The organism is Clostridium sp. 10cd* (genome assembly GCF_044336395.1).
GTDB lineage: Bacteria > Bacillota_I > Bacilli_A > Erysipelotrichales > Erysipelotrichaceae > Clostridium_AQ > Clostridium_AQ innocuum.
The window spans coordinates 2361127-2476217 of the sequence record NZ_CP172347.1; the positions used below are offsets into that span (position 1 = coordinate 2361127).

General features: G+C 46.9%; 119 protein-coding genes, 2 pseudogenes and 2 other annotated features (2 of these 123 only partly in view). Of the genes and pseudogenes, 100 read left to right on the top strand and 21 right to left on the bottom strand.

The features are described 5' to 3' along the window. Both ACG3M1_RS11630 and thiI read left to right on the top strand, forming a co-directional pair. Positions 1 to 538 carry the end of a cysteine desulfurase family protein gene (locus tag ACG3M1_RS11630; RefSeq protein ID WP_009269175.1) on the top strand. It extends 593 nt beyond the left edge of the window, so only the last 538 of its 1131 coding nucleotides appear in the window; its start codon lies beyond the left edge, outside the window; the stop codon is at positions 536 to 538. Beyond that, positions 519 to 1727, top strand: coding sequence for a tRNA uracil 4-sulfurtransferase ThiI (gene thiI / locus ACG3M1_RS11635; protein ID WP_002608903.1), 1209 nt, complete (start codon positions 519 to 521; stop codon positions 1725 to 1727). Before ACG3M1_RS11630 ends, thiI begins: the two co-directional genes overlap by 20 nt. A gap of 119 nt (positions 1728 to 1846) precedes the next feature. Here thiI and ACG3M1_RS11640 read toward each other — a convergent pair whose 3' ends face one another. Beyond that, positions 1847 to 2017 (bottom strand): hypothetical protein, encoded by a 171-nt coding sequence (locus ACG3M1_RS11640; protein ID WP_009589076.1) that lies wholly within the window; start codon positions 2015 to 2017, stop codon positions 1847 to 1849. A gap of 45 nt (positions 2018 to 2062) precedes the next feature. Further along, on the bottom strand, positions 2063 to 2605 hold the full coding sequence (locus ACG3M1_RS11645) for a nitroreductase family protein (RefSeq protein ID WP_009269174.1): 543 nt from the start codon (positions 2603 to 2605) through the stop codon (positions 2063 to 2065). A 112-nt stretch (positions 2606 to 2717) separates the two neighbouring features. On the opposite strand from ACG3M1_RS11645, the gene ACG3M1_RS11650 reads away from it, so the two are divergent. From ACG3M1_RS11650 to ACG3M1_RS11815, 34 genes and pseudogenes are all read left to right on the top strand, one after another. Beyond that, positions 2718 to 3536 (top strand): putative RNA methyltransferase, encoded by an 819-nt coding sequence (locus tag ACG3M1_RS11650; protein ID WP_008817340.1) that lies wholly within the window; start codon positions 2718 to 2720, stop codon positions 3534 to 3536. 37 nt (positions 3537 to 3573) lie between these two features. Beyond that, positions 3574 to 4986 carry a signal recognition particle protein gene (ffh, locus tag ACG3M1_RS11655; protein ID WP_008817339.1) on the top strand — a complete coding sequence of 471 codons (1413 nt, stop codon included), beginning with the start codon at positions 3574 to 3576 and terminating at the stop codon, positions 4984 to 4986. A gap of 155 nt (positions 4987 to 5141) precedes the next feature. Then, positions 5142 to 6122 (top strand): D-isomer specific 2-hydroxyacid dehydrogenase family protein, encoded by a 981-nt coding sequence (locus ACG3M1_RS11660; protein ID WP_008817338.1) that lies wholly within the window; start codon positions 5142 to 5144, stop codon positions 6120 to 6122. 462 nt (positions 6123 to 6584) lie between these two features. After that, on the top strand, positions 6585 to 6812 hold the full coding sequence (locus tag ACG3M1_RS11665) for an RNA polymerase sigma factor (protein WP_008817337.1): 228 nt from the start codon (positions 6585 to 6587) through the stop codon (positions 6810 to 6812). After that, the gene (locus ACG3M1_RS11670; protein ID WP_008817336.1) at positions 6812 to 6982 is read left to right on the top strand and encodes an RNA polymerase sigma factor; all 171 of its coding nucleotides are present in this window, start codon (positions 6812 to 6814) and stop codon (positions 6980 to 6982) included. Before ACG3M1_RS11665 ends, ACG3M1_RS11670 begins: the two co-directional genes overlap by 1 nt. A gap of 216 nt (positions 6983 to 7198) precedes the next feature. Then, entirely contained in the window at positions 7199 to 8278 is a 1080-nt protein-coding gene (locus tag ACG3M1_RS11675; protein WP_224721017.1) for a hypothetical protein, read from the top strand. Between the two features lie 217 nt (positions 8279 to 8495). Next, a complete protein-coding gene (locus ACG3M1_RS11680) occupies positions 8496 to 9365 on the top strand; it encodes a GNAT family N-acetyltransferase (protein WP_008817334.1) in 870 nt (289 codons plus the stop codon). Positions 9366 to 9979: 614 nt separating this feature from the next. Then, positions 9980 to 12658, top strand: coding sequence for an Ig-like domain-containing protein (locus tag ACG3M1_RS11685; protein WP_021420808.1), 2679 nt, complete (start codon positions 9980 to 9982; stop codon positions 12656 to 12658). Positions 12659 to 13017: 359 nt separating this feature from the next. Then, positions 13018 to 13290 (top strand): 30S ribosomal protein S16, encoded by a 273-nt coding sequence (gene rpsP / locus ACG3M1_RS11690; protein WP_002608913.1) that lies wholly within the window; start codon positions 13018 to 13020, stop codon positions 13288 to 13290. A 6-nt stretch (positions 13291 to 13296) separates the two neighbouring features. Next, a complete protein-coding gene (locus ACG3M1_RS11695; RefSeq protein WP_002608914.1) occupies positions 13297 to 13545 on the top strand; it encodes a KH domain-containing protein in 249 nt (82 codons plus the stop codon). Positions 13546 to 13581: 36 nt separating this feature from the next. Further along, positions 13582 to 14085: a ribosome maturation factor RimM gene (rimM, locus tag ACG3M1_RS11700; RefSeq protein ID WP_008817332.1), complete on the top strand. Its 504-nt coding sequence runs from the start codon at positions 13582 to 13584 to the stop codon at positions 14083 to 14085. Then, a complete protein-coding gene (trmD, locus tag ACG3M1_RS11705) occupies positions 14082 to 14819 on the top strand; it encodes a tRNA (guanosine(37)-N1)-methyltransferase TrmD (RefSeq protein ID WP_008817331.1) in 738 nt (245 codons plus the stop codon). Before rimM ends, trmD begins: the two co-directional genes overlap by 4 nt. A gap of 352 nt (positions 14820 to 15171) precedes the next feature. After that, positions 15172 to 15759: a hypothetical protein gene (locus tag ACG3M1_RS11710; RefSeq protein ID WP_008817330.1), complete on the top strand. Its 588-nt coding sequence runs from the start codon at positions 15172 to 15174 to the stop codon at positions 15757 to 15759. A gap of 269 nt (positions 15760 to 16028) precedes the next feature. After that, the gene (gene rplS / locus ACG3M1_RS11715; protein ID WP_002608918.1) at positions 16029 to 16376 is read left to right on the top strand and encodes a 50S ribosomal protein L19; all 348 of its coding nucleotides are present in this window, start codon (positions 16029 to 16031) and stop codon (positions 16374 to 16376) included. Positions 16377 to 16431: 55 nt separating this feature from the next. After that, positions 16432 to 17034 (top strand): signal peptidase I, encoded by a 603-nt coding sequence (lepB, locus tag ACG3M1_RS11720; protein WP_395814183.1) that lies wholly within the window; start codon positions 16432 to 16434, stop codon positions 17032 to 17034. 3 nt (positions 17035 to 17037) lie between these two features. Beyond that, positions 17038 to 17631 (top strand): signal peptidase I, encoded by a 594-nt coding sequence (gene lepB, locus ACG3M1_RS11725; RefSeq protein ID WP_008817329.1) that lies wholly within the window; start codon positions 17038 to 17040, stop codon positions 17629 to 17631. Further along, the gene (ylqF, locus tag ACG3M1_RS11730) at positions 17621 to 18487 is read left to right on the top strand and encodes a ribosome biogenesis GTPase YlqF (protein ID WP_065531277.1); all 867 of its coding nucleotides are present in this window, start codon (positions 17621 to 17623) and stop codon (positions 18485 to 18487) included. Before lepB (ACG3M1_RS11725) ends, ylqF begins: the two co-directional genes overlap by 11 nt. Next, entirely contained in the window at positions 18471 to 19094 is a 624-nt protein-coding gene (locus tag ACG3M1_RS11735; protein WP_008817327.1) for a ribonuclease HII, read from the top strand. Before ylqF ends, ACG3M1_RS11735 begins: the two co-directional genes overlap by 17 nt. Before the next feature lie 129 nt (positions 19095 to 19223). Then, entirely contained in the window at positions 19224 to 19601 is a 378-nt protein-coding gene (locus ACG3M1_RS11740; protein ID WP_002608923.1) for a hypothetical protein, read from the top strand. Between the two features lie 7 nt (positions 19602 to 19608). Next, positions 19609 to 20040, top strand: coding sequence for an NfeD family protein (locus tag ACG3M1_RS11745; protein WP_002608924.1), 432 nt, complete (start codon positions 19609 to 19611; stop codon positions 20038 to 20040). 22 nt (positions 20041 to 20062) lie between these two features. Continuing rightward, positions 20063 to 21007, top strand: a complete 945-nt coding sequence (locus ACG3M1_RS11750; protein WP_002608925.1) for an SPFH domain-containing protein — start codon at positions 20063 to 20065, stop codon at positions 21005 to 21007. A gap of 114 nt (positions 21008 to 21121) precedes the next feature. Then, a complete protein-coding gene (gene dprA, locus ACG3M1_RS11755; RefSeq protein WP_009269165.1) occupies positions 21122 to 21853 on the top strand; it encodes a DNA-processing protein DprA in 732 nt (243 codons plus the stop codon). A 70-nt stretch (positions 21854 to 21923) separates the two neighbouring features. Then, entirely contained in the window at positions 21924 to 24170 is a 2247-nt protein-coding gene (gene topA, locus ACG3M1_RS11760) for a type I DNA topoisomerase (RefSeq protein ID WP_008817324.1), read from the top strand. Continuing rightward, positions 24167 to 25465 (top strand): methylenetetrahydrofolate--tRNA-(uracil(54)-C(5))-methyltransferase (FADH(2)-oxidizing) TrmFO, encoded by a 1299-nt coding sequence (gene trmFO / locus ACG3M1_RS11765; RefSeq protein WP_395814186.1) that lies wholly within the window; start codon positions 24167 to 24169, stop codon positions 25463 to 25465. Before topA ends, trmFO begins: the two co-directional genes overlap by 4 nt. After that, on the top strand, positions 25465 to 26373 hold the full coding sequence (gene xerC / locus ACG3M1_RS11770) for a tyrosine recombinase XerC (RefSeq protein WP_008817322.1): 909 nt from the start codon (positions 25465 to 25467) through the stop codon (positions 26371 to 26373). The genes trmFO and xerC overlap by 1 nt, the downstream gene beginning before the upstream one ends. A gap of 171 nt (positions 26374 to 26544) precedes the next feature. After that, positions 26545 to 27225, top strand: a pseudogene (rpsB, locus tag ACG3M1_RS11775) (30S ribosomal protein S2); the annotation flags it as partial. 309 nt (positions 27226 to 27534) lie between these two features. Continuing rightward, positions 27535 to 28422 carry a translation elongation factor Ts gene (gene tsf, locus ACG3M1_RS11780; RefSeq protein WP_009269163.1) on the top strand — a complete coding sequence of 296 codons (888 nt, stop codon included), beginning with the start codon at positions 27535 to 27537 and terminating at the stop codon, positions 28420 to 28422. Between the two features lie 198 nt (positions 28423 to 28620). After that, a complete protein-coding gene (pyrH, locus tag ACG3M1_RS11785; protein WP_008817320.1) occupies positions 28621 to 29334 on the top strand; it encodes a UMP kinase in 714 nt (237 codons plus the stop codon). Positions 29335 to 29338: 4 nt separating this feature from the next. Beyond that, entirely contained in the window at positions 29339 to 29881 is a 543-nt protein-coding gene (gene frr / locus ACG3M1_RS11790; protein ID WP_395814189.1) for a ribosome recycling factor, read from the top strand. Between the two features lie 171 nt (positions 29882 to 30052). Continuing rightward, the gene (locus ACG3M1_RS11795) at positions 30053 to 30757 is read left to right on the top strand and encodes an isoprenyl transferase (protein ID WP_008817319.1); all 705 of its coding nucleotides are present in this window, start codon (positions 30053 to 30055) and stop codon (positions 30755 to 30757) included. Between the two features lies 1 nt (position 30758). Beyond that, positions 30759 to 31532, top strand: a complete 774-nt coding sequence (locus ACG3M1_RS11800) for a phosphatidate cytidylyltransferase (protein WP_008817318.1) — start codon at positions 30759 to 30761, stop codon at positions 31530 to 31532. After that, positions 31529 to 32695, top strand: coding sequence for a 1-deoxy-D-xylulose-5-phosphate reductoisomerase (gene dxr, locus ACG3M1_RS11805; protein ID WP_008817317.1), 1167 nt, complete (start codon positions 31529 to 31531; stop codon positions 32693 to 32695). The genes ACG3M1_RS11800 and dxr overlap by 4 nt, the downstream gene beginning before the upstream one ends. Further along, positions 32692 to 33749: pseudogene (gene rseP, locus ACG3M1_RS11810) on the top strand (RIP metalloprotease RseP). The gene dxr and the pseudogene rseP overlap by 4 nt, the downstream one beginning before the upstream one ends. A gap of 239 nt (positions 33750 to 33988) precedes the next feature. Then, on the top strand, positions 33989 to 34477 hold the full coding sequence (locus tag ACG3M1_RS11815) for a hypothetical protein (RefSeq protein WP_008817315.1): 489 nt from the start codon (positions 33989 to 33991) through the stop codon (positions 34475 to 34477). Between the two features lie 105 nt (positions 34478 to 34582). On the opposite strand, the gene ACG3M1_RS11820 is transcribed toward ACG3M1_RS11815, so the two are convergent. Together ACG3M1_RS11820 and rpsT are read right to left on the bottom strand one after the other, a co-directional pair. After that, positions 34583 to 35710 carry a transglutaminase domain-containing protein gene (locus tag ACG3M1_RS11820; protein ID WP_395814192.1) on the bottom strand — a complete coding sequence of 376 codons (1128 nt, stop codon included), beginning with the start codon at positions 35708 to 35710 and terminating at the stop codon, positions 34583 to 34585. 70 nt (positions 35711 to 35780) lie between these two features. After that, positions 35781 to 36047 carry a 30S ribosomal protein S20 gene (gene rpsT, locus ACG3M1_RS11825; RefSeq protein WP_008817313.1) on the bottom strand — a complete coding sequence of 89 codons (267 nt, stop codon included), beginning with the start codon at positions 36045 to 36047 and terminating at the stop codon, positions 35781 to 35783. Between the two features lie 104 nt (positions 36048 to 36151). Between rpsT and gpr the strand changes: the two genes are divergently transcribed. The 4 genes from gpr (at position 36152) to fmt (ending at position 39394) form a co-directional block, all read left to right on the top strand. Further along, entirely contained in the window at positions 36152 to 37027 is an 876-nt protein-coding gene (gpr, locus tag ACG3M1_RS11830) for a GPR endopeptidase (RefSeq protein WP_002608942.1), read from the top strand. A gap of 80 nt (positions 37028 to 37107) precedes the next feature. Then, complete coding sequence (gene spoIIP / locus ACG3M1_RS11835; protein ID WP_008817311.1) at positions 37108 to 38064, top strand: stage II sporulation protein P; 957 nt, start codon at positions 37108 to 37110, stop codon at positions 38062 to 38064. 6 nt (positions 38065 to 38070) lie between these two features. After that, complete coding sequence (locus tag ACG3M1_RS11840) at positions 38071 to 38367, top strand: hypothetical protein (protein ID WP_002608944.1); 297 nt, start codon at positions 38071 to 38073, stop codon at positions 38365 to 38367. A gap of 76 nt (positions 38368 to 38443) precedes the next feature. Beyond that, a complete protein-coding gene (fmt, locus tag ACG3M1_RS11845) occupies positions 38444 to 39394 on the top strand; it encodes a methionyl-tRNA formyltransferase (protein ID WP_227761504.1) in 951 nt (316 codons plus the stop codon). 57 nt (positions 39395 to 39451) lie between these two features. On the opposite strand, the gene ACG3M1_RS11850 is transcribed toward fmt, so the two are convergent. Further along, positions 39452 to 39664 carry a helix-turn-helix domain-containing protein gene (locus ACG3M1_RS11850; protein ID WP_008817309.1) on the bottom strand — a complete coding sequence of 71 codons (213 nt, stop codon included), beginning with the start codon at positions 39662 to 39664 and terminating at the stop codon, positions 39452 to 39454. A 102-nt stretch (positions 39665 to 39766) separates the two neighbouring features. On the opposite strand from ACG3M1_RS11850, the gene ACG3M1_RS11855 reads away from it, so the two are divergent. From ACG3M1_RS11855 to ACG3M1_RS12005, 31 genes are all read left to right on the top strand, one after another. Continuing rightward, positions 39767 to 39964: a hypothetical protein gene (locus ACG3M1_RS11855; protein ID WP_021420803.1), complete on the top strand. Its 198-nt coding sequence runs from the start codon at positions 39767 to 39769 to the stop codon at positions 39962 to 39964. A 304-nt stretch (positions 39965 to 40268) separates the two neighbouring features. Continuing rightward, positions 40269 to 42077 carry a translation elongation factor 4 gene (lepA, locus tag ACG3M1_RS11860; RefSeq protein WP_009269160.1) on the top strand — a complete coding sequence of 603 codons (1809 nt, stop codon included), beginning with the start codon at positions 40269 to 40271 and terminating at the stop codon, positions 42075 to 42077. Positions 42078 to 42167: 90 nt separating this feature from the next. Then, the gene (locus ACG3M1_RS11865) at positions 42168 to 43010 is read left to right on the top strand and encodes a hypothetical protein (RefSeq protein WP_009269159.1); all 843 of its coding nucleotides are present in this window, start codon (positions 42168 to 42170) and stop codon (positions 43008 to 43010) included. 9 nt (positions 43011 to 43019) lie between these two features. Next, positions 43020 to 44123: a radical SAM family heme chaperone HemW gene (gene hemW, locus ACG3M1_RS11870; RefSeq protein ID WP_009269158.1), complete on the top strand. Its 1104-nt coding sequence runs from the start codon at positions 43020 to 43022 to the stop codon at positions 44121 to 44123. After that, positions 44120 to 45148 carry a DNA glycosylase AlkZ-like family protein gene (locus ACG3M1_RS11875; RefSeq protein ID WP_008817304.1) on the top strand — a complete coding sequence of 343 codons (1029 nt, stop codon included), beginning with the start codon at positions 44120 to 44122 and terminating at the stop codon, positions 45146 to 45148. Before hemW ends, ACG3M1_RS11875 begins: the two co-directional genes overlap by 4 nt. A 122-nt stretch (positions 45149 to 45270) precedes the next feature. Continuing rightward, positions 45271 to 45537 (top strand): 30S ribosomal protein S15, encoded by a 267-nt coding sequence (gene rpsO / locus ACG3M1_RS11880; RefSeq protein ID WP_002608951.1) that lies wholly within the window; start codon positions 45271 to 45273, stop codon positions 45535 to 45537. A gap of 88 nt (positions 45538 to 45625) precedes the next feature. Further along, entirely contained in the window at positions 45626 to 47803 is a 2178-nt protein-coding gene (gene pnp, locus ACG3M1_RS11885) for a polyribonucleotide nucleotidyltransferase (RefSeq protein WP_008817303.1), read from the top strand. Positions 47804 to 47997: 194 nt separating this feature from the next. After that, positions 47998 to 49389, top strand: a complete 1392-nt coding sequence (pepV, locus tag ACG3M1_RS11890) for a dipeptidase PepV (RefSeq protein ID WP_009269157.1) — start codon at positions 47998 to 48000, stop codon at positions 49387 to 49389. 18 nt (positions 49390 to 49407) lie between these two features. Next, a complete protein-coding gene (gene trmB / locus ACG3M1_RS11895) occupies positions 49408 to 50079 on the top strand; it encodes a tRNA (guanosine(46)-N7)-methyltransferase TrmB (RefSeq protein ID WP_395814195.1) in 672 nt (223 codons plus the stop codon). Between the two features lie 28 nt (positions 50080 to 50107). After that, positions 50108 to 50437, top strand: coding sequence for a thioredoxin family protein (locus ACG3M1_RS11900; RefSeq protein WP_002608955.1), 330 nt, complete (start codon positions 50108 to 50110; stop codon positions 50435 to 50437). 17 nt (positions 50438 to 50454) lie between these two features. Further along, complete coding sequence (locus ACG3M1_RS11905; protein WP_008817301.1) at positions 50455 to 51168, top strand: hypothetical protein; 714 nt, start codon at positions 50455 to 50457, stop codon at positions 51166 to 51168. Positions 51169 to 51182: 14 nt separating this feature from the next. Continuing rightward, positions 51183 to 52487 (top strand): UDP-N-acetylmuramate--L-alanine ligase, encoded by a 1305-nt coding sequence (gene murC / locus ACG3M1_RS11910; protein ID WP_002608957.1) that lies wholly within the window; start codon positions 51183 to 51185, stop codon positions 52485 to 52487. Positions 52488 to 52537: 50 nt separating this feature from the next. Continuing rightward, on the top strand, positions 52538 to 52915 hold the full coding sequence (locus ACG3M1_RS11915) for a hypothetical protein (protein WP_008817300.1): 378 nt from the start codon (positions 52538 to 52540) through the stop codon (positions 52913 to 52915). 2 nt (positions 52916 to 52917) lie between these two features. Then, a complete protein-coding gene (locus ACG3M1_RS11920; protein WP_008817299.1) occupies positions 52918 to 53469 on the top strand; it encodes a hypothetical protein in 552 nt (183 codons plus the stop codon). Between the two features lie 6 nt (positions 53470 to 53475). Next, on the top strand, positions 53476 to 54471 hold the full coding sequence (locus tag ACG3M1_RS11925) for a LacI family DNA-binding transcriptional regulator (protein WP_002608960.1): 996 nt from the start codon (positions 53476 to 53478) through the stop codon (positions 54469 to 54471). 36 nt (positions 54472 to 54507) lie between these two features. Continuing rightward, positions 54508 to 54703 (top strand) — a binding site (T-box leader). Between the two features lie 39 nt (positions 54704 to 54742). Then, the gene (gene tyrS / locus ACG3M1_RS11930) at positions 54743 to 55975 is read left to right on the top strand and encodes a tyrosine--tRNA ligase (RefSeq protein WP_002608961.1); all 1233 of its coding nucleotides are present in this window, start codon (positions 54743 to 54745) and stop codon (positions 55973 to 55975) included. A gap of 170 nt (positions 55976 to 56145) precedes the next feature. Then, entirely contained in the window at positions 56146 to 56919 is a 774-nt protein-coding gene (locus ACG3M1_RS11935; RefSeq protein ID WP_054343887.1) for a hypothetical protein, read from the top strand. Beyond that, positions 56909 to 57487 (top strand): dipicolinate synthase subunit B, encoded by a 579-nt coding sequence (locus ACG3M1_RS11940; RefSeq protein ID WP_002608963.1) that lies wholly within the window; start codon positions 56909 to 56911, stop codon positions 57485 to 57487. Before ACG3M1_RS11935 ends, ACG3M1_RS11940 begins: the two co-directional genes overlap by 11 nt. A 3-nt stretch (positions 57488 to 57490) precedes the next feature. Further along, positions 57491 to 58357 carry a 4-hydroxy-tetrahydrodipicolinate synthase gene (gene dapA / locus ACG3M1_RS11945; protein ID WP_395814198.1) on the top strand — a complete coding sequence of 289 codons (867 nt, stop codon included), beginning with the start codon at positions 57491 to 57493 and terminating at the stop codon, positions 58355 to 58357. A gap of 26 nt (positions 58358 to 58383) precedes the next feature. Further along, positions 58384 to 58563: a sporulation protein Cse60 gene (locus tag ACG3M1_RS11950; protein ID WP_008817297.1), complete on the top strand. Its 180-nt coding sequence runs from the start codon at positions 58384 to 58386 to the stop codon at positions 58561 to 58563. A gap of 43 nt (positions 58564 to 58606) precedes the next feature. Continuing rightward, positions 58607 to 58771: a DUF1540 domain-containing protein gene (locus ACG3M1_RS11955; protein ID WP_002608966.1), complete on the top strand. Its 165-nt coding sequence runs from the start codon at positions 58607 to 58609 to the stop codon at positions 58769 to 58771. Between the two features lie 285 nt (positions 58772 to 59056). Next, positions 59057 to 59989: an ABC transporter substrate-binding protein gene (locus ACG3M1_RS11960; RefSeq protein ID WP_395814200.1), complete on the top strand. Its 933-nt coding sequence runs from the start codon at positions 59057 to 59059 to the stop codon at positions 59987 to 59989. A gap of 1 nt (position 59990) precedes the next feature. Further along, complete coding sequence (locus ACG3M1_RS11965; protein WP_008817295.1) at positions 59991 to 60971, top strand: FecCD family ABC transporter permease; 981 nt, start codon at positions 59991 to 59993, stop codon at positions 60969 to 60971. Further along, complete coding sequence (locus ACG3M1_RS11970; protein WP_395814203.1) at positions 60971 to 61978, top strand: FecCD family ABC transporter permease; 1008 nt, start codon at positions 60971 to 60973, stop codon at positions 61976 to 61978. The genes ACG3M1_RS11965 and ACG3M1_RS11970 overlap by 1 nt, the downstream gene beginning before the upstream one ends. Before the next feature lie 4 nt (positions 61979 to 61982). Continuing rightward, on the top strand, positions 61983 to 62783 hold the full coding sequence (locus tag ACG3M1_RS11975; RefSeq protein WP_242408495.1) for an ABC transporter ATP-binding protein: 801 nt from the start codon (positions 61983 to 61985) through the stop codon (positions 62781 to 62783). 246 nt (positions 62784 to 63029) lie between these two features. After that, positions 63030 to 63554, top strand: coding sequence for a hypothetical protein (locus ACG3M1_RS11980; protein WP_002608971.1), 525 nt, complete (start codon positions 63030 to 63032; stop codon positions 63552 to 63554). 23 nt (positions 63555 to 63577) lie between these two features. Next, positions 63578 to 65230, top strand: coding sequence for an oligosaccharide flippase family protein (locus ACG3M1_RS11985; RefSeq protein ID WP_008817292.1), 1653 nt, complete (start codon positions 63578 to 63580; stop codon positions 65228 to 65230). A gap of 4 nt (positions 65231 to 65234) precedes the next feature. Beyond that, positions 65235 to 65936, top strand: a complete 702-nt coding sequence (locus ACG3M1_RS11990; protein ID WP_395814206.1) for a pseudouridine synthase — start codon at positions 65235 to 65237, stop codon at positions 65934 to 65936. Continuing rightward, positions 65933 to 66394, top strand: a complete 462-nt coding sequence (locus ACG3M1_RS11995) for a dihydrofolate reductase (protein ID WP_161128932.1) — start codon at positions 65933 to 65935, stop codon at positions 66392 to 66394. Before ACG3M1_RS11990 ends, ACG3M1_RS11995 begins: the two co-directional genes overlap by 4 nt. A 20-nt stretch (positions 66395 to 66414) precedes the next feature. After that, complete coding sequence (locus ACG3M1_RS12000; RefSeq protein WP_008817289.1) at positions 66415 to 67716, top strand: pyrimidine-nucleoside phosphorylase; 1302 nt, start codon at positions 66415 to 66417, stop codon at positions 67714 to 67716. Between the two features lie 135 nt (positions 67717 to 67851). Further along, positions 67852 to 68097 carry a hypothetical protein gene (locus tag ACG3M1_RS12005; protein WP_224727204.1) on the top strand — a complete coding sequence of 82 codons (246 nt, stop codon included), beginning with the start codon at positions 67852 to 67854 and terminating at the stop codon, positions 68095 to 68097. Between the two features lie 802 nt (positions 68098 to 68899). On the opposite strand, the gene ACG3M1_RS12010 is transcribed toward ACG3M1_RS12005, so the two are convergent. Both ACG3M1_RS12010 and ACG3M1_RS12015 read right to left on the bottom strand, forming a co-directional pair. Continuing rightward, on the bottom strand, positions 68900 to 69232 hold the full coding sequence (locus tag ACG3M1_RS12010) for a cupin domain-containing protein (RefSeq protein WP_008817286.1): 333 nt from the start codon (positions 69230 to 69232) through the stop codon (positions 68900 to 68902). After that, positions 69222 to 69821 carry a TetR/AcrR family transcriptional regulator C-terminal domain-containing protein gene (locus ACG3M1_RS12015; protein WP_008817285.1) on the bottom strand — a complete coding sequence of 200 codons (600 nt, stop codon included), beginning with the start codon at positions 69819 to 69821 and terminating at the stop codon, positions 69222 to 69224. Before ACG3M1_RS12015 ends, ACG3M1_RS12010 begins: the two co-directional genes overlap by 11 nt. Positions 69822 to 69931: 110 nt before the next feature. On the opposite strand from ACG3M1_RS12015, the gene ACG3M1_RS12020 reads away from it, so the two are divergent. The 4 genes from ACG3M1_RS12020 (at position 69932) to ACG3M1_RS12035 (ending at position 73211) form a co-directional block, all read left to right on the top strand. Beyond that, positions 69932 to 71095: an MFS transporter gene (locus ACG3M1_RS12020; protein WP_008817284.1), complete on the top strand. Its 1164-nt coding sequence runs from the start codon at positions 69932 to 69934 to the stop codon at positions 71093 to 71095. 238 nt (positions 71096 to 71333) lie between these two features. Then, complete coding sequence (locus ACG3M1_RS12025) at positions 71334 to 71855, top strand: hypothetical protein (protein ID WP_002608981.1); 522 nt, start codon at positions 71334 to 71336, stop codon at positions 71853 to 71855. Then, positions 71833 to 72606, top strand: a complete 774-nt coding sequence (locus tag ACG3M1_RS12030) for an HAD-IIA family hydrolase (RefSeq protein ID WP_008817283.1) — start codon at positions 71833 to 71835, stop codon at positions 72604 to 72606. The genes ACG3M1_RS12025 and ACG3M1_RS12030 overlap by 23 nt, the downstream gene beginning before the upstream one ends. A 38-nt stretch (positions 72607 to 72644) precedes the next feature. Then, entirely contained in the window at positions 72645 to 73211 is a 567-nt protein-coding gene (locus ACG3M1_RS12035; RefSeq protein ID WP_009269153.1) for a YqaA family protein, read from the top strand. Here ACG3M1_RS12035 and ACG3M1_RS12040 read toward each other — a convergent pair. Continuing rightward, positions 73184 to 73831, bottom strand: a complete 648-nt coding sequence (locus ACG3M1_RS12040) for a gamma-glutamyl-gamma-aminobutyrate hydrolase family protein (RefSeq protein ID WP_002608984.1) — start codon at positions 73829 to 73831, stop codon at positions 73184 to 73186. The genes ACG3M1_RS12035 and ACG3M1_RS12040 overlap by 28 nt on opposite strands. A 45-nt stretch (positions 73832 to 73876) precedes the next feature. Continuing rightward, the gene (locus ACG3M1_RS12045; protein WP_395814209.1) at positions 73877 to 74908 is read right to left on the bottom strand and encodes a TIGR01212 family radical SAM protein; all 1032 of its coding nucleotides are present in this window, start codon (positions 74906 to 74908) and stop codon (positions 73877 to 73879) included. Positions 74909 to 75005: 97 nt separating this feature from the next. Here ACG3M1_RS12045 and ACG3M1_RS12050 point away from each other — a divergent pair, with 97 nt between their 5' ends. The 5 genes from ACG3M1_RS12050 to ACG3M1_RS12070 are packed head-to-tail and all read left to right on the top strand — an operon-like array spanning position 75006 to position 78806. Further along, positions 75006 to 75689: a M48 family metallopeptidase gene (locus ACG3M1_RS12050; RefSeq protein ID WP_009269151.1), complete on the top strand. Its 684-nt coding sequence runs from the start codon at positions 75006 to 75008 to the stop codon at positions 75687 to 75689. A gap of 18 nt (positions 75690 to 75707) precedes the next feature. Then, entirely contained in the window at positions 75708 to 76541 is an 834-nt protein-coding gene (locus ACG3M1_RS12055; protein ID WP_142419476.1) for a DegV family protein, read from the top strand. Positions 76542 to 76577: 36 nt separating this feature from the next. Further along, positions 76578 to 76982: a DUF2809 domain-containing protein gene (locus tag ACG3M1_RS12060; protein ID WP_009269149.1), complete on the top strand. Its 405-nt coding sequence runs from the start codon at positions 76578 to 76580 to the stop codon at positions 76980 to 76982. After that, positions 76975 to 78015 carry a M20/M25/M40 family metallo-hydrolase gene (locus tag ACG3M1_RS12065; protein WP_008817277.1) on the top strand — a complete coding sequence of 347 codons (1041 nt, stop codon included), beginning with the start codon at positions 76975 to 76977 and terminating at the stop codon, positions 78013 to 78015. The genes ACG3M1_RS12060 and ACG3M1_RS12065 overlap by 8 nt, the downstream gene beginning before the upstream one ends. A 17-nt stretch (positions 78016 to 78032) precedes the next feature. Continuing rightward, positions 78033 to 78806, top strand: coding sequence for a Nif3-like dinuclear metal center hexameric protein (locus tag ACG3M1_RS12070; RefSeq protein WP_008817276.1), 774 nt, complete (start codon positions 78033 to 78035; stop codon positions 78804 to 78806). 492 nt (positions 78807 to 79298) lie between these two features. Here ACG3M1_RS12070 and ACG3M1_RS12075 read toward each other — a convergent pair whose 3' ends face one another. Beyond that, on the bottom strand, positions 79299 to 80018 hold the full coding sequence (locus tag ACG3M1_RS12075) for a hypothetical protein (protein ID WP_009269148.1): 720 nt from the start codon (positions 80016 to 80018) through the stop codon (positions 79299 to 79301). 248 nt (positions 80019 to 80266) lie between these two features. On the opposite strand from ACG3M1_RS12075, the gene ACG3M1_RS12080 reads away from it, so the two are divergent. Beyond that, on the top strand, positions 80267 to 81262 hold the full coding sequence (locus tag ACG3M1_RS12080) for a pyruvate kinase (protein WP_009269147.1): 996 nt from the start codon (positions 80267 to 80269) through the stop codon (positions 81260 to 81262). Positions 81263 to 81364: 102 nt separating this feature from the next. On the opposite strand, the gene aroF is transcribed toward ACG3M1_RS12080, so the two are convergent. The 3 genes from aroF to ACG3M1_RS12095 form a co-directional block, all read right to left on the bottom strand. Continuing rightward, on the bottom strand, positions 81365 to 82381 hold the full coding sequence (gene aroF, locus ACG3M1_RS12085; protein WP_395814211.1) for a 3-deoxy-7-phosphoheptulonate synthase: 1017 nt from the start codon (positions 82379 to 82381) through the stop codon (positions 81365 to 81367). A gap of 19 nt (positions 82382 to 82400) precedes the next feature. Beyond that, positions 82401 to 83666 (bottom strand): shikimate kinase, encoded by a 1266-nt coding sequence (locus ACG3M1_RS12090; protein ID WP_009589075.1) that lies wholly within the window; start codon positions 83664 to 83666, stop codon positions 82401 to 82403. Positions 83667 to 83968: 302 nt separating this feature from the next. Continuing rightward, positions 83969 to 84874 carry a LysR family transcriptional regulator gene (locus ACG3M1_RS12095; protein WP_008817271.1) on the bottom strand — a complete coding sequence of 302 codons (906 nt, stop codon included), beginning with the start codon at positions 84872 to 84874 and terminating at the stop codon, positions 83969 to 83971. Positions 84875 to 85035: 161 nt separating this feature from the next. On the opposite strand from ACG3M1_RS12095, the gene ACG3M1_RS12100 reads away from it, so the two are divergent. From ACG3M1_RS12100 to ACG3M1_RS12160, 13 genes are all read left to right on the top strand, one after another. Next, positions 85036 to 87030, top strand: a complete 1995-nt coding sequence (locus ACG3M1_RS12100; RefSeq protein WP_008817270.1) for an FAD-dependent oxidoreductase — start codon at positions 85036 to 85038, stop codon at positions 87028 to 87030. Positions 87031 to 87068: 38 nt separating this feature from the next. Further along, positions 87069 to 87941: a shikimate dehydrogenase gene (locus ACG3M1_RS12105; RefSeq protein ID WP_002608997.1), complete on the top strand. Its 873-nt coding sequence runs from the start codon at positions 87069 to 87071 to the stop codon at positions 87939 to 87941. 27 nt (positions 87942 to 87968) lie between these two features. Continuing rightward, a complete protein-coding gene (locus ACG3M1_RS12110) occupies positions 87969 to 89147 on the top strand; it encodes an MFS transporter (RefSeq protein WP_009269144.1) in 1179 nt (392 codons plus the stop codon). A 74-nt stretch (positions 89148 to 89221) separates the two neighbouring features. Then, entirely contained in the window at positions 89222 to 89734 is a 513-nt protein-coding gene (locus ACG3M1_RS12115) for a TRAP transporter small permease (protein ID WP_008817268.1), read from the top strand. 4 nt (positions 89735 to 89738) lie between these two features. Further along, complete coding sequence (locus ACG3M1_RS12120) at positions 89739 to 91031, top strand: TRAP transporter large permease (RefSeq protein ID WP_009269143.1); 1293 nt, start codon at positions 89739 to 89741, stop codon at positions 91029 to 91031. Between the two features lie 13 nt (positions 91032 to 91044). After that, complete coding sequence (gene dctP, locus ACG3M1_RS12125; protein WP_008817266.1) at positions 91045 to 92049, top strand: TRAP transporter substrate-binding protein; 1005 nt, start codon at positions 91045 to 91047, stop codon at positions 92047 to 92049. An 8-nt stretch (positions 92050 to 92057) separates the two neighbouring features. After that, positions 92058 to 92819 (top strand): type I 3-dehydroquinate dehydratase, encoded by a 762-nt coding sequence (gene aroD, locus ACG3M1_RS12130; RefSeq protein WP_008817265.1) that lies wholly within the window; start codon positions 92058 to 92060, stop codon positions 92817 to 92819. Between the two features lie 314 nt (positions 92820 to 93133). Further along, complete coding sequence (locus ACG3M1_RS12135; protein ID WP_002609003.1) at positions 93134 to 93976, top strand: sulfide/dihydroorotate dehydrogenase-like FAD/NAD-binding protein; 843 nt, start codon at positions 93134 to 93136, stop codon at positions 93974 to 93976. A 1-nt stretch (position 93977) separates the two neighbouring features. Next, positions 93978 to 95363 carry an NADPH-dependent glutamate synthase gene (gltA, locus tag ACG3M1_RS12140; protein WP_009269142.1) on the top strand — a complete coding sequence of 462 codons (1386 nt, stop codon included), beginning with the start codon at positions 93978 to 93980 and terminating at the stop codon, positions 95361 to 95363. A 353-nt stretch (positions 95364 to 95716) separates the two neighbouring features. Continuing rightward, on the top strand, positions 95717 to 95959 hold the full coding sequence (locus ACG3M1_RS12145; protein ID WP_008817263.1) for a hypothetical protein: 243 nt from the start codon (positions 95717 to 95719) through the stop codon (positions 95957 to 95959). 55 nt (positions 95960 to 96014) lie between these two features. Beyond that, positions 96015 to 96213 (top strand) — a binding site (T-box leader). 43 nt (positions 96214 to 96256) lie between these two features. Beyond that, positions 96257 to 98656 carry a leucine--tRNA ligase gene (gene leuS / locus ACG3M1_RS12150; RefSeq protein ID WP_008817262.1) on the top strand — a complete coding sequence of 800 codons (2400 nt, stop codon included), beginning with the start codon at positions 96257 to 96259 and terminating at the stop codon, positions 98654 to 98656. Between the two features lie 321 nt (positions 98657 to 98977). After that, the gene (locus ACG3M1_RS12155) at positions 98978 to 99844 is read left to right on the top strand and encodes a YitT family protein (RefSeq protein ID WP_008817261.1); all 867 of its coding nucleotides are present in this window, start codon (positions 98978 to 98980) and stop codon (positions 99842 to 99844) included. A 153-nt stretch (positions 99845 to 99997) separates the two neighbouring features. Further along, positions 99998 to 101239: an acyltransferase family protein gene (locus tag ACG3M1_RS12160; protein ID WP_008817260.1), complete on the top strand. Its 1242-nt coding sequence runs from the start codon at positions 99998 to 100000 to the stop codon at positions 101237 to 101239. Here the strand turns inward: ACG3M1_RS12160 and ACG3M1_RS12165 are convergent. Then, the gene (locus ACG3M1_RS12165; RefSeq protein WP_021420793.1) at positions 101218 to 101394 is read right to left on the bottom strand and encodes a hypothetical protein; all 177 of its coding nucleotides are present in this window, start codon (positions 101392 to 101394) and stop codon (positions 101218 to 101220) included. The genes ACG3M1_RS12160 and ACG3M1_RS12165 overlap by 22 nt on opposite strands. Positions 101395 to 101445: 51 nt before the next feature. Between ACG3M1_RS12165 and ACG3M1_RS12170 the strand changes: the two genes are divergently transcribed. The 3 genes from ACG3M1_RS12170 (at position 101446) to aspS (ending at position 105633) form a co-directional block, all read left to right on the top strand. Next, positions 101446 to 102183: a YebC/PmpR family DNA-binding transcriptional regulator gene (locus ACG3M1_RS12170; RefSeq protein WP_008817259.1), complete on the top strand. Its 738-nt coding sequence runs from the start codon at positions 101446 to 101448 to the stop codon at positions 102181 to 102183. A 354-nt stretch (positions 102184 to 102537) separates the two neighbouring features. Then, positions 102538 to 103875, top strand: a complete 1338-nt coding sequence (gene hisS / locus ACG3M1_RS12175) for a histidine--tRNA ligase (RefSeq protein WP_008817258.1) — start codon at positions 102538 to 102540, stop codon at positions 103873 to 103875. Positions 103876 to 103887: 12 nt separating this feature from the next. Then, positions 103888 to 105633: an aspartate--tRNA ligase gene (gene aspS / locus ACG3M1_RS12180; RefSeq protein WP_008817257.1), complete on the top strand. Its 1746-nt coding sequence runs from the start codon at positions 103888 to 103890 to the stop codon at positions 105631 to 105633. A gap of 403 nt (positions 105634 to 106036) precedes the next feature. Here aspS and ACG3M1_RS12185 read toward each other — a convergent pair whose 3' ends face one another. The 6 genes from ACG3M1_RS12185 to ACG3M1_RS12210 all read right to left on the bottom strand — a co-directional run bounded on the left by ACG3M1_RS12185 (position 106037) and on the right by ACG3M1_RS12210 (position 110797). Beyond that, positions 106037 to 106465 (bottom strand): DUF3021 family protein, encoded by a 429-nt coding sequence (locus tag ACG3M1_RS12185; protein ID WP_008817256.1) that lies wholly within the window; start codon positions 106463 to 106465, stop codon positions 106037 to 106039. Between the two features lie 11 nt (positions 106466 to 106476). Then, complete coding sequence (locus tag ACG3M1_RS12190) at positions 106477 to 106917, bottom strand: LytTR family DNA-binding domain-containing protein (protein WP_008817255.1); 441 nt, start codon at positions 106915 to 106917, stop codon at positions 106477 to 106479. A gap of 11 nt (positions 106918 to 106928) precedes the next feature. Then, the gene (locus ACG3M1_RS12195; protein WP_008817254.1) at positions 106929 to 107831 is read right to left on the bottom strand and encodes an ABC transporter permease; all 903 of its coding nucleotides are present in this window, start codon (positions 107829 to 107831) and stop codon (positions 106929 to 106931) included. Further along, positions 107828 to 108751: an ABC transporter ATP-binding protein gene (locus tag ACG3M1_RS12200; RefSeq protein WP_008817253.1), complete on the bottom strand. Its 924-nt coding sequence runs from the start codon at positions 108749 to 108751 to the stop codon at positions 107828 to 107830. Before ACG3M1_RS12200 ends, ACG3M1_RS12195 begins: the two co-directional genes overlap by 4 nt. Before the next feature lie 319 nt (positions 108752 to 109070). Next, the gene (locus tag ACG3M1_RS12205; protein ID WP_008817252.1) at positions 109071 to 110003 is read right to left on the bottom strand and encodes an RNA ligase family protein; all 933 of its coding nucleotides are present in this window, start codon (positions 110001 to 110003) and stop codon (positions 109071 to 109073) included. Beyond that, the gene (locus ACG3M1_RS12210; RefSeq protein WP_008817251.1) at positions 110003 to 110797 is read right to left on the bottom strand and encodes a Ku protein; all 795 of its coding nucleotides are present in this window, start codon (positions 110795 to 110797) and stop codon (positions 110003 to 110005) included. The genes ACG3M1_RS12205 and ACG3M1_RS12210 overlap by 1 nt, the downstream gene beginning before the upstream one ends. 716 nt (positions 110798 to 111513) lie before the next feature. Here ACG3M1_RS12210 and ACG3M1_RS12215 point away from each other — a divergent pair. Continuing rightward, positions 111514 to 112092, top strand: coding sequence for an HD domain-containing protein (locus ACG3M1_RS12215; protein WP_008817250.1), 579 nt, complete (start codon positions 111514 to 111516; stop codon positions 112090 to 112092). A 207-nt stretch (positions 112093 to 112299) separates the two neighbouring features. On the opposite strand, the gene ACG3M1_RS12220 is transcribed toward ACG3M1_RS12215, so the two are convergent. After that, a complete protein-coding gene (locus tag ACG3M1_RS12220; protein WP_008817248.1) occupies positions 112300 to 113253 on the bottom strand; it encodes a tRNA 2-thiocytidine(32) synthetase TtcA in 954 nt (317 codons plus the stop codon). 110 nt (positions 113254 to 113363) lie between these two features. On the opposite strand from ACG3M1_RS12220, the gene truB reads away from it, so the two are divergent. Continuing rightward, positions 113364 to 114194, top strand: coding sequence for a tRNA pseudouridine(55) synthase TruB (truB, locus tag ACG3M1_RS12225; protein WP_021420791.1), 831 nt, complete (start codon positions 113364 to 113366; stop codon positions 114192 to 114194). 8 nt (positions 114195 to 114202) lie between these two features. Next, a protein-coding gene (locus ACG3M1_RS12230) for a bifunctional riboflavin kinase/FAD synthetase (protein WP_009269140.1) crosses the window boundary here: on the top strand, positions 114203 to 115091 show its 5' portion. 56 nt of this gene lie beyond the right edge of the window; 889 of the gene's 945 nt are visible here — the first part of the coding sequence; its start codon is at positions 114203 to 114205; the stop codon falls past the right edge of the window.

Consider the following 115091-nt stretch of genomic DNA (forward strand, 5'->3'; position numbering starts at 1 on the left):
CCATAAAATCTACGGACTGAAGGGCAGCGCTATCCTATATAAGAAAAGAAATGTAGAGCTGGTCCCGCTTATCAGCGGCGGTCAGCAGGAAAACGGACTACGAGCCGGCACCAGCAATGCACCGACAAATATTGTGTTTGCGAAAACGCTGCGCCTTGCCATGGAACAGCGTGAGGATGCCTATGCCCATGTGCAAAAGCTGAACAGCTACCTTCGTAAAGCGCTGTCCGCAATGGAGGATATCGTGATCAATTCCCCGGAGGAAGGCAGCCCGTTTATCCTCAATATATCCAATCTGCGCATTGGCAGTGAAATTATGCTCAATGCACTGAATGCCAAAGGCTTTGCTGTTTCTGCCCAAAGCACGTGTTCATCACACAGTAAAGCGGTTTCCGCAGTTCTGCTTGCTATGGGGTTGGGGGAGCAGCGTGCAACCCATGCAATACGCATATCCCTGTCGCATCTGACTACCAGAGAGGAAGTCGATGCCTTTTTACAGGCTTTAAAGGAGATCAATCATGACTATCGAACAAAATAACATTGTATATAACCATATTCTTGTCCGCTTCGGAGAGCTGTCCACGAAGGGAAAGAATAAAAAGGATTTCATCAAGCGCTTATTAACAAATGTGAAAAATGCGCTTCGGGATTATGACAGACTGAGCTATGAGCGTACCCATGACAGACTGTACATCATGCTGAACGGAGAAGATCCGCACGCTGTCAGCGAGCATCTGCAGAAGGTATTCGGTATTTCCTCCTTTTCCTTCGCAATCCGCGTGGATTCCGATATTGAGGCGATGAAGCAAACGGCACTGCAGGTGGCGAAGGAAAGCGATGCACGGACCTTTAAAATCGAAGCACGCAGAAGTCACAAGCTGTTTCCGATGATTTCCGATGAAATCAATCGTGCTGTTGCCGGAGAAATTCTGCGGAACACTGAACTGAAGGTAAATGTGCGGGAGCCGCAGTTACGCATCCAGATCGAGGTGCATCAGGAGGATACCTATATTATGACCGGCAGAATTGCCGGGGCAGGCGGTTATCCGGTCGGTGTCGGCGGGAAGGCGCTGGTCATGCTGTCCGGTGGAATTGATTCCCCGGTCGCATCCTATCTGACCATGAAGCGCGGCGTTGCGATCGAATGCGTTCATTATGCATCACCGCCATACACCAGTCAGGCAGCACAGGACAAGGTACTTGAGCTTGCCCGTCAGCTTGCCCCGTATCAGGGACATATTCGTGTCCATGTGGTGCCTTTCACAGACTTACAGCTTGCCATCTATAAAAACTGTGATGAAAGCTATGCCATTACGATAATGCGCCGTATGATGTATCGCATTGCACAGCGGCTTTGCGAGCAGCAGCACTGTCTTGCCATTGTCAATGGGGAAAGCATCGGACAGGTAGCGAGTCAGACGCTGGAAAGTATGCAGACCATTAACTGTGTAACGACAACACCGGTTATTCGTCCGGTTGCCTGCATGGACAAGGTGGAAATCATCAATGTTTCCCGTGCCATTGACACCTATGATATCTCCATACAGCCCTTTGAGGACTGCTGTACGATATTTACGCCGAAAAACCCGGTAACCAAACCGACGATTCAGCGCTCAGAACGGCTGGAGGCGCGCTTTGATTATGAGTCTTTGCTGCAGGAATGCATCGAGAAGACAGAGCATGTGGATGTATACCCGAAAGCGAAGCTTGATGAGGATATTTTTTAGTATAAATTGAAAACACTCACCCATACTAACAATGTGAGGTGAGAAAAATGGAAAGAAGAAAACAGTACAACGAAAAACAGGTTGAGCAGGACTTATATCAGTACGAAATGGGTATTGAATTAGGTGCTGACGTTGAAGCTGAAAAGAGAAATCATCAGAATGAATACGACAAAGAGCATTCTTCTCAGGATTTCAAAAACAACTTCAATAACAACAACCAGAGCAACTCCCAGAGAAACAACCAGAACCAGCGCAACAACAACCAGAATCAGAATCGTTAAGGCTGGCACAAAAAAACCGCTCCTCTTCCGATTGGAAAACAGGAGTGGTTTTTTTTATGTTTCGTAATACGTTACGATATCGTCCAGCTTCTTACGCTTTGGCTTCTCAGGGTCCATGGCCTTGTAGCCGACACTGATGACGCTGACAATAATTTCCGTCTCTGGGATGTTGAGAAGTCTTTGTATGGCTTTTGCATCACGGATGCCCATCACAAGGGTATCAAGCCCAAGATCCCTTGCCTTTAATAAAAGATTTTCATTATGCAGGCCCAGATCATAGGCACCCCACAGATTTCCGAGCTCATTGCTCGGGGTACCGTCCTTATCAAAGCCGGCCACATCCTTTACAAAGCTTGTGACAATGAGTACCGGAGCATCCTTTGTGTTCTCTGCATTAAAGGGAGCCAGACCTTCCTGCTTCATAGCCTGCAGCATGGTCGAAGATGTAATGACATGATACCGTGCTGTCTGGGAATTCTTCCAGCTCGGTGCCTCCATGGCACAGCGAAGCATTGCTTCGATATCCTCCTTTGCCACCGGTCTTGCGGCATATTTACGGATGCTTTTTCTTGTGACTGCAACTTCATTAAATTCCATTAAAATCACCTCTTTGTATTTATTTTACTACAATTTTCCTTAAATTTCCGTAATTAAGCAAACTTTTCCTATTTTGCCTGTGGTATACTTAGATAGGAAATGAGGTAGGTATATGCTGTTATGTCCGAAATGCGGAAATAAACTGGTCAGGGAGGAACGCGTTTGGCGCTGTCAGAATAACCATTCCTATGACATTGCAAAGCGTGGATATGTCAATCTGGCGCTGCATCATAAAGCACTCAGCGGGGATGATCGGGAAATGGTAAAGGCACGCACACGATTTTTATCCCATGGATATTATGCACCGCTGCAGGCTGCACTGGTTGAACTGGTACGGGGCTATCATCCGTCAGTCGTCATAGATGCAGGCTGTGGAGAGGGGTATTATACGAACAGAGTGAAACAGGAAACGGATACACTGCTTGGCTTTGACTTATCCAAGTATGCAGTCGATGAAGCGTGCAAGGCCAGAAGCGGTGCGGTATATGCGGTGGCGAGTGTTTTCCATATGCCCCTGTGTGATGCCTGTTCCGATATGGTGCTTTCTGTGTTTGCGCCGTTTCAGGCAGAGGAATTTCTGCGTGTCTTACAGCCGGGTGGTATCTTCATCAAGGTCGGTCCCGGTCCGCAGCATCTGATGGGGCTCAAGGAAATCCTGTATGATGTGCCCTATGAAAATCCGTCGGAAACGCTGCAGCAGGAGGGCTTCATTCTGGAAAAAACGCAGACGGTGGAAGCTGCTATCTGTATTCGGGATGCAGCTGATATTCAGGCACTGTTTCATATGACGCCCTATTACTGGAAAACACCAAAGGATGCGGCTATGCGCTTGCAGGAGCTGGATGAGCTGAAAACGAAAATTCAGTTTCAAATCGAAATCTATCGCAAAGATGAAAACATGCTTAACAAACAAGAGCAGGCTATGCTATAATGTGATACAGGTATTAGGAGAAAGGCGGTAAACAGGTATGGCATTTGAATCACTAAGTGAACGTCTGGGAAAGGCGTTTAAAAATATAACCGGAAAGGGAAAGCTGAGCGAAAAAAATATGAACGACATGCTGCGCGAGGTGCGTATGTCGTTGCTGGAGGCCGATGTTAATTACGGCGTCGTTAAGGATTTCATTGCCCGCGTAAAGGAACAGGCACTGGGAACGGAGGTCATGACCTCTCTGAATCCGGGGCAGATGGTTGTAAAAATCGTTCATGACGAAATCGTAGCGCTGCTGGGAAGCGAGGATGCTCCGGTAAATTATAAAAGCAGTGGAATAACAACTGTCATGATGGTGGGTCTGCAGGGTACCGGTAAAACAACGGCATCCGCAAAGATCGCCAACGTAATGAAGAAAAAGCAGAGCCGCAAGCCGTTGCTGGTAGCCTGTGATGTTATTCGTCCTGCAGCGATTGAACAGCTGAAAACACTGGGGGAAAGCATTGGCGTTGAGGTCTTTTCACTTGGTGTGGAGACCAAGGCGCTGGAAACAGCGAAGCAGGCAATGGATTATGCCAAGGAAAACGGCTATGATACCGTGCTCTTTGATACTGCCGGGCGTCTGCATATTGATGAAGAGCTGATGCAGGAGCTGTCCGATATCAAGGCTTTTGTACATCCGGATGATATTTTGCTGACCGTCGATGCAATGACCGGACAGGATATTGTGAATGTTGCAGGCAGCTTCCATGAACAGCTGGAGGTTACCGGTCTCGTATTGACGAAGCTGGATGGTGATTCCAGAGGCGGTGGTATTCTGTCTGTGCGCTCCATCACACAGGTTCCGGTAAAGTTTGTCGGTCTGGGTGAAAAAATTGACGACTTGGATGTGTTCCATCCGGATCGTATGGCCGATCGTATTCTGGGCATGGGAGATATCATGTCTCTGGTCGAGCAGGCACAGGATAAAATGGATATCGAAGCGAGCACGAAATCTGCGAATCGCATGATGAGCGGACAGTTTACTCTGACAGACATGCTTGTGCAGTTCCAGCAGCTTGAAAAAATGGGGTCTCTGGGCGGTATGATGAAGCTGATTCCGGGGATGAACCAGCTGGCAGGGCAGATCGACGAAGCCAAAGCCGGCAACAAAATGAAGAAAAGCACCGCAATCATTCAGAGTATGACGATGGAGGAGCGGGAGAATCCCAATATCCTTCGTGCATCCAGAAAGAATCGTATTGCCAAAGGTAGTGGTACAACGGTAGCGGATGTAAACCGACTGTTGAATGAATATGAGAAAATGAAGCAGGTCATGAAGCAGATGGGTGCTATGACCAAGTCCGGTAAAATGCCGAACATGGGCGGTATGGGAGCCATGGGGGCAATGAAAAACATGCGCAGCATGAATAAGATGATGCGTCAGGGCGGAAAACGAGGAAAACGATAACAAGGCATACACTGCCTTGTTTTTATTAAAAGGAAGGCGTAGTTAACTGTTGGTCCCAAAGGGTGCTTACGATTCTGATTTCAAAAGGAGATTACAATCAGTGATATTAACCAAGATTTGATGAATGCAATACGTATTTTGTGAGGAGGGTGTTTATGAAGGTATTTGTATATGGCTATCGAAAAGAGGAAGCTGCTTATTTCAGTGCCTGTGCAAAAGCGATGCAGCTGGAAATCGATACCTGTGCACAGCGACCGACACTGGAAAATGCACAACTTTGTCAGGGCTATGAATGCATCAGTGTGCTATCAACACCGATCGATGCTGCATTGCTGCAGAAATTGCAGGAGGTAGGTGTCCGCTTTCTGTCAACACGTACTGTCGGCTATGATCACATTGACCTTGCTTATGCCAGAAAAATCGGTATTCATATTGGAAATGCAACCTATGCGAGTGAGAGTGTGGCGGACTATACGATTATGCTGATTCTGATGGCGCTGCGCAAAATGAAGCTGATTTTGCAGAGTGCGGTCAGTCAGGATTATTCCTTTGATGCGGTATTGGGCAGCAATCTGAAGGGAAAAACACTCGGAGTGATTGGGACGGGAGCCATCGGACAGACACTCATTCGTCATATTGCCGGCTTTGGGTGCCGAATACTTGCCTATAATCCACATCCGCGAAAGGAAATGGAGCAATATGTGACCTATGTGGATTTGAATACCCTGTATCAAAACAGCGACATTATCACGCTGCATGTACCGTTAAACGATGCCACCTACCATTTGCTCAATGAAGCGGCTTTTGCCCGGATGAAGCCTGGTGTAATCATCGTGAATACAGCACGCGGTCCTCTGATCGATAATACGGCGTTGATTGCTGCGATAGAATCAGGAAAGGTCGGTGCAGCTGCGCTGGATGTCGTCGAGGGAGAAACCGGTATCTATTACAATCGAAGGAAAGGGAAGATACTGAAGCAGCATGATATGGCTGTATTAAACTCCTTTCCCAATGTACTGCTAACACCGCATCTCGCTTTCTTAACCGATGATTCCTATCGGGATATGGTGACACATTCGATGAAGAGCTGCTATCTGTTTATGCACGGCGAGGAAAATCCATGGCTTATTCAGTAGAGTGATGAATAATCAGACTGCAAAACCTGATGAGAGGCTTTCGCGCTTTTTTTCAGCTTAGGAGTCGATCGATATATATGATGAAAAGGGTCAAGCTTATATTGATCCTTTTTGTTTCACATGATTAGGATGATTTCCAGAATCAAAGCCTTGGTCTAGTTTTTTGATCACGGTTACAACAAAGAAAGTGAACATAATGCATGATTCTCCTCCTTGCAGCTATAACTTATCCTTGGTGTGGAGTGCATGCTTTCCCTTTGCAGCAGCCTGCAAATAGCCTGTTTTAGCTATTTGTGAAAAGCTGAAGCAGCTGTATAGGTCTTTACATAAGCATGACTGCATACAAGCGGTAGGCTGATTATGTCCTACAGGTGCTAATTGTTTTTCACTGCAACTTTTTTGCTCATATAATCGTGTTTATAATAGAGGGGATAAAATTCCTTGTTAGGAGGGAAGTGCGGCATGAGAACTTATGCGGATATGACATTTGAAGAAGTTATGGAAGCCTTTGCGGATACTGTGACCCGTCTTGCATATTTGCGGATGGGAAATGAGCAGGATGCAAAGGATATCTTTCAAAATGTCTTTTTGAAGCTATATACACAGACGATGGAATTTCACGATCCTCAGCATGTGAAGCCTTTGCTCAGGTGGAGGATGTACAGGAACGCAATGAGCTGTATGAGCTGATGGAGCTGGTACCCAACCATCGCAATGCTTTGTATTTATATTATTATGAGGGCTATTCCATACGGGAAATCAGTAGACTCATGAACGCACGCGAGAATACTGTGAAGTCCTGGATGCGGCGCGGGAAACAGGAGCTGCGCAGTCTTTTGGGAGGTGAAGAGGATGCGTGAGAAAAAATTCAGGGGCTTTGATGATATACACTGCCCGCAAAGCTGGAAAGAACAGGTGATGGATCAGGCGGAGTCCTCCGAAAGAAAAAAAGCGTCTATATATGGCGAATTGCTGTTTTATTTCTGCTGGCATTGCTTTCCTTAGGTACTGCATATGCGTGCAGTGATACGGTACGCGATTGGCTTTTATCACTGTTTAGCAATGGACAGGAGAAGGTGCAGGTAAAGGAAGACCCTGTTTCTGTACAAGCCCTCAATGGAATCACCTATCTGGATGCCGACTGCCGCTATTATGTAAAACTGCCGGAAGAAAAAATTGCGGGGGAAGATACGTTGACCGTATATGAAAAAGGACGAATCGTAGAAGACGCTGTTCCAAAGAAAAGCTTAGAGCTGCAGCTGCCAGTGGAAAACAGCACCGTGACCGTACAATTACAATATGTTCATCTGAAAAACGAGTGCCTCCCTCTGTATCTAAAAGGGGAGGAGGGCACTGGAATACCGGATTCGTCATTCCGTGTACTGGCGGACGGAATGCTGGTGATCGAATATGTGCAGGATACCTTTCAAAATGCCTATCTGGTAAATCCGGAAACAGCAGACGTGCAATCCATTGGAGATTTATCCTACCATGCAGAAGCGGAATCTGGAATGCATATCTATGCCAACACCGTACAAAGCAGTGCCTCCGGGCGGTTTCTGCTATATCGCACGTATGCATTGGCACAGGGATGGGCGAAGGAGAAAACAGAAGCACAATGGGTGCTACTGGACAGGGTGGAAAATACCCGTCGTAGGCTGGATACAAAACGGCTGCCTGGCTATCTGCTGGGAAATGAGCTGCGTATGGCTGGCGATACGCACATCATTACAACAAAAAGCTATGCAGTGGATGCTACGACCGAAGCGAATTACCCGATTGTGTATAATTACCGTAAGAATACCTGGACAGAGTACAGTGACTACCAGTGCGCTGTTCCCTTTGTCAGTGATTATTTGTATCGTGCAAGAGACTCTTCCATAGAGCTGCTAAATATCCGTACACAGGAAAAGCATTCGATTCCATTACCGAAGAACATGCGGGCAGAAGACTGTATTTTGTATCCGTATGATGGGTTTTATATCAGTGAGAGTACGCTGAGCAGTGCATTGGATATCTATATTGTATCGCAGCAGCGATGGGTTCATTTGGATGCAAAGATATTGAATGGTGAGACAGCTGTCCTCTTTGCGTATCCGCTGGATGATCACACGCTTTTGCTCAATCAGACATATTTGATCGAATTTCACAAATAATCTGGAAAAGTATAGGATAGTATGCTATAGTACTGTTATACCTTAAAGGTACCGTATATAATAAGAAAGGCAGGTGGTTTGTATGAATACATTCAAAACGTATAAACTGAGGAAAGATACAGACTGCCGTGTTGATAGCTAGCGCATGTTCTGGGCATCCCTTGGGATGCTTTTTTCTTTCCTATGCAGCAAATTTATGAAAGGAAAGGACAAAAGAATGAAAACAGAAATTTGTAAAGAGCAGTACGCAGCATCTATGACAGCGATGCCGGCAAGCAGCAAGGAACAGAATCGTTCCCTGAAACGGGGGTTAAGCAGACAGGAGCTGTCTCTGCAGCAATGCTATGTGATGATTCGTAAGGAGCAGGTGGTTGCCAGAGCAGTTATTTATGATGAGCATTCCTACATTGGCAATCTGACACTGGAGGCGATCGAGCAGACGGAGGCTGATCAGTTTGTAAGGGATGTTATTGGCCATCTGGATCGAAGCAGAGAATGGCGCATCGACCTGTATTCGGACAAAATCAATTATACACTCGTATATCGGGCGCTGAAGCGCTGGTTTCCTATAGAAATCAAAAGGGAAAGCTACACAGTGATGACTGCTGAACGGGATTTGCATTCCTATGAGTTCGTATCGGCAAAGCAGATGACGAAGGAAAATCTGCTGGAGCTGATGGTGAGCGCAAGCAGAACTACACCGGATTTGCTTTTGCAAAGAGAACATACCAGTATGGGGCTGTATCCGGCAGTCCAAAAGCAGATGGAGGAGCTGCTGGATGATGAAGAAAGCGACATTTTATTTCAGATTCTGCTTGTTGAAGGGCAACCTGCAGGCTTTATCAGTGTAAATCGTCTGCTGGATGATGTTGGAGGAATCGGATGTATTGGGGTACATGCCGATTATCAGGGAAAGCGGCTTGGCAGCGTGCTGCTGCAAAAGGCAATGGACATGGCCTGGCATCACGATATTCATAAGCTGATAGGGGATATTGATGTTCATAATATCGCTATTCGAAAAAATCTGATACAATGCGGCTTTATGCTCGATTGTAGGATGTGTATGTTTCTGTTGGAAAAGCAGTAGCTAAGTCAATGGAAATCTGAAAGGACAGGGAACAGGCAGTTCATCATTTTATACAGAAGGATTTAGAAGAGACGCCTACAGCGAGGGACTGGGATAACTGTTTGTAGGGTGATTCGTTAAGGAATGTCAGGGAGAAAATCTGATTTCTTGCGGACTGAAATGTTCATAAAAAAAGGGGAATCCAATCTTCTGTTAAGTGGATTCCTCTGTTTTCTTTATTATCAAGTAAAAATCACCTGTTGTTTTTTTCTCTTAGGTCTGAATAGAAAAGATTATGCTTTTTCTATCCTGTGTGGCACTTGCCAGAGCTGAAGCTTTTTACATCATACAGGAAAGAAACCGCGTATCTGGTACGGCGTTTCTTTGAGAACACCACGATAAAGACTAGCCGGACATAAGGTTTCAAACAGAAATTGATGTAAACGATTGCAAAATCGTTAAAAGCAGGGTAGTATATAAATTTAATATTTAATAATGTATACTGTATGAGACATTCCAATATCTGTACTTTTTTTAATAAAACAGCTGTACAGACATCAAATTACAGCTATTATTCTATGGTTTTATGGATGTCTTCAATTGTATACCTTGTGAAATAAAAGGGAGGTACTGTAATGAAAAGATGTGTTCATGCTGTAAAGCTGGCAATGACAGTAATGCTGTCAGCCTTTCTGTTTCTTTCGGTTCAGGATTTGGGATATATTCATGCGGCTGATAAGAAAATCGTATTGTTAAAACTAGCTTCTAAAGAAAACTATGATACTATTCAAGCTGCGATAGATGCTGTTGCTGCCGGAGAAGACGCTATAATACAAATTCCTGCAGGGACTTATAGCGAGCCGCTGAAAATATCAAATACTTCTTCTCGGACGATTATACTGAAAGGGGCAAGTGCTGATGTCAGTGCCTATAGCAACGGTGGTGTCAGAAGCAGCGAGGAAACCATCCTGACCGGTGGTATAGAGGTAAACGGTCTTTTAGAGGATGACTCCTTGGAAATCAATGGATTGACACTGCATGGCAAGGGAATCAATATCGTTGGATGGGGTACTCCAATCAAATCGAGCGGGTCAATAAGAATTGTGAATAATGTGATAACAAATATCACAGATAAGAGCATTTCTGCGATACATATCAATTGTGGTTCTGATGAGTATATCGATACTGTGGAATTAAAAAACAACTATATAGATAATATCGGGGAAGAAGGCTATGCGGCAAACGGTGTATATTCAACGCTTCCAGTTCGTGCGATGTATATATCCGGAAATTATATAGGAAATGTCAATCACACTGCAATTCAGCTGGGAAGCATGACAGTGAAAGAACTGCTTTCAATAACAGAAAATCATATTTTAAATTGGAATAAGGATGGAATCGCCGGGACAGGTGCACAGGGAAGCCAGGGAGATGGGATTTACCTTCCCAAGGGAAGTACCCCGGAGACAGTACCGGTACAAGTGAATCACAATTATATTGCAAGAGAAAAAGAATTGCCAGGCTCTGCAGGCTTTGCGACACGCTGTAATTTAAAAAAAGGCGCGATTGATCTTTCGGCGAATTACTGGAACGAGGTGTATCCATACAAGGTGATTTCTGGAGGTACGTATGCAAATGTCACTGTAAAATCTGTTTGTGATGAGCATATGAATGTAACACAGCAAAGCATTGGAGACTTTCGGTTTTCTATTTCCACGCTTTACAACAGCGGAACGGACAAAGAGAAAATGCTGAGCGCAACCATAGTGATGCTGGACCAGGATTTTGATAAGCCTGCCGTACAGTGGAGCAGCGCTGATGAACGTATTATTGCTGTCGAACAACGTCAGGATGCAGCTTATTATGTAGCGAAGAAGAGTGGGACGGCAAAGATTAGCGGAAAAATCACGGACCCCAAATCAGGTGTGATTTATACACAGGAAGCGGAGGGTAAGGTCATTGATATTGATGTGGATAACGTTGTAATGGAGCCCGGCTCGCTGAAGCAGCTGCAAATCAGTGTGCTGCCGGAAGGGGAATCTATTTACTATAATAAGATTGAATGGACCTCCAGTGATGAGAGTATTGTAGAGGTTGACAGCAACGGCTGCTTGAGCAGTAAGGATAAAAAAGGAAATGCAGAGGTCACAGTGACCATGTATGGATTCGGTACGAAGCTGTATGCACAGAAAACCATAACAGTAACCGTTGAAAAGCCGAATCCGGTACAGAAAATCAATATGCAGAAAAACTTGCTGATGAAAAAGGGGGATACGCATACGCTGCAAGCGGAGATACTTCCTGCAGATGCGGATTCACAGAAAATCATATGGACATCCTCGAATGAAGATGTTGCTGTTGTGCATGCGGATGGCAGTATTTCAGCAGTTGCAAATGGAACCAGTACCATTACTGCCACCATCGATCATGTGACTGCGACCTGTGATGTGTCTGTCTATGAAGTCAAGGAAGCGAATATTGAGCCGCTAGATCCATCAAGGCCGTCCAGCACAAGTCAAGCAGGTATTATGGATGAAAAATCACAGGATATCATTGAAAGTACAGTTGATAATATCCTTTCTGAAATAGCGGAAGGAAGAGAAATTGCTTCGGATGTCCTTGATGAAACAACTAGAACTGCCGTTTTACAGGCAATGAATGAAGGAAAAGCTATCCAGCTGACAGCAAATGCAGAGGTGCTTGGAGAAGAGGAAATTGATGCAGCGGATCTGCGTATAATACAGGAGTATCTTTCAAATATAACGGACGCTCAGCATTCCGCCCTGCAATATTTTGACTTCAGCTTCCACCTTGTGAGCGATGATGGAGCCTTATTGGGAGAAATTAAGCAGCTGAAACAGCCGATTTCCTATGCTGTTGTATTGTCTAAGGGAACAGCACAACAGGATACAAGCTATTATATGGTGCGGCTGCATAACGGTAACATCACCAAAATCCCATTGCATACCAATGCGGATGGAACTATGACCTTTTCCACCGATCAGTTTTCATTATATGCACTGGTTGCAGAAAAGAAGGTGGATGCGGGCAATGAACCAATAGAAAAGCCGAAGCAGCCACATGAGCAGCCCGAGGAACCCAAGCAGCCGAACACTCAACCAGAGCATCCGGTTACAGACGCGAAGCAACCATCCTCTACACATGAAAAAACAGAGAAACCGGTAAAAAAGAAAGTTGCTGCTGTCAGCACCGCCGATATGCAAAATGAAGCCTTATGGCTGTCAGCGGTTGCGCTTGCCGTACTTCTTATGGCAGTTGTCCTTCGAAAAAAGCACAAAAAGGGTGCGGAGTAATAAATTGATGATTAGACAACTGATGCACATGCTGCTTGTTGTCTGTTTACAGGAGAAGTGATGCATCCTTAGTGTCTTTAAAGCTGCCACTGCATGGCAGCAGTGTCTGTATGCAGATGCCGTTCATTAAATATTCAGCAATCAGAAAAGGATCATCAGAGACTGCTGATAACGTTGAGAGAATGTCCCTGCTGCTAATTTCTACGCTTTTATCAATTATCTTGACAGAGAAAATTCAAAGAATATAACATAGTCACAAAAAAAAACAAGGGTGTCAAGTAAAAAACCTTGACAGACGGATAATCTATGGTATACTTATCAAGGTAATGCTAAGAAAATAACCAATAGGAGGAAATTATATGGCTGTAAAATTAAGATTAAAGAGAATGGGTTCCAAGAGAAAACCTTTCTACAGAATTGTCGCTGCGGATTCCCGCGCACCTAGAGATGGACGTTTTATCGAAATCATCGGTACTTATAATCCAACAACAAATCCTGCAAGCGTAGTGCTGAACGAAGAACTGGCTACAAAGTGGCTGAAAGAAGGAGCACAGCCTTCTGATACTGTTCGTAACATTCTTTCTAAAGAAGGAATTATGAAACGTCTGCACGAAGAAAAAAACGCTAAGTAAAAGAGTATGATCGATTACGAAAAAGTATTGTTGGATCTTGTAACACCGATGGTTGAGGATAAGACCAATGTATCTGTCAAAATGATGCCGACACTGGAGGATAATGAAATTCTGTTGTACGTATATGCCAACAGCGATGATGTTGCCCGCCTGATCGGACGTCGTGGCATGATGGCTTCTTCTATTCGTCAGATGATGTCTGTGGCATCAAGGAAAGAGGATAAAAGAGTTACCATTAAGTTTGAATCATATTAGGATGCCTTTCGCATCCTTTTTTTGGAGGTAGGACATATGAAAGAAATCAATATCGGTATGCTTGTGAATACACATGGTCTTCGCGGTGAAATGAAGGTCAAGGTGCTTACGGATTTTCCGCAGCTGCGATTTCAAAAGGGGGCAGTTGTGCATCTGCAGCTGGCACAGGGACAGTTTGACCTGAAGGTACAGCATGTACGGGAAAGCAAGGGACAGCTGCTTGTCAAATTTGAAGGCTATGATGATATCAATCAGGTGGAAGGCTGGAAGGGCAGCATGCTGACCATACGGGAAGAGGAGCTGCAGGAGCTGGATGAATTTGAAGCGTACTTTCACGAATTACAGGATGCCGTGGTCTATGATATGGAGGGTGTACAACTGGGGACAGTTAGCGAAATCATAGAAACCGGAGCCAATGCAATCCTGCGTGTCAAAACGAAAGATAAGGATATTCTGATTCCTTTTGTCAGAGCCTTTGTCAAGGAGTTTGATCGTAAAAACAAGGTGATGAAGGTGGAGCTGATGGAGGGGCTTGTATGAAGATAACAGTTCTGACACTGTTTCCTGAGTTTTTTGACAGCTTTCGTTCCACATCCATAATCAAGCGGGCACTGGAGCAGCGGCTTGTGGAATTTGAAACGGTGGATTTTCGGGCGTTTACGTTAGACCGCCACAATCATGTGGACGATACACCGTGCGGCGGCGGACAGGGGATGGTGCTTTCCTGCCAGCCAATCGTTGACTGTCTGAAATCGGTGCGCAGTGAGGATTCCTTTGTCATTATGATGACACCGCAGGGGAATCGCTTTGATCAAAAGCTGGCTCACCGCTTTGCCTCCGAAATCAAGCATCTGATCATTCTTTGCGGACACTATGAGGGCTTTGACGAGCGCATTCGTTCCTTTGTGGATATGGAGGTATCTCTTGGGGATTTTGTATTGACCGGAGGAGAAGGTGCTGCGCTGGTGATTTCCGATGCAGTCATACGACTGCTGGATCACGTTATTAAAGAAGAAAGTCACAGCGATGATTCTTTTGAAAACGGTCTGCTGGAGTATCCGCAATTTACCCGTCCCATCGAATATGAGGGAATGCGGGTACCCGATGTTTTACTGAGTGGTCATCATGCCAATATCCGTAAATGGCGGCTAAAGGAATCGTTGAAGAAGACGATGGAGAAACGTCCGGATTTATTGAAAAATCGTGAGTTTACAAAAGAAGAACGGAAGCTGCTGGATGAAATTAAAGCTGAGAAGGAACAAGGTGAAGGATAAAAGGAAGTCCTTTGCCTTTTTACAATACTACTTGGTTCTATCTGCTGCAGTATAAGTACGTGTAAAACGATTGGTATCAGATAAGGCGTCTGTTTAAATAAACACTGCTAGTTACTGAAACAGATCGATACGTGCTGTATTATCATACACTATATTGATAAGTAATAATCATGACAGCTTGTCTGGGATTTGTATCTCAATGGTAAAATATGTCGGAGATAAGTATAAGACTGGTTAGAAATACATAATGAAGGCCATCAGTCCTATACGGTCTGTATTAGCCTTTTTTGGAATATGACAATACGCTGTCGATGAAGGTGTGCTATACTTTTGGGAAAAGGAGAGATTCAAAATGAATATGAAGAGCTATCTGGAACAGTATTCCCATACGGCGCTGGCTATGAATGACATAGAGATACTGCCTGAACACATACGTGTGGTAATGGTGAATGAATGTGCACCATTAAGGAATGAAGATGATTTTTATGGGAATACGGATGGTGAATATGCTGTATCATTGCGCTCGTTTTTTTCGGATTCAGAACCTGCTCATCTGCTTGCGCGGGGGATTTACGTAACCAATGCCTGCAAGCTGCCAAAACCAAGGGAAGGCTTTACCAAACAGCAGCTGCAGGAAAGCTCTGTCATTCTGGAGGAAGAGCTGAAGCTGTTTGAAAATCTGCGTGTGATTATGCTGATGGGGGATGTTGCGATACGCGTGCATACCATGATTGCCAGGCGTAATCATACAGCGCGCATTCCTGCCGGTTCCACCTACAGACTGCGCAGCAGCATCTGGATGGATGGAGATATCCGTTTGTTTCCTTCCTATATTATGACCGGAAAAAATCTGCAGATTGAACGCAGTAAACGGACGATGATTGCAGAGGATATTTCGCAAATGCTCGCCTATTTGGAAACGCTGGATAGCGCAGGCTGAAAATGGAGGAGAGCAGTTCGGATTTTCTTTGTAAAATTCGGCATTCTCCTTTTTTTTAGTTGGTGAAAATGGTATGATAATAGCAGAAAGGACCCGACCTTTCTGAAAACGACTTCTTCTTTACCGCTGTAAAAAAATGGCTGAAAAAGTATTTACAAATATCCCAGATCTGTGATATCATATATAAGCCTTTATGGCACGCGGTTCCGCTGAACAGTATGATTCAAGAGCCTCTACGTTATGATGAATAGAAAAGGAGCGCCATTATTATGAACATGCAGTTAGTAAATGAAGTAACAAAATCACAATTGAAGAAAGATGTCCCATTCTTTAAATCAGGTAGTACCGTTCGAGTACACGTTAAGATCAAAGAGGGTGACAAATCCCGTATTCAGGTATTTGAAGGATTGGTTATCGCAAAGCAGGGTGGAGGAATCAACGAAGTATTCACTGTTCGTAAAATCTCTAACCAGATCGGTGTAGAAAGAACATTCCCGATTCACTCTCCAATTGTTGAAAAAATCGAAGTTGTACGTAACGGTAAGGTTAGAAGAAACAAATTATTCTACTTACGCGGACGTTCTGGTAAGGCTTCTCGTATTAAAGAAGTTCGTTAAGCTGGAAAAAAGTCGGGTCTTGCTCGACTTTTTATTTTAGGCTGGAGGGTGTACGATGCAGAAGCAGGAGAAGGACAGACACAGACTGGAAGAACACGAATCACTGGCAGGCGTGATTTTTTCCAACCTGTTTTCATTACTGAAAATATTCCTTGTCTGTTTTGTGCTGGTGTATCTAACAGCCAATTATCTTGTGCGGCCGCTGCGTGTACAGGGAGGCAGTATGTATCCGACGCTGAAAACGGGTGAATTCGGATTTGGCAATGCGTTTTCCGGTCATTTTCAGGAAATCAAGCGCGGTGATATCGTGATTGTCTATGACAAGAAGAAGACGCATACCTATTGGGTGAAGCGTGTCATCGGTCTGCCCGGTGAGCGGATCCGCGCCAGTGGGGATATGGTATACATCAATGATACAGCTATTCAGGAGCCTTATCTTGACAATGATTATGCGGATAGTATCCGGTTGACGGAAAATTATAAATTCACAGAGGATTTTGATGAGGTGCAGCTGGGAGAGGACGAATATTATCTGATGGGGGACAATCGCTATGCAAGCAAGGACTCCCGCGAAATGGGGGCCTTCAAGCGCGGGGATATCAAGGCAGTGGATTTTTTCATTGTGCTGCCGTTTAATAAAATGAGAGTGGCGGAATAAGATATGAACAAAAACAAAAGAACCAGAAGCAATCTGGACATTGTATATACTATCCTTGACTTTGCCCGACTGATTCTGATCACTGTAGTGGCGGCAATGGTCATTCTGGTCTTTGTAGCACGCAAGGAGGAAGTCAGAGGCACCTCCATGTATCCCACGCTGGTGGAAGGTGAGTCGGTAATCATCAATATGGCAGCAAACTATGTCGGTGAAATTAAGCGCTTTGATGTGGTTGTTGCCAGAGAATATCGAAGTGATGATTTGTGGGTCAAGCGTGTCATCGGGTTGCCTGGAGAAACGATCAGCTACCGTGAGGATGTTCTGTACGTGGATGGAAAGGCGATGGAGGAACCGTTTCTGGATAAGAAGTATGTGGAACAGGTGAAAAAAAGTGCGAATAAGCTTTATTTTACACAGGATTATATATCAAAAAAGCTGGGGAAGAATGAATATCTGCTGGTTGGTGATAACCGTAATGAATCTCTGGATTCAAGAAATGATGCTGTAGGGCCGTTTCAGCGGGAACAGATCATCGCCAGAGGGGTGTTTGTTTACCAGCCGTTTTCGAAAGCGAGGTATGTAGGCAATGGCGGATGATAAAATACGCATTCAATGGTTCCCTGGTCATATGACCAAGGCGAAGCGGGAAATGCAGGAGAAGCTGAACATGGTGGACATGGTGATCGAGCTGCGGGATGCCCGCATTCCAAGTGCCAGCAAGAATCCGATGATTGAGGAGCTGTGTCAGAACAAGCCGCGGCTGATCGTACTTTCCAAAAAGGATAAGGCGGATGCTGCGGCGACAAAGCTGTGGTGCAGTGCGTTGCAGAATGAAACCACACGCGTTGTGGCGCTGGATATTCTGAAGGAGAATATCATAGCGAGAATCGTGGAGGAAAGCCGTCTGCTCATGCAGGCGAAAATCGAACGCATGAAGCGAAGAGGCATCCGTCCCCGTGCCATTCGTGCAATGGTTGTCGGAGTGCCGAATGTCGGTAAATCCACTTTTATTAACCGGATATCCAAAAAAAAGGTGGCTGTCACCGGAGATCGTCCGGGTGTGACAAGGGCACTGCAGTGGTCGAAGGTGAACCAGAATCTGGAGCTGCTCGATACTCCGGGGGTGCTGTGGCCGAAATTTGAGGATGAAACCGTCGGTGTTCTGCTGGCTATCACGGGAGCGATACGTGATGAAATCCTCCCGCTGGAGGAAATTGCGGCCTGGGCGATGCGGTATCTGATTGCGAACCACAAAGAGGCGCTGCAGCAGCGCTATGACATTGCCGTGTGCGAGGATCCCTATATCATGCTGGAGCGAATTGCAGAAAAGCGCGGCTTTATGCGCAAGGGTGAAATGGATGAGAAGCGTACCATTGAAACCTTCCTGCGGGAGCTGCGGGATGACAAGCTGGGAAGAATTACGTGGGAGATGCCGTATGCAGACAGCGAATGAGTATGAACAGGTATGGTGGCAGCAGGGAAAGCGCTGCATTGTAGGCATCGATGAAGCAGGCAGAGGTCCCATTGCCGGACCTCTTGTCGTTGCGGCCGTTGCCTTTCCACCAGGGTATTCCCATCCGGAAATTTACGACTCCAAGAAGCTGAGCGATAAGAAGCGAAGAGCCCTTTTCCATGAGGTGGTTGCGCAGGCGCTGGAATATCATATACGTATCATCGAGCCGAAGATTATCGATGAATTGAATATTTATCGTGCGACCCAGAGGGCGATGCAGGATATAAGCGATATGTTTGCACATGCGGACGGTGTTTTAACGGATGCCATGCCGCTTCCTCATAATGAGCGGGATGTGATTTCCCTTGTTAAGGGAGATCAGAAAAGCGTCAGTATTGCAGCCGCAAGCATTTTGGCCAAGGTTACACGGGATTGTATGATGGAAGCGTATGACCGGCAGTATCCCCAATACGGCTTTGCGCGTCACAAGGGCTATCCGACAAAGGCTCATATAGAGGCACTGCATACCTATGGTGTGATTACAGGGCTGTATCGGGAAAGCTATGGTCCGGTAGCTGCCATGCGGCAGCTGGTGCTGGATATTTAAGCAGTGAAGGCTGCTTTTTTTAAATTTTGTAAAAAATAATAAGAAAAATAAGAAGTGTATGAAAATGTGTTGCAAAATAAGAGAAACCGTACTATACTATGGATAAGGAACAGGAAAGGCGGTGGCAGGATGTTTACATGGGTAAAAGGCAATGTATATACGCTTGTATTGACACTGTATCCGAATAACATTACCTTGAACAGCAGCGCTGCCTCTTATTTTGAGGATGTGCGCTGGGCCATGATCGGACTGGATAAGGATAGCCTGAAATTGGGAATACGTCCCGTTACAAAACGGGAAATTGATCTGCATCTGGTATCCATGGATCAGCTGCATAAGGTGTCTGTTGGAAAAGGATATGCAAGAATCAGCAACAAAATGATCATTGAGGAGATTTCCGGTATGATCAATCAGCCGATCAACGGACTGAAAATCAACGCGGCCTATGATGAAACGGAGAATATGCTGATTGCAGATCTCCATGAGCTGGCTGCAGATAAGGGGTGAATGGATTATGGTACTGATCTGGATTGCCATTAGCGTAGGCGCGGTTCTGGTTGAACTGGCGACACCTACTGCATTGATTTCCATATGGTTTGCCGTGGGAGGTGTAATCGGAGCGCTGACGGCTTTGATCAATCTTCCGCTGTGGGTGCAGATTGTATGCTTTGTTGTTGTTTCACTTGCCAGTATGCTGATTGTGCGTCCGATAGCCTCACGTTATCTGCGTGGGAATACGGTGCCTACCAATGCCGATCGCTTTATCGGTGAGATTGCGCAGGTAACCAGTCTTGTGACAAAGGATGAATGGGGCGAGGTCAAGGTGAATGGGACAATGTGGCATGCGGTTCCTGTGGATGATGATTCCATCGAGGAAGGTGCAAAGGTCAAGGTTGTCGCTATTGAAGGTGCTAAGTTACTTGTAAAAAGAGTAAGCGAAAGATAGAAAAAGAAAGAAGGTAATGATGATGAGTGTATTTCAGATTATACTGCTTGTTGTAGTTGCGCTGATTCTGGTTGGGCTGTTTGCCTACCTCATCCGTATCGTGCCGCAGGCAAAGGCATATGTCGTTGAACGACTGGGTGCCTATCATACAACTTGGAACACAGGAATTCATATTCTGGTTCCTTTTGTGGATCGTGTTTCGAATAAGGTGACATTGAAGGAGGTTGTGAAGGATTTTGCTCCGCAGCCGGTTATCACCAAGGATAATGTAACCATGCAGATTGACACGGTTGTATATTTTCAGATTACCGATCCAAAGCTGTATACGTATGGTGTTGTAGGACCGATCACCGCGATTGAAAATTTAACAGCGACCACACTGCGTAATATCATCGGTGATCTGGAGCTGGATGAAACGCTGACCTCCCGTGATATTATCAATACGAAGATGCGTGCGATTCTGGATGAAGCAACAGATCCATGGGGCATTAAGGTGAACCGTGTAGAGGTTAAAAATATCATCCCGCCGCGCGACATTCAGGAAGCGATGGAAAAGCAGATGCGTGCAGAGCGTGAACGACGTGAATCCATCCTTCGTGCAGAGGGTGAAAAACGAAGCAATATCCTGACTGCCGAGGGTGAAAAGGAAGCGATGGTGCTGCGTGCTAATGCAAAGAAGGAAGCAATGATTGCGGAGGCGGAAGGACAGGCACGTGCAATGGAGCGTATTTATGAAGCACAGGCCCGTGGTATTGAGATGATTAAAAATGCCAACCCGACGAAGGAATATCTGAGTCTGAAGAGTCTGGAAACCTATGAGAAAATGGCGGATGGCAAAGCGACCAAGATTGTTGTGCCAAGCGAAATGCAGAATATGGCTTCCTTCCTGACAAGTGCCAGAGAAATTCTGGTAGATGATGCAGCGAAGGATGCGCTGGAAGAAGTCATTAAGCCGAAAAAGGGCTGAGTGAAACACGCGGAGTACCTTAGCACAGATGTTTTTCATGAAAAGCAGGAAAAAATTCCTGTTTTTTTTAGGAGTTTTTGATGTTCATTTCGTATATACATATGAGGTGATATTATGAGAGAACAACTATTGTGCTATGCACTGCGCTATGAAGGCGACTGGAAAAAGATGAAGCTTGCGCTGGACAGGCAGGAGCCCTGGACGCGGATGGCGTATGAGGGAAGCTATGTGACGATTGCTGATCAGGCCTATCCCGACAAGCTGCGAAGGCTTGCCTGTCCGCCGTGGATATTGTTTTATGAGGGTGACATGACACTGCTTCAGAAACCGGGCTGCGGTATTGTCGGCAGTCGGCAGGCGAGTGCTGCGGGGCTAAGAAACTGTGCGCGTATTACCGATTGTATGAAAGAGCGCTTCGTCATCGTGTCCGGTCTTGCTAGGGGAATTGATGGACAGGCGCATCGCAGTGCACTGGATCAGCATACGATTGCAGTAATTGGCTGTGGTCTGGATGTCGTATATCCAAAGGAGCATGCGTCCCTGTATGCTGTTATGCGCAAAAAGCAGCTGATTATCAGTGAGTATCCAAACGGAACAAAGCCCTATGCGTACCACTTTCCATGGCGAAATCGGATTATCGCCGCATTGAGTGAGGCCGTTATCGTTGTGGAGGCCCGTCGAAGAAGTGGTTCGCTGCTGACGGTAAATGAGGCGCTGGAGCTGGATATTCCTGTTTACTGTGTGCCTCACGCTTATCTGGATGAGGCTGGAACCGGCTGCAATCTATTGATCTCACAGGGGGCAAATATCCTTGTGGATGAGGACGATCTGCGCCTTATTTTTTAAAAAATGTTTGACAAAACAGGAATTTGTGCGAATAATAGGAGACGTATATTTAATTGCTAGGAGGCATAACATGAAAAATCTGGTTATTGTGGAATCCCCTTCCAAATCCAAAACCATAGAAAAATACCTGGGTGGCGACTATCATGTTGTTTCATCCAAAGGACATATACGTGATCTTGCGACAAGTGGCAAGGGTGGTCTGGGAATCGATGTTGAGAATGATTTCGAGCCGACCTACAAGGTCAGCAGTGACAAACGCGCAGTCGTTAAGGAGCTGAAGGACCTCGCGAAAAAAAGCGATCATGTATATCTGGCAAGTGACCCCGACCGTGAGGGAGAGGCGATTGCCTGGCATCTGGCAAATGTGCTGGATTTGAATATGGAAGAAGAAAACCGTATCATCTTCAACGAAATCACAAAGCATGCAGTGGTGGAGGCGTTTGAGCATCCGCGTACGATTGATCAGGACCTGGTGAAATCCCAGGAGGCACGGCGTATGCTGGACCGCATCATCGGCTTTAAGCTGTCCAAGCTGTTACAGAGTAAAATAAAAAGCAAATCCGCAGGCCGTGTGCAGTCGGTGGCACTGCGCCTGATCGTTGAACGGGAAAATGAAATCCGCGCGTTTAAGAGTGAGGAATACTGGACACTGGCTGCCAATATTGAAAAGGATGGAAAGACGTTCAGCGCATCCTTAAACAAGATTGACGGCAAGAAGGCTGACCTGAAAACGCAGGAGGAGGTCAATGCGGTCATCGAGCGCTGCTGTCATGACTTCATTGTCAGCAGCATTGAAAAGAAGGTTCGTAAGAAAGAAGCGAGAATGCCGTTCATCACCTCCACCCTGCAGCAGGAGGCAAGCACCAAGCTGGGCTTTGGAGCAAAGAAAACCATGCAGATTGCACAGAAGCTGTATGAGGGACTTCCGCTTGCGGGAGGAGTCAGCGAGGGTCTGATATCCTATATGCGTACCGATTCCACACGACTGAGTGATCAGTTTGTCAAGGACGCGGAAAGCTATATCGAAGAAACCTACGGGAAGGACTACAAGGGACGTGCCCGTCAGAAAAACAGTGAAAATGCACAGGATGCGCATGAGGCCATTCGTCCGACGAGTATTCTGAATACGCCGGCAAGAGTCAAGGAATATCTGACAAATGATCAGTATAAGCTGTACAAGCTGATTTATGCCAGAACGCTGGCATCCTTAATGGCGCCAAGCAAAAGCAATGTGGTCAATGTACAGATCGTATCCGATGGCTGTGAGTTCAGTGCCAACGGCTCCATTCTTACCTTTGACGGTTATCTGAAAATCTACAGCGATTATGAAACTGTTAAGGATGAAATGCTGCCAATCATGGAAGAACAGGAAACGCTCAAGGATGTTGAGCTGGAAGGTAAGCAGCACTTCACCGAGCCGCCGCTTCGCTACAGTGAGGCCCGCCTGATCAAGGATCTGGAGGAAAAGGGAATCGGACGTCCGTCCACCTATGCAATCATCATTGATACACTGCAGGCCCGCGGCTATGTCTCTTTGGAGCGCCCAAGTGAGGGCAGTAAGACGAAGGTCTTCATCCCCAGTGAACAGGGCGAGCTGACCGACACCAAGCTGCAGGAATTCTTCAGCGGCATCATCAACGTATCCTATACAGCGAATATGGAGCATCACCTGGACGAGATTGCGGCAGGAGAGCGAAACAATATTGAAGAGGTTCGTACCTTCTATAATGAATTTGAACCGCTGCTGCAGAATGCATATGAGAATATGGAAAAGAAGGAGCTGGAGCGCACCGGAGAAAAATGTCCGGACTGCGGGAACGATCTGGTGTATCGCATCGGGCGTTTCGGTAAATTTATCTCCTGCATCAACTTTCCGGAATGCCGCTATACCAAAGGTGAGGATGAGGATGAAAATGCTGTGGAGGAGGTCTGCCCGAAATGCGGAAGCAAGATGGTGACGAAAAAAGGACGCTACGGCTCCTTCCTTGCCTGCAGCAATTACCCGGAATGTAAATATATCAAAAGCAACAAGACGAAGGAAGAACCGGAGCCTACCGGAGAAATGTGTCCGGACTGCGGTCATGAGCTGGTAAGAAGAAAATCCCGTTTCGGTACGACCTTTATCGGCTGCAGCAATTATCCGAAATGCCGCTATATCAAAAAGGAACCGAAGAAGGAAAAGGCGGAAGGGGACGATAAGGCAGCACCGAAGAAAAAGGCAGCCGCCAAAAAAACGACCAAGAAGGTTGTGAAAAAGGCAGTGAAGAAATCCGTGAAGAAGGCTGTGGAAGCAGAGGCAGAAGGCAGTGAATCATGATGGATAAGGTAACCGTTGTCGGAGCCGGTCTGGCAGGCTGTGAGGCGGCGTGGCAGCTGGTAAAGCGCAAGATTCCGGTACGGCTTGTGGAAATGCGGCCGAAAACGTCCTCACCGGCACACCACAGTGAAAACTTTGCGGAGCTTGTGTGCTCCAATTCCCTTCGCTCGGATTCCCTGAACAATGCGGTTGGGATTTTGAAAGAGGAAATGCGGCATCTGGATTCCATCATCATGGAGAGTGCGGAGGCCACACGGGTTCCGGCCGGCAGTGCGCTGGCAGTGGATCGTCAGGCCTTTTCCCGGCGTATTACAGAACAGCTGAAACAGCATCCGCTGATTGAGGTCGTACAGGAAGAGGTAACACAGATTCCCGATGGTCCCTGCATCATTGCCAGCGGTCCGCTGACAAGCGATGCATTAAGCAAAGCCATACAGGAATACACCCATGCGGATTATTTCCATTTCTATGATGCGGCCGCCCCGATCATTGAAAAGGACAGCATTGATTTCTCTAAGGCATATATTAAATCCCGTTATGATAAGGGAGAGGCTGCCTATATCAACTGTGCGATGAGCAGGGAGGAATTTGATGCCTTTTACGAGGAGCTGATTCATGCGGAAACCGCACAGCTGCACGAGTTTGAGGATGAAACCTACTTTGAAGGCTGTATGCCGTTTGAGGAAATGGCACGCCGCGGCCGGCAGACACTGCTGTTTGGACCGATGAAGCCGGTTGGGCTGGAGCGTCCGGATGGAACGACACCGTATGCGGTTGTCCAGCTGCGTCAGGATAATGCCGTGGCAAGTCTGTATAATATCGTCGGCTTTCAGACGCATTTAAAATGGGGAGAGCAGAAGCGTCTGCTGTCCATGATTCCCGGCTTAGAGAATGTTTCCATTGTGCGCTATGGTGTCATGCACCGCAATTCCTATCTGTGTGCACCGAAGGTTCTGCGCCCCACCTATCAGCATGTCCAGCGGGATGATCTGTTCTTTGCCGGTCAGCTGTGCGGCGTGGAGGGCTATGTCGAAAGTGCGGCCAGCGGACTTCTGGCTGGAATGAATATGGCCAACCTCATGCGTGAGAAAGCAGTCGTGGAGCTGCCGGATACGTGTGTCATTGGATCGATGGCGCACTACATCACCCATGCCAGTGAGCGCTATTTTCAGCCGATGAATGCCAACTTCGGAATTATGCGTCTGTTGGAAAAGGTAAAGAAGAAGGAACGCAAGGAGGCATTTGCCAATCAGGCGCTATCCGTAATCGATACATACAAAAAGGAGTTTGACTGATGGAGGAACTGCTTGCGCGGTTTCTGCAGTACATGGATTCCCTCAACAGCGGCAGTGTGCATACGCGAGCCGCTTACCAAAGAGATATACGCGAGTTTATCTCTTTTTTACAGGAAGAGGGAATTGAGGAGCTGCAGGATGCAGATCGCATCATCGTCATGAACTATATCGCCTCTTTGCGTGAGAAGCCCGGGGTCAGCGGAGAAATGAAAAACTCCACGATTGCCCGCAAGCTGTCCTCCCTTCGTTCCTTTTACCGCTATCTGAATGAATATGTGGGAATCACGCAGAATCCGTTTCTGTATTTTAAGACACCGAAGCGCGCCAAACGAATACCGGAGTTTCTGTTTTATGATGAAATGGATACCTTTTTGAGCAGCTTTGATCTGGATACGCCGGACGGACTGCGGGATCGTGCGATGTTTGAGCTGATGTATGCCTGCGGTCTGCGGGTCAGTGAAGCGGCATCCCTTCGGTTGTACGATATCGATCTGCACGATCGCATCCTCACCATACACGGTAAGGGAAACAAGCAGCGCATTGTTCCCTTTTATGCGCTGGCAGGGGAGTTGCTGGAGCACTATCTTCAGGAGGTGCGTCCGCAATGGATGAAGGAGGAACACGATATCGTGTTCCTCAATCAGCGGGGGAAGGGGCTGACCACGCGCGGCATACAGTACCGCATGCAGCTGGCCGCTGATACCTGCTCACTTTCCGTGCATGTGCATCCGCATATGTTCCGGCATTCCTTTGCGACGCATCTTTTGGATAACGGTGCCGACCTGCGTGTGGTACAGGAGCTGCTGGGACATGCATCGCTATCGACTACGCAGGTATATGTCCATGTGACACAGGAGCGGCTGAAGAAGGCCTACACGCATGCACACCCGCGTGCACAAGAAAAGTAAAAAAACTATTGAAAAGAACAATGAATGTGATATAATAAACAACGGTGCGAACACGCACACTACACACATCATGGATTCGGCAGCCCGTGCTTCGAGATGCAGTGTATGCGTCAATGACAAGTTGCTGCCGCGTGGAAGTGATGGAGGCGTAACGGAAAGTGAGGATATATCATGTCAGTAGTAACAATGAGAAAATTATTGGAATCTGGTGTACATTTCGGTCATCAGACTCGCAGATGGAACCCAAAAATGAAACCAAACATCTATGCAAGCAGAAACGGTGTTTACATCATCAATCTGGAGAAAACTCTGGAACAGCTGGACACTGCATATGCGGCAATGAAAGATATCGCTGAAAAAGGCGGAAAGGTACTGTTCGTAGGTACGAAGAAACAGGCACAGGCTGTGGTTGTTGAGGAAGCACTTCGCTCCGGAAGCTTCTTTGTAAATCAGAGATGGCTGGGTGGTCTGTTAACAAACTACCGTACGATTCAGAAACGTGTAAAACGTCTTGTTGAAATCGAAGAGATGGAAGCAAACGGAACACTGGACCTGTACCCTAAGAAAGAAATCGCACAGGTGAAGAAGCAGAAGGCTCGTCTGGAAAACTTCCTGGGCGGAATCAAGGAAATGAAGAAGCTGCCAAACGCAATCTTCGTTATTGATCCAAAAGAAGAACACAATGCTGTTGCAGAGGCTAAGAAGCTGGGAATCCCTGTATTTGCAATGGTGGATACAAACTGTGATCCTGAAACAGTCGATTACCCGATTGCTTCCAACGATGATGCAATCCGTTCTGTAAAACTGATTACAACTCTGATGGCAGACGCTATTGTAGAGGCTAAGGGTGGTCTGTTAAGCGTTGCTCACAATATCGATGAGAACGAAAACGATGTAACGATGAAGGATGTTATCATCAATGTGGAAGAGCAGATTGCAGAAAACGAAAGACGTCGTCGTCAGAGAAACGAGGAACGTCGTAACCGTCGTCCTTATGACCGTAACCGTAACGGACGCAATGCAAAGGCTCCTTACCAGAGACGTGAAAACGTACGACCTGCTGCAGACAGCAGACCGGCGAATAACGATTCCGCAAGAAGTGAAGCACCTAAGACTGCTGAATAATCAGAAAAACATAAGAATATAAATGGAGGAAAGATCATGATCACTGCTGCATTAGTAAAAGAATTACGTGAAAAAACAGGCGCAGGAATGATGGACTGCAAAAAGGCTCTGACAGAGTGTGATGGCGACATCGCAAAGTCTATCGACTGGCTGCGTGAAAAGGGTATTGCAAAGGCTGCCAAGAAGAACGACCGTATCGCTGCAGAAGGTCTGACACGCGTTGGTGTGGAAGGCAACACCGGAGTTATTTTCGAGGTAAACTCTGAAACGGACTTCGTTGCAAAGAACGAACAGTTCCTGGAGCTGCTGGAAACAGTTAAGAATGCACTGATTGCCAACAAGCCTGCGGATCTGGATGCTGCACTGGCTTGCACGGTGAACGGTGAAACCATTGCGGATCTGGTAACAACTGCGACAGCCACGATCGGAGAAAAAATCTCTCTGCGTCGTATGGCTGTAGTTGAAAAGGCGGACGATGAAGTATTTGCTTCCTACATGCACATGGGCGGAAAGATTTCTGCGCTGGCTGTATTAAAGGGTGCGGATGAAAAAGTCGCTAAGGATATGGCAATGCAGATTGCAAGTATGAATCCGCAGTATGTCTCTCGTGATGACATGCCGGTTGAGGTTGTTGAGCACGAGCGTAAGGTACAGACTGAAATCGTGAAAAACGATGAGAAGCTGGCCAGCAAACCGGAAAAGGTTCTTGCCGGAATCATCGAAGGAAAGGTTTCCAAGAATCTGAAGGACGCTTGTCTGGTTGAACAGGAATTTTTCCTGAATCCTGACCAGAAGGTAGGACAGTATCTGAAGGAACATGCTTCTACTGTCGCAAGCTTTATTCGTTACGCAGTAGGTGAAGGAATCGAAAAACGTGAAGATAACTTTGCTGAAGAAGTAATGAGCCAGGCATTTGGTAAATAGGACACTCTTTGTGTCCTTTTTTTAAGGAAAGGCAACGTAAACCAATACAGAGAAGCAGACGGGTGTGCTTGTGACAACATTTATAAAATGGAAAAAAACAGCATATTCCTCTTCCTTTTTGAAAGCTTTTTCTTTATAATAAGAACGGAAGGATTTCATAATCCATACATACGAAAAATGATAAAGGTGGACGTAATTATGTACAAACGAGTATTGCTGAAATTAAGCGGAGAAGCATTGTCCTCTCCGGGGAATTCCTTTGATCCCAAAATTCTTGCTTCACTGGCAAAGGAACTGAAACAGGTGCATGAGCTTGGTGTGGATCTGGCAATCGTTGTCGGCGGGGGGAATTTCATCCGCGGCAAGATGGCGGAAACCATGGGCATCGAACGTGTGCAGGCAGACTATATGGGGATGCTGGCAACTGTAATCAATGCACTGGCAGTACAGAGTGCGCTGGAACAGGAAGGTGTTCCTACCCGTGTACAGACAGCGATTGAAATGCAGAAGGTTGCTGAACCGTTTATTGTGCGTCGTGCAAACCGTCATCTGGAAAAAAGCCGTGTTGTAATTTTCGGTGCCGGAACAGGAAATCCATATTTCTCAACGGATACCACAGCGGCTCTTCGTGCGAGCGAAATCGGAGCTGATGTGATTCTGATGGCAAAAAACGGCGTGGACGGTGTATACAACGCGGATCCGAAGACCAATCCGGATGCAGTAAAATATGACACGCTTACGTATATGGACCTGATTCAGGAGGGGCTGGCTGTCATGGATACGACAGCTACCAGCATGTGCATGGACAATGACATCGATCTGGTGGTGTTCAATATGAATGAGCACGGCAATATCCTGAAGGCTGTACAGGGGGATATTACGGGAACCGTTATCACAAAGGAAAGGAAGTAATACTATGGAAATCTTAAATCATGCGGAAGAAAAAATGAAGAAGGCTGTAGCCGTACTGGAGGAGGATCTGAAAACGATTCGTACCGGTATGGCACACGCATCTCTGCTTGACCATGTGCAGTTTGAATATTATGGAAGCCCGACACCGATCAATCAGGTGGCATCCGTTAAGGTTGTTGAGGGACGTCAGCTTGTCATCAAACCGTATGACCGCGGCACGCTGAAGGACATTGAACGTGCGATTCAGACAAGCGATACCGGTCTGGTTCCACAGAGTGATGGAGAAGTTATTCGTCTGAATGTTCCAGCGCTGACAGAGGAACGCCGTAAGGAGCTGGCGAAATCCGCTCATAAAATGGGAGAGGAAGCAAAAATCGCTATCCGTAATATCCGTCGTGATGCAAATGATGCAGTGAAGAAGGATAAAGAGCTGACAGAGGATCTGAAGAAGGATGCACAGGAGAAAATCCAGAAGCTGACGGATAAAATCGGAAAGTCCATTGATTCTGCTGTGGATACAAAAGCAAAGGAAATCATGAAGGTTTAAACACATACAGGAGATGTCTGGCAAGCAGCATCTCTTTTCTTGTGCCATATGTAAAAAAAGGGAATCAAATTCAGCTGTATAGCTGTAAAAGTATGGTAGTTCATGGAAAGTATGGTATAATAATTCTGTTCTGATGAACACGCGATAATGATTGTAGGAGGATGAATCCTTATGGATACAAGAATCATACCGCAGCACATTGCCATCATCATGGATGGAAATGGACGCTGGGCTAAGAAACGAGGTCTGCCGAGAACTGCCGGACATAAGCAGGGCGCGGAAAATATAAGAAAAATCGCCATCGCATGCAATACGATGGGAGTGAAAGCACTGACCTGCTACGCGTTTTCCACGGAGAACTGGAAACGTCCGCAGGATGAGGTTGATTATCTGTGCAAGCTTCCGAAGCTTTTTTTTAACCGCTATCTGGCAGAGCTGAAAAAGAATAATATCAAGGTAACCTTTCTCGGGGAAATCGAACGCTTCCCGGATGAGACACGCCGTGTCATTACCACAGCCGTTGAGCAGACGCAGGAGAACACGGGGCTGATTCTCTGTCTGGCTGTCAATTACGGTTCCCGCCGTGAAATCACATTGGCCGCGCAGAGATATGCACAGGATGTACAGCAGGGGAAGGCGAGCACGGAAATCGACGAGGATGCTTTTGGCAGCTATATGATGACAGCGGATATGCCGGAGCTGGATTTGATGATCCGCACGAGTGGAGAGCTGCGTATCAGCAATTTTCTGCTTTGGCAGCTGGCCTATGCGGAGCTTATATTCACACCGGTGGCCTGGCCGGATTTCTCACAGGAGGAGCTGAATAGAGCCATCGATGAATTTAATCACAGAAACCGCAGATTTGGAGGTCTGTAATATGAAGACCAGGATTATTACAGCGCTGCTGATCATCCTCTGCGTAGTCCCGCCACTGGTATACGGCGGCTGGCTGATTGATCTGCTGATTGCGTTTATTATTGTTGCAGGCGGCATTGAGCTGCTGAATCTAAAGGAACAGGATGCAAAATGGCCTCTGGGAATCAAGACACTTGCTATTGTGGCAGTCTTTGTACTGGTTTTAAGCGATGAACGGCTGCATGTTGCCTTGCTTGGTGTCTCAGCACTTATCTTTTTATCCATACCGGTATTCACAGATCGCTTTCATGCCAAGGATGGCTTCCTGTGTATTGCCTATGTGATGTTCTTCTTTGCAATCGCACGCTGCTTTCTGCATATTTACGGAACCAATCGCATGTATGTGTGGTTTATCATCATCGCCACCTATGCGTGTGATACCGCTGCGTATTTCTGCGGACGGTTTTTAGGGAAGCATAAGCTGAATGTACGTATTTCTCCAAAAAAGACATGGGAGGGCTCCATTGGCGGGTGGCTTTTCGGCGCTCTGTTATCCTTTGCCTTTGCCTGGTTTATGATCGATACGATGACGCCGCTTCAGATGATAATTGCTTCCGCAATTCTGACGGTGACCGGACAGATTGGTGATCTTGCGTTCAGCGCTATTAAGCGCAACTTCGGTATTAAGGATTTTTCCGATCTGCTGCCTGGACATGGCGGTGTGCTGGATCGGGTGGATTCTCTTGTCTTTAATTTTATTTGTTTTGATCTGATACTGGTGGTGTTGATGTTATGAAAAAAATAATGCTGCTTGGTGCCAGCGGAAGTATCGGCTCCCAGACTCTGGATGTGGTAAAGCATCATAGTTCTGAATTTGAAATCATAGGATTAAGTGTCGGCTATAATATGAAAAAGCTGGCAGAGATATTGGATGCCCTGCCAAAGGTGCGTCAAGTCTGCGTGGCGGAGGAAGCGGATATGGAGGATATGCAGAAACGCTATCCCAGCCATTCCTTCTGCTTTGGCGATGCCGGACTGAAGCAGCTTGCCGCAAATCCGGATTACGATGTTCTGGTGAATGCTGTCGTCGGCTTTCGCGGACTTGTACCGACACTGACAGCCATTGATCATGACAAGACGGTAGCCCTTGCCAACAAGGAAAGTCTGGTTGCCGGGGGTCCGCTGGTAAAGCGTGCCCTAAAAGAGCATCCGGTTGCGCTGTATCCCATTGACTCCGAGCATTCCGCAATCTTCCAGTGCCTGCAGGGGAATGCGCTGAAAGAGGTAGATAAGCTGATTATTACGGCAAGCGGGGGAAGCTTCCGTGACCGCAGCCGTGCTGAGCTTGCGGATGTCACCGTAAAGGAGGCCCTGCAGCATCCCAACTGGGACATGGGCGGACGCATTACCATTGATTCCGCTACCATGATGAACAAGGGCTTTGAGGTGATCGAAGCACATTATCTGTTTGATATTCCTTACGATGCAATCGATGTGGTGATCCATCGCGAGAGTATTATCCATTCTATGGTGCAGTATCGTGACCATGCGATCATGGCACAGCTGGGAACAGCAGACATGCGCCTGCCAATTCAGTATGCATTATCGTATCCCTCCCGTCTGGAAATGAAAAATGCCGAACCGTTTGACTTTCAGCGGACCTTTGCACTTCATTTTACGCCTGCCAGCGAGGAGCGCTATCCTCTGCTGAAGCTGGCCTTTGCGGTTGGCAGAAAAGAAGGAAACCTGGGCGCAGTTATGAATGGTGCGGATGAGGAGGCCGTTGCGTTGTTCCTCGATGGGAAAATCGGTTTTCTGGATATCGAGCGCTATATTATAAAGGCAGTGGAAGCTGCAGCATACATCGCGCATCCTTCTCTGGAAGAGGTTATAGAGAGTGATGCCTGGGCACGGGAATTCGTGCACAGGGCGTGGAAAGGAGGAATGTGTACGGTATGAGCAATATAGTAAATATTATTTATTTTATTCTGATTCTGAGTGTTATCATTATCGTTCATGAGCTGGGACATCTGATTGCTGCCAAGCGTTTCGGTGTCTACTGCAAGGAATTCTCCATCGGTATGGGCCCTGTTGTTTATCAGAAGCAGGTCGGTGAAACTGCATGGTCCATCCGTGCTCTTCCGATTGGCGGCTTTGTGGCAATGGCCGGAGAAGAGGATGATGATGAGGCAGAGGAACTGGATATTCCATATGAGCGCACATTAAACGGCATCAAGCCGTGGAAGCAGATTGTTGTTATGGCGGCAGGAGCTATCATGAATGTCCTGCTGGCGTGGGTGCTGTTTATCGGCATTACCGCGTATCAGGGTGCTGTCAGTGTCCCGGGAAAGGCACTGGTTGCCTCTGTACAGGAGAATTCCGCAGCAGAGAAGGGTGGAATGAAGGCCGGGGATGAAATCATCCGTGTGAAGAACGGTAATGAGGTTCTGGAGCCGAAGACCTTCAACGATGTTGTAGAATTTATCCAGTATTATAATGGTGATACGGAATTTACCGTATTGCGGGATGGGAAGCAGGTAACGCTGCATTTCACACCAACGTATGTCAAGGATGAAAGCAAGTATATCCTCGGAGTTCTTCAGCAGAATGAAATCAAAGAGATTTCACTGCTGGAATCCATACCCTACGGTACAGAAAAAATGGTGGATTCGGTAACGACTATTTTTGAATCCCTTGGAAAGCTGGTACAGGGTGTCGGCTTGAAAAATCTGAGCGGGCCTGTCGGAATTTACCAGGTAACGGCCCGATCACGCAGACCGGTCTGCTGTCAACGATTGCACTGATTGGACTGCTTTCTGTCAACGTCGGCATTTTCAACCTGCTGCCGATACCGATTCTGGACGGCGGACGTATCTTTATCGTTTTGATTGAAACCCTCATCGGGCGTAAGCTAAACGAGCGTATACAAAGTGCCATCATGATGGCCGGTCTGCTGATGATTGTCGGTATTATGGTTCTGGCAACCTGGAATGATATATCGCGTCTGTTTTAACATATCGTATTGTAAAAGGAAGCAGTTAAAATTCTGCTTCCTTTTATCTTCTTTTTCGGCTTTGCAATCAAAGTCTTGCAGACGTTGCAGTATTGATTTATAGTATAGATAGATACCACAGAGCTTTTCCTGATTATGGAAGTGCAGTCTGTCCACCCTGATTGGCATGAAGAATGACGGGGATCATCGTGTATTGATAACAGAAAGGCAAGCAGGGGAAAGCGTAGGCGGTGTTTAACATGGATGGTGCCTGTTGGGCGGCTCCGGTTAGGGCAGAGAGTGAAAGGGGAAGTGAAATGGATTCCTTTGCATATACGAGAAATTATGATAATATCGCTTTGTTTGACAAGCACACAAGACGCTTTACCTTCATACTGGGGGATGGGGGTATATATTCCTATGATGCTATAAAAAAAGCAAGAAAGTCATTGGAATATGTTGGAACACCATTAGAAAATGCGTTTGCTAATATAGGCAGAATCGGGCCAGGAAATGCCTTTTCATCAGGTTCAGAAAAGGTGCAGGTACGTGTAAAGCTGTTTTTCACAGATGGTACTTTCACATATGGGTATGTATCTAAAGAAACAGTACAAAAGGGCTCTTTACAATACCATAAAGAAATTGTAAAAGCTGAAAAGGTCGTAAAGGTACTGAATACCATCGCTCGTAAAAACCGCAAAGAGGATGCCGATCAGGATTTTCTAATCAAAATAAGGAGAATAAAATAACCTTGGTATTCATGCGGCTTGCTGCTGTATGTGGAATGAGTAAGGGATAAAAAAAGATTTCAAATGCTGTCCGGCTATCCTCGGTCACATTCGAAATCTTTTTCTTTACCAGTAATTCAGAAAGAAGCAGTAATTCTCATCCAGACTGTAATACTCAAATTCCTGCGGATTATAGCCTGCACTCTGGAAGAGGTCAAAGATATGCTGGGAGCGCAGCAGCTGCTTGACCTGCTCATATGTCTGCCTGCTGTCACACTTGATGGCCAGGCAGGGATCGGGATTGTTGATATTGGAGGCAATGATCGCGATGATCTGATTTTCATCATAGCCCTTCAGATACGCATCTCTTTGATAAAAGAAGCTGTCCTTATATGCAGCAGTCTGCTTGATTTCCTGCTGTGGGGCATAGATGTTTTCTACCTCCGCACTGGTCATTGCAAAATAGGCGTAGCGGTAATTGTTATAGCTTTTCTCAATCTTGATATCACCAAAGGTGGGGTCCAGATAATACCACTGCTTATCCATCTGCACCATATTGATGACATGATATTCCTCCGGGTTTTCAATGACCTGTACCAAAATAATCGCATTGGGGATATGCAGCTGATCCAGCAGATATTTGAAGCTTTTGGAATACCCGGCACAGACTGCCTTTTTATCCAGAAATACACTGAGCATATTCTGATTGTTTTCTTCCTTGTTTACATAATCACTGCGATCAATGATCCAGTCATACAGAAGCTTCACTCTTTCGTAATCAGTCTGCTTTGCTTCCGCTTTCTGTAATATCTCCTCAGCGACGGCATCCACCTGCTTTTGCAGGTTTGCTGTTTCCTCCTTATCGTATGCATAGGAGGGATACAGTGTTACACTTTCCTTATCATCGGATTCTTTGTAATTGTATTCGTAGTTCGACCAGAACAGCTCGGGATGATCGAAGGTAACGGCATCAAAGAGCTTCATGACATAGGGCATACTGCAATCCAGCAGTACAGAGGATTCATGATGCAGCAGAGCGCCGTACAGCCGGTCATAATCATCCTGCAGATTTTCATGCAGCAGGGAGCGCTGGTATTTGTAGCAGGTATCCTCATTGATTGCCTTGCTGTTTTGAATGGATGTCTGCTTCAATTCAACAGCAGGATCCTTCTGCTCTTTCTCTTCCGCCTTCTGCGTGGCACTGCAGCCGAACAAGATAAGGGAAGTCAGCAAGATTATGCCATAGCGTTTCATATAATCCTTCCTTTCCCATCTATACTATCATAGCATGAAATGAAAAAAAACAGAACCTCTGTCCTGTTTCTTATGCAGCAATAGCGTTGATTGCTTTAGCCAAACGTGATTTCTGTCTTGTTGCGTAGTTTTTGTGGTGAATACCCTTCGCAACAGCTTTATCTAATTTAGTACTTGCTTCGTTGTAAGCAGCAGCTGCGGCAGCTGCGTCTTTTGCGTCAACAGCAGCCAGAACTTTTTTGATGGAAGTTCTCAATGCAGATTTCTGAGCACTTACAGCCAAGTTTCTTTTGTTGTTGGTTTTTACACGTTTTTTCTGTGATTGGATCTGTGGCATGTTGCACCTCCTAGTTTTCAATTGCCAATAAATTATATCAAAAAGAATATGAAAATGCAATAATAAGGTGAAAAAAAACCATACTATGGAAGAGGTGTATAAAAATGGCAGAACCATATCAGATACGTAGTGATTTTGCGGATGAAATCATATCCGCAGATATCCAGTCAAAAACCTATGAGCATATCGAAAAAAAGAATGATTACATTCGCAGCAATTATATTAAGGTCCTTTGTGATGAAAATGAGCTGGGCAAGCATAAGGGGGATTATGTTTCCATTGAATGCCGTGATCTGGATGATCATGTCGTCCGGGAAAATATGATTGATGCAATTCAGGAGAATCTGCAGCATATGAGTGATAACATGCATGTGACGCTGAAAAAAATTCTTGTGGTTGGATTGGGAAACCGCTTCATTACCTCGGATGCACTGGGGCCGCAGGCGGCAAATGAAATCCTAGTGACCGCCCATCTGTATGAGCATGAGGACCCTGCCTATTTAAAGGGAACACGCAATGTTGCGGTGCTGCAGCCGGGTGTTATGGGACAGACCGGTCTGGAGTCGCTGTCCATTGTCCAAAGCGTTGCGCAAAGCTATCAGCCGGATCTGGTCATTGCCATAGATGCACTGGCTACCCGTAACATCGCCAGGATCAACCGCGTTGTTCAAATCAACAATACCGGTATTCAGCCGGGAAGCGGCGTTGGAAATCACCGGATGTCACTCTGTGAGAAAAGCCTGCATATTCCCGTTATCGCCATCGGTGTGGCAACGGTTACCAGCATCGGTGCCATCCTGCATGAAACCCTCGAGGTCAGCGGAGAGGAAAAGCAGCATATTCTGCAGAAGATACAGGACAGCAATTATCTGAATCTTGTCGTAACGCCAAAATCCATGGATGATGAATTGAAGCATCTGGTCTATATCGTTTCCGAAAGTCTGAATCGCTTCCTGCATCCCAACTATGAACAGCTGTAATGTCGGATTTTGTCATCCATAGTTTAACATGAAAGCACGCCCGGCCACATATGGTGGTAGAGAAGGGAGTGCTTTTTTCTATGAAATCTACATGTAAGCTTCTCGTTAAAGTATTCGTACTGATTGCCTTTCTCTATCTGACACCCTTTGCCAGCGGTTTGAAGCACTGCTTCCGCAATGCAGATGATCTTTTGAATAATTTTGTTTATAAGCAGAAGACGATCAACAGCTCCCTTTCACTGAAGGATTCCTTAAATGTATTGTCCTACAATTCCAATCTGACGATTCCCAAGGAGGACATCAGTGAGGTGGAAACGACACAGGATAATCCGAGTGTTGTGCCGAAGACGACAGACGAGCAAAAGGATACCTCGCAAAGCAAGGATGACGGTAAGAACAATAAGGCTGAAAGCAGTGACAAGAAAACGGAAGAAAAATCCGAGGATAAAAAAGTAAAGAGTACCGGAAAACGGGTATATATCTACGACACCCACCAGGATGAAAGCTATAAGGGTGGCAAAACGGTGCTGGATGCTGCGGCTATTCTGGCGCAGAAGCTGGAGGACCGCGGCATCAAGGTGGTTCTGGAAACCAATGATTTCATCCGTTACCGTGATACGCATGGACTGACGTATAATGAATCCTATGTAGTATCCTATAAATATCTAAACGAAGCGCTTGTGAATTACGGTGGCTTTGATATGTGTCTGGATCTGCATCGTGACAGCATTCCAAGGGAAGCGAGCTATATCAATATCGATGGTAAGAATTATGCCAAGGGGATGTTTGTTGTCGGTGGTCTTGGGAAAAATGCCAAGACGGCAACCAAGCTGTCCACGACATTAACTGACACGATCAATGCAAAGAAGAATGGTATCATGAAGGGGGTCATGACAAGGGAGGCCTATTATAATCAGGAGGTTGCCAAAAACATTGTATTGATGGAGCTTGGCGGTGATGTAAACACCTTCGAGGAGGTTTCAAACTCCCTGGATGTTATCGCAGACGGTATTCATGATGTACTGACAAAGGAGTGATTTTATATGAAGCGATTTCTGGCGGATGCCATTCTGATTTGTATTCTTGTATCGATCGGCTCCTATATCAATCAGCAGGGGTCAGATGATACGCGAAATCTCGTTCAGGAGCAGGTGGAGAGCTTTGAATCGGATGTTGCGCAGAATCGAGTTGTGAAAGCACAGAACGATCCGGTCGCATTAAAGGATATTGAGGAAAACCGCGCTTCCCAGCTTGCGAAGAGCAGCAGTGAGGCAATTGTATCCACAATGAAGGGATGTGTACAGATGTTTTCCGATGTATTCGATGGACTGTTGCATTAGCTGTCATACCCAAGAGGAAGACAGTTTGTTAAAGTAGATGCAAACGAACGCACAACATGTTATAATGCCTACTGAGGTGATTAGCTTGGATAATAAACAAATACGAGTTCTGTTCATGGGCACGCCGGAAATTGCCGTGTCTATGCTGGAACGGCTGTGGAGTGACGGCTATCGGATCATCGGTGTTGTCAGTCAGCCGGATAAAAAGGTAGGAAGAAAGCAGGTGCTGCAGATGCCGCCGGTAAAGCAGGCAGCTTTGGCACATGATATCCCTGTGTATCAGCCAATCCGAATACGGGATGATTATGAGGAACTGATGCAGCTGGATATCGATTTGATTGTAACCTGTGCATACGGGCAGTTCATCCCTTCGAAGCTGCTGGAGCATCCGACCTATGGCTCAGTCAATGTGCATGCATCGCTGCTGCCAAAGCTGAGAGGCGGAGCACCGATTCATAAGGCGGTCATCGAAGGGCATGCGGAAAGCGGTGTATCCATCATGCGCATGGTGAAGAAAATGGATGCCGGTGCTGTCATGGCGCAAAGTCATGTGACGATTGAAGATGAGGATACGATGGGGTCCTTGTATGATAAGCTGGCCGTTTCCGGTGCACAGCTGCTGAGTGAAAGCATTCCGAAAATCATTGACGGAAGTGCTGTCTTCGTGGAACAAAACGAAGCGGAAGCAACGTTTGCCTACACCATTCAAAAGGAAGAGGAGCATGTTGATTTCAGCAGAGATGTAGAAAGCGTCTATAATCATATCCGTGGTCTGATTCCTGCACCCTGTGCCTATGCGCTTGTAAATGGCAAAAAGCTGAAATTCCATAAGGTGCGCAGACTGAGCAAAAAGGGAAGTGCCGCCTGCGGAGAAATCATCGGTATGGTGGACGGCGGTTATGCGATTGCCTGTGCCGACGGACTGATTCTGGCAGATGAGCTGCAGCTGGAAGGAAAAGCGAAGATGGAGGCAAAGGTCTTCTTTAACGGCAGCGGGAAAAATCTGATTGGCTATATCGTGGACTAATGAAATAGAAAAAGAAGGTGTCCGATGGGATGCCTTCTTTTGTGGGTAATCACACTATTATTTAGCTGTTTTATTTTCTTCCCATTCCATAATCTGAAAGGGCTGAACCTTCAAAAAGGTGCAAACCTTATCTAGTGTCTCCGTCGTGACAATTTGATTGTTGCTCAATTTACTGATGGTGGCATTGGAAATTCCTGCGCCCTCCTTCAATTCAGTTTTGTTTATGTCTTTCCTGTTACAATAGTCCCAAAGCTTATAATAAGTAATCATATGCAATTCTCCGATAGAGATATGATAATATGATTCACTAATAACAGTTGTATATTCTTTGTTAACACGATAAAATAAATGTGATAGCAGAAAGTGATGGTAATGATGACAGATAAGTGTAGAGGCAATATCAGAGAAATGAATCGAGATTATATGAATAAAATAGAAGTATTGAATTTCTATGATGAATTGACAAACGACCAGAAACAGAGCTTTATGATGCTGATGGATACTCTGGGAGTACTTTGTGAAAAGCGAAGCAGAGAAGACGATATCTCGGTTCGTGAAAATATGTTGTAACATAACTGTATTGACGCCATTGCGTATTCTGTTGTTAGAAAAGCTATAAAACGAAGGGATGGGCTATGTTTCATATAACGGTTATGCTTTCTACATGGTTGCTGAACATAGAAAGGACCCGCCTCCTACAGCGGGTCCTTCTTTGTTAGATAAATTCTAACGTAAAAAGGCTCTCTCATCCTTTTCCACTAAACTTTAGCACTACTCGCTGAAAAGGTCAAGAGGAATTGCTTTCTACACACTAAATTTGCTTTCCATCCCACAACTTTCCTGTTATAATAGTCCTTGCGTTAGGAGTGAGAATATGGATCAGAAATACATAAGAAACTTTTCAATCATCGCCCATATTGATCATGGGAAATCAACTCTGGCCGATCGTATTCTTGAAATTACAGATACTGTTGAACAGCGGGAAATGAAGGAACAACTGCTGGATACCATGGATTTGGAACGGGAGCGTGGCATTACGATCAAGCTGAATGCCGTTCAGCTGAAATATAAAGCGGAGGATGGACAGGATTATATTTTCCATCTGATAGATACACCGGGACATGTCGATTTTACATATGAGGTATCCCGTTCGCTTGCGGCCTGTGAGGGAGCCGTTCTGGTCGTGGATGCGGCACAGGGCATCGAGGCACAGACACTGGCCAATGTATATCTGGCTTTGGATAATGATTTGGAAATCATTCCGGTGATCAATAAAATTGATCTTCCCAGTGCACAGCCGGATGTTGTGCGCAAGGAAATCGAAGATGTAATCGGACTGGATGCCAGCGATGCACCGCTCATATCGGCGAAAAACGGCTTGAACATCAAGGATGTGCTGGAAGCGGTCGTACGCAATGTGCCGGCACCGTCCGGAGATCCGCATGCACCGCTGCAGGCACTGGTGTTTGACTCATTGTATGATGCTTACCGTGGTGTTATTGCTTATGTTCGTGTTAAGGAAGGAACCCTGCGGGTTGGTGATCATATCCGGTTTATGGCCAGCGGGGCGGAATACGAAGTGCTGGAGGTAGGTATTCGCAATCCGAAGGAAGTCAAGAAGGATGTGCTGGAATGCGGCGAGGTAGGCTGGGTTTGCGGCTCTATTAAATCCATTAAGGATGTGCGTGTCGGAGATACCATCACCCATGCGGATCATGCCGCAAAAGAAGCGCTGTATGGATATCGGGAAATGAATCCGATGGTGTACTGCGGTTTATATCCGATTGATTCCAGTAAATACAACGATTTGCGGGATGCTTTGGAAAAGCTGCAGCTGAATGATGCCTCTTTGCAGTTTGAAGCAGAGACCTCACAGGCACTGGGCTTTGGATTTCGCTGCGGCTTTCTGGGGCTGCTGCATATGGATGTTATTCAGGAACGCATTGAGCGGGAATACCGCATTGATCTAATTGCGACTGCACCTTCCGTTGTCTATCATGCATATCTGACGGACGGCTCCGTACTGTCCATCGATAATCCATCCCTGCTTCCGGATGTGCAGAAAATCGATCATATTGAGGAACCGTTTGTACGTGCCAGCATTATGACACCGAATGATTATGTCGGGCCGATCATGGAGCTGTGTCAGCGCAAGCGTGGGAATTATAAGGATATGGTCTATATTGATGAGGGCCGTATGAATGTGATCTATGAACTGCCGCTGGGAGAAATTGTGTTTGATTTCTTCGATAAGCTGAAATCCTGCACGAAGGGATATGCGTCTTTGGATTATGAGCTGATCGGTTATCAGACGAATAAGCTTGCCAAGATGGACATTCTGTTAAACGGGGAAATCGTAGATGCCTTAAGCAGTATTGTACATCGGGAGTTTGCTTATCCAAGAGGACGTGCTATCTGTGAAAAGCTGAAGAAGCTGATCCCAAAGCAGCAGTTTGAAATTCCGATTCAGGCTGCGATCAATGGAAAGATCGTTGCACGTGCAGATATTAAATCCCTGCGTAAAAATGTGTTGGCGAAATGCTATGGCGGGGATATCTCCCGTAAGAAAAAGCTTTTAGAGAAGCAGAAGGAGGGAAAGAAGCGCATGAAGTCTGTCGGTAGTGTAGAGGTGCCGCAGGAAGCCTTCATGGCCGTGCTTTCCATGGATGATGATGACAAATAAACAGGTCGGAAATGATCTGTTTTTTTCTTCTTTTGTCGATTGCTACCAGCTGGTTGAAAATCCATGCTACACTGGTGGCGAGGTGAACATATGTTTGAAGAAACCAGGAAGTATACCGAGGAGGTCTATGTCAGCAAAGAGGAGCTGGCACAAAGGCTTGATTTAACAGGAGTTGTGCTGGATGCGGTATGGAAGCAGGTGGAGGATTACCGTGCACTGCTTCGCCGCAGCTTCTGCTTTGATGATCTGCATGCGGATATCGTTATGACAAGAGCCCTGTGTGCGAAGCTGCAGCAGACAACAGAGCTGCTGTATCGCTGTCCATTGCAGCGCCCCTTTTCTGCGACTGTTCAAAAAAGCATCCTGCTTGCAGGAAATTATCCGCATTGGCTGTATAAGGCAGGCGAGCTGTTGGCGCTTACACCGCTGCCGCATGGACTTGTGACATTTCTGGAGCAGGAGGAGGAGCCGCTGTTGCTGCGTATCTTTTTTCTATCCATGTTTACAGGAGAGAGCGCCTATCTGGACTGCCTGCTGGTACATGAGCGCTGTCATGCACCGTTTGCTTTAGCGATGGAGGAACAGCCAAACAGAAAAGCTGCAGGAGATCTGAGTGTACGCTTTCTGGCTTTTCTGGATGATATCCGCTTGCAAATCTCACGATCCATGCTATCATTAACGGAAATGGATGTCACCGCCTGTCAGACGATGCAGCTACAGGAGCTGCTGGAGCAGTATCCGATGCTCAGTGTACAGCAGCTGATGTTCTATGTCGATCATCGACAGCCATACCGCTATTACACCATACGGCAGTTTATGGAATATGCCGGCGTGTGTAATGAAACAGCGCGCTGTGCCATGGAGCTTCTGGTGAAGCAGCACTGCTATCAGCGGCGGAAAATCGGTAAAAAATACGTATATTATACGGTTTAGGAGGTTTGTATGAAAGCTGTTTATGTCCATGTGCCCTTTTGCAGAGATATCTGCGCCTATTGTGATTTTACCCGGTGCCGCTATCATGCGGGCCTTGCGGACCAGTGGCTGATTGCTGTGGAGCGGGAGCTGCAGGAAAAGCTTGCGCAGGTTTCGGTAGAAACAGTGTATATCGGAGGTGGAACCCCGAGTGCATTAAACAGCAGACAGCTGGAGCAGCTGCTGAAGCTGCTCGCCCCATATACGACACAGGTACAGGAATATACGGTGGAAGCGAATGTGGAATCACTGGATGAAGATAAAATGAAGCTGCTGAAGCGGTATGGGGTCAACCGTATTTCACTGGGCGTGCAATCTCTGCAGCCCGTCCTTCTGTCCATCATCGGGCGAAGGCATACAAGAGAAGAGGTGGTGGAGCGGATTCGGCAGCTGCACCAGTATGGTATTCATAATATATCCATTGATCTCATATATGGTCTTCCACAGCAGACGATGGAGATGTGGCAGGACGATTTGCAGGACATCGTACAGCATTTTCAGATATCTCATATTTCGCTGTATGCCCTTACCATCGAGGAGCATTCTCAGTTCGGGCGTGACGGTGTAGAGAATATCGATGCGGATGTGGAAACGGATATGTATCTGTATGCAGTGTCCTATCTGAAAAAGCATGGCTTTATACAATATGAAATCAGCAATTTCGCAAAGCCGAACGCAGCATCCCTGCACAATCAGATGTACTGGAACTATGAGGATTTCTGTGGAATCGGATGCGGTGCCAGCGGAAAGAGCGGACATATCCGCTATGATAACACCCGCAATCTGCATACCTATCTGCAAAAGGGCAGCTGTCCGGATATCATTGAGCTGAGCAGACAGGATGAAATGTTTGAGATGCTGATGATGGCGCTAAGGATGAAGAAGGGGATGAGCCTCTCTCTGTTTCGGGAACGCTTTGCGGCTGATTTTGAAACAATCTATTCTGCACCGCTTCAAAAGAATATCGCAAATGGCATGCTGCAAGTGAAGGACGATCATGTTCGTACAACGGAAGAGGGCATGCTGCTGCTCCATGATGTACTTGTTGATTTTTTATCGGAGGAAACGTTATGAAGGAAGCGGAACGCAAACGAAAAATACTCTATCATCAGCATCTGACCTCACGCTGTGATGCACAAACAGCTGCACGGGATGTATTGGCGCTGCAGGCGCAGTTTCTGCGGCATGCACAAATGTCACTGCGCCTCAGAACAAGGGATGATTCATGGAAGCAATGGGTCAAGCAGAGTGTGAAAACACGCGCCTTTCGCGGAACGCTGCATCTGCTGGATGCGGAAGACCGCCTGCTGATCACCTCGGCTCTGTGGAAGGATTATGAGCATCGCAAGTACTATATGGCCCGCTATTATACACCGCAGGAGGAACAGCTTTTCTGCAATGCGATCCTTGATCTGCTGCAGCAGGGCATCTGCGGACGCCGTGAAATTTATACAAGGCTGGTTGCGATGGGGCTGGATGAAAAGCTGTGTGAGCTGGCCTGCTCCAGCTGGGACGGCCTGTTTGCTGTCCTGAATATTCAGGGAAAGGTGATGTTTCAGCATGCGGCATCACGGGAATTTGCCTATGCTCCGATATCACTGCGAAGCGATCTGGATGCCTGCCGCAAAGAGCTTGTATACCGGTATCTGAAGGGCTATGGTCCGGTAACGCTGCGGGATGCCTGTTATTTCTTCGGCTGGAAAAAGAAAGAGCTGGAGGCTGTATTGCAAAAGATCCATAATGTACAGATGAGTGATTGCAGTGGATCTGCCGTGTATGAGCTTCCTGAGGAAATCGACGCCTATCCCCGTATCCCCACCGCCGTGTTTCTCAGTGGCTTTGATCCGCTGATGCTGGGCTATGAAAAGCATGAAAACCCGTTTTTGCCGCAGCGCCATCTGCGCAGGGTGTTCAATCTGCAGGGAATCGTATATCCCTGCTTCCTGTATAAGGGAAATGTTGCAGGACGCTGGAAGCTGGAAAAGGAAACCCTGCAGCTACAGTCGTTTGAGGACTTTGATGCTCTGCAGAGGCAGCAGGTTGAAAAAGCAGCAAAACGACTGCTTCAGCCTGCACGAATCATATGGGCGGATTTCTAAAAAATGCTTGCATCCAAGCAGTAACTGTGCTATGATAGCAAAGGTTTTATACTTGGTCTACGCGCAATATTCCTCAGCGGTTCACTCAGTATGGAACGAATAAGAAAACAGGAGGAAAGAACATGTTATTAAAAAGCGAAAAACAGGCGATTATGAAAGAGTATGCACGTTTCGAAGGAGACACAGGCTCTCCGGAGGTACAGGTAGCTGTATTGACTTACAGAATCAACCAGCTGACGGAGCACTTCAAGGAGCACAAGCACGATTACCACTCTCAGCGTGGTCTGATGAAGATGGTTGGTCGTCGTAGAAACCTGCTGGCATACCTGAAGAATAAAGATCTGAACCGTTACAAGGAACTGATTTCTCGTTTAGGACTGCGGAAGTAGTAAAAAAGCTCGAAAAGAGCTTTTTTTCTTTTATTGGCTTTTAAAATATGATATCATGGTAAAGATAAGAAAAATAGAGGTGAAGAACGTGGCGAAACAGGTATTTCGTTTAGATTTCTGTGGGCGTGGGCTCACAGTGGAAACTGGTGAAGTGGCAAAACAGGCAGGTGGAGCTGTCCTGGTCAGATATGATGACACCGTTGTATTATCAACAGCTACAGCCAGCAAGCAGGCGAAGGAAGGCATTGATTTCTTTCCGCTGACCGTTTTATTTGAAGAAAAGCTGTATTCAGTTGGTAAGATTCCCGGTGGATTTTTACGCAGAGAGGGAAGACCGAGCGAGCATGCGACGCTGACGGCCCGTATGATTGACCGTCCGATCCGTCCGTTGTTTGCGGACGGCTTCCGCAATGAGGTACAGGTTGTGAATACGGTATTATCCGTAGATCAGGACTGTACACCGGAAATGACCGCAATGTTTGGGGCATCCCTGGCACTGTGCGTTTCCGACATCCCGTTCAACGGTCCGATTGCCGGTGTAATGGTAGGACGCGTGGATGGCGAATACATCATCAACCCGACTCCGGAGCAGCTGGAGAAGAGTGATATCAACCTGACGGTTGCCGGTACAAAGTATGCCGTAAATATGGTAGAGTCCGGTGCGAAGGAAGTTAGCGAGGAAGCAATGCTGGGTGCTATCATGTTCGGTCATGAGCACATTAAGCAGCTGGTTGCCTTCCAGGAGGAAATCGCAGCAGCCGTTGGAAAAGAAAAGATGGAGGTTAAGCTGTATACCGTGGACGAGGACATCGACCGCGAGGTACGTGCACAGTTTGAACAGGCAATCCGTGATGCGGTATCCATCGAAAAGAAGCTGGAACGCTATGGCAAAATTGACGAGCTGACAGAGGAAGCTGTCGCTGTTTTTGATGCTAAGGAATATGAAAACGAAGCCGCAAAGGCAAAGGTGCTCAAGCAGGTAAAACAGATCTGCCACAGTATTGAGGCAGACGAGGTGCGCCGCTTGATCATTGAAGATAAAGTGCGTCCGGACGGTCGTAAGGTTGATGAAATCCGTCCGCTGGATTCCCAGGTTGACATCCTGCCAAGAGCACACGGCAGTGCGCTGTTTACCCGTGGGGAAACACAGGTGTTAAGCGTTACGACGCTGGGACCGATGAATGACAATCAGATCATTGATGATTTAACGGAAGTGGAAACAAAACGCTTCATGCATCACTATAACTTCCCGCCGTATTCCGTAGGGGAAACAGGACGTATGGGAAGCCCCGGCCGTCGTGAGATCGGTCATGGTGCACTGGGTGAGCGTGCACTGTCCCAGGTACTGCCGAGTGTTGAGGATTTCCCTTACACAATCCGTACGGTTGCCGAGGTAACCGAATCCAACGGTTCCTCCTCTCAGGCATCCATCTGTGCCGGAACCATGTCTTTGATGGCAGCCGGTGTTCCAATCAAGGCGCCGGTGGCTGGTATTGCCATGGGTCTGATCATGGATGAGGAAAATGGAAAGTATACCGTACTGACGGATATTCAGGGTATGGAGGATCACTTCGGTGATATGGACTTTAAGGTTGCCGGTACAAGCAAGGGTATCACGGCACTGCAGATGGATATCAAGGTGACAGGAATCACCAGAGAAGTATTTGAAGAAGCTCTGGCGCAGGCGAAGGTTGCCCGTGCGCAGATTCTGGAAAATATGATGGCAGCCATCAGCGAACCGAGAGAAGATGTCGGAACCTATGCTCCGAAGATCGAGCAGTTCTATATCGACCCGGAAAAGATTCGTGAGGTTATCGGGCCAAACGGCAAGATGATCAACAAGATCATTGAGGCGAGCGATGATGTTAAAATCGATATTGAGGACGACGGACATGTGGTCATTTACCATATGGATCGTGCGGCAATCAATCATGCAGCGGATATGATCCGTGACATCGTACGGGAAGCCAAGGTCGGCGATATTTATGAGGGCAAGGTTGTCCGTATTGAAAAATTCGGTGCCTTTGTTAATCTGTTCCCGGGGACGGATGGACTGCTGCACATTTCCAAAATCAATCATGAGCGTGTCAACAAGGTGGAGGATGTATTAAACATCGGGGATACCGTTCGTGTCAAGGTTACGGAAATCGATGACCGCGGCCGTGTGAATGTCAGCGCCAAGGCACTGCTTCCTAGACCAAGAACGGAAAAGAAGGAAGAGGATGCGAAGCCTGCAGCTGCTGCGGAGGATAACAAAGAAGCATAAAATCATTACGGAGGCAATCCAGACGGACTGCCTCTTTTCTTTTAAAATCACGAACGGTTTTTTCATACCTTGACCTTTTTAAACTGTTGGAATTTTTCTGGATTGCGGCGCTCGAAACTTTTATGAAAATTTATGAAAATAATCATAGGTATTCACATTCCTTTGTGGTAGAATATATGCATGAGGTGAATCGAATGAACTGGTTAACGGAATTGGAAACGTACAAGGATGCGTTTATCCAAGACCTGAGAGGTCTGATTGCCATTCCTTCTGTGCGGGATGACAAAACAAAGACAGCCAATGCACCGTTTGGGGCAGGCTGTAGAAAAGCACTGGATTATATGCTGGAACTTGGGAAAAGAGAAGGCTTTCAGATAAAGGATTACGACGGCTATGCCGGTATGATTGCATATGGGGAAGGGGAAGAAAGCGTCGGTGTGCTGGTGCATTTGGACATTGTGCCGATCGGTGAAGGCTGGAGCAGAGATCCCTTTGGCGGTGACATCGTGAACGGCTACATGTTCGGACGCGGAACACTGGATGATAAAGGCCCTGCCATGGCTGGCTTTTATGCGCTTAAAATGCTGAAGGATAAGGGAATCAAGCTGAACCGCAAGGTCATGCTGATTCTGGGCTGTGATGAAGAAAGCGGCATGGAGTGCATGAATTACTATACAAAGCATGGTGAGCTTCCTACCCTGGGCTTTACACCGGATGCGGATTTCCCGGTTATCTATGGAGAAAAGGGCGGCTTGCATGTGGAACTGAGCGGAACGTGTGATACCGTAATTACAAGTATGCATGCGGGAGAGCGCAGCAATATCGTAATCGGACAGGCAAGTGCCCAGGTTAGGGACTGGAAGGAAGAATATCTGGATGCCTTTCTGTACTATTTACGGGCCTTTGATTTAAAAGGAAGCGTGGAAACTCTGGACAATGAGAGTGCTGTTCTGCATATGGAAGGGGTCTTTGCACATGCGGCTATGCCATACAACGGCGTAAATGCGGCATTGCATCTGTTAAACTTCATTGGCTGTACCTATGGTGATAAATTTGCACACGATACCTATACCATGCTGAAGGACTGGCAGGGAAAACCGCTGGGCATCGATATAGATGGTGCCTACATGGGCTTTTTGACCATGAATACCGGTATTGTAAACATTGAACATAACGAGGCAAGCATTGTCATTGACATCCGCTATCCAAACGATGCAGATCCAAAGCGCATCATGAAGGGCTTTACCGATACGGCGAAGAAGCTTGATTACGCACTGGATGTAACGCTGAAGAAAAACACGAAGCCGCTGTTTGTGGATCCGGATTCAAAGCTGGTCCAGACCTTGAGCAGTGTCTATCGGGATTACACCCATGATACCTTTACGCCGAATATGACAATCGGCGGTGGAACATATGCAAAGAAATTTGATAATTTTGTAGCATTTGGTCCAGAATTACCAAATAGGGAGCAGCCAAAGGATATGTTTATCGGCGGCTGCCACCAGAAGGATGAGGCAATACGGGTGGAAGATTTGTTAAGAGCGGTTGCCATCTATACCGCTGCCGTAGAGCAGCTTGCGAAATAATATGAGGAGTAAACGAATATGAGAATGCGAAAACTGCCCTGGGCCCAGGATTTTCTGAAAGAGCAGGAGGTTGTGGTTCCCGATGCGTCGGCACTTGCCGGAGCCTGGAAGCAGACCCTGAAGCGAGCAGAGCTGCATGTGGAAATCGGAACCGGCAAGGGGGATTACTGGGTGCAGATGGCACAGAAGTATCCGGATATTGCATGGGTCGGCATTGAAAAAAACATCAATGTGGCTGCCCTGGCTGTACGCAAGTATACCCAGCTGGAACAGCAGCCGGACAACATGCTGTTTATTCAGGGAGATGCCGAGGTGATCGACACCTGGTTTGCACAGGGAGAGGTCGATGTGATCCATTTGAATTTTTCCGATCCCTGGCCGAAAAAGCGCGCCCATAAAAAGCGCTTGTCCAATCATGCCTTCATTGCGCGCTATGCACACATTCTGAAGCCGGATGGCGAAATTCAGATGAAAACGGACAACAGTGCTCTGTTTGAATATTCGCTCATGGAATTTCAGGAGGAGGGCTGGCGGCTGAAGGAAGTCAGCGTTGACTATCGCCGCGAGGAGCATGCAGAGGATGTCATAACGGAATACGAACGGCGTTTTCTGGAAAAGGGACAACCGATCTATCGGGCGGTTTTTGTGAAGAACGGCAAGGAAAAGGATGCACCTTTCCCTGAGAAATAGGATAGAATACTAAAAAAGGAGCGATACGATGAAAGAATATATGACTGCAATACATTCCATGGAGGAATTTCAGGAGGCTGCCGCTAAAGGCGGTGTCAGCGTTTTTACATTTTCTGCGAACTGGTGTCCGGACTGCCGCTTTATTGAGCCGTTTATGCCGAAGCTGGTAGAGGCATTCAGCGACTACACGTTTTATTATGTGGACCGCGATGAAAATATCGATATCTGTCAGGCACTGATGGTGATGGGGATTCCAAGCTTTGTTGCCTACAAGGACGGTAAGGAAAGCGGCCGCTTTGTTTCCAAGCTGAGAAAAACTGAAAAAGAGATCAACGACTTTCTGGCTGCCCAGAAATAGCGAAAGGACGATGATGTATGTCAGTATTTAAAAAACTTGCAGGCCTTCTGTTTGAAGAAGCGGATGCCGAGGTTCTGGCAGAGGATGAACTGGAACCGATTGAAATCAAGGAAAAGCCAAAGAAAGCAACGGCTTCTCCTGTCGTAGAGGAAGAAAAAACGCATGTGCAGATGGAGTCTTATTTCAATCCGCATGCAGCCGCAGCGAAGGAGCCGAAAAAGGAAGAAAAGAAGTTTGTGACCATTGATCTGGAGGAAAAGCCGAAGGAAAAGGAAGCAATCGTTTTGAGTGAGGAGCCGCTGCGTGTGAAGAAGCCTGTGAAGCGCGAGGAGAAAAAGGAGTTTGAGTTTTCTCCAGTCATATCTCCGATTTTCGGTTCCAGTGAAGAGGAAAGCAAGCCGAAAAAGAAAAGTGCAGCCCCACTGCCGCAGCGCTCAAAGAAAAAAAATCCTTTAGGAACCATTATCTCACCATACTACGGTGTCGGCGAGCTGGAGGAATTTGAGGCAAAGGCACAGGAAAAAATCGAAGAAAAAGAAAAGCTGAAAAAGGAAGAGCTTCCACAGCAGGAGGTTGAAAAATACGATCTTGAGGAAGAAATCAACAGCGTTCCGCTTGAGGATATGATCGAGAAAACACCAGGTGAGGACGGCGATGATCTGATGCAGATTTCTCTGTTTGGAGAATCTACACCGATCAGCAGCGTTGATGATGCAAGCGATAAAGAGTAAAAGAGGTGTTTCTTATGCATTATCATTTCATTGGAATTAAAGGGAGCGGGATGGCATCTCTTGCGACGATCGTTGCAGATCGCGGAGATGAGGTCAGCGGTTCCGATATTGAAAAATATATATTTACCCAGCAGCCACTGGAGGAGCGTCATATTCCGATTACGTCATTTTCCGCTGATAATATTCATGAGGGAGATACCGTGATTATCGGAAATGCTTTTAATGAATCCAATCCGGAGGTGAAAAAAGCCCTGGCTATGGATACTGTGAAAACCTACTGGTATCATGAGTTCCTCGGCAGTCTTGCGAAGGAATACACATCGATATCCGTAGCGGGTACACATGGCAAAACGACAACGACCGGCATGCTTTCCCACGTAATGAGTCTGGCGGCGCCAACCGGTTATCTGATTGGTGATGGAACCGGCGAAATGCCGAAGGACAGCCGTTATTTTGTGCTGGAATCCTGTGAGTATCAGCGTCATTTTCTGGCATATAAGCCGGAATATGCCATCATTACCAATATCGAGCTGGATCATGTCGATTATTATAAGGACATGGAGGACTACTGCGACGCATTTGAAGCCTTTGCGAATCAGATTCAAAAGGGTGTCGTGCTCTTCGGAGACGATGCGGCTGTGCGCTCCCTGCATGTGAAAACAGAACATTTATATTACGGCTTAAAGGATCACAACGATGTGCAGGCGGTGCATGTGAAGCAACATGAGGACGGCATGCAGTTTGATGTGCTGTATCGCAAGAAGCTGTTTGCGCATTTTGATCTGCCCTTTGTCGGTAAGCCACTGCTGTGGAACAGTCTGGGCGTTATCGCTATCGGTATCATGGAGGGACTGAGCGGGGAATTGCTGCAGGAGGGTCTGCAAAGCTTTCCCGGTGTAAAACGCAGGTTTACAATTGAAGAAAACGGGGATAATGTATATATCGATGATTATGCACATCACCCCACTGCAGTGAAATATATGATCGAGGCGGCACGCATCAAGTATCCGGGGAAGAAGGTAATTGCCCTGTTCAAGCCGGATCGCTATTCCCGTATCTATTATTTCATGGATCGCTTTGCGGAAGAGCTGAATCAGGCGGATGAAGTGTATCTGTGTCATTTTCCGGAGAATGCCGCAAGAGAAGACGGTATTGATATCACGATTTCGGACCTTGCGGATAAATGTGAGAAGGCGACTGTCATCAATGAGGATGAGGAAGCGGCAAGAATGCTTGCACAGCGCGGTCCGGCCGTATATCTGTTTATGAGCAGCAAGGATATATACAAATTAAAAAATATTGTAAAAACTTTTCAATAGAAGTTGAAAAAACTTACAAATTGTTTTAGAATAAATAAAGAGGTGTTTCTATGGGTTTAGATCAATTATTGGAATTAACAAGCAGTGTCGCCAGCAAGGCATTGCCGATCTGTGGTGTTGTTGTGCTTATTTTCCTCGCTGTTTTTGTAAAGCATCTGATTGTACTGCTGAAAAATGCGAATGATGCCGTTGTGAAAATGTCAAAGACGCTGGAAACGACAAACCGGCAATTAGAAACACTGGACAAGCCGCTGAATACGCTGAATGAGCTGAGTGAAACGGTAGATTGTGTTCATGAGGCGAGCAAGCATGCGGTACGTTCCACTCTGGTAGCTGTCATAGAGAATTTTTCTTCCATCAAGGACTGGGTGTTTGCCGGTATGAAGAAGGAAGACGATCGTGATGAAGAGGATGGAGTGAGTGAATAATCATGGATAACGAACGAGAAAAAGAAGTCGAAGATCTGGAACAGAAGGCGAAGTTCACCATTATCACCATGGAATGTGACGATGATGATGAAAACGGTCGTTCAAAGAAAATTCTGGATGATGCTGCCATACAGCTACAGCGCCTTTTTCAGGAAATGCGTGACTGGCTGCGTGAGCATGCGGATTCCATGGAAGTGAACGAGCGAATGGAACGTTTGAAACTAGAGACACAGAAGCTGCTTGCGTCAACACATGATCGTCTGCAGCGCTTTTCACAGCGGGAGGGTGTACAGGCAGGCAGTAAAAAGGCTGCCGCGGCTGCAGATAAGCTTGCAGGCTATGTACAGGAAGGCATACAGGAGGTTCGTCAGAACGAATATGTACGCCGATCCGTTCATGCTGTAGCGGATACGGTGGATACCATTCGCAATGACGAGCAGGTGAAAAAAGGCGTAAGAAAGCTGAAAAAAGGAACACTGAAAGCGGCGGAGGCTGCATTTCAGGGATTGAAGCGTGTCTTGGACACAGATGAAGACGACAGTCGGAAGGGATAACAGGTTATGAAAAGAATTACGATTTATGATGTAGCAAAGGAAGCCGATGTATCTCTGGCAACAGTATCCCGTGTAATCAACGGTTCAGAGGTCGTGCGTGAGGATACCCGTATCAAGGTACAGGAAGCCATTGAAAAGCTGGGCTACAAGCCGAATGCAATCGCACAGGGACTGGCATTGCAGAAAACCACAACGATTGCGCTGATTGTTCCGGAGGCAAGCTATTTCTATACCGGACAGATCATCAATGGTCTGATCGATGTGGCAAAAATATATAAATACAACATCATGCTGCATACCACAACCGAGGGTATCACGGAAATGAACGATATCATTGAAAATATCATCAAATCCCGTGTGGACGGTGTTGTGATTTTCAATGACAAGCTGAATAAGGAAGAATTGAACCAGCTGACCAGATATCAGGTACCGATCGTTGTCATCGGTAATAAGATGAGTGATGATACCGTGGGAAGCGTCTACGTGGATTATGCGAACCTTGTATATGAATATGCAAGCGGCTGCATTAAGCAGGGCAAGAAAAATATCGCACTGGTGGAGGATCGCAAGAATCCGCAGATGATCAAGCAGCTGCTGGACGGCTTAAACAGAGCATTTGAAGAGCAGGGGATGAAATTTGAAAGCTTTATTCAGATTCCAAAGGAATACCGTTCCTCCTATCTGTTCCTGAAGGAATACATGAAGCAGGGAATCCGCCATGATGTCGTGATTACCTATCGTGATTCCCAGGCGATGGCCGTGATGAATACCGCAAAGGAAGCAGGTATCAGTATTCCGGATGAAATGGAATTGATCTGTATTCTGGACAGCAAATACAATGCAATGGCACGTCCGCAGATTTCCGGATTTAAGATTCCGGATTATGATTTAGGAGCTGTGGCAATGCGTCTGTTGACAAAGATGCTGCACGATGAAAACGAAGTTACCGATAAGGAAATCGAGCTGAGCTACATCTACACACCGAGAAAATCTACAAAATAGGATTGACAATTTTTACAATAACAGATATCCTGAATAAGGAAAGCGTTGATAAGAAAAGAGCTTGGGGACGATCCCTTCAGAGAGCGGCTGGCTGGTGAAAAGCTGCGGGATGCCTTGAGAAATACACCTTGGAGCTGTCTACTGCAAAGGTAGACCGGACTGCCCCGTTATGGCATTGAGTGCTTCTGTAAAGAAGAACTAAGGTGGTACCACGCTATGTTGCGTCCTTGGATGACAGGGACGTTTTTTTATTTCAGAAAGGAAGACGATGATGAAATTATTTGATGAATTGAAATACCGCGGACTGATCAATGATGTGACAAGTCCACAGCTGGAAGAGAAACTGAACAACGGAGGACTGACCTTCTATATCGGAACCGATCCGACCGGTGATTCCCTGCATATCGGACACTACTCCTCTTTGCTGTGTGCAAAACGGTTAAAGGAGCATGGGCACCACCCAATCATGCTGGTTGGAGGCGCAACCGGATTTATCGGTGATCCGAAGGCAAGCGGTGAACGCAATATGCTGACAAAGGAAGTGCTGGAGCACAATTACCAGTGTCTGAGCAAGCAGATTGAAGCGCTGTTCGGCTTTGAAATGGTCAATAATCTGGATTGGACAAAGGATATTTCCGTGATTGATTTCCTGCGGGATTATGGAAAATACTTCAATGTCAACTACATGATCAACAAGGAAACGGTAAAACGCCGTCTGGATGCCGGTATCAGCTATACGGAATTCTCCTACATGATTTTACAGGCACTGGACTTTTTACATCTGTATGAGGATAAGGGGTGTACACTGCAGCTTGGCGGACAGGATCAGTGGGGAAATATCACAAGCGGTCTGGAGCTGATTCGCAAGAAGCATGGTGCGGATGTGGAGTGCTATGGACTGACGATGCCGCTGATTACCAAGGCTGACGGTACGAAATTTGGAAAGAGTGAGTCCGGTACGGTATGGCTGGATAAACATAAAACAAGTGCGTATGAAATGTATCAGTTCCTCGTAAATTCCGAGGATGAAAAGGTAATTGATTACCTGAAGAAGCTGACTTTCCTGAGCAAGGAGGAAATCGACGCACTGGAGGAAAAGGTGAAAACCGAGCCGCATTTCAGAGAGGCACAGAAAACACTGGCGAAAGAGGTCGTTACCTTCCTGCATGGGGAGGAGGAATACAACAAGGCGTTAAAAATCACCAACGCGCTGTTTAAGGGAAATATCAAGGAGCTGGATGCAGGAGAGCTGCAGGATGCTTTGAAGGGCTTTGAAGCCGCGGAAATTGCTGATGAGCTGACTCTGACGGATACACTGGTGCAGGCCGGTATTGCAAGCAGCAAGCGGGAAGCCAGAGAATGGATCAATCAGGGCTCTATTCAGATCAATGGGGATAAGGTGAAGGATGTGGAGTTTATCGTATCCTCTAAAAATGCCATCTCGAAGGGACGTACACTGATCAAAAAGGGAAAACGGAATTATTTTGTGATTTCACAGAAATAGAGCAGAGAAAAGAAGATAGCAGACTGCAGTACGAAGAATCTATTGCAGTCTGCTTTTTTTGTGAAGCCTTGATGAATTGCGACACGAAATTCCTTCTATTTCCATGCGCAAACGGCTTTCCTAATGGCAAAAGCCTGTTTGCGACATACAATGGCGTAAGGAGGGATAGTGTGAAGATTGCAGTGATATGCAGTGATGAAAGAATGATACAGGTATATGACAATCTGTCCAGGGACTTTATGGTAGATCGTCTGGATGCACAAACGGATTTCCTGAATCTGCCACAGTATCAGGCAGTGGTCTTCCCGGTAAAGGGCGTCGATGAGTTTGGATATGTCCGCATACAGGAGCAGGCGATTCACATACCGCACGCCTTTTACGAAATGCAGGGTAAGGATTGTCTGTTGTTTTGCGGAATTCGAAATGCAGTGCTGGATGCTCTGCCGCAGCGAAAAATCTATTACATGCTGGAGGAGAGCGTGATTCATGAAAATGCGGTATTGACGGCTGAGGGTGTGCTGAATGAGCTGATCAGCTGTATCTGTAAGAGCATTTACGATATACAGGTCGATATTGTCGGATATGGTCATTGCGGACAGGTGATTTATGACATGCTGAAGAATTTGCATGTCCGTGTTCGCATCATACGAAGGGATTGTAAAAAGGAGGGGGACTTTCTGCCGGTTCGTGATTGGGAAACCTGCGGTGATGTTATCATCCATACGGCAACGGGTGTCATGATTGCACCATCCAGAATGCGCAGCTGGAAAAACAAGCCGGTCATCATCGATATATCCACACCGGATCTGATTGATCTCAAGGCGGCACATGAGGAAGGTATTCCCGTGATCAAGGCGGGAAATCTGCCGGGACGCTTTGCCTGCATCAGTGCAGGAAATATTATCGCAGAATGTATAAGGGGGAAACTGAACAATGGAAAATAAACGCATTCTGTTCGGTATCTGCGGCTCTTTCTGTAACCATGCGGCAGTTCTCGAGCAGCTGACAGCACTGTGTGAGCGCAACGATGTGACGGCTGTCGTCAGTGAAAATGTATATACGTGCTCCACCCGTTTTTTCGATAAGGACGTATTCCTGGGAAAAGTAAAGGATGTGACAAAACACGACATCATCCATACAATCGTGGAAGCAGAGAAAGTTGGACCGGCAAACGCATATGATATAATGGTGATTGCACCCATGACAGCCACTGTTGCAGCAAAGATGGCACATGGTATTTACGATCATCCGGTTACACTGTCTGCAAAGGCCATGATTCGCAATCAGCGGAATATCGTATTCGGCATCGCGACGAATGACGGTCTGGGAATCAGCGGGGTGAATATCTTTTCTCTGATCAATATGAAGCATTTTTATATCATACCGTTTCGACAGGATGCCCCTTTTTCCAAGGAGCGAAGCATTGTGTCTGACTGGGAGCTGATGGAGCAGACGATGGATCAGGCCTTAAACGACAGACAGCTGCAGCCAATCTTACTGGGAGGCAGATAAATTATGAAAAAACTGATGGTTGCTTTGGTTACACCGTTTACCAGGGGTAACAAAGTGGACTACAAATCGATGGACCGCATCCTTCACCGGCTTTTGAAGGAGGGGTGCGACGGCTTCATCGTGTGCGGGACAACGGCAGAAACACCGACACTCTCTCATAACGAGAAGCTTTCCATTCTTCGCCATGTCATCAAACGCGTGAAGCATCGCGCAGAGATATGGTATGGCTGCGGCAGCAATGATACAGCTGCGACGATTCTGGCATGCAGGGAGGCGCAGAAGGAGGCAATTGACGGTGTATTGCTTGTAACGCCGTATTACAGCAAGCCGAATGCTGCCGGGCTGTATGCACACTTTGATGCACTTGCTTCTGCTGTGGATACCAATATTATGCTGTATAACGTGCCGGCAAGAACCGGGGTGGAGCTTACCTATGAAACGATCCATGCCCTGCTTGAGAAGCATAAGAACATAACGGCATTAAAGCAGGCCTGTTCCAATCTGGATATGGTGCGCAGACTGAAGCAGCAGCATCCGGATTTTCTGATTTACAGTGGAGAGGACGGCTTCTTTGATGAGGGCTTTGATGCCGGCATGGATGGACTTGTCTCTGTTATGGGACATGTATGTATGAAGGAGCTTCGTACCTTTTGTGATGATGAACGCGTCGATAACCGGCTACGCCGGAGGCTCTATGAGCTGGCAGCCTTGACATTTACGGAAGCATCCCCGGCACCGGTGAAATACATGCTGCATCTGCAGGATGAGTGTGAAAATATCCTGCGGCTGCCACTGGTTGCCGTCAGTGAAGCAGCGGAAAACAGAATTCAGGAGTATTTCACGAAATATCGACACCGATTGGAGGATTGAGCTGATAGGATGAAATCGGTGATACAATGGTACAAATCAAGGTGTTTGATGAGGAGCATGAGGATGATTTGACAGAGGTGGTCAATGCCTGGCTTCAGGAGCATGCGGATATCCGTCTGATGGATATCAAGTTTTCAACAGCCGTGAGTGATTTTGAAGAGGAACAGATTTACTGCTTCAGTGCGATGGTGATTTTCAGCACATAGATTTCAGACAGTGGTTCATACTAACAGCGTGGAGGTGTAAACCATGCAGAAAAAAACCGAAATTTTATGCAGCGTACACAATTGTGTTTATAACAAGGATGCATGCTGTAACGCAGAAACCATCAGCGTATGCTGTGATAACTGTGTTCATCCAAATGATTGTCACGAAACGGAATGCAAATCCTTCCGCTGCAGATGTACAAAATAAAACAGTCCCCGGGGCTGTTTTATTTTCGTTGTTTAATATGAGGTGCTATGGGTATGGTCATGTATCGTAAACCGGACACTGTTTAAATGACATACGCATACCCATACGCAGTCGATTCGTATTCGCATACATATCGAAAAGAGCCTGCACCATCTTATCCGGCTGCATGGCAGCGGTTGGCTGTTAAAATATGGAAAGCGGGTGAAATGCTTGCAGGAACAGGAGCGATTTGCTATAATGGCACACGTAAGTTAGAATAAGCTAACAGAATGAAGGAGGACATCTATGAAAAAGACAATCGGGATGCTTTGTATGCTTCTTGTGACACTTGGCTTTGTGAGCGGGTGCCAAGGCAGACAGGAGGCATCTTCAAGCGATAAAACAATAACGGTAAGGGATGCGAAGGGAGAGGTGGAAATTCCGGCAGAGCCGAAGCGTATCGTTGATCTAAGCGGAAACAGTGATATTTTATCTCTGCTAGGATATTCCGTTGCCGGTACGGCAAATTCGGATGCCTATGATTATACCCAATTGCCAACCTATCTTCAGGAGCCGTTACAGGGTGCGAAAATTCTTGGCTACAGTATGCAGGATACCATGGACATCGAGGGTATCCTGGAACTGCATCCGGATTTGATCATTATCTCCGGTGTGCAGGAAAAAATGTATGAGCAGCTGAAAAAAATTGCGCCGACGCTTATGGTGGAGCTGGCACAGACAGACTGGCGGCAGGATGTGAATACCTTTGCCCGTATGATGCAGCAGGAGGACCGTGCTGCATCATGGCTGAAGAGCTATGATGAAAAAGCGAAGAAGGCTGGAGCTGCCGTACGCAAGGCGAATGGTGAGGATACCACCTATCTGGCGCTGCTGGCAAGCAGGGGACAGCTGTTTGTATTTGATGCAGCCGGTATCGGAAGTGTTCTCTATGAAGATATGGGCCTGAAGAAGCCTGCCAATATGCCGCGGCAGGATTCCATCAGTCTTCCCGTTATTTCCTATGAGGGACTGGCGGATCTGGATGCCGATCATCTTATCGTTGTCGGTACGGATGCTGATATGAAGGCCCTGAAAAAGAATAGCATCTATAAATCAATGCAGGCAGTGAAAAACAACAGGGTGCTTGAACTGCCGTCGAGTCCGTATTTCAATATCGGATACAGCAGTATCGGAAGAGACGTGTTTCTGGATGAGGTTCAAAGCCTGCTGGTAAAGTAAGATGCGCAAGAGGATTCTGATAGCGACGGCAAGCGGCATTCTGCTATTGCTTCTTGGCATTGCCTTATCGGTTCTGGCGGGAGCGAAGGATATTCCATTCGATGATGTCCTGCATGCTCTGTTCGATTATCAGGAAACGCTTCATGATCAGCTGATTCGCGATGTGCGTCTGCCGCGTGCGCTGAGCGCCTTACTGACGGGAGGACTGCTCGCAGCCAGCGGTGTAATGATGCAGGGAATTTTGCGTAATCCGATCGCAGAGCCATCCATTCTCGGTATCACGCAGGGCTCGGTTATGTTTGTGGCAATCGCCCCCATGCTTCCTTTGCTTACTGCGGCTGGTAATTTCTGGACAGCACTTGCAGGTGCCGGCTTCAGTGGTCTTCTGGTGTTTCTGTTTGCTGTTAAATATGCCGGACATCCGGATGTATCGCGTATCCTTCTGGCGGGCAGTGCTTTGAGCATTTTCTTTCTATCTGCGGCTTCCCTGAGTGCACTTATACAAAATCGCTCGCAGGAGCTGGCCTTCTGGATTGCCGGAGGCTTTCGGCAGGCCGACTGGGGTGCCGTCATCGGTTTGGGAATTGTCACGCTTGTCTGTATGGGCAGCTTTCTGCTGCTGAGCGGTAAGGTCAATCTTCTTTCCCTCGGTGATGAAGCTGCCATTTCCCTTGGCATTGATGCTGCCGGATTAAAAAAGAAGGTCATTCTGGTGATGATTCCGCTTTGTGCAATGTGCGTGGCAGTTGCCGGCAATATCGGCTTTGTCGGACTGTTTGTTCCGCATATTCTGCGCAGCATGCTCTCGCGGGACATTCGTCATACACTCCCTCTCAGCTTTTTGTTTGGAGGTGTGCTTATGGTGTTTTCCGATATTGCTGCCAGAACACTGAGTGCGCCCTATGAGCTACCGGTCGGCTTGTTTACTGCCCTGCTGGGAATACCGGTGTTTTTGCTGCTGGTGAGAAAGGAGTGCGGCTGATGCGTAAACGATTTTGGATCGTTGGCTTTTGTTTGTTCGTACTGCTTGCTGCCGCTGCACTTTCCATCATGGTCGGCAGCTTTGCAATCAGCCCTTCCGACGTATTGCGGACGCTGCTGGGCGGGGGAAGCAGCACCCATGCATTTGCAGTCTTTCAGATACGGCTTCCGCGTATCGTACTTGCGATTCTTGTTGGAAGTGCGCTCGGTGTATCCGGCGCCATACTGCAGGGGATTACGAAAAATCCGCTTGCAGAGCCCGGTATGATCGGTATCAATGTGGGCAGTGCACTGTTTGTGGTCTTGTGGATTTCGTATGGAGCGAACGCATACTACAGCTCCCTTTCCAATGTAAAGGTGCTGTTCATGCCGCTGCTTGCCATAGCCGGAGCATTTTGCACTACGGCCTTTCTATATGCGTATTCATGGCGCAAGGGAATCCGCCCGATTCGCTTTTTACTCACCGGTGTCGGTGTCAATGCAGGAATTACCGCAGTGATCAGCTTTTATCAGCTGCAAATGAGCAGGGGAGATTATAATCAGGTGCTGATGTGGACCAACGGCTCCTTGTGGGGAAGCAGCTGGCGTTATATTCTTGTCAGTGCACCGCTCATTCTGTTCCTTGCGGGGCTGGTATGGACACACAGCAGAACGCTGGACATTCTTTCGCTTGGTGATGAAGGGGCAACAGCACTAGGCGTATCTACCCGTCGGACACGGATACTGTTTCTGGCAGCAGGTGCGGCGCTTGCGGCTCTGGCAACGGCTGTGGCAGGAAATATTGCGTTTCTGGGACTGCTGGGTCCCCAGATTGCACTGCGTATCACCGGTATGCGGCATCGCCTGCTGCTTCCGCTTGCAGCACTGATCAGCTCCATACTGCTGGTTGTTGCGGATATGCTGGCCAGAAATCTGTTTTCACCGCTGGAGATTCCGGCAGGAATTCTGGTCTCCATGATCGGCATTCCCTATTTTATTTATCTGATGATGAAACTCGACAGGAGGTAGCACAATGCTAGAAGTACACAATCTGTATGCCGGATATGATGGGCACAATATCCTGCAGGATGTCAGCCTGCAGATACCGGAGGGGAAAATCACGATGATGATCGGTCCAAACGGCTGTGGGAAATCAACGCTTTTAAAGACGATGGCCGGTATCATCACGCCGCAGAAGGGAGAGGTTTTGCTGGATGGTGTTTCCCTGAAGGGAATGAAGCGCAGACAGGTGGCGAAGCGACTTGCCCTGCTTCCGCAGTCTCCGCTGGTTCCGGAAGGTCTGCGTGTACGAGAGCTGGTACAGTACGGCCGCTTTCCCTATCAGAAGGCGATGCGTTCACTGAATCGACAGGATCTTGAGATTGTCGCATGGGCTATGAAAAAGACCGGAGTTCTTGTGCATGCGGATGCCTATGTCAATGAATTATCCGGCGGGCAGCGGCAGCGTGTGTGGATTGCCATGGCCCTGGCACAGAAAACCGGTATTCTGCTGCTGGATGAGCCGACAACCTATCTGGACATCGCCCATCAGCTGGAAATACTGGAACTGCTAAGAGACTTAAACAGGGAGGAGCAGACGACGATCATACTGGTTATCCACGATCTGAATCAGGCCGCAAAATTTGCGGATCATGTGATTGGCATGAAGCAGGGAAGGGCACTATACTGCGGGAAGGCACAGGAGGTTATCCGGGAACAGCAGCTGCTGCAGCTGTATGATATCCATGCGAAAATCGTGCAGGATGAGGAACATGGCTACCCGATTTGCATGGATTATGCACTGCATAAACATACTGATATACCTGAGCATTGAGGCTGTGCAACTTGCTGGTGATACAGACTTATCATAGCGTAGAAATCTGTCTGCGCTTTGGCGGGTCTTTTTTTATTTCCGACCCGATGCCTGTAAGCAGCTGTACACGGATGCAGCATTTTTTGCTTTTCATCCTTTGCCGTTTGTACGCAATTGTTATCCTAAATGTACAAATAAAGTACCGCATGATTATAAAATGTGGCTTAAATAATGCCTTTATGGTATAATATCTCGAGAGGTGATTCCATGCGAAAATTCCCCCTTTGGTGTCTGCTCTGCTTCCTGCTGCTCACCGGCTGCGGCGATGCGCATAAAGAAGAGCAGGAGAGCATAAAAAATTATGAGAGCTATGTAGACGCTGTATTGAACAACAAGGGCAGTGAATCCAAAATCATACCCTTTGATTATAAGCTTTCTGTATTTAAGCAGAAGGACAACAGCTATCAGTATGAGATTATTATTTCCAATCCACGCGTGGCGATGTACAATATTCAGGCGATTGCTGTAGATCCGGCCTTGGACAGCAACAGCAATGTCTATCCGTGTCTGGGATTGCTGGGAGATGACGCAAAAACCTCCTTCAACATGATTCCATATCAGGCAAACGGTGCGCGTAACTTTGTCAGTAAAATCTTTCTGGACGGTATATCTGAGCATGATCAGTTTACATTGCAGGTTATGGTAACCTGGAAGGATTCCAAGCTGGTTAATACGAGCCGTGTATTCTTCACATGTAATTATGCACAGAAGGATAACGAGGCGAATGGTTAACGGAACTAGAAAGGATACGTTATATGAGTAAGAATATGGATGTTTCCAAACGGAAGCAGTCGATTATAGCAGGAGGGCTGATCAGCTCTGCCGGCATCTTTTTTGCAAAATTCATTGGATTGTTCTATGCAGTCCCTTATAATTCCATGCTGGGAACAGCGGACAATCTGGCCTATTACGGAGTAGCCTTCAATATATATTCCTATCTGCTGAATATCTGTACAGCAGGCTTTCCGTTTGCGATTGCGACATTGATCGCAAAATATTCCACTAGAGGGGACTATCAAACCTCACTGCTGATCAAAAAGCTGTCCGCATCCCTGATGACCTGCTTCGGCTTCGGGATGATGATTATCGTAATTCTGTTTTCCTCTCCGCTGGCTGCACTTGTTATGCCGGATGAGGGAGACAGCGTTAAAACGATGCAGATGGTACTGATACTGATTTCCTTTGCCCTGTTTTTCGTTCCGCTGCTTTCCAGTATCCGCGGCTTCTATCAGGGACTCAAGCACATGGAAATTTATGCACTGTCACAGGTTCTGGAGCAGGTTGCCCGTGTGGCATTTCTGCTGAGCGCCAGTGCGATTGCGGTATATGCATTGCATACGGATCAGGTATGGGCGCTGTATTTCGGTGTGATTTCCACCAGTATATCGGCAATTCTGGCGATCATGCATCTGAAGCTGTATGATAAAAAGCAGATGCGCGAGCTGAAGAGGCTAGCCAAAACACAGGAAGTTGCCGGAAACAATGATCGAAGAGAAATTCTTAAGGAGCTTGTTTTCATTGCGTTTCCTTATTTGATTGTAGCGATACTGGGCTACAGCGACACGATTGTCAACACGCTGTTTTTGAGTAAGGGGCTTGAAGCGCACGGCAATACGGATGCGGAAATCTTACTCATCAGCGGCTCTATCAATTACGGTGTTTTAAAGCTGATGTCCATTCCGATGATTCTGGCACCGGGGTTCTCCTCCGCCATCATACCGCATATCACTACGGCACTTACCAATCATGACCTGAAGCTGGTACGCAAAAATATCCGGGACTGTGTGGATATCGTCCTGTATATCGGACTGCCGATTTCCTTCTGTCTGTTTGTTTACGCAAAGCCGCTGTATGCCATCTTGTTTCCACCGGCAGATCCGAAGAATCTGGAGCTGCTTGCCGATATTTTGAGCTGGTTCTCCATCGAGGCGTTTTTAAATACCATCGGACCGATTTTCACGGCACTGTTAATGGCAGTAGGCTTGCGCAGGCTGAATATCCGCAACCTTGCCATCATGATGGTGGTGAAATTTTCGGTGGCCTATCCACTGTTAAAATATTTCGGCTATCAGGGAGTTGTCATGTCAAGTATTCTTGCAATGGGGATTTTTATCATTCTGGATATCTATGCATTGACATCACGCTATAAGATTCGCTGGAAATATACGCTGCATAAGCTTCTGGTTATCCTTTTGGCGATGGCAGCCCTGTTTGCAGTCGCAAGAGGCTGCGATTTGATTGGCTTGAAGGGCTATGGCTCCGGGCGGATGCTGAGTCTTTTACAGCTTGCTGTCAACGGAAGTCTTGCAATGCTGGTATACTTTGGCATCACGTATTTCTTTTCCATACCGCAGACCATTCTGCATCTTGACCTGTCCCGCTTACTGAAGCGCGGAAGAAGGAGATAGGCAAATGCGACTGGATAAATATCTGGCCCATGCATGTTTGGGTACCCGCAAGGAGGTCAAGCTGGCTATTCGCAAGGGAAGAGTGAGTGTCAATGGTGAGGTATGCCGAAAGGATGACAGGAAAATCCAGGAGGGTGTGGATGTCGTTTGTTTGGATAAAGAGGAAATCTATTATGAGGCTGTTGTCTATATCATGCTGAACAAGCCGCAGGATGTTGTCAGTGCCACCAGTGATCCCACTTATGAAACCGTGCTGGACTGCATCGATGCCTTTTTGCCAAAGGATTGTTTTCCGGTCGGACGACTGGACATGGATACGGAGGGCCTGCTGCTGATCACAAATGACGGAAAGCTGGCGCATCGTCTGCTTTCTCCCAAGCATCATGTTGAAAAAATCTATCTGGTGGATCTGGCGCAGCCGCTGCAGGAAGGTGATCAAAAGAAGCTGGAAAACGGCAGTATCGTACTGGATGAGGAACCTGTTCTTCCGGCTCGTGTGGAAATTCTGGAGGACACGCAAATCCTTCTGCATATTCAGGAGGGAAGATTTCATCAGGTGAAGCGTATGCTGCATGCAATCGGTAATGAGGTTGTCCATCTCAAGCGGATTGCCATGGGACCGCTGCGGCTGGATGAAGCACTTGCGAGTGGGGAATGGCGGTATCTGAGCGAAGAGGAAATCACTGCCCTGAAGAATGTGGCATGATCAGTATTGTCGTTGCAATGGACGCCAATCAGCTGATCGGCGCAAATCATAAAATGCCATGGCATTGCCCTGCAGATTTAGCTCATTTCCGTCAGCTGACACTGCATCATCATTTGCTGATGGGGAGAGTGACCTATGAGCATCTGCCGAAACGACTGGATCATAGAATTCTGCATGTCGCAGGTCATAAGCCGCTGTCCGATAGCGATGTGCTCCCCTGCAGCGATGTGCAAGCACTTTGCAGGGAATGGAAGAAGAAAGAGGAAGTGCTCTATGTCTGCGGCGGTGCACAGATTTTCGCTGCAGCAATCGCATATGCAGATGAGCTGTGGATTACCCGAATCGAGCAGTCGTATACAGGGGATACCTGGTTTCCGGCGTTTTGCATTGGGGATTTCCGATTGCTTTCAAATGAACAAAAAGAAGGATGCAGCATCATGCATTATCGTAGAAGATAAGCAGGAAGGAAGGGAACTTTATGCGTTTTGTCGATCTAATAGAAAAAAAGAAACAGAAGCAGCCACTGACAAAGGAAGAGCTTCATTTTTTCATTACCGGTTATGTCCGGGGAGATATTCCGGATTATCAGGTCAGTGCGCTGCTAATGGCGATTTACTTTAATGGTATGAATGCACAGGAAACAGCCTGGCTGACAGAGGAAATGCTGTACAGTGGAGATGTGATTGATCTATCGGCGATTTCCGGAAGAAAATGTGATAAGCATTCCACCGGAGGTGTCGGTGATAAAACAAGTCTTTCCCTTGCGCCAATGGTAGCTGCCTGCGGTGCCAAGGTCGCGAAAATGAGCGGTCGAGGACTGGGACATACCGGCGGAACGCTGGATAAGGTGGAGTCTGTTAACGGCTTTCAGGTTATGCGGACACAGGAACAGTTTATTTCACAGGTGAATGATATCGGTCTGGCACTGATCGGACAAACCGCAACACTGGTGCCGGCAGATAAAAAGCTGTATGCTTTGCGCGATGTGACGGCTACCGTCAACTCGATTCCTCTGATTGCATCCAGCATCATGTCAAAGAAGCTGGCAGCCGGCTCTGATACGATTCTTCTGGATGTGAAATTCGGAGAGGGCGCCTTCATGGAAACAAGCGAAAAGGCAAAGGAGCTGGCAGAAGCGATGATTGCCATCGGAAGCCATTTCGGCAAGGATGTCAAGGCACTGATCAGCAACATGAATCAGCCGTTGGGCAATGCCATCGGAAATGCACTCGAGGTAAAAGAGGCAATTGCAACGTTACAGGGAAAAGGGCCTGAGGATTTTACACAGCTGTGTCTGGAGGCCGGAAGCATCATGCTCATGCAGACAGGAATAGCCAGAGATGAAGAGAACGCAAGAAAACAGCTGCTGGAAGTCATTCAGAATGGAAAGGCGCTGGAAAAGCTGGTTGCCATGGTTGCGGCACAGGAGGGTGATGTAGAGCAGGTTCTGCATCCAGAGCTGCTGCCACAGGCAAAAGAGATTTTGGAAGTAACATCGCGGGAAGAGGGCTATGTGAAGGAACTGCATGCTTTGGAGCTGGGGACGCTGGCGATGAAGCTTGGTGCAGGACGTATGGTTAAGGAGGATCCGGTTGATCCGGCTGTCGGAATCGTGTTAAACAAAAAGGATGGAGACTATGTAAACAAGGGGGATATTCTTGCCTATGTACACATCAATCATCCATTACCTCAGCACTGGCTGGAGGACTTCTATCAGACCTATGTCTTCACACAGGAGAAGGTGGAAAAGCAGAAGCTGATCCATGATATCATTCGATAAATGCGTACTGCAAAAGCATTTCTAAGCACTGGCGGAATACTCACTGTCCTCAGTGTTCTCCTTTTTATATCAAATTCTGCGAACGGAATCCAAGCCATGATCCGCTGTCTTACATTGGCTTTTGGGATAATGCTTATGACAAGAGGTGTTCTTTTGCTTCTGCATGTCAAGCAAAGAAGTGCGCTCTGGCTATATGGCGTTGGTGTGCTGTTTATGAGCTGTTATACACTGCTGGCGCTGGACACCTATGTTTTTCATGTCATGCAATGGTTTCCCGGCATTATCCGTTATCCGTTATTTTCACTCTATGGTATCAGCTATCTGCTGTTTGCTCTGCCAGGCATCTTTCTGCATGTCGGCAGTTCCGGTAACGATGTGTGAGTGACATTGTATGAGAGTGTTTCACAAAAAGGGGAAAGGACTTTTCATACAATGTAGGTAAGTGGATGTTCATTTTCCTGATACTCATGATAGTCCATTGTAAATTACGAAAACGTTATTTTTTGAAAATTGTGTCGTGTCACACCTTCACGAAATGTATATAGCTGGTTTATAAATATAAGAAAGCCTCCAGATTACGGGAGGCTTTCTTGCATGTTTTCAAAGCGGCCTTAAACAGTACGCATTCAAAAAATCTAACGATTGCTCATAAATCAGGAATATGCTCTTCAGGTATCAGAGTACCTTTTTTATCATAGAACTTAATGGATTTAGCCTCATCATACGCTACACTCATTGCGTATGATTTTATAATATATTTATTAGCTGCTGTAGATGATACATAAGAAACAGAATCACGATTATAGATATTTTAAACATAACATGATTTTAACATCTATTTCCTGCATAGGCATTGCTCCTGTGAATAATGAAAAGACTTAATCAGCACATATTCATCTGACCATGTTATATCGAAAAGCAAGACCAGCTTATAGCTCTTTATGAAAAATCATAATCGTAACTTCATCAGGATGAGGCTCTATGAAATTCCCATGGGGAATTATAATTTTCATACATTGATGTTCAAATAAATAAAGTATGAAGGAACTTCCTGTAATATATCGTTATTTAGATTCTATTTCAACGATTGATTTATCAAAGGAGGAAGCCCCCTTTATTAGATGGATTTTCGCTCTTATACTAAAAGGAGAGCTTAAGATTAAAAAAGAAGGCTGTCTGCCTTCTATACCTTGATGATCAATGCCATAAACACCAGTGGTTCGTCTCCGATGTTTTCAATGCCGTGAAAGCCCTGATCCGGAGTAAAGGTGACATCTCCCGGCTGCAGTTCACGCTTGATTCCATTATCATCGTAAAGTGCTCTACCCTGCAGAATATAGTAGGACTCGCCATCGCCGATATGCTGATGTACACCCAGCGATGCATTTACATCAATCGTCACCTTCGCATACATCTTCACGCCGCTTCCCATTTCCTCGCTTTGCAGCAGGCGTTCAATATGCATCGTACCCTTGCCGCCACAGCGGTTTTCATAATGCTCTACTTCACTCTTCATGCTCTTCCTCCTCATTTGTTATTTTCGTATAGGCCTCCCGATAACGGGAATAGGCCAGCTTTTCACTGTCCTGTGCCAGCGATTTCAGATTGGCACTGACGCGCTCTGCACTTTCTCTCATGTCGCTTTTCACCCAGCTGATAATCACGCCGGTTATCCCAAAGCTGTAAAACTGGGAATAAAAATTCATTTCCACCTCATTGATCTGATGATGCTGGTCAAGGCTTACGATTGCCATATGGAAAATGGACTTCGTTAAATCAAAAAGGAATTGTTCAAAGCAAGTCTCATCACTGCGGATCGTATTGATATAAAAGTCCTTCTCGCTGCGCATGTGATTCAAGAGGGCGGAAATATATTTCGGCCAGTTTTCAAAGCTGAGATTTTCATCAAACACCTGCTGTGCATCATCCGTATAGATCCATTTCAGCAGCTCGTATTTATCACGGAAATGATAATAGAAGGTCTGCCGGTTGTAGCCGCTTTGCTGCGTGATATCCGCAATCGTGATTTTGTCAAAGCTCTTGCGGCAGGTCAGCTGTTTTAATGCTGCTGCCAGTATTCTTTTGGTATCGAGATGTTCCTGCATATACACACCACCGTTTCAACAGTTCTATTATACAATATGCGAAAAGAAAAGGGAAAAGATTTTTAGATGCCTGCAGCTGTGTCCATACTATATCTGAGGATGTGATTACTATGAAAAAGCAAATGCGATGGCTGCTTTATGCCATGAACTTTCTTGCCTTTTTTGCCATATCGATGGTCAATACCCAGATGATTCCGTTTTTAAGCAAGCTGGGCTATACGGTGGTACAGCGCGGTTATATTCTGGCCGCAAATGCGGTTGTGGCAATCGCCGGCCAGTTTCTGTTTGGTTACCTGTGCGACCGTTTTCAAAGGGTTAAGGTCTTTTTCTTTGCGGCCTATGTGCTGCTGACGGCGAGCAGCTTTGCCATGTTTCTGGTAGAACGCCAGACCTTCTGGTATCATGTATTCACCGTGGCTCTGATGGGTGGTATGGTAAAGGTCATTATGGGACTGGATGAAACCTGGATGCTGGAAATCGATCAGGAAAACTACGGGCGGCTGCGGGCAAGCGGGGCACTGGGGCTTACAATCGGTTCTCCGATTGCTGGCTACCTCGTCCGCCATTTTCATTATAAAAGTCTGCTGATTTCACTTGGTATCGTAAGCGTTATCCTGTGCTGGCTCATTTACAAGGCAAAGGATGCTGAGAAAAAGGAAGGGGAGCGGATTCGCATGGAAAGCGTGCGGCAGCTCCTGAAGAATAAAGGCTATTTATTGCTGGTGCTGATTTATCTGCTCGTCTATATGATCGGTACGGCAGATCAGTATGTGGTTATCGACAAAATGCTGGATATCGGCGCAGACACCACAGCGGTCGGCATTAAGTGGGCGCTGCAATCCTTTATGGAGGTGCCGCTCTTTCTGTTTTCCTCGAAAATACTGGAACGCTTTCAGACTAAGACACTCTTATACTTTGGAACATTTATGTATGGTGTGAAATTCCTGCTTTACGGCTTTTCCTTTCAGCCGTGGATGATTATTCTGACGGCAGCACTGCAGCTGGTAACGCTGCCCATCATCATGCTGACAAGCAAGGTGCTGGTAAAGGAAATCACTCCCCAGAAGCTGTTCAGCAGTGCGCAGATGTTTGCCATGGCCGTATTTATCGGCGTTAGTGGATTGATAACACCGCTGATTACCTCCTATCTGTCCAAAGCCTTCGGATATGACTGGACCCTGTATATCGTAGCTGCTTTCTCCATCGTGCCGCTGCTGCTGATTTTCTGCTATGTTCATTACTTTCAAAAGAAAACAGTGAAGAGAAGTTCCTGATTTACATTTGCAGAGGACGGTAAGCAGATTGCTTTACAGAGAATTTACAGATATTTCGATATTGTGTGCTGTTTGACAATAACAATTTTGCACACACCGTTCGCTCATGTCTTGAAAAATGAGAGGAAATCCCCTATAATAAAGGTGACATCCAAAGACTGTGTAACCCTACGATAGTGGGTTGAGATAAAAAGCTCTTGTGCGATCAAGAGCTTTTTCATGAAAGGACGTGAAGACAATGGAATTTACGATGCGTAAGGACATTGACGAATACAGCATTGAGGAGCAGGGGCGTTGTGTATTCCGTGCCTCCTATGAAAAGGAAGGCGGATTGCTCAGTATATATCTGAAGAATATGTATGGCGATGATATTATGGGCTTTTACCAGCTTCGCAAATGGTATTCGCGGTTTCGCCCGTGTATGGATTTCACCGTATACGAGGGGGATGAACAAATCGGAGAATTGAAAAAGAGTCGGGATGGCTATGAGCTGATTTACCACGATGTATATTATCGCTTCTATTGCGGGATGCATGCAGGAAGACGTGTGGTGATCTGCTTTGACCGCGCACAACAGATTGCGGAATTTGTGCTGGATGATATCAGCACGCTGCGCTTTAAGAGTACGACACAGCAGGCGCTTCTGTCTTTGCTTTGTGTACTTATGAAAGCCTTTCTCGATCAGGAGCAGTTCTCCCAGGAGGCTTTTCTTCACCACTATATAGGAGTATATAACGATGCATCCGCTACTGCGGCATAAAACGCTGTTTCTGGACCTTGATGGAACGATGTATCGCGGGGATGAGGTCATTCCCGGTGCACCCTTGTTCATAGAAGCCTTACATACACTGCAGATTCCATACTATTTCCTGACCAACAACGCCATGCGTACGCATGCACAGAACCGGGAGAAGATGGAAGCGATGGGCTTTCAAGGATTGCGGGATGCACAATATTTTACGAGTGCGATGGCAGCTGCCGCCTATGTCCGTCATGAAACAAAGCTGCAGCGCGTCTTCTATATCGGAGAAGATGGGATGCGGGAGGCGCTGCTGGAGCAGGGCTTTACGCTGTGTGAGGAACATGTGGAGGCGGTATTTGCCGGTCTGGATTCCAATGTGACCTATGAAAAGCTGTGCCGTGCCTTTTATCATTTACAGAAGGGAGCAGTGCTGATTGGCACCAATCCGGATCGACGCTTGCCGCATGGAGACTATTTTCGCATCGGAAACGGTGCTATGGTGCATATGCTGGAATATTGCAGTGAGCAAACGGCATGGATGATCGGAAAGCCGCATGAGCCGATGCTGAAGGAAGCGTTGCGCTATGCCGGAATTGCTAAAGAGGATGCTGTTGTGATTGGAGATAATCTGGAAACCGATGTCGCCTTCGGACTGCGGCATGGGTGCACGAGCGTCTTTGTGACAAGCGGTGTGCATTCCCGTCTGGATTGTGAACAGCGCTGTCTTCACCCGGATCTGATCATCGATAATCTGCTGGAGCTGGTATAAAACAGAAGCCTGCACGTATAATGAAATGAGGGGATTTCATGAACGTACAGGATTTTTTTATCGTATGGCAGGATATCGGTCTGATACTGTATTCTGTTTTAAAAGCATTTCTTCCGCTTCCTTCTCTGGAGGTCATATTGGTACCGCTGGTACTGCATTCACCGCAGAAATGGCTGCTGTATTCGCTGGAGGGTGCAGTAGGCACCTGTATCGGCGGGGCAATCGGCTATGGCATCGCCCGGATACTGGGCAAAAAAGTGCTGTATAACATCGCCGCAAAAGAGGATGTGGAGCATGGCGAGGAGCTGATGGACCGCTATGGTCTATTGGCCGTCTTCATTGGCGGCATCACCCCGATTCCGGATTTTCTTCTGGCCTATCTTGCCGGCTTCACCAACATGCGGCTGTTTCCGTTTCTGCTGTGTGACGGCTTTGCCAGATTGCTGCGCAGTCTATTGGTAACACTGTCCCTGCGCTATCTGGGAACCGTGATGAATGTGGATGCCTTCGGCACCTGGTTTTCTCTGGCCATCATGCTGTGGCTTGTTTGGAAATGGTGGAAGAGCAGGAAAAAAATTCAGGCGCAGACAACATCCAGAAAATAAGGAAGGATCTGATCGTCTTCCATCAGCTCCGGATGCCACTGGACAGCGAGAATGCGACCATTCTCGTGCTCCATGGCTTCTACATAATTCTCCTCGCTGAAGGCAGAGGTATAAAAGCCCTCTCCCAATCGCCCGGCTACCTGATGATGGTAGCTGTTTACGGTAAAGCTTTGCGGATACAGCTGATGCAATACACTGCGTGAGCTGCTGTGTACGGTGTGCAGCTGCTTTGGTGCGTGTGTCTGCGTGTCAATATGCTGCAGAAGTGTCCCGCCGGCATATACATTCAATGTCTGCATTCCGCGACAGATACCAAGAATCGGCTTTTCGTTGCACATAAATGCGTCGATTACCTGAAATTCCAGATGATCCATCGGCTGCGCATAGGTAGTGACATGCTCATTGCGGTCCTCCTTCAGATAATAGCTTTGCACATCATAGCCTCCGGGCAGTAAAAGCGCATCGCATACCTGCAGCGCACTCGCGATTCCCGCCATGCTGCAGATGGGATACAGGCTCCAGCCCAGCGCTTCCACGCGGTCTACATACGGCTTGTTGATAAACCATTTCCAGGCATGATCCAGCTTTTCAATTCGCATAAGGACAGCCAGTACCTTCATTGATCGTCACCTCTTGCTTTATCCTATGCGAAAAAAAAGGGAAGGTTACGTATTGTACTTTCCCTGCCAGGTATTGCGCTGCTTCATTTCCTTGTCAATGTCGTTGAGAATCGTTACCTTTTTCAAAGTCCAAAGCGGGGTGATCAGCGCTTCCTTCACGCCATCTCCCGTCAGCCGCTGGATGATCATTTCCGCCGGCAGCAGCTCCAGCTGACGGATGACGATATCAATATATTCCTCTCTGCTCAGCATGACAAAGGGGGATTGTCTGTATTCCTGGGCCATGCGCGTGCCCTCCATAATGTGCAGCATATGGATCTTTACCGCATGCACGGGCAGCTTTGCGAGCGCAGCCGCGGTTTCCAGCATCTGCAGTTTGTTTTCACCGGGCAGTGAATTCATCAGATGGACAGCAATTTTCAAATCGGTATGCGACAGCCGCTCGACACAATCCAGAAACTGTGCATAGGTGTGCCCGCGGTTGATGTGCTGTGCGGTATCATCGTGAATACTCTGTAACCCCAGCTCCACCCAGATTTCCTTATCAGTACACAAGGATTGCAGATAGGCGATCTTATCATTCTCCAGACAGTCGGCGCGCGTGGCGATACTGATAGCCGCAATATCATCACGCTGCGCAAAGGGGTCAAAGGTAGCCTTTAACACGGGCAGCGGTGCATAGGTATTCGTATATGCCTGAAAATATGCCATTGGAATTCCGGCCGGCCATTTTCTTTGCATCATCTGCATTCCCTGATCAAACTGCCGAAACAGATCGTCATGGATGTCTCCTGCATAATCACCGCTGCCAAGGGCACTGCAAAAGGTGCAGCCGCCGACGCCGCAGGTGCCGTCCCGGTTGGGACAGGAGAAATTTGCATTCAGAGGAACCTTGAACACCTTGCTGTGAAAGCGGTGCTTCAGGTAATAATTCCAGGTATGATAACGCTTGTTGTCATCACTGTATGGAAACGGATTGTTATAGCTCATAATATCACCGTAGGTATTGTAACACAGAATAACACAGACGGTAAAAAACAAATGGAAAATCTGCTCATTTCCTGCACGTTCAGCCATTGTAAAAAATTCCAGAATTCCTTACTAAAAAACTGTTTATTTTTTTAATCAAGTATGAGATAATTAGATGCGCACTAGAGATTGGGGTAGTAGTTAAATGGATGTAAATAAAAAGGTTGTTCAGTGTAGAAAATATCCGATTACCTATACACTGGTTACAAAACAGGTAAAAAATATCAACATGAGGATCTCTTCCAAGGGAGAGGTCGTGGTCAGTGCGAATCCGTTTGTGCCTATGGATAAAATCGACGATTTTGTTTCCAGCAAGGTTTCCTGGATTGTGAAGCATCAGAAATCCATGCAGGAGAGAAGTCAGAAATCCATGATCGACGACAAGCATATCGTATTGTTTGGAAATTCTCTGAAAATCCGCAAGACAACGGGGAAGTACAATCACGTAAGCTATGACAAGGACACTCTGTATGTACAGTGCAGAGAGCAGGCAGACCCGGAAAAGGTCATCCGGCAGTTTCTCGATAAGCTGTGCAGGGATGTGTTTCTGGACATTGCCACACTGACATTTCGCTCTTTGAGTGATTACCATCTGGAATTTCCGGACGTAAAAATTCGGGATATGAAAAGCAGATGGGGAAGCTGTACACCGGCCAAGAACTCGATAACACTGAACCGGAAGCTGATTCATTATCCGTTCGAGTTCATCGAATATGTGGTGCTGCATGAATTTGTTCATTTCATTCAGCCGAATCACTCCAAGGCGTTCTACAATATTATAGAGAACTACATGCCGGATTATAAAACGCGCATGGAAATGGTCAACTAGGAAAAGGAAAAAAATATTATGGTACATATCATTACAGACACATCTGCACTCTTTACGGTCGCGGAAGGAAATGACATGGGTGTTCATGTGATTCCTCTCTGCGTCAGTATCCAGGATGAGCATTACCGGGATTTATGCTTTGACACGTCATCCTTTCTGGAAAAGGTTCGCTCAGGAGGTATTCCGACAACCTCACAGCCGCCGATTGGCGATGTGCTGGCTGCCTACGAGGAGCATGGTGATGAAGAAATCCTCAACATATGTATGGCAGATGGTCTGTCCGGTACGTATCAGACAGCGCTGATGGCGAAGGAACAGGCGCCCAATGCAGACAGCATAACGGTATTGAATTCACAGACTCTGTGCGGGCCGCACCGCTATCTGGTGGAAAAAGCGGTGAAGCTTCGTGATGAAGGGAAAAAGGCAGCGGATATTGTCGCAGCCTTAAAGGAAAGCATGGCACATGGGCATTCCTTTCTGATTCCGCAGGATTACAGCTTCTTAAAGCGCGGCGGACGTTTAAAACCGGCAGCGGCCAGTATCGGCGGGCTGTTGAAGCTGAAGCCGGTCATGCATGCGGTGGAGGATGGAAGCCGTCTGGATAAATTTACAATAACACGTACATTGTCCAAGGCAGCAGATTCCATCATCAGCTATTTCCGCGAGCATGGTGTGGATGCGGCCTATCGTATTTCTGTATCTCATGCAGATGCGTTAGCGGATGCACGCTTCTTTATAGACCGATTGAAAAATGCGTTCCCGGATACAGAGCTGGAGCTGTTAAAGCTTTCACCGGCCTTTATCACACAGGGGGGACCGCAGTGTATTGCAGTTCAGTATATTCGCAAATAGAGTGGGAACACTCTATTTTTGTATAGGAGGCTCTATATGGGAAAACAAAACAGAAGAAACCGCTGCCTTTTGGTCGGCTATGTTGTGCTGGTGATTGCGGCAGGACTGTTATCAAGAAGCACGCTGCCCTTGCCGGACTGGTTTCGGGAATACGGAGGAGATACGCTGTGGTCGATGATGATGTATGGAATCTTCGCACTTCTGTTTCCCGAGGCCAGAGTGAAATCGCTGTTGATCGCTACGCTGCTGTTTTCCTATCTGATCGAATGCTCGCAGCTGCTGGATTATGACTGGCTCAATACGCTGCGTGCAACACCACTACGCTATCTGCTGGGACAGGGCTTTGTATGGAGTGATTTGCTATGCTACAGCACAGGCTGTATATTGGCGTGTTCACTGGATGTGATGATGTTAAAAAGGAGACATGATATTTATGGATAAGGAATTTTTGTATGATATGCTGAGGACACCAAGTGTCAGCGGACATGAAATTGCATTGCAGAAAAAGGTGATTCAGCATATGGAACCGGTTGCGGATGAAATTCTGACGGATGCGACCGGTGATGTGATCAGCGTTTTGAATCCGCATGCAGAGGCAAAGGTTCTGCTGTGCGGGCATATTGATGAAATCGGCTTTCTGGTCACCCGGATTTGTGAGGATGGAATGCTGAAGGTGACAAAGGCAGGCGGTATCCATCCGGTTCTGTATCTGGGGACACATGTACAGGTTGTCTGTGCTTCACAAATCCTGCCCGGTGTCGTTGTGACAAACCGTACGCTGGAAAGTAAGGAACAGGTGCAGGTGGAGGATTTGTTTATCGATCTGGGCTTTGACAGCAAGGCCGAGTGTGAACGCTATGTTTCCATCGGCGATCCGGTATGTGCTGCGAGTGAGTTCACTGAGCTTGCACATGGAAAGCTTGCCGGACGTGCATTGGATGACCGTATCGGTGCCTTTATCATTTTGGAGGCATTGAAAAAAGCCAAACAGAAGCAGGCTGCCTGTGGAATCTATGCGGCGACAACCTGTGGTGAGGAAACGACCATGCGGGGAGCCTATCATGTCGCAACCCGTGTGCAGCCAAGCTGTGCATTGATTGTGGATGTGACCTTTGCGAGTGATTATCCGGGCGTCAGCGGTGATGCGAGTGGAACCGTGAAGCTTGGCGGGGGTGCTGTATTATGCTCCAACAGCATGATCAACAAGCCTTTGAATGCGGCGCTTGCTGCGATTGCCGAGGAGCATCAGCTGGATGTACAGTGGGAGGTGTTTGCCGGAAAGGCCGGAACGGATGGCGATGTTGTCCATTTTACAAACGGTGGCGTGCCGGTTGCCCTTATTTCCATCCCGCTGCGTTATATGCATTCCTCCATTGAAACGGCAAGCAATCAGGATTTGGAAACGATCATTGAACTGATCAGCGAATTTCTTGTTCGCTTTGATGACAGCTTTTCATTTGATCCGTTTCCGTAAGGCAGGGAGGTATGTGTATGCGCTGTGCTGACATTTTGCATGTTATCGAGGAACACTATCCGCTGTCCTATGCGTTGGACTGGGATAATTGCGGATTGCAGACAGGTCGCTTCGATAAGGATGTGCAAACGATTTACATTGCACTGGATGCCGGTGATGCGGTGATTGCGGATGCAGTGATAAATCATGCAGATCTTCTGATTACCCATCATCCACTCCTGTTTAACGGAATCAAGCAGATTCACGATCAGGATTTTATCGGCAGAAGGATAATAGAGCTGATTCAGAAGGAGATGTGCTGCTATGCCATGCATACCAATTATGATGTGCTCCGCATGGCAGAGGTGGCTGCGCAAATGCTGCAGCTTAAGAAAACAAAGGTACTGGAGGCTACCAGTGAAGACGGGAAGGGGATTGGACAGTATGGGATGCTGCCGGAGGCAATGCCGGTTTTTCAGCTTTGCGAACAGATCAAGCAAACCTTTGAGCTGCAGGGCGTGCAGGTTTATGGTGATGTAAGCAGGCAGGTTCAGCGGATTGCGATTTCTCCGGGTGCCGGAAACAGTATGATTTCCCATGCGCTTTACAAGCAGTGTGATGTTTTGATTACCGGTGATATTTCCCATCATATTGGCATTGATGCGGTGGCACAGGGGCTTGCTGTGATTGATGCCGGACATTATGGTATTGAACATATCTTTATCCAGGATATGGCGGCATTTCTGTCGGAAAAGCTGAAGGGTGTCAAAATCATATCTGCACCGCTGTGTCATCCGTTTACGATTGTGTGAGATATCCCCTGAAAATGAAGTGGATGCAAATATATAAACGCTCCCTGTATAGTGGTAAGCTAAAATTGAGATATGGATGGATTCTGGCCGCGATGAGTGCTCAAAACGGCATTAGAATTCGTAATAAACAGAGGCAGGGAATTCAGCTGAAAATTCATACAGCCATTGCTTTATGAAAAACTTGAAACAGCTGCTTGTTTCTCTCTAGCTTTGCGCGAATGCAATGATGAAAAGCAGACGGTTTTCATACCAAAATCGTCTGCTATTTCCGTTGTCTTGGTGTAGCATTCTGTTTTCTCTATCATTCATGGGGCGAATTAGCTGCCGACCGCTGGAAAAGAGAACATCACATTTTCTTTCATCAAACATGGCTGCTTTATCAAAAAGACATCCTTCTATTTAACTCTGAAAAGGTTGCTGGGGATTTCTAACATTGACAGCTTTTGTCTTGGAAAATAATCCGTCTCTGATGTTATACAATATAGAAGCTTATCAGCTGTTTTCTTTATACAGATTGATTTCTTTTGCGGCATGGATACGTATAACAGGCTTTTCTGTCCCGGATACAAGCCTGCCATTATCAAGGATATGCTGTGGATCCTGGATAGAGCCATTCTGTATAGGATTTACTTCCATCTTTATGCTGGCTGGTACGGTATCAAAGTATACAGAGACACTTTTAAATGCATTCGCTTCTGATCCATCCAGCACGATATCATGATCCAGCTTTGCAGCCTCTAGATGCAGAGCTACCACTGATTTGTCAGCGTGCAGGAAGATATCTGAATGAATAGGATTTATGTGAATCTGTTTGAATTCACCTGCTGTTTCTATTACATCAAATTCTTTACGTGGCAGGTAAATAAGAAATGATCCGAGAACGTCGTTATCCTCTTCTCCGTTTTTCATCATAACGGATATATTGAGCGTATCGCCGTTTCTGCTGCTGCGAACATCATATGTATGTGCTGCATTCAAGTCGGCGTTTTGAAATTTAAAAGCTGTATCCGCATCCTGTTTTATTATGATAGACCGGGCATTCCCGCTGATTTTGACACGACGAATATCCTTAGCTTCTATTTTCTCATATACGTTTTCTTCATGCTCGACACTCGCGTGCTTTACAGCCTTGTTATCATCCCTACAGGAGGTGAGGAAAAGTATACAAAGAACACTCATCCATAACATACCTATTCCCCTTATTTTTCTCATTCTGGACACCTCCTTCATTCATGTATACTTCATTATACTATACATGGGGTAATTCACATAGGGTGGTACCGTATGAGGTATCCGTTTCGGATGAAGTTTCAGGACACCACTATGCTTATATGCTCTATGATACTGTGTGAAGCACAACAGAATATTCGAGTCATTCATAAAAGGAATAAGGAAAAAAGAAACAAATATCTTTATATCTCATTTAATCTGCTATAATAAAAAAAGCGAGGTATAAGATAATGAAATCACTGGATATTTATGGAACACTAGGGCCGTCTCTGCATACACAGGACGCCCTGTATGAAATGCTTTGTATGGGAATGAATGGTGTCCGCTTGAATCTTTCCCATGTGGATTTGACAGATTGCGAGGAATGGCTGTACGCATATCAAAAAGCACAGGAGCAGGCGGGCGTACAGGCAAAGCTGCTCATCGATATGAAGGGACCGGAGCTGCGGGTCGGAAGGCTGAGGGAGCCTGTCTTATTGGAAGAACGGCAGACAGTCGAACTGGGGAAGGACATTCCGATTCCTGTGGAGCTGCTGGCTCATACGGCGGTACAACAGAGGCTTCTGCTGGATGACGGTCGTATTCTTCTGGAGGTGAAACAGGTAAGGGAAGATGCCTTGCTGTGTACTGTTCTGCATGGAGGTGTGTTGAAATCGGGGAAAAGTCTGGCTCTGGTGAACGGTCACATCGAATTGCCGACACTTACGGAAAGTGATATCCGTAATCTGAAGGCCGCCAGGCAGTATGGCGTTACCGGAATCATGCAGCCCTTTGTAAGAAATGCACAGGATTTGATCACGGTGAAGGAAGCCCTGAAAAGCATCGGGAATCCGGATTTGCAGGTATATGCAAAAATTGAAAACATGGAGGGGGTAGCGCATCTGAAGGAGCTTTTTCCATACTGCGATCAGATTGTGATTGCCAGAGGAGATTTAGGTAATGCGATGCCGTTATGGGAACTGCCTGCTGTACAGAAGCGGATACAGGATATATGCCGTGTACACTCCATGCCGTATATGGTGGTAACGCAGATGCTGGATTCCATGATGGAGCATCCAGTACCTACAAGAGCTGAGGTCAGCGATATTTTTCATGCGGTTTACCATGGTGCCTCCAGTATCATGCTGACCGGTGAAACGGCAGCCGGCAAATATCCAAGGGAGGCGATGAAATACTTCAGTGAAACGGCAAAATCCGCATTGGTCTGCAGGGAAGAGGTGCTGTAAGCAGATATGAAAAAAGAATCCCTTTTCCATTTGTGGGTGGGATTCTTTTTTTTCTTCCTGCGTTTGCAACTGCATGTATCATGTATATAGGAGAAATAACACCTACATACTGCGCCCGATCACCTCGGCGATTTTTCTTCCCTTGCGGATCACTTCACCAAAGCGCTCCGGCTTTAATGACTGCGCACCATCACTCCATGCATTTTCCGGATCGTTGTGCACCTCAATGATCAGTCCGTCTGCACCTGCGGCAATCGCTGCCAGGGAAGCGGATTCCACCAGTCTCCAGTCACCGGTCGCATGACTTGGGTCAATAATGATCGGCAGATGCGTTTTCTCCTTGATAATCGGCACTACACTGAGATCCAGTGTGTTTCGTGTATACGTTTCAAAGGTACGGATACCGCGCTCACAGAAAATGACGTTTTCATTGCCCTCGGACATGATATATTCCGCAGCCATGATCCATTCCTCAATCGTATTGGCAAGCCCGCGCTTTAACAGCACCGGCTTGTTGATGCGCCCGACCGCCTTTAACAGATCAAAGTTCTGCATGTTTCTGGCACCGATCTGAATCAAATCCACATGCTCGACGAATTCATCGATTTTATCTGCACTCATCAGCTCACTGACAATCGGCAGCCCATAGGTTTTTCTGGCATGCACCATACATTTGACACCCTCTGTTCCCATACCCTGGAACGCATAGGGACTCGTTCTCGGTTTATATGCACCGCCGCGCAGCATATCGCCGCCGGCATTCTTCACTTCCTTTGCAATATCCATAATTTGGGTATCACCCTCAACGGAGCAGGGTCCGCCGATTACGACGATTTTCTCATTTCCGCCAACCTTGATGCCGGCTACATCCACGATGGTATCCGCTGGATGAAACAGACGGTTCGCCTTTTTATACGGTGCGGCAATGCGTGTGACATTTTCGACAAACGGATGTGCTTTCACCAGCTTTTCATCGATTTTGGAGGTATCGCCAACCAGACCGAAGACATTGTAATTATCTCCCTGAATCATGGTAACGGACAGCCCCTTGTTTTCAAAGGTATGAATCAGCTTTTCAACCTCTGCCTTGGGAGCATCTTTTTTTAATGTGATAATCATTGTTTCTTCCTCTTTTCTTCTAATCGCTGACAGCATCAATTAAAATGCTGCGATAGGCTTCTTCGATTTCGGTGACGGTTGATTCAATGTCACTGTTGTTTACAGCGACGTAGGCTGCATATTTCTGGTACAGCGGCAGACGCTCGGCATGCATCTTCTCGAGGGCGTCTGTGCTTTTGGACAGCGGTCGGTTCGGATCGGAGCTAATCAGCTTATCCACATCGCGGTCAATGAAAATCGTAATTCCGTTTTGACGCAGGTAATCCATATTCACCTTATGCTTGATCGTACCGCCTCCGGTGGCGATGATTTTATTGTTCAGCTTGCTGACCTCGATTGCCGCTTCTGTTTCAATGGCGCGAAAGCCTGCCTCTCCGCTTTCCTCGAAAATTTCCGGAATGGACTTTCCGGCCTTTTCGATAATGATATCATCCAGGTCAATGAACTCCTTCTGCATACGGTTCTCCAGCATTTTGCCAATGGTTGTCTTGCCGGCAGAGGGCATTCCGATCAATACGATATTGCAGCGCTCGCGCAGCATATCCTGATAGATATCGTCGATGATCTGATCGTCGATACTCTTATCCAGGAAGAACTCCACGGACTGCTTTGCCTGTGCTATCAGCATCTCCAGACCGTTTACACGCTTGATATCCATTTCCTGCGCCTCGAAGCACAGTCTTGTCAGAATCGGATTGTAGATCACATCCAGAACGGCCTCGCATTTATGAAACATGCTGATATCGATCGGAGCATTGCCGATACGCGGGTACATTCCGATCGGGGAGGTGTTGATGATGATTTCCGCATCCAGATGACTGGAGAACATTTCATCATAGCTGATGGCACCGTTTCCTGGCACAACATCGACGATGACCATGCTGCCAGCTGATTCATGCTGTACCACTGCCTGAATGGCAGCACTGGCTCCACCGTTTCCGATAATCAGCACCTTTTTTCCTTCCATGTGTACATTGTGCTTTTTCACCATGTATAAAAAGCCGGTGAAGTCGGTATTATAGCCCTTCAGCTTGCCGTCACGATTGACGATTGTATTTACAGCACCGATTGCTTTTGCATGCTCATCCATTTCATCCAGGTAGGGGATGACATCCTTCTTGTAGGGGATGGTTACATTCAATGCAGTAAACTCCTTTTTCTCCATGAATGTCTTGAATTCCTCTTTGCTCAGCGGTATCAGATCGAAGGTGTAATCCGCAATCCTTTCATGAATATCCTTTGAAAAGCTGTGTCCAAGCTTTTCACCAATTAGTCCGTATCTCATTTGTTCTCTTCCTCTCTTTTCTTAATTTTCTATCATAGAAGCTTGCTGTATCCGGGACAGGCTACAAAAAAAGCATCAACGTTTTCTTCGTTCGATGCTTTTTTTATGCCCTGAAACGCTAAAATAACCACGATATCTCAATGGTTTGTTTCAGGGCTATCTAAAGTAAAAATAATAAGCTGCTGTCTGTATGGATTTGTTCATGGGTATCACTCCTATTGCCATTAGGATACAACACTCTTACGGAAAATGCAAGCATAAGTTTTCATATTTTGTGAAAATTTATGAAAGAAAATGGAAAATCAGTCACTGGTGTGCGGGTTTTTAATGGAGGTGTGATGTACGATAAAGTTACAGAAGGTGTGTACAGCAGGGGGAAGGTAGCGGTTTTTGACGGTAGCCAGATAAATGTAACGCTCATGCGGCGGATTGGTGATGGTCAGCTTTTTCACAGGAAACTGCTCCAGCATGGCAATATTCGGCACCAGTGCGATACCGTAATTGATGGCTACCAGACCGATAACGGCACTGTCCTCTTCCACCTCGCAGATGATGTTGGGCTCTATGCCCACCTGTTCAAACAGGGAATCCAGCAGCGGGCGGATACCGCTTTGACGATCGTAATAGACAAAGGTTTCCTCCTTCAGCCGGGCAAGGTCAACGCTGTCATGCACTGCCAGAGGATGGCTGCGCGAAACAATAGCGACAACCTCCTCCTGTGCAATCGGCAGAAAATTGATATCCGGCTGATTGTCCACGTAGGAACAGAAGGCCACATCGTACTTTTCCTCCTTCAGCCCCTGCAGAATCTCTGTGGTATTGCCCTGCTTCAGGGAGAATTTGATCTTGCGGTTTTGCGACTGTGCCAGAAAGCTCTGCAGCAGATGGGGAACGTAGTGGCTGCCCAGGGTATAAATAAAAGCCAGATCGATCCATCCGTTTTCCTGGGAGGTGAGCTCCCGCAGCCGGCGCTCTCCCAGATCGACTTCCTGCAGTCCCTTATCTATATATTCATAAAAGATACGTCCATATTTCGTCAGCTTGATATTGCGCCCCTGCTTTTCAAACAGATAGCAGCCCAGATCCTTTTCCAGAGCGGCAATGGCATGGGAGAGGGAAGGCTGTGTGATGTCCAGCTGATTGGCAGCCTGTGTGTAGTGCTCCGTTTTTGCCAGCACGCGAAAATAGTGCAGATGATTCAGATTCATACGCATACCTCCAGTATTTACCATACAAATAGTATAGCTCATTTATAGATAAAATCTATAGATTTTGTAAAAATTATGAATTGTTTACATGTAAGGGAATATATATAATAAGCGTGTAATGTTTGTGAATACGATAACATTCACAATTAGGAGGCATAGTAATGGGAAAGTATTCTTCGATCTTTGAACCATTGACGGTGAAACAGATGACGATTCCAAACCGTATCGTCATGACGCCGATGGGAACAAACTTTGGTGAGCAGAACGGTGAAATGAGCTTTTTGCACATCAATTACTACGAACAGCGTGCCATGGGCGGTACCGGACTGATCATCGTGGAAAATGCGTGTGTGGATTATCCGTGCGGTTCCAATGGAACAACACAGCTGCGCATTGATCATGACAACTACATTCCACGGCTGTATAAGCTGGTGGAGACGATTCATAAACACAACACGAAAATCGCGATTCAGCTGAATCATGCCGGAGCAAGCGCTGTGGAAGAACGTATCGGTATGCAGCCGGTCAGTGCGAGTGATGTGCCGAACAAGAAAAACGGGGCAGCACCGCGTGCCTTAAGCAAAGAGGAAATTCTGCATATTGTTGACTGCTATGCGAAAGCGGCAAAGCGTGCACAGATCATCGGCTTCGATGCTGTTGAGATTCATGCGGGACATTCCTATCTGATCAATCAGTTCTTATCTCCGCTGACAAATAAGCGTACAGATGAATTCGGCGGCAGCTATGAAAACCGCGCCCGTTTTGCAAGACTGGTGCTGGAGGCTGTCCGTAAGGAAGTCGGAGCACAGTTTCCAATCATCGTACGCATCAGTGCGGATGAATTTTTAGAAGGCGGCAATACGCTGGAGGATACGCTGAAGCTTCTGGAATACTTCCATGCGGAAGCGGATATCATTGATGTTTCCTGCGGTCTTGTGGATTCCATTCAGTATCAGATCGATGCGAACTATCTGCCGGATGGATGGCGCTCCTATATGGCAAAAGCCGTAAAGGAAGCCTATGCGAAGCCGGTCATCACGACGGGAAACATCCGTGACCCTAAGGTTGCCGAGGATATTCTGGAGCGTGGAGATGCCGATTTGATCGGTATGGGACGCCAGATGATTGCGGATCCAAGCTGGACCAACAAGGTGCATTACGGAAAGGAAGATACGATTCGTAAATGTATTTCCTGCAACATCGGCTGCTCGGGGCACCGCATCGGCTTGAACCGCCCGATTCGCTGTTCGGTCAACCCAAGTGTCAACGAGGGTGAGGAATACCGCAGCTGGAAGGTGAAAAAGCCATGCAATGTCGTTGTCATCGGCGGCGGTACTGCAGGTCTTGAGGCAGCATGTACTGCCGCAGAGGTTGGCTGTACGACCTTCCTGATTGAAAAGGAAGACCATCTGGGCGGATTGAGTGTGGAAATTTCCAAGATTCCGGATAAAAAGCGTCTTCGTGATTTCCCGGATTATCTGATTCATCGTGCAGAAAAGCTGCGCAACCTGATTACCTTTACGTCTACAGAGGCAACACCTTCCTTTGTGAAGATGCTGAAGCCGGATTTCATCATCAATGCGACCGGTTCCACGCCGCTGCTTCCGCCAATCAGCGGACTGCGTGAAAACATCGATGCGTCAGGAAGCCGTGTCAGCGGCATTCTGGGTATGATCCGGCAGATTGATCAGTATCCAAAGGATCTCAGCGGCAAAAAGGTTTGCGTTGTCGGCGGCGGTGCGGTAGGATTAGACGTAGTGGAATTCTTCGCAAAGCGCGGGGCTGCCGTAAGCATTGTGGAAATGCTTCCGGTTGTCGGAAAGGATCTGGATACCGTTACCAAGGTGGGAACCTACGATATGCTGGAAAAACACAACGTACAGGTACTGACCTCTACAGCACTGCAGGAAGTGCATCCGGATCACTTTGTCGTAAAACGCAACGAGCAGATGGAAACACTGGACTTCGATTACGGCTTTGTCTGCCTGGGTATGCGTGCGTATTCTCCGGTTATGGAGGAGCTGAAGCAGACCTTTGCGGATGAGGATGTAGAGCTGTTCAATATCGGTGACAGCGTACGTGCCAGAAGAATCATTGACGGTGTGGCAGAGGGAAGAAACATTCTCAACGCATTGAAGCAGAAAGAATTTTTATAGAAAAGAAACGGAACACGTTATATAAGGAGGAACCAATTATGGCAGAAAGAATTAGCGGACACACAGAACTGATCGGATTGATTGCGACACCGATTCGTCATTCAAAATCACCAAAGATGCACAATGAGGCATTCGCAAAGCTGGGACTTGATTATGCCTATCTGGCGTTTGAGGTAGGAAACGAAGAGCTGGAGGATGCGGTGAAGGGCTTTAAGGCACTGAAGGTGCGCGGATACAATGTATCCATGCCGAACAAAACCGTCATCGGACAGTATCTGGATCATTTATCTCCGGCTGCTGAGCTGTGTGGTGCTGTCAATACGGTTGTCAATGACAACGGGGTATTAACCGGACATATTACCGACGGTATCGGATATATGCGTTCCTTAAAGGATGCAGGAATTGAGCCTGCCGGTAAGAAGGTTACGATTACAGGAGCCGGTGGAGCTGCGACGGCAATCGAAATTCAGATGGCTCTGGATGGAGTTAAGGAAATTTCCATTTTCAACCGCCGCGATGAATTTTGGGAGCGCGCAGAACAGAATGTGAAAAATATCAACGAAAAAACAAGCTGCAAGGCAACGCTGTTTGACCTTGCGGATACGGAAGCATTCAAGCGTGAAATCGAAGACAGCTATCTGTTTGCCAATGCGACCGGTGTCGGAATGAAACCGCTGGAAGGGCAGATGGTTATTCCGGACGCAAGCTTCCTGCGCAAGGATCTGATCGTTACCGACGTTGTCTACATGCCAACGGAAACTGAGCTGCTGCGTGTCGCAAAGGAAGTCGGCTGTAAGACGATGAACGGTCTGGGTATGATGCTGTATCAGGGTGCTGCCGCATTCGAATTGTGGACAGGCAAGGAAATGCCGATTGACTACATGAAAGAAATTCTGGATATCAAATTTTAAATAAACAAACGACATAAGGAGAAAGTTATGAATAAAAAATACTATCCAAGTGCCTTTATCTTGTACTTGAATTACTTCATTCACGGTATCGGCTGTTCCATTCTGGGACAGGCCGTGATCAAGGAAATGCTGGTTGCCCAGTGGGGACAGGGCATGGATGCCATCGGACAGGTGACGATGGTAGCTGCTGCGCTGGGTCTGGGACGTTTGATTTCCCTGCCGATTGCAGGACCGCTGTCCGATAAAATGGGAAGAAAGCTTTCCTCCCTGATTGGTATCGCATCCTATGCGATCTTCTTCATCGGTGTGGCAATGTCACCGAATATGTGGGTTGCCTATGCTGCGGCAATTCTTGGGGGAATCGCCAATTCCTTTCTGGATACCGGTGTCATTCCGGCCTGTGTGGAAATTCTGGAGCCAAGATCCTCTCTGGCAACCATGCTGACAAAATTCTTCATCTCTGCAGCACAGCTGCTGCTGCCGTTCATGCTGGGGGCACTTGCAGGGGCAAGTCTTTCCTACAACGTACTGCTGTACATCAGTGGTATTGCGATTTTGGTGATTGGTGTACTGGTGATCTTTGCACCGATGCCAAAAGCAGAGAAGGCTGCCGGCGAGAAAGCACCGGGACTGCTCGAAAACATCCGCAATTCTCATTTCTCTGCGGAAAGCATCGCATTGATCGTCATCGGCTTTACCTGCACCGCTACCTTCCAGCTGTGGCTGAACTGTGCACAGACCTTCGCAAAGGATCTGGCAGGAGTGAGTGATCCAAGCATGATGCAGACATATTATTCCTTCGGTTCTCTTGCGGCCATCATCGTAACGGCTGGTTTGGTATCCCGTATCAAGGGTGTGCGCTTCCTGTTTGTGTATCCGCTGATAACACTGATTACGCTGGTACTTGTCTATATGACACGCAGTGAAACGATGTGCTATATCGGTGCTGCCTTAGTTGGTTACAGTGCAGGTGGTGTCATTCTGCAGCTGGTTACTGCAACTGCCAATGATCTGTTCCCGCATATCAAGGGAACCATCACAAGTATTGTCATGATTATGTCCAGTCTTTCCAATTATACGATTCTCTCTGTTGCAGGTACCATGGATTCCGCACAGATTCTGATGATGAACATTGTGATTACCGTAATCGGTGTATTGCTTGCACTGTTTGTCAACCTGCGTTTTCAGAAGCTGGCAGGGAAATAATGGAAATTTATCATACCGCATGTGGGTGCGGTATGATATAATAACGGCAATTCTAACGGTTAGGAGGAAGTAACATGAAGATTATACGATGGCTGGATGACAATCTGGAAGAAGCACTGCTGATTGCACTGCTGGTGACGATGACGCTGCTTATGGGCCTTCAGGTGTTCAGCCGTTACATACTAAACGCGTCGCTGAGCTGGTCTGAGGAGCTGACACGCTATCTCTTTATCTGGAGCGGGTTTTTAAGCATCAGCTACTGCATCAAAAAGTGGATTTCCATAAAAATCGATCAGGTCATTCTCATGTTTCCCAAGCCGGTGTATGTCGTTGCACAGCTGGTGTTAAACGTGATCCTGTTTGCGCTGTTTGCGTTTCTGGCATGGCATGCGGTTACCTATTTGCAAATGAGTATTGCAAGTGCGCAGAAGTCACCTGCACTGGGACTGCCGATGCCCTTTGTACAGGCGGCTCCGCTGGTAGGCTTCACGCTTGCCGCCGTTCGCGCCCTCCAGCAGATCGTGCTGGAAATCGGTAATATCCGCTATTTCATTACCTGCGGAAAAATTAAGGAAAGAGGGGAGTGACGATATGCTGGCAATGGTAATTATGATTTTGTTTATCGTTCTTCTGCTTGTATCCGTACCGATTTCCGCAACGCTGTCGGCGGTATCGCTGGCACCCTCGCTGCTGGATCCTAATTTTCATATATCGGCGGAATATATCATCCGCGCCATGCTGGGAGGAATTGATTCCTTCCCGCTGCTCGCTGTCCCGATGTTTGTGCTGTCCGGTATTCTGATGGCAAAGGGCGGTGTCAGTAAGAAGCTGTTTGATGTCTTCTTCTATTTTCTGGGAGAGCATACCGCAGGAATGCCCTGTGCAGTCATTGTGACCTGTCTGTTTTACGGTGCGATTTCCGGCAGTGCACCGGCAACGGTGGCCGCTGTCGGCAGTATGACGATTCCGCTTTTGATCCGCATGGGCTATGACAAGGTGTTTGTGACTGCCATTGTTGCGGTTGCGGGCGGTCTAGGTGTCATAATACCTCCAAGCATACCGTTTATCCTGTTTGGTATGGCGAGCGGAGCCAGTGTCGGTAAAATGTTTATGGCCGGTATCATTCCGGGGATTCTGATTGCCCTGCTGCTGATGCTGTATGCGCTTTACTATTGTAAAAAGCATGGAGAGGATAAGGAAAAGATTCACGCAGAGGTATCCGTCCTGCATGAGAAGGGGTTCGTGAAGGTGTTTCTGGACAGCTTCTGGGCACTGTTAACACCGGTGATCATTCTGGGCTGCATCTACAGCGGGATTGCTTCCCCGACAGAGGCAGCGGTTATATCCGTGTTCTATGCGCTGATTATTTCCATGTGTATCTACCGGACATTGAAATTCCGTGATTTGAAGGGTGTGCTGGTGGAGGCAATCCGCACCTTTGCACCGATTCTGTTTATCCTGAGTGCGGCAGTGGCGTTTTCCCGTATCATTACCCTGCTGCAGATTCCGGAGATGGCAGGGGACTTCATCCTGTCCACCTTCAGCGGCAAGGTTGCGGTACTGCTGGTGATCAATGTGCTGCTGCTGATCGTCGGTATGGTCATGGATACCTCGCCAGCCATTCTGATTCTGACTCCGATCCTGATTCCCATCACCAACAGTCTTGGAATCGATCCGATTCAGTTTGGTATCATCATGGTTGTCAACCTTGCCATCGGCTTTGTGACACCGCCGATCGGTATCAATCTGTTTGTCGCGAGCTCTCTGACAGATGTTCCGGTCATGCAGATTGCGAAAAAGGCCATGCCGCTGATTGTCTTCTTTCTGATCGCTTTGCTGGCCATTACCTTTATTCCGCAGATTTCACTTCTGCTGGTATCGTAAGAGGAGGGACGTTATGAAAAAGATTCTATTTGCTCTTTTCACTTTCTCTTTGCTGCTGTCCGGCTGTGCGCAGAAGATTGAGGATCCGGCAGAGGCTTCGGCCGCGTATCCGTGGATCATTGCGACCGATTCCCCAAAGGATACGGTAACCGGACTGTTTGCCCATAAGTTTGCGGAAGAGGTGGAATGGCTGAGCAATGGCTCCATCCATATGCAGGTGTATGAAAACGGTACGCTGGGAAGTGACCGTGAGCTGATTGAGAGCTGTATGGGACAGGATATTCCCTTCGTTTTGCAAAACACGGCACCACAGACCAATTTTATGTCCAAGCTGGCAATCTTCGATCTGCCGGTTGCGTATACGGATATTAAGGAGCTGCGCAACACACTCGATGACCCTGACCTGATGTCCATGATCAACAAGGTGTACAGGGAAAAAGGCTTTCGTCTGCTGGCCATGGGAGATCAGAGCTTTCGTGTCATGACAACCAACCGGAAAATTCAAAGCATTGATGATTTTAAGGGACAGAAAATTCGGACGATGGAAAATCCATATCATATCGCCTTCTGGCAATCCATCGACGCCAATCCGACACCGATGACGTTCTCCGAGGTATATATCGGCTTACAGCAGGGGACGATTGATGCACAGGAGAATCCATATGAGGTTGTCGTATCCGGAAAAATTTATGAACAGCAGGATTACATCGTACAGACGAACCATCTGCCGCATCTGCTTTCGCTGATTGTCAACGATGAATTTTATCAGTCGTTAAGCAGCGAGGATCAGAAAATCGTCGATAAGGCAGCGGAGAATGCCCGCAACTATGCGCGGCAGCAGGCGGATGAGCGTGTGAACGACCGACTGAATATCATTACTGGCAGCGGAACAACCATCATAGAGCTTGAGGATTCCATGATTGATCAGCTGCGCGAAAAAGCACAGCCTGTGTATGAGAACATCAAGGCGCAGACTGGCGATGCATTGTATGAAGCATATACGAAACGTATGCAGTAGGAGGAAACATGAATACGGTAAACGTAAGAAATATAGTAATCGGCGAGGGGATTCCGAAAATCTGTGTGCCGATTGTCGGAAAAACAAAGGAAGAGCTGCTTTCTGAAGTAGAAGTGCTAAAGAGTGTTCCTGTAGATGTGGTAGAATGGCGTATGGACTGGTTTGAAGAGGTGGAGTGCTGTGAAAAGGCGGTAGCGATGCTGCAGGTGCTTCGTGAAGCTATGCCGGAAATGCCGATTCTTGCGACCTTCCGCAGTAAGAAGGAAGGCGGGGAACTGGAAATCAGTACAGCAGCCTATGTAGAGCTGAACAAAGCCATCATTGACAGCGGAAACGCGGATTTGATTGATGTGGAGCTGTTCACTGGGGAAGCGCAGGTAAAGGAACTGATTGCCCATGCGCATGACAAGGGTGTTCGCGTTATCATGTCCAACCATGATTTTGACAAAACACCATCTTATAATGAAATACTGACACGTTTAAAAGCAATGCAGACACTGGGAGCGGATATTCCGAAAATCGCGGTTATGCCAACCTGCAAGGCAGATGTAATCACACTGCTGCAGGCGACAAATGACATGCATGAAAACTTTGCGGATCGTCCGATCATCACAATGTCAATGGCGGGTACAGGCGTACTATCCAGATTGTGTGGAGAGGTCTTTGGTTCTGCACTGACCTTTGGTGCCGCAAAAAAAGCGAGTGCACCGGGACAGATGGGCGTCGAGGATTTAAAAACAGTACTTTCTCTGCTGCACAAGAGTCTGTAAGCTTCTATTCCGTGCAGAAAAGACTTAGACAGGCAACGACATTGGTCGGCTGAATAAGTCTTTTTCTTTATACCTTCAACCCGTTAGGAAACAAACACCAGCAATGGAATACTATAAGTGGCAGATGTGTTCAGGAATGATGTACGCGTAGGTTTGCTGTGTCTGTGAGTGTTGGATGGATTGCAGTGGAACATGGAAATGACAGGGAAATGTGACGTTTAAATATTGCATATCCAAACGAAAAAAGGTAAAATAAGATTATGCGTTATGGAACTTTTTCAGAATGGTGAAAAAGTTTTCAGAAAGGAGAAGCAATGTACAAGGTTATAGAGAAGGAAATTCTAAATCCAACCGTTACCAAAATGGTTGTTGAAGCACCGGCTGTTGCGAAAAAAGCACTGGCAGGACAGTTTATTATTCTGCGTGTGCACGAGGATGGGGAGCGTATTCCGCTGACGATTGCGGATTATGACAGAGAAAAAGGCACGATTACGATCATCTTTCAGATTGTCGGCAAGACAACGATGCTGCTGAATCAGCTGAATGTCGGGGACAGTATTCTGGATTTCGTCGGTCCTCTTGGCAAGCCTTCCCATGTGGACGGGTATAAGAAGGTCTGTGTCATTGGTGGAGGTGTCGGCTGTGCCATTGCTTATCCAACAGCAAAGGCGTTACATGAAAACGGCACGGAGGTTACCGTGATCACGGGATTCCGTAATAAGGATCTGGTAATTCTCGAGGAGGAATTCAAACAGGTCAGCACGCATGCCTATCTTGTCAGTGACGATGGCAGTACCGGCGTTAAGGGGCTGGTTACCAACGTGCTGGAGGATTTGATCAACAAAGGGGAAAGCTTTGATGAGGTCATTGCGATCGGACCGCTGATCATGATGAAGTTCGTTTGTCAGCTGACAAAAAAATACGGTATCAAAACCGTGGTATCCATGAATCCGATCATGATTGATGGTACCGGAATGTGCGGCGGCTGCCGTTTGAGTGTAGGCGGGGAAACAAAATTTGCCTGTGTGGACGGTCCGGATTTCGATGGTCATCTGGTGGATTTTGATGAAGCGATGTCCCGTGGGGCAACGTATCGTGATTTTGAAGCACATGCCAGAGATGCTGCCTGCAATCTGATGAATAAGGAGGTACGCTGATATGCCGAATATGTCATTGAAGAAAGTGGAAATGCCTGTCCAGGACGGAGAGGTCAGAAGAAATAATTTTGAAGAGGTGGCTCTGGGCTATACAAAGGAAATGGCAATGGAGGAGGCGCAGCGCTGTCTGCACTGTCCGACAAAGCCATGTATCAACGGCTGTCCGGTTGCTGTTAATATTCCGGATTTTATCGAACAGGTAAAGGAAGGGAATTTTGAGGAAGCTTATCAGATCATTCACGAAACAAGCTCTTTGCCTGCTGTTTGCGGGCGTGTGTGTCCACAGGAGAAGCAGTGTGAGGCAAAATGCGTACGCGGTGTAAAAGGGGAAGCCGTGGCAATCGGACGTCTGGAGCGCTTTGTGGCTGACTGGCACAGAGAAAACGTGAAGGATGAGCTGAAAAAGCCGGAAAGCAACGGTCATAAGGTTGCTGTGGTAGGGGCAGGACCTGCGGGACTGACCTGTGCCGGAGATTTGGCAAAAAAGGGATATCAGGTATCCGTGTTTGAGGCACTGCATGTCGCCGGCGGTGTGCTGATGTACGGTATTCCGGAATTCCGTTTGCCAAAGGCTGTCGTGCAGACGGAAATCGAAGGACTGAAGCAGATGGGCGTCGATATTCAGACCAATATGGTCATCGGACGCAGTGAATCTGTCGATGATCTGTTTGATGCCGGATATGAATCTGTCTTTATCGGAAGCGGTGCGGGGCTGCCAAGCTTTATGAATATGCCGGGAGAAAACCTGAAGGGTGTGTATTCCGCAAATGAATTCTTAACACGCTGCAATCTGATGAAGGCATATAAGGATGGTGTGGATACACCGATTCAGCATCCAAAACGCGCCGTGATCGTCGGTGGCGGTAATGTGGCGATGGATGCGGCACGCTGTGCAAAGCGTCTGGGTGTTGAGGAAGTAACCATCGTATACCGCAGAAGCATGGATGAGCTGCCTGCCCGTAAGGAAGAGGTGGAGCACGCCATGGAAGAAGGCATTGTCTTCAAGCTGCTGACCAATCCGGTCCGTGTGCTGGGAAATGAAGACGGCTGGGTATGCGGTATGGAATGTGTGTCCATGGAGCTGGGAGAACCGGATGCCAGTGGAAGAAGACGTCCTGTGGAAATCAAGGACAGCAACTTCGTGCTGGATGTTGACTGTATGATTATGGCAATCGGAACATCGCCGAATCCGCTGATTCGCTCTACAACAGAGGGCCTGGAAACCAATCGCAAGGGCTGTCTGATTGCAGATGACAACGGTGCAACCACCAGAGAAGGTGTATTTGCCGGCGGTGATGCGGTAACCGGAGCTGCCACGGTCATTCTTGCGATGGGCGCCGGGAAAACAGCTGCTGCAGCAATCGATGATTATATTCAAAATAAATAGCGAAATCAGATAAACTCGGGAATTGTCTCTTCTTCCCGAGTTTTGTGGAAAGAGAAAGAAAAACGTGGAAGGGTTTACAATCGGAGTAAAAAATGTTACTATATAGACAGGAAATAAGTACCTTATTTCTGTTATCATGATACTGGCTCTATTGTGATAACCTTGAAAGTTGTGTATTCTTTACATTCCTTCCTTTTATTGTAAACTACACGATTTCAATTACTTTTATTCATATCGATTTCCTTTCGATAACCTAATGAAAAGGGACGTGGTGATGCGCGTCCTTTTTCAGTTGCCTGCGATTGCGGTTGTTTTTCCTTCCAATTTCTGCTATTCTAGTTTCAGGTGATGCTATGAAATCCAAGAGGAATAAACTGATCATCGGCGGTGTGGCAGGTATCGTCGCCATGTTTCTGCTGTCGCTTTTTCTACCTGCTTTCCAGCCGTTTGCCAAGGCAGGGGCACTGGTGATTTATGCACTGGTAAATTATGTGCAGATCAAAGAGATGAAGCGTAACGGTCAGGATATTGAAAAACCGGCGCTTTTTACGGCAGCTGTACTGATCATTGTCGGCTATCTGCTGTTTTTTACATAGAAAATGGCAGTGAACGATTGACAAAGGATACCCAAATTGGATATACTATTGAAGTATAAAGGCTGAGAATTAAAGTAGTACCTTGCGGAAGTGTCACAGAGAGTCGGTGTTGCTGAGAACCGATACATGAAAGCTTGCGGAACTTGTTAAGGAGCTGATAGCTTGCTATCCGTTTGACTTCGCGTTAAGAAGAAATGAAGGGCACTTGTACAAGTGAACTAAGGTGGTACCGCGTTAATTATGACGTCCTTAGAGATAAGGGCGTTTTTTATTTGATATGTAAAGGAGAATGCAGTTATGAATTACAACCATCAGGAAGTAGAAAAAAAGTGGCAGAGCTACTGGCTGAACAACAAAACCTTTGCCTGCGATGCATGGGATTTTGATAAGCCGAAGTGCTATGTTCTGGATATGTTCCCATATCCGAGCGGAAACGGACTTCATGTCGGACATCCGGAGGGCTATACCGCAACGGATATCGTATGCCGTATGAAGCGTATGCAGGGGCACAATGTCCTGCATCCAATGGGCTGGGATGCCTTTGGATTACCGGCAGAGCAGTTTGCCATCACAACAGGAAATCATCCTGCAGAGTTCACAAAGATGAATATCGATCATTTCCGTGAACAGATTCGTGCGCTGGGCTTTTCCTATGACTGGGATCGTGAAATTTCCACGACGGATCCAAGCTACTACAAGTGGACACAGTGGATTTTTCTGAAGCTGTATGACAAGGGACTTGCCTATGTGGATGAAATTCCTGTCAACTGGTGTCCGGAGCTGGGAACCGTGCTTGCCAATGAAGAGGTCATCGACGGCAAGAGTGAGCGTGGAGGCTTCCCGGTTATCCGCAAGCCGATGCGCCAGTGGGTATTGAAAATCACAGAATATGCAGAACGTCTGCTGGAGGATCTTGAGCTGTGCGACTGGCCGACCTCCACCAAGGAAATGCAGATCAACTGGATTGGAAAATCCAAGGGTGCCAATGTCGTGTTCAAAATCAAGGATACAAAGAAGGAATTCACCGTGTTTACAACACGCTGCGATACCCTGTTTGGGGCAACGTACTGCGTTATGGCACCGGAGCATCCGTATGTGGATGAAATTACGACGAAGGAACAAAAGGAAGCAATTGATGCATATAAAACAGCATGTGCTACGAAATCCGACCTGGAGCGTACCGAACTGAACAAGGAAAAAACCGGTGTCTTCACCGGTGCCTATGCGATCAATCCGGTAAATGGAAAAGAAGTGCCAATCTGGATTTCCGATTATGTGCTGGCAAGCTATGGAACCGGAGCCATCATGGCGGTTCCTGCACATGATACGCGTGACTGGGAATTTGCCAAGAAGTTTGGCATTGATATCATTCCGGTTTTAGAGGGCGGCGATGTGACACAGGAGGCTTATACCGAAGATGGTGTGCATATCAATTCCGGATTCCTTGACGGTATGGGAAAACAGGAGGCAATTGATACGATGATTGCCTGGCTGGAAGAGCATGCATGCGGCTGTGCCAAGACGACCTATAAGCTGCGTGACTGGCTGTTCTCCAGACAGCGTTACTGGGGAGAGCCAATCCCGATCATACATATGGAGGATGGTACAACCCGTACGGTGGATATCGATGAACTGCCGCTGGAGCTGCCGGAAACAAAAAACTTTAAGCCGAGTGGTTCCGGAGAATCCCCGCTTGCACATTGTGAAGACTGGCTGAATGTGGAAATCGACGGAGTGAAGGGAAAGCGCGAAACGAATACGATGCCGCAGTGGGCTGGCTCCTGCTGGTATTATCTGCGCTACATCGATCCGAAAAACGATGATGCGATTGCGGCAGAGGAGCTGCTGAAGCACTGGCTGCCGGTTGATCTGTATGTCGGTGGTGCCGAGCATGCGGTTCTGCATCTGCTGTACGCACGCTTCTGGCACAAGGTGCTGTATGACTGTGGTGTGGTGCCGACAAAGGAACCGTTCCAGAGATTGTTCCATCAGGGAATGATTCTGGGAGAGAATAATGAAAAAATGTCAAAATCCAGAGGCAATGTTGTAAATCCGGACGATATCGTGGAAAGCCATGGTGCCGATGCACTGCGTGTCTATGAAATGTTCATGGGACCGCTGGAGGCAGCTCTGCCTTGGAGTACCACAGGTCTGGATGGGGCAAGAAGATGGCTGGATCGTGTTTGGAGATTGTACACGGACTATGATAAATTCACAGAAGCCAATGATGGAAAGCTGGATAAGGTATACCATGCGACCGTTAAGAAGGTAACCAATGATGTGGAGACTCTGAATCTGAACACCGCAATTTCACAGATGATGATTTTCATCAATGAATGCTATAAGGCAGAAAGCATTTATGTGGAATACGCAAAGGGCTTTGCCAAGATGTTCGCCTGCTTTGCACCGCATATGGGGGAGGAAATCTGGAGTACGGTGTTTGGCGGATGCGGAACGATTACCTATGAGCCATGGCCGACCTATGATGAAGCCAAGCTGGTTGAGGATGTCATTGAGGTCATCGTACAGGTAAACGGCAAGCTGCGTGGAAAATTCACGACGGAAGCCGGCAGTGATGAGGAAGCCATGAAGAAACAGGCATTGGAAATCAGCGCAGTTGCGGCACAGATTGAAGGAAAGACGATACGTAAAATCATTGTCGTCAAGGGCAAGGTTGTAAATATCGTTGCGAATTAAAAAAAGCAATACTGCTGTATTCATTGAATATAGAGCAGATATAAGCGGACTCCATAGAGGAACTCCGCTTTTTTGCGTTCCTTTTTGTTATCGGTTGGAGCAAGTCAATTGATATTTCAAAAATGAATACATGATACCGCATACTGCTTGTAAGGTTTGCAGTCGGTGTATGTACACGCAAGTATAAGCGGACAAGAAGCAGTATACAGCGGATGTGTATTCCTTTGGCTTCAAGAGCATTGAAAAAAACGTAAAGAAAGTAAATAGAAACACGTCATTCTGGAATACTAAGGAAGTATATGCAGAGAAGGAGGGAGTATGATGAGAATACAGAATAAAGAGCTGTCAGGAGCGATTGTTACGCTGGGATGTGTTCTTTTATCGGCACTGCTGCAGACCTATGTTATACAATCCATGATGCAGCCGATGGGGCTGTTGTCAGGAGGCTTTACGGGACTGGCAATTCTGCTGGATCGTATTGCCGGTGTCGCCGGCTTTCCATTTTCCGTTTCTGCAGGAATTCTCATGCTGAATATACCGCTGGCACTGCTTTGCTATCGGGGATTAAGTAAACGCTTTACCCTCTATTCCAGTATCCAGTTTGTCTCCTCCAGTATCTTCCTGCAGCTGTTTCATTTTCAACCGATCTTTCATGATCTTTTGCTGCAGGTGCTGTTCGGTGGCTTTTTGTACGGCTTCAGCGCTGTCATCGCACTGCGGGGGAATGCATCAACCGGTGGTACGGATTTTATTGCATTGTATGTTTCCAACCGTCTGGGGAAATCCATATGGAGCTATGTGTTTATTGGAAATACAATCCTGCTTTGTATATCCGGTCTTCTGTTTGGCTGGCTGTATGCAGGCTACTCCATCATTTTTCAATATATCACAACCAGAACGATTGAAATGTTCTATCACCGTTATGAACGTGTGACCCTTGAAATCATGACCAGAAACAAAGACGAAGTACGGGATGCCTATATCCGCAGGTATGAGCACGGCATGACCATCATACCGGCTTATGGCGGCTACAGTCATAATCGAATCTATCTGCTGCGAACAGTCGTATCCGCTTATGAGGTGTATGACATCATACAGCTCGTCAGAAAAACAGACCCGGATGTTCTGGTCAATGTGATAAAAACAGAACAGTTCTATGGCTCATTTTACCAGCAACCGCTGGAGTAACCATTTGCAGGAGGTTGGAAAAATGATTGCCTTGGACAATAAAAAATTACAGAGCCTGCTATTGACATGCTTATCATTCTTGTGTATTATTGTATTAGATACTTAATACAATAAGCAGATATATTTGATGAAGGAACGTGTGGAGGGCAGTATATGACCTGGAAGAAAAGAAATATCATTATCATAACCATGAATTTTCTTGCTCTGCTGCTGTATATGACAACGATGCTGCAAAGGGAAAATCCGTTTGGACATACACTGACGGTAATCCTGCTTGCCGCTTCCGGCTCCTTACTTGTGATCCGTATGGAAACACACATGGCGTTTCATGCACAAACAAAACAGCTGCAATACCAAAATCTTGATTTGTTTCGTTTTCTTTCCTCAATCATCATCATTGTGCTTCATGCACGTCCCTTCTTCACAGTATCCTATGAAATTGATATGGCAATCAATAATATCATCGGCAGAATCTGTGTGCCGTTCTTCTTTTTCATCAGTGGTTATTTCGCCGCAAAGCAGGAACAGAAAAAGCCGGATTACATCCGTTCCTATATCCGTTCCATGATTCCGGTATATCTGCTGTGGAGTGCAGTGTATCTGCCATGGTCACTATCCCTGGCTGCTCCTTATATCCAGCAGGTATCGGGCCTGCTTTGTACAATTGGGTTACCTACTGCCATACAGAATCTGCTTCTGCTTTTATTGGTTCCTCTGGCAGTGATCGTCGCCCTGTTGTATTCCGGGGTGTATTATCATCTCTGGTATTTCCCGGCACTTCTGCTTTCCATGCTTGTTCTGCGCTGGTGGAAGAGGAAGTATTCCCTAAGGGGACTGCTTACGGTTTCCTTTGTTCTTCTGCTGTTTGGCGCCACAGAGACCTATTACGGCTTTTGCGGTCAGTTTTTCCAATCCCTGCTTCACTATTATTATGCGGTTTTTTTCACAACCCGTAATTTCTTGTTCTTCGCCTTGTTTTATGTCACCTTGGGCTATTGGATGGGAAAGCAGGAGCAGCCCGCTTCTTCTCTGTGCTTTTTAAAGCTGCTTCTCAGTATTGCCGCCTTAGTCGGGGAAGGCATGCTTCTGCAGACAACACAGCGTCTGGACAGCAATATTCTGCTTGCCTGTGTGCCGCTGGTTTATTATTTGTTCTCCTGTCTGCTGTATACGAATATCCATGTGCCTCAGCTTTCAGAAATTCCGTTTCGAGCGATATCCAAATACTATTATCTCGTTCATCCTCTGATGATACTGTTTGTCCATGCATGGTTTCCACAGGTGGATTCCTTCTGGATGGCTGTCGCAAAGGTAGTGTGTGTCCTGTGCTGTACGCATATCTGTACGCTTTTGCTTATACATATGAAAAAGCGCTATCCCGCAGTTCCATTGTGATAGTCAGCGGATACCGTAAGCAGGCAGGCAGCAGTACCCGTGCAGTTATGTCTTCCGGCTTTGAGGAACACGTTGCTGTTATAACCAGTATCCATGGTGTTTTCTCTTGGATACAGCACCAGGGAAATTGCATCTTTTTGATATTTTATTGTCACAATATATAAATTCTGCTATAATGGTAAAGGAAATTTGGAAGGTGATTAAAAATGGGTAGACATTTTGAAGTGCGTGCCGCTTCTATGGCAAAAACCGCTGCGGTAAAAGCAAAACTATATTCCCGTTATGGAAAAGAAATACTGATGGCTGCGAAGTCCGGTGTACCTGATCCTGACATGAATGCTTCTTTGAAGAAAGTAATCGAGCGTGCCAAGGCGAATCAGGTTCCTGCGGATGTTATCAAGCGTGCGATTGAAAAAGCCAAGGGTGGAACGAATGAAAACTATTCTGCGGCTACATATGAAGGCTTTGGTGCCGGTGGTCAGGCTACGATCATCATTGACTGTCTGACGGATAATGCGAACCGTACCATTGCAGATCTGCGTGGATGCTTTAATAAGTCACATGCGAAAATCGGTGTCAGCGGCTGTGTTTCCTTTAATTATGAACATGTTGGACTGATTTCCATTAAGTATGATGATGAAGAGGCGATGATGGACGCGCTGATCATGGCTGAGGTTGATCTGAAGGATATCGAAGTCGAGGAAGGTCAGATGACCATTACCGTAGAGCCGACAGAGCTGAACAAGGCAAAGGATGCCATTGAGGAGCTGATTCCTGAAGTTTCCTTTGATATTCTGGAAGACACCATGCTTCCTAACGAATATGTGGAGCTTGAGGGTGAGGATCTGATGCTGTTCCAGCGTTTGGTAACTCTGTTGAATGAGGTGGATGATGTTCAGCAGGTATATCATAATGTACGCAATCTTAACGATTCAGTAGAATAAGAGAAAAGGACGGTGCATGGCATTGTCCTTTTTAAAATAAAGGATTGACAAAAAAAGAGGAAATGAGTACACTATAAGTACATCCGATGAAAAAGAGAGGCTTTGTGAAATGTAGTGCAGAGAGAGGAACAGCTGGTGAGAGTTCCTTCTATAAGTAGCACAGCCGGACACTTTGGAGGAATTATCAGGAAATGGATAATCGTAAACAGCCTGCGTTAAAGGTAAAGCTGCACTCCGTGTGAGTGAAATAAGGTGGTACCGCGTTCCCGACGTCCTTTGTTGGTGGCGCGTTTTTATTTTAAGCTGTCTGTTTTCGGGCAGAATGATAAGGTAATGTATAGAGGAGGTAATGAAATGAGCTATCAGGTACCAAGAGGAACACAGGATATTTTGCCAAATGAAATAAGTAAATGGCACCGTTTGGAAGAGCTGATTCGTCAGTTTACATATGTTTACAACTATCAGGAAATCCGGACACCGATTTTTGAACATACCAATGTCTTTAAAAGAGGAAATGATTCCAGTGATATGGTCAATAAGGAAATGTATACCTTCCAGCTGGAAAACAGCTCCACTTCACTGACGCTGCGTCCGGAGGGGACGGCAGGTGTTGCCAGAGCATTTGTTGAACATAAAATGTATGGATATGCCGATCTGCCGATGAAGATGTACTATGTGGGACCGCAATGTCGCCATGAACGCCCGCAAAAGGGCAGAATGCGTATCTTCAATCAGTTTGGTGTTGAGGTCATCGGTGCCAAAAGTCCGTTGCTGGATGTGGAAACGATTGCACTTGGATGGTCGTTTATCTCGGCGCTTGGCTTGAAGGATATGAAGGTGCTGATCAATACGCTTGGGGATGATGCATCCCGTGCCGCCTACCGTGAGGCTTTGAAGGAGCATTTTAAAAACGATATTGACCATATGTGTACAGACTGCAAGCGTCGCTATGAGCAGAATCCGCTGCGTATTCTGGATTGTAAGATTGATCATGATCTGGATATCATGAAGCAGGTTCCCAAGATGGCGGATTATCTGAATGAGGAAAGCAAGGCATATTTTGAACAGGTTCTGGAAGGGCTGGATGCTTTGGGTATTCCTTATGAGGTGGATGATAAGCTGGTGCGTGGTCTGGATTACTATACGCATACCGTATTTGAAGTCGTTTCTGTAAATAAGGAAATGGGGGCACAGTCAACGGTATTTGCCGGTGGACGCTATGACGGACTTGTTGAATATTTCGGCGGACCTGAAGGAATGAGCGGAATCGGCTGGGCAATGGGTCTGGAGCGTCTGTTGATTGCTTTAGAGGCGGAAGGAATTTCCCTGGTGGATGAGGACAGTCTGGATGTGTATGTATTGTGTCTGTCACCGAAGGCATCCACGACCGTTTTACAGGTTGTGACACAGCTTCGTGCCGCAGGATACCGCACGGATACGGATTATCTGAATCGATCCATGAAGGCACAGTTTAAGACAGTCGACCGCATGCATGCCAAGGTTGCCATTATGATCGGAGAGCAGGATCTGGAAAGCGGCAGCGCTGCTGTAAAGAATATTGAAACAAAGGAAAAGACGGAGGTGGCATTTGATTCCATCGTTGAGGCAATCGACGCCATGTTCGGTGAAGCAGAGGAAGAACATACCTGTACGTGCGGGGAGGAACACTGTACCTGCCAAAAGGAACAATAGGGAGGCAAGCATATGAATAGAACACATACGAATGGAGAATTGCGCTTGTGTGATGCAGGGAAAGAGGTTACCCTGATCGGATGGGTCGCAAAGAGAAGAAATTTCGGTTCTCTGGTATTTATCGATTTACGCGATCGTACCGGAATTACACAGCTGGTGTTTGATGAACAGCTGTCGGAACAAATCCGTGATGTGCGTAATGAATACATTCTGGAAGCAACCGGCTGTGTCATGGAGCGTAAGGATAAGAACCCAAAGCTGCCGACCGGTGAGATTGAAATTCAGGTTCGTGCCGTTACGATTATCAACCGTGCGGAAACCACCCCAATCATTGTTGCGGATGAAACTGATGCCCTGGAGGATACCCGTCTGAAGTATCGGTATCTGGATTTAAGAAGACCTGTGATGCAGCAGAAGCTGATGCTGCGCCATCGCATCACACACAGCATGCGGGAATATCTGGACAGCAAGGAATTTATCGAAATCGAAACACCGATGCTGGGAAGAAGTACACCGGAGGGTGCGCGCGATTATCTGGTGCCAAGTCGTGTACATCCGGGAAGCTTCTATGCCCTGCCGCAGTCACCGCAGCTTTATAAGCAGCTATTGATGGTATCCGGCTTTGAACGCTATTACCAGTTTGCCCGCTGCTTCCGTGACGAGGATCTGCGAGCGGATCGTCAGACGGATTTTACACAGGTCGATCTGGAAACCAGCTTTTTAAGTGATGTGGAAATTCAGACAATGATGGAGGAGATGCTGCAAAAGCTGATGAAGGATGTCAAGGGAATGGACATCAGCATACCATTTCCACGCCTGACCTGGACGGAAGCCATGAATCGTTATGGAAGTGACAAGCCGGATAACCGCTTTGGCATGGAGCTGCAGGAAATAACAGAGCTTTTTGAGAACTGCGGATTCAAGGTGTTTGCAGATTGCATTGCAGACAAGGGCAGCATCAAGGCTGTTGTCGTTCCTGGAAAAGCCGGCATGACCAGAAAAGAAATCGATAAGATTACCGAGCTGGCGAAGAAAAACGGAGCCAAGGGTCTGGTAACGCTGAAATACAAGGATGAAGAATTGAGCGGACCAATTGTGAAGTTCTTAGCAGAGGAAGAAATACAGGCGCTCGTTATGCGTTTAAGCCTGAAGAATGAAGACCTTGTTCTGATTGTTTCCGACGCATGGAGAACGACCTGCGAGGTGCTGGGGGTATTGCGTAATCATTTCGGTGCAGAGCTTGGCTTAAAGAAATCGGATGAATTTTCATATTTGTGGGTAACGGACTTCCCGATGTTTGAGTACAGTGAGGAAGACGGTCGCTGGTATGCAATGCACCATCCGTTCACACGCCCAAGAGATGAGGATATGCAGTATATCGACAGTGATCCGGGCAAGGTGCATGCCATTGCGTATGATGTTGTTTTAAACGGATATGAGCTTGGCGGCGGCTCCCTGCGTATTTACGACGGTGCCATGCAGGACAAGATGTTTGAGGTACTGGGCTTTACCGAGGAGAAAATACAGGAAAACTTCGGCTGGTTTGTGGATGCCTTGAAATACGGAACACCGCCGCATGGAGGTCTTGCGTTTGGACTGGATCGCATTGCCATGATCCTTTCCGAGAGTGAATCCATCCGTGATGTCATCGCTTTCCCGAAAAATGCGAATGCGAAATGTCCGATGAGTGATGCGCCGACACCGGTGGATGCGGCTCAGCTGGAGGAACTGCATATCGCGCTTACAGAAGAAGAATAGATGAAACATTGATCGATTGCGAAAAACAGTCACACAGCAAATGATGCTTTGTTATGCGGATGAAGACAGTACATCATCGTATGCACATCGATGTATGTGGAACGTAGTGCAGGACCATAGAAAACGAAAGAAAGAGATTTCATGTTATTGTTTGAAGGATACAATAGCATACGAAATCTCTTTTTCCTTTCATATATTCCTTACAAGCCTGTAGGCGAAAGCGATATGAACGTGATATACGGTTGGAACGATACAAAGGTGTATCACGATGGCAAAATAGGGGAAGTAAAGTAAATGCCTTTTTACATACGTAGCAAAGAAAGAGCAGCCATGTCAGAAAAAAGCGGCACAAAGAAGCGCAATCCTCTCAAATTACGGGATTCCTTTCCTTTTGCCGCTTTTGCTATGAGGTTCTCTTTTTATAATACTTCTGCAGGCGTTCATTCATAAGCGTCGTATCCCGTTTGGATCGAAGCTGCAGTGTCGTGTATACAATCAGAAAGATACAGGCAATCATTAGCAGCATGCTGAGAACCATCTGTATACTGTCAAGGTGGAACCATCCAAAATACAGTCCGCTCAATAGCACAACGGCATCGATATACAGATAATGCAGGAAAACGATGCCATAGTACAGCCGCCTGCTTTTGCATTCTTTGCGAAACAGCAGATTGCCCAATGTGCATAGCAGGCTGCAGATGATAATCTGCCACAGGATGGCACTGCTCAGCTCGGAGTTCTTCCAGAAGATACTGATAAAAACGGCGGCACCGATAACGGTACACGTAGTAATCGCAGAAAATGTAAACATCAGTTCTTTTAAAATACGCATAAGCTACCTCCCTATATGTTCAGCAGCACTTTCAGTGCGGCTACATATTGTCTTGATATCATGATGTTCTCATCGTTGAGCAGGGTTGCCTCCAGCCGGCTGCCAAGTACTGGGGAAAGAAAGCGGATTTTGCTCAGATTTACAATAATCGATTTTGAGCAGCGGAAGAAATCAAGTCCGGCATAGCTGTCTTCGATTTCATACAGCTTCTGCCGTATTTCATACACCTCTTTTTCCGTATAGAGAAAGGTCTTGTTATCAACGGATTCAAAATAGTAAACATCATCCGGACGGATTCTGGCAATGGTTCCGTTTTGTGTACAGGTGATCAGCTCATCACCGGCTTTCAGCTGCTGAAGGAGCTTCAGGATGGATTCGTTCAAAGAAGCACAGCGGACGATAATGGTGTCTTCATCCTCTCTGGATGCTTTTTCTTCGATGATGATTTTCAAGCGGTGACCTCCTATCTGTTGAATGCCGTATGTCTGTTCATTACATATACGGTTATACCTAAGGCTATTATACCACAAAGCAGCAGAGCGAAAATCTGAATGTGGATGGAAAGTGTCTGATTGTTAAGGGAGATGGTGATTCCCATTGCTTCCCGATAGGTATCTGAAAGGGAAGCAGGCAGTGTATGAAATAGATCCTGCAGGGCAGATGCTGTGAAAATATCACGCATCATTGCTGTTTCATGCAGAAAGGGAAGACTTTTCAAGATGCCCTGTACAGCGCCTGGCAGCATGCCGACGGGAAGATAGATGCCTCCCAGAAAACCAATGAGCGTACCTGCCAGCGTGGAAAAGGCACCCCAGGCATGGTCACTGTTTACCCATTGGGCAAGGAGTGCAACCAGAGCACTGGATACAAACGTGCATAGCAGCAGCAGACCGCAGGCCTGCAGGAACTGGGAAAGATTGAGAAAGTCATTGCCGGAAAAGCTCACATAACAAAAGGACAGCGCCATGAGCAGCATGCACATGAGAAAGCCCATGACCATGGCGGAGAGCAGATAGGACAGCATCAGAATCGAGCGGGGAACACAGGAGCAGTAAAAGCTTTCCATTTTTTTCTGTTCCTTATCCTGAATGAAGATGCCAATCATAGTGATAGGGACGGTAAAGGCATTGACAACAAGGATACCTGCTATCGTCCACATGGTAATCAGATGCATAGCATCCCCTTCCTGTATGCTGCCATGCGCTTGCTGAACCAGCTGCATGAGTTCATCTTTATTCATATCACCCAGAAATACAAGCATCAGCAGCAGGACAATCAAAACAGAAAGCATGGAAAAGAATACGGCGGAGCGATCACGGACATAGAGCAGGATGTGTCGCCTGGTTAGTGTAGATAAGGCTGTCATAGGGCTACCTCCTCTTCCGGTGTTTTACCGGTGATATGAAGGAACACATCATCCATCGTACCCTGCAGTACCTCAAACCCTTCGATATAGGGCTGTACCGCAGGCAGGATCTGCAATGCGTCCATCGTCGTGTTCAGCTCTATCTGATACCGCTGGTCATTCTGCTCATAGGAAACCTGCAGATGCTGCAGCAGCTTTGCCAGATGTTCCTGCTTTGCTGCGGTAAGGATGAGTTTGTCTTTTGCGTGGCGATCCTTTAATTCGTAGGGTGTTCCATACTCCAATAGCTCCCCATGATCGATCACGGCGATATGGGCTGCCTTTGCAGCCTCCTCCATATAATGCGTTGTGAGAAAAACAGTCATCTTGCGTTTTTTCTGTAGCTGTTCAATGCAATTCCATACTGACTGCCTCGTTGCCGGATCAAGTCCGGTTGTTGGTTCATCCAGAAATAAAATCCTGGGCTCATGCATCAGTGCTGCGGCAATCTCACAGCGCCGCTTCAGTCCTCCGGAAAGATGAGCGTAACGCTTTGCCGCAATTTCCTGTAGCCCCAGCAGCTCACACACCTCTTTTTCACGATGCTGCAAGGCGCTGCGGCTGTTTTCATATAAGGAACCGTGTATCAGCAAATTCTCCCGGACGCTCAGCTTATCATCCAGACGATTCTGCTGCGGTACGACACCAATACACTTGCGGATTTCCTGATTGTCCTTGCCAAGTCGATGATTGCATATCTGTACGGTACCGTCATTGGGTGGAAACAGGGTGGTCAGCATGTGAATCGTAGTCGATTTTCCGGCGCCGTTGATTCCCAGAAAGCCAAACAATTCACCCTCCCTTACGTGAAAGCTGATATCCTTCACTGCAGTAAAATTCCCGTATTTTTTATTCAAATGGGATACTTCGATCATGTTCATAACCATACCTCCTCGCAGTACCACCTTACAATGAAACCGTTATGACATGCAATACGGATAACGGTAAGTGGCACAGCGGCATGGGTAAGTGGGAAAAATACGGGGATGAGATACAGAAGTGAAGCTGTGGAATAAAATAAATCCTAGTGTACAGGATACATGAACAGCCTTACCTTCGAATAACGGTGACAGCGAATCTTTGTGCATGAATGTTCGCGAATCAACGAAAAGCATAAAGCAAAAAGACAATCTATAGGGATGAAGAAACATCCGTATATCGATTGCCTTTTTCAATTTGAAAGACATCATCTGTATGCAGCTACTGCTTACTTCGACAGTCCGTAATCGCTTTATCTTCACGAAAGCCCTTGAATACCGGCTGCCGCAAGCCGCCCTGTTCTGTATACTGCATGAATTTTACCGTTCCTACCAGTGGCGGATCAATCCATACGGCATCTTCATTTCCCTCAGGGATCGTTGTCAGAAAGCTGGTGTCGGTTTTCTCACTGTGCTCCATCAGATAGGGAAGAGATGCCCCCATGGTCACATGTCCTTTGTATACCACCTGATGGTGCTGGTCATACTGTGCCAGAATAAGAGATACAATGCCTTTCTCCTTGACAATATAGCCACAGACGATAAAATCATCATCCATAAGATTCTTGCATTTGATCCAGTCCTTCGTGCGCTTTCCACACACATAGCGGCTGTCTTTGCGTTTGGCGACGATTCCCTCAAGACCCCGCTGCTTTGTCAGCTCAAACAGCGCAATACCGTTGGTTTCGATATAGCGGGAGATTGAAAGCCGATCATTTTCCCGAACTGTCTTTTCCAGCAGCTGTTTGCGTTTCATGAGCGGCTGATCAATGACGAATGCATCCTTATGATAGAGGATGTCAAAGGCAGTGAAGCTGGCAGGGAACTGGCGGGAATGCAAACGGATTTTAAAGGGGTCCGAGGTTAAAGTCCGCTTCTGTACCTGAAAGAAATCGGGCTCTCCATCATGAAAAATATACAGCTCACCATCCAGTATGCAGCGTGTTTTTACCTGCTTATGCAGCTGTGTCAGCTCAGGAAACTTTGCATTCAGCTTCAGATTGCGTTTGTTTCTCAACTCGGTGTTGTCTTTGTCAAGATACAATAGACAGCGTACACCGTCCAGCTTCCATTCATAGATGTAATCCTCATCATCGAAGGCCGGCTGCTCCAGCCCGATGAGCATCGGGGAAGCATCTCTGGCAGCAAAGTCCATCAGTGCTTCACGCTCCTGCGTCTTCCCTTGGGCTTCATTTCAGAAAGGGATTGCTGCAGGGCCTCCATCAAATCGACTGGAGTTGCAGTGTCCTGCTTGCGGTCACTGGCATGCACGATATGCTGACCACTGATTTTCTCTTCAATTGCCGAGCGCAGTCGTTCCTGAAACTCATCATGGTAATCACTGGGATCAAAGGGCTTGGTCATCGACTGAATCAGCTGCTTTGCCATATCACTTTCCGCTTTCACCAGCTTGGGATGTGCGAAAGCCTTTGGATTTTCGGCAATCTCTTCCTCATAAAACAGCGTTTTCACTAAAATGCCGACCTCACCGGGACACAGTGCCAGCAGTGTTTCCTTTGTGCCAATGACCGTTTTTGCTATCGCGACCACAGACAGCTTCGCCATGGCATCACGCAACAGCTCATATGCTTTTTCCGCATGCTTTTCCGGTACGGCATAGTAATTTTTCTCATAATAGATATCATCGATTTCCGCAAGCTTTGTGAACTGAAGAATCGTAATTGTGCGATCCTTTTCCGCCTTTAAGGCGTCAATCTCCTCATTGTCCATAATAACATACTTATCCTTTTCATACTGATAGCCCTTAACGATATCGGCTGCCTTCAGCTCCTTATCGCAATGTCCGCAATATTTTTTATAATGCACCCGCTCATGTGTTTTCTTACAAAGCTGGTTGAAGGAAATATCCACATCTCTGGTTGTACGATACATCTGTATGGGGATATGTACCAGGCCGAAGGAAATGGCTCCCTTATGTGCAACTGCCATTGTTATCACCTCATCATTAGGTTGTGAAATTTCAATTAAATCTATACAAGAAATGCAGGAAGCCAAATATTTGCATTATGTATGCAATTCTGGTAGAATAGCTGATTGAAAATCTTAAGATACCGCAGGACACGGGGGATAAAAGTGGAACAACAAAAAAAATAAAGTCAAGAGTATTATTTTCATTGATCCATGATATACTATAGATGTCCAGGAGGTACAAATTTTTCCTACACTTAGAGATAAGGGACTCCGGATGTTGTATTTTGGTGTGAATACCTGCACATCCTAGGTAAGACTGTAGGGATCCTAAAAAATTACACAGGGGACCCACCTGTATTTACAGGGAAAGATCTCTCCTCCTGGGCACTGAAAAGCAGATGATGAAAATCGTCTGTTTTTTTGTTTTTGCTATAAACATCAGAATGCTCGTTTTAGCGCAGGGTATCTATGATGTTTGCATGCTATGCGATTCTGGAAATTGGTTTCTTACTCCCGCATACCTCGCACTGCTGTACGATCATACATGCTTCTGTAACCTGCGCATGTTTTTACAGTCTCCATGTGAAAGTCCGTGCTATATGAAACCTGCAAGGGCAGTCTGCATATTCACGATATACCATCTGTTTTTTTACTACGCATCGTTTTCTGCGTTTTGTAATTTCCACAGCTAAGAATACCTGCTATAATATTTACAAACGTACGGAGGACAGCTTATGGAGAACAAGGAACGGTTTTTATCAATATACAGGGAGCATATTCATCGGGAGGGCAGTGAGAAGATTCTGGACTATCTGCTATCGGAGCATAGTGATTTCTTTCGCGCACCGGCAAGCACCCGTTTTCACGGTGCACATGCCCAGGGACTGCTGGAGCACAGCCTGAATGTGTATGACTGCCTGAAGGATTATCTGAGCCGTCCAAGGGTAAAGGAATGCTACCATATGGATTACAATGAGGAAACGATTGCCATTGTGGCTCTGCTGCATGATATATGCAAGATCAACTGCTATAAGGAAAGCACACGGAATCAGAAGGTGAACGGACAGTGGGTGCAGGTTCCCTTTTACGAATATGAAGACCGGCTGCCGTATGGTCATGGCGAAAAGAGCGTCTATATTATCACAGGCTTTATGCGGCTGAGCAGGGAGGAGGCCTTTGCCATCCGCTATCATATGGGGTTCAGCGGAAGTGAGGAGGTACGAAATGTCGGTGCAGCCTTTGAAATGTATCCGCTCGCATTTGCTTTGAGTACGGCGGATATGGAGGCTACATATTATCTGGAAGGAAAGTAGCAGGCGGTCATAGAAAAGGGCAGGAAGCAGACAAAGCGAAGCTGCAGCAGCTGCAAAAGGATCAAACATCATAACAGGTAAGCAGTATGCTCATTCCTGTATGTGAGAGTATGCTGTGCCAGTGGGCAAGACCTGTGAGTTATACGCCATGTGGATGTAACATGCAGGCTGTAAAACATAGAAAAAAAACGTCTCTGACGTTTTTTTCTATATATCCTTCGTAGAAGAATATGTCTGGAAAATTTCTTTGATTGCTGTTCCATCCATAATGGCTTTGCTTTCTTCCTCGCGAATTTTCAAATGACAGCGCTGCTTGGGGGTGTCGCTGTGCGAATAGACGATAAAATAGTTAGCACCGTGGCGTGTCAGCTGCAAATCGCCTTCCTCCTTCAGAAGAACAGACATGGATTTTGCTTTCTCTGCCCTGTGGTCACCCTCCCGATGCCACAGCTCCACCTGATCCTCGTTATACAGCATCCGGATGAAATTTTTCTGTGCCATTGGATAGCTCCTGTAAAATTCTTGCAGCATATCCTTCATTGCTTGCCGCTCCGTATAGCCGTCGTTGGGACAGGTGCTTTTCACGAACGGAATCTGATTTCGTTCCAGTGCCGATAAAATATCGCTTTCATAGGAATAAACCAGCGGGCGGATAAAGGTGGTGTCGGTACGCGACATATACATCTTCGGTAAAAATGTCGCCAGCTTTCCGCCGTGTATCGCATTCATCAGCAGTGTTTCCACAGCATCATCGCTGTGATGGCCGAATGCCACCTTCGTACAGTTCAGCTTCTTTGCGGCGTCGATAACCGTTGCCTTTTTAAACTTGGAACAGAGGCTGCATTTGATGTTGCCCTCCTTATCCGGATTCCGCTTCAAAATTTCATACACCTGGGAATCATACTGGTAAAAGGTGATGCCCTGCTGCCGGCAGAAAGCAACAACCTCACTGAAGTCCATGTTCGGAAAGCCGAGCTTTATATGAATGCCGACCACCTCGAAATTCCTGTCTGCAAATTTTGAATACATGTGCAGCGCAGTCAACAGCACCATGCTGTCCTTCCCGCCGCTCACCCCCACGGCAATCCGGTCACCGTCATCGATCAGATGGTAGTCCTGATCCGCTTTTCGTATATCGCCTAAGATAGTATGCAGTTCCATTTTTTCACATCCTTTAGAAACCGTTTTATTATACCATGCTTTTTTTCACTTTCACATATTCCTCTCATGATTTGTGAAAAATCTATGGTATAATTAGTGACGGTGATAAGATGGACGGTATTTTACTAATAAACAAGGAACAGAATATGACCTCGCATGATGTGGTGGCACGTCTGCGAAGGATTTTACATACAACGAAAATCGGACACAGCGGTACACTGGATCCGAATGCGACCGGCGTGCTTCTGGTTTTGATTGGCAAGGCCTGCAAGGCGCTGCCGTTTCTGGAGGATACGGACAAGGAGTATATTGCGACGCTGCAGTTGGGCATTCAGACGATCAGTGATGATATCTGGATGGAGCCGCTGAAGGAAGCGCCGATACAGCCGATTGCGGATTTCCAATCGGTTCTGGACAGCTTTCGCGGTGTACAGAAGCAGGTACCGCCGATGATATCCAGTGTCCGGGTGAACGGAAGAAAGCTTTATGAATATGCACGGGAAGGGATAGCAGTAACGCGTCCAGAGCGTGAGGTAACCATATATGATATTGAAGCGCTGGATACGCAGAAGCTGCAGTTTCGGGTCAGCTGCAGCTCCGGAACCTATGTGCGTTCCCTGTGCCATGACATCGCACAGAAAACAGGAAATCTGGGATGTATGTCTTCGCTGGTACGTACAAAGGTAGGGCGGTTTTCCCTTGATGAATGCGTTACTCTGCAGGATGTTCAGGAAGGCTGTTTTCAGCTGCATACGCTGCAGGAGGTGCTTTCCCATTATGAACCGGTGGAATATGAACGGCCTGCGGATATTTATAATGGAAAGAAAATCACACTAAGGTGCGAGGCGGATGATGTTGCCATTACCCACAACGGGAACATTGTTGCTATATATCAGCGTGAGGATGCGGCAGTATTTCGCTGTGTCCGCGGCTTATGGTAGGTGAGGCTATGAAGGTAGTACATATAAATTTAACAGGGACAGCAGTTATCGAAGAACCGCTGACAGCCTGTATCGGCTATTTTGACGGTCTGCATCTGGGGCATCAGAAGCTGATTGAAGAGGTGAAGCGCGTTGCGGCAAGGCGCAACACACGCTGTGCACTGATTACCTTTGATCCCGATCCCTGGTGTGTGATCCGGGGATTGCAGGATATTGCACATATCACGCCGATGAAGCAGCGGATGCGGATAGCGGAGGCGATGGGAATCGAATACTGGATCATTCTTGATTTTTCCAGAGAAATGGCGGATCTGACTCCGCAGGATTTTCATGAGAAGGTGCTTAAGCCGCTGCGTCTGGATACGCTGGTTTGCGGATATGATTTCCACTATGGAAGAAAAGGGGAGGGCGATGCACAATCCTTACATGAACAGACGGATTTCGATGTGCATGTCATCGATCAGGTCAGCAGTGAGCATAGGAAAATCAGCTCCTCGCGTATCGAAGAGCTGATCCAGGAAGGCGATATGGAAAAGGCGGCCCGCTTCATGGGACGCTGGTACGATATGGAGGGAAGCGTCAAGGGGGGCAGTCATGTTGGAAGGAAGAACGGATTTCCAACGGCTAACCTGCGTCTGCAGGAGCTCTATGTCATGCCGAAAAAGGGTGTATATGTGGGGGCGGTCAAGGTGCTGGGGACATGGCACAGGGCGATGATGAACATCGGTAACAATCCAACCTACAATTACCAGGAATCAGGATCCATCGAAGCGCATCTTCTGGATTTTGATCAGGACATTTATGAGGAGCCTGTCATCTTCCGGTTCCTATCCTATATACGGGAGGAACGGAAATTTCCGGATGCACGCGCCCTCGGTGAACAGCTGAAAAAAGACC

Bases quoted from the DNA above. Each gene is read 5' to 3' on its own strand.
- thiI (WP_002608903.1), top strand. From the start codon at position 519: ATGACTATCGAACAAAATAACATTGTATATAACCATATTCTTGTCCGC.
- ACG3M1_RS11645 (WP_009269174.1), bottom strand. From the start codon at position 2,605: ATGGAATTTAATGAAGTTGCAGTCACAAGAAAAAGCATCCGTAAATAT.
- ACG3M1_RS11650 (WP_008817340.1), top strand. From the start codon at position 2,718: ATGCTGTTATGTCCGAAATGCGGAAATAAACTGGTCAGGGAGGAACGC.
- ffh (WP_008817339.1), top strand. From the start codon at position 3,574: ATGGCATTTGAATCACTAAGTGAACGTCTGGGAAAGGCGTTTAAAAAT.
- ACG3M1_RS11660 (WP_008817338.1), top strand. From the start codon at position 5,142: ATGAAGGTATTTGTATATGGCTATCGAAAAGAGGAAGCTGCTTATTTC.
- ACG3M1_RS11665 (WP_008817337.1), top strand. From the start codon at position 6,585: ATGAGAACTTATGCGGATATGACATTTGAAGAAGTTATGGAAGCCTTT.
- ACG3M1_RS11670 (WP_008817336.1), top strand. From the start codon at position 6,812: ATGGAGCTGGTACCCAACCATCGCAATGCTTTGTATTTATATTATTAT.
- ACG3M1_RS11680 (WP_008817334.1), top strand. From the start codon at position 8,496: ATGAAAACAGAAATTTGTAAAGAGCAGTACGCAGCATCTATGACAGCG.
- ACG3M1_RS11685 (WP_021420808.1), top strand. From the start codon at position 9,980: ATGAAAAGATGTGTTCATGCTGTAAAGCTGGCAATGACAGTAATGCTG.
- rpsP (WP_002608913.1), top strand. From the start codon at position 13,018: ATGGCTGTAAAATTAAGATTAAAGAGAATGGGTTCCAAGAGAAAACCT.
- ACG3M1_RS11695 (WP_002608914.1), top strand. From the start codon at position 13,297: ATGATCGATTACGAAAAAGTATTGTTGGATCTTGTAACACCGATGGTT.
- rimM (WP_008817332.1), top strand. From the start codon at position 13,582: ATGAAAGAAATCAATATCGGTATGCTTGTGAATACACATGGTCTTCGC.
- trmD (WP_008817331.1), top strand. From the start codon at position 14,082: ATGAAGATAACAGTTCTGACACTGTTTCCTGAGTTTTTTGACAGCTTT.
- ACG3M1_RS11710 (WP_008817330.1), top strand. From the start codon at position 15,172: ATGAATATGAAGAGCTATCTGGAACAGTATTCCCATACGGCGCTGGCT.
- rplS (WP_002608918.1), top strand. From the start codon at position 16,029: ATGAACATGCAGTTAGTAAATGAAGTAACAAAATCACAATTGAAGAAA.
- lepB (WP_395814183.1), top strand. From the start codon at position 16,432: ATGCAGAAGCAGGAGAAGGACAGACACAGACTGGAAGAACACGAATCA.
- lepB (WP_008817329.1), top strand. From the start codon at position 17,038: ATGAACAAAAACAAAAGAACCAGAAGCAATCTGGACATTGTATATACT.
- ylqF (WP_065531277.1), top strand. From the start codon at position 17,621: ATGGCGGATGATAAAATACGCATTCAATGGTTCCCTGGTCATATGACC.
- ACG3M1_RS11735 (WP_008817327.1), top strand. From the start codon at position 18,471: ATGCAGACAGCGAATGAGTATGAACAGGTATGGTGGCAGCAGGGAAAG.
- ACG3M1_RS11740 (WP_002608923.1), top strand. From the start codon at position 19,224: ATGTTTACATGGGTAAAAGGCAATGTATATACGCTTGTATTGACACTG.
- ACG3M1_RS11745 (WP_002608924.1), top strand. From the start codon at position 19,609: ATGGTACTGATCTGGATTGCCATTAGCGTAGGCGCGGTTCTGGTTGAA.
- ACG3M1_RS11750 (WP_002608925.1), top strand. From the start codon at position 20,063: ATGAGTGTATTTCAGATTATACTGCTTGTTGTAGTTGCGCTGATTCTG.
- dprA (WP_009269165.1), top strand. From the start codon at position 21,122: ATGAGAGAACAACTATTGTGCTATGCACTGCGCTATGAAGGCGACTGG.
- topA (WP_008817324.1), top strand. From the start codon at position 21,924: ATGAAAAATCTGGTTATTGTGGAATCCCCTTCCAAATCCAAAACCATA.
- trmFO (WP_395814186.1), top strand. From the start codon at position 24,167: ATGATGGATAAGGTAACCGTTGTCGGAGCCGGTCTGGCAGGCTGTGAG.
- xerC (WP_008817322.1), top strand. From the start codon at position 25,465: ATGGAGGAACTGCTTGCGCGGTTTCTGCAGTACATGGATTCCCTCAAC.
- tsf (WP_009269163.1), top strand. From the start codon at position 27,535: ATGATCACTGCTGCATTAGTAAAAGAATTACGTGAAAAAACAGGCGCA.
- pyrH (WP_008817320.1), top strand. From the start codon at position 28,621: ATGTACAAACGAGTATTGCTGAAATTAAGCGGAGAAGCATTGTCCTCT.
- frr (WP_395814189.1), top strand. From the start codon at position 29,339: ATGGAAATCTTAAATCATGCGGAAGAAAAAATGAAGAAGGCTGTAGCC.
- ACG3M1_RS11795 (WP_008817319.1), top strand. From the start codon at position 30,053: ATGGATACAAGAATCATACCGCAGCACATTGCCATCATCATGGATGGA.
- ACG3M1_RS11800 (WP_008817318.1), top strand. From the start codon at position 30,759: ATGAAGACCAGGATTATTACAGCGCTGCTGATCATCCTCTGCGTAGTC.
- dxr (WP_008817317.1), top strand. From the start codon at position 31,529: ATGAAAAAAATAATGCTGCTTGGTGCCAGCGGAAGTATCGGCTCCCAG.
- ACG3M1_RS11815 (WP_008817315.1), top strand. From the start codon at position 33,989: ATGGATGGTGCCTGTTGGGCGGCTCCGGTTAGGGCAGAGAGTGAAAGG.
- ACG3M1_RS11820 (WP_395814192.1), bottom strand. From the start codon at position 35,710: ATGAAACGCTATGGCATAATCTTGCTGACTTCCCTTATCTTGTTCGGC.
- rpsT (WP_008817313.1), bottom strand. From the start codon at position 36,047: ATGCCACAGATCCAATCACAGAAAAAACGTGTAAAAACCAACAACAAA.
- gpr (WP_002608942.1), top strand. From the start codon at position 36,152: ATGGCAGAACCATATCAGATACGTAGTGATTTTGCGGATGAAATCATA.
- spoIIP (WP_008817311.1), top strand. From the start codon at position 37,108: ATGAAATCTACATGTAAGCTTCTCGTTAAAGTATTCGTACTGATTGCC.
- ACG3M1_RS11840 (WP_002608944.1), top strand. From the start codon at position 38,071: ATGAAGCGATTTCTGGCGGATGCCATTCTGATTTGTATTCTTGTATCG.
- ACG3M1_RS11850 (WP_008817309.1), bottom strand. From the start codon at position 39,664: ATGATTACTTATTATAAGCTTTGGGACTATTGTAACAGGAAAGACATA.
- ACG3M1_RS11855 (WP_021420803.1), top strand. From the start codon at position 39,767: ATGATGACAGATAAGTGTAGAGGCAATATCAGAGAAATGAATCGAGAT.
- lepA (WP_009269160.1), top strand. From the start codon at position 40,269: ATGGATCAGAAATACATAAGAAACTTTTCAATCATCGCCCATATTGAT.
- ACG3M1_RS11865 (WP_009269159.1), top strand. From the start codon at position 42,168: ATGTTTGAAGAAACCAGGAAGTATACCGAGGAGGTCTATGTCAGCAAA.
- hemW (WP_009269158.1), top strand. From the start codon at position 43,020: ATGAAAGCTGTTTATGTCCATGTGCCCTTTTGCAGAGATATCTGCGCC.
- ACG3M1_RS11875 (WP_008817304.1), top strand. From the start codon at position 44,120: ATGAAGGAAGCGGAACGCAAACGAAAAATACTCTATCATCAGCATCTG.
- rpsO (WP_002608951.1), top strand. From the start codon at position 45,271: ATGTTATTAAAAAGCGAAAAACAGGCGATTATGAAAGAGTATGCACGT.
- pepV (WP_009269157.1), top strand. From the start codon at position 47,998: ATGAACTGGTTAACGGAATTGGAAACGTACAAGGATGCGTTTATCCAA.
- trmB (WP_395814195.1), top strand. From the start codon at position 49,408: ATGAGAATGCGAAAACTGCCCTGGGCCCAGGATTTTCTGAAAGAGCAG.
- ACG3M1_RS11900 (WP_002608955.1), top strand. From the start codon at position 50,108: ATGAAAGAATATATGACTGCAATACATTCCATGGAGGAATTTCAGGAG.
- ACG3M1_RS11905 (WP_008817301.1), top strand. From the start codon at position 50,455: ATGTCAGTATTTAAAAAACTTGCAGGCCTTCTGTTTGAAGAAGCGGAT.
- murC (WP_002608957.1), top strand. From the start codon at position 51,183: ATGCATTATCATTTCATTGGAATTAAAGGGAGCGGGATGGCATCTCTT.
- ACG3M1_RS11915 (WP_008817300.1), top strand. From the start codon at position 52,538: ATGGGTTTAGATCAATTATTGGAATTAACAAGCAGTGTCGCCAGCAAG.
- ACG3M1_RS11920 (WP_008817299.1), top strand. From the start codon at position 52,918: ATGGATAACGAACGAGAAAAAGAAGTCGAAGATCTGGAACAGAAGGCG.
- ACG3M1_RS11925 (WP_002608960.1), top strand. From the start codon at position 53,476: ATGAAAAGAATTACGATTTATGATGTAGCAAAGGAAGCCGATGTATCT.
- tyrS (WP_002608961.1), top strand. From the start codon at position 54,743: ATGAAATTATTTGATGAATTGAAATACCGCGGACTGATCAATGATGTG.
- ACG3M1_RS11940 (WP_002608963.1), top strand. From the start codon at position 56,909: ATGGAAAATAAACGCATTCTGTTCGGTATCTGCGGCTCTTTCTGTAAC.
- dapA (WP_395814198.1), top strand. From the start codon at position 57,491: ATGAAAAAACTGATGGTTGCTTTGGTTACACCGTTTACCAGGGGTAAC.
- ACG3M1_RS11950 (WP_008817297.1), top strand. From the start codon at position 58,384: ATGGTACAAATCAAGGTGTTTGATGAGGAGCATGAGGATGATTTGACA.
- ACG3M1_RS11955 (WP_002608966.1), top strand. From the start codon at position 58,607: ATGCAGAAAAAAACCGAAATTTTATGCAGCGTACACAATTGTGTTTAT.
- ACG3M1_RS11960 (WP_395814200.1), top strand. From the start codon at position 59,057: ATGAAAAAGACAATCGGGATGCTTTGTATGCTTCTTGTGACACTTGGC.
- ACG3M1_RS11965 (WP_008817295.1), top strand. From the start codon at position 59,991: ATGCGCAAGAGGATTCTGATAGCGACGGCAAGCGGCATTCTGCTATTG.
- ACG3M1_RS11970 (WP_395814203.1), top strand. From the start codon at position 60,971: ATGCGTAAACGATTTTGGATCGTTGGCTTTTGTTTGTTCGTACTGCTT.
- ACG3M1_RS11975 (WP_242408495.1), top strand. From the start codon at position 61,983: ATGCTAGAAGTACACAATCTGTATGCCGGATATGATGGGCACAATATC.
- ACG3M1_RS11980 (WP_002608971.1), top strand. From the start codon at position 63,030: ATGCGAAAATTCCCCCTTTGGTGTCTGCTCTGCTTCCTGCTGCTCACC.
- ACG3M1_RS11985 (WP_008817292.1), top strand. From the start codon at position 63,578: ATGAGTAAGAATATGGATGTTTCCAAACGGAAGCAGTCGATTATAGCA.
- ACG3M1_RS11990 (WP_395814206.1), top strand. From the start codon at position 65,235: ATGCGACTGGATAAATATCTGGCCCATGCATGTTTGGGTACCCGCAAG.
- ACG3M1_RS11995 (WP_161128932.1), top strand. From the start codon at position 65,933: ATGATCAGTATTGTCGTTGCAATGGACGCCAATCAGCTGATCGGCGCA.
- ACG3M1_RS12000 (WP_008817289.1), top strand. From the start codon at position 66,415: ATGCGTTTTGTCGATCTAATAGAAAAAAAGAAACAGAAGCAGCCACTG.
- ACG3M1_RS12005 (WP_224727204.1), top strand. From the start codon at position 67,852: ATGACAAGAGGTGTTCTTTTGCTTCTGCATGTCAAGCAAAGAAGTGCG.
- ACG3M1_RS12010 (WP_008817286.1), bottom strand. From the start codon at position 69,232: ATGAAGAGTGAAGTAGAGCATTATGAAAACCGCTGTGGCGGCAAGGGT.
- ACG3M1_RS12015 (WP_008817285.1), bottom strand. From the start codon at position 69,821: ATGCAGGAACATCTCGATACCAAAAGAATACTGGCAGCAGCATTAAAA.
- ACG3M1_RS12020 (WP_008817284.1), top strand. From the start codon at position 69,932: ATGAAAAAGCAAATGCGATGGCTGCTTTATGCCATGAACTTTCTTGCC.
- ACG3M1_RS12025 (WP_002608981.1), top strand. From the start codon at position 71,334: ATGGAATTTACGATGCGTAAGGACATTGACGAATACAGCATTGAGGAG.
- ACG3M1_RS12030 (WP_008817283.1), top strand. From the start codon at position 71,833: ATGCATCCGCTACTGCGGCATAAAACGCTGTTTCTGGACCTTGATGGA.
- ACG3M1_RS12035 (WP_009269153.1), top strand. From the start codon at position 72,645: ATGAACGTACAGGATTTTTTTATCGTATGGCAGGATATCGGTCTGATA.
- ACG3M1_RS12040 (WP_002608984.1), bottom strand. From the start codon at position 73,831: ATGAAGGTACTGGCTGTCCTTATGCGAATTGAAAAGCTGGATCATGCC.
- ACG3M1_RS12045 (WP_395814209.1), bottom strand. From the start codon at position 74,908: ATGGCTGAACGTGCAGGAAATGAGCAGATTTTCCATTTGTTTTTTACC.
- ACG3M1_RS12050 (WP_009269151.1), top strand. From the start codon at position 75,006: ATGGATGTAAATAAAAAGGTTGTTCAGTGTAGAAAATATCCGATTACC.
- ACG3M1_RS12055 (WP_142419476.1), top strand. From the start codon at position 75,708: ATGGTACATATCATTACAGACACATCTGCACTCTTTACGGTCGCGGAA.
- ACG3M1_RS12060 (WP_009269149.1), top strand. From the start codon at position 76,578: ATGGGAAAACAAAACAGAAGAAACCGCTGCCTTTTGGTCGGCTATGTT.
- ACG3M1_RS12065 (WP_008817277.1), top strand. From the start codon at position 76,975: ATGGATAAGGAATTTTTGTATGATATGCTGAGGACACCAAGTGTCAGC.
- ACG3M1_RS12070 (WP_008817276.1), top strand. From the start codon at position 78,033: ATGCGCTGTGCTGACATTTTGCATGTTATCGAGGAACACTATCCGCTG.
- ACG3M1_RS12075 (WP_009269148.1), bottom strand. From the start codon at position 80,018: ATGAGAAAAATAAGGGGAATAGGTATGTTATGGATGAGTGTTCTTTGT.
- ACG3M1_RS12080 (WP_009269147.1), top strand. From the start codon at position 80,267: ATGAAATCACTGGATATTTATGGAACACTAGGGCCGTCTCTGCATACA.
- aroF (WP_395814211.1), bottom strand. From the start codon at position 82,381: ATGATTATCACATTAAAAAAAGATGCTCCCAAGGCAGAGGTTGAAAAG.
- ACG3M1_RS12090 (WP_009589075.1), bottom strand. From the start codon at position 83,666: ATGAGATACGGACTAATTGGTGAAAAGCTTGGACACAGCTTTTCAAAG.
- ACG3M1_RS12095 (WP_008817271.1), bottom strand. From the start codon at position 84,874: ATGAATCTGAATCATCTGCACTATTTTCGCGTGCTGGCAAAAACGGAG.
- ACG3M1_RS12100 (WP_008817270.1), top strand. From the start codon at position 85,036: ATGGGAAAGTATTCTTCGATCTTTGAACCATTGACGGTGAAACAGATG.
- ACG3M1_RS12105 (WP_002608997.1), top strand. From the start codon at position 87,069: ATGGCAGAAAGAATTAGCGGACACACAGAACTGATCGGATTGATTGCG.
- ACG3M1_RS12110 (WP_009269144.1), top strand. From the start codon at position 87,969: ATGAATAAAAAATACTATCCAAGTGCCTTTATCTTGTACTTGAATTAC.
- ACG3M1_RS12115 (WP_008817268.1), top strand. From the start codon at position 89,222: ATGAAGATTATACGATGGCTGGATGACAATCTGGAAGAAGCACTGCTG.
- ACG3M1_RS12120 (WP_009269143.1), top strand. From the start codon at position 89,739: ATGCTGGCAATGGTAATTATGATTTTGTTTATCGTTCTTCTGCTTGTA.
- dctP (WP_008817266.1), top strand. From the start codon at position 91,045: ATGAAAAAGATTCTATTTGCTCTTTTCACTTTCTCTTTGCTGCTGTCC.
- aroD (WP_008817265.1), top strand. From the start codon at position 92,058: ATGAATACGGTAAACGTAAGAAATATAGTAATCGGCGAGGGGATTCCG.
- ACG3M1_RS12135 (WP_002609003.1), top strand. From the start codon at position 93,134: ATGTACAAGGTTATAGAGAAGGAAATTCTAAATCCAACCGTTACCAAA.
- gltA (WP_009269142.1), top strand. From the start codon at position 93,978: ATGCCGAATATGTCATTGAAGAAAGTGGAAATGCCTGTCCAGGACGGA.
- ACG3M1_RS12145 (WP_008817263.1), top strand. From the start codon at position 95,717: ATGAAATCCAAGAGGAATAAACTGATCATCGGCGGTGTGGCAGGTATC.
- leuS (WP_008817262.1), top strand. From the start codon at position 96,257: ATGAATTACAACCATCAGGAAGTAGAAAAAAAGTGGCAGAGCTACTGG.
- ACG3M1_RS12155 (WP_008817261.1), top strand. From the start codon at position 98,978: ATGAGAATACAGAATAAAGAGCTGTCAGGAGCGATTGTTACGCTGGGA.
- ACG3M1_RS12160 (WP_008817260.1), top strand. From the start codon at position 99,998: ATGACCTGGAAGAAAAGAAATATCATTATCATAACCATGAATTTTCTT.
- ACG3M1_RS12170 (WP_008817259.1), top strand. From the start codon at position 101,446: ATGGGTAGACATTTTGAAGTGCGTGCCGCTTCTATGGCAAAAACCGCT.
- hisS (WP_008817258.1), top strand. From the start codon at position 102,538: ATGAGCTATCAGGTACCAAGAGGAACACAGGATATTTTGCCAAATGAA.
- aspS (WP_008817257.1), top strand. From the start codon at position 103,888: ATGAATAGAACACATACGAATGGAGAATTGCGCTTGTGTGATGCAGGG.
- ACG3M1_RS12185 (WP_008817256.1), bottom strand. From the start codon at position 106,465: ATGCGTATTTTAAAAGAACTGATGTTTACATTTTCTGCGATTACTACG.
- ACG3M1_RS12195 (WP_008817254.1), bottom strand. From the start codon at position 107,831: ATGACAGCCTTATCTACACTAACCAGGCGACACATCCTGCTCTATGTC.
- ACG3M1_RS12200 (WP_008817253.1), bottom strand. From the start codon at position 108,751: ATGAACATGATCGAAGTATCCCATTTGAATAAAAAATACGGGAATTTT.
- ACG3M1_RS12205 (WP_008817252.1), bottom strand. From the start codon at position 110,003: ATGGACTTTGCTGCCAGAGATGCTTCCCCGATGCTCATCGGGCTGGAG.
- ACG3M1_RS12210 (WP_008817251.1), bottom strand. From the start codon at position 110,797: ATGGCAGTTGCACATAAGGGAGCCATTTCCTTCGGCCTGGTACATATC.
- ACG3M1_RS12215 (WP_008817250.1), top strand. From the start codon at position 111,514: ATGGAGAACAAGGAACGGTTTTTATCAATATACAGGGAGCATATTCAT.
- ACG3M1_RS12220 (WP_008817248.1), bottom strand. From the start codon at position 113,253: ATGGAACTGCATACTATCTTAGGCGATATACGAAAAGCGGATCAGGAC.
- truB (WP_021420791.1), top strand. From the start codon at position 113,364: ATGGACGGTATTTTACTAATAAACAAGGAACAGAATATGACCTCGCAT.